99 protein-coding genes and 1 tRNA gene (2 of these 100 cut by a window edge) are annotated in these 115,343 nt (G+C 45.2%); 33 read left to right on the forward strand and 67 right to left on the reverse strand.

Going from position 1 to position 115,343, the window contains the following annotated elements:
• On the reverse strand, nucleotides 1–734 hold the 5' portion of the coding sequence (locus CUJ83_RS07550; RefSeq protein WP_369423947.1) for an ORC1-type DNA replication protein. The gene continues 394 nt to the left of window position 1, outside the view; the window shows 734 of its 1,128 coding nt (coding positions 1–734); the start codon lies at nucleotides 732–734; its stop codon lies beyond the left edge, outside the window.
• A 99-nt stretch (nucleotides 735–833) separates the two neighbouring features.
• Nucleotides 834–1,685, reverse strand: a complete 852-nt coding sequence (locus tag CUJ83_RS07555; RefSeq protein WP_230741681.1) for a 4Fe-4S binding protein — start codon at nucleotides 1,683–1,685, stop codon at nucleotides 834–836.
• A 72-nt stretch (nucleotides 1,686–1,757) separates the two neighbouring features.
• On the opposite strand from CUJ83_RS07555, the gene tsaA reads away from it, so the two are divergent.
• Both tsaA and CUJ83_RS07565 read left to right on the forward strand, forming a co-directional pair.
• On the forward strand, nucleotides 1,758–2,210 hold the full coding sequence (gene tsaA / locus CUJ83_RS07560) for a tRNA (N6-threonylcarbamoyladenosine(37)-N6)-methyltransferase TrmO (RefSeq protein ID WP_230741682.1): 453 nt from the start codon (nucleotides 1,758–1,760) through the stop codon (nucleotides 2,208–2,210).
• Nucleotides 2,167–2,670: a deoxyuridine 5'-triphosphate nucleotidohydrolase gene (locus CUJ83_RS07565; RefSeq protein ID WP_230741683.1), complete on the forward strand. Its 504-nt coding sequence runs from the start codon at nucleotides 2,167–2,169 to the stop codon at nucleotides 2,668–2,670. Before tsaA ends, CUJ83_RS07565 begins: the two co-directional genes overlap by 44 nt.
• On the opposite strand, the gene CUJ83_RS07570 is transcribed toward CUJ83_RS07565, so the two are convergent.
• Together CUJ83_RS07570 and CUJ83_RS07575 are read right to left on the reverse strand one after the other, a co-directional pair.
• Nucleotides 2,667–3,152, reverse strand: coding sequence for a peroxiredoxin family protein (locus CUJ83_RS07570; protein ID WP_230741684.1), 486 nt, complete (start codon nucleotides 3,150–3,152; stop codon nucleotides 2,667–2,669). The genes CUJ83_RS07565 and CUJ83_RS07570 overlap by 4 nt on opposite strands.
• Nucleotides 3,153–3,250: 98 nt before the next feature.
• Entirely contained in the window at nucleotides 3,251–4,585 is a 1,335-nt protein-coding gene (locus tag CUJ83_RS07575) for a glycosyltransferase family 2 protein (RefSeq protein ID WP_230741685.1), read from the reverse strand.
• A gap of 237 nt (nucleotides 4,586–4,822) precedes the next feature.
• Here CUJ83_RS07575 and CUJ83_RS07580 point away from each other — a divergent pair, with 237 nt between their 5' ends.
• Nucleotides 4,823–5,467 carry a DNA integrity scanning protein DisA nucleotide-binding domain protein gene (locus CUJ83_RS07580; RefSeq protein ID WP_230741686.1) on the forward strand — a complete coding sequence of 215 codons (645 nt, stop codon included), beginning with the start codon at nucleotides 4,823–4,825 and terminating at the stop codon, nucleotides 5,465–5,467.
• 435 nt (nucleotides 5,468–5,902) lie between these two features.
• Here CUJ83_RS07580 and CUJ83_RS07585 read toward each other — a convergent pair whose 3' ends face one another.
• The 4 genes from CUJ83_RS07585 to CUJ83_RS07600 all read right to left on the reverse strand — a co-directional run bounded on the left by CUJ83_RS07585 (nucleotide 5,903) and on the right by CUJ83_RS07600 (nucleotide 10,095).
• Nucleotides 5,903–6,349: a GtrA family protein gene (locus tag CUJ83_RS07585; protein ID WP_230741687.1), complete on the reverse strand. Its 447-nt coding sequence runs from the start codon at nucleotides 6,347–6,349 to the stop codon at nucleotides 5,903–5,905.
• Nucleotides 6,350–6,432: 83 nt separating this feature from the next.
• Nucleotides 6,433–7,038, reverse strand: coding sequence for an imidazole glycerol phosphate synthase subunit HisH (gene hisH, locus CUJ83_RS07590; protein WP_230741688.1), 606 nt, complete (start codon nucleotides 7,036–7,038; stop codon nucleotides 6,433–6,435).
• Nucleotides 7,035–8,927 (reverse strand): phosphoadenosine phosphosulfate reductase domain-containing protein, encoded by a 1,893-nt coding sequence (locus CUJ83_RS07595; RefSeq protein WP_230741689.1) that lies wholly within the window; start codon nucleotides 8,925–8,927, stop codon nucleotides 7,035–7,037. The genes hisH and CUJ83_RS07595 overlap by 4 nt, the downstream gene beginning before the upstream one ends.
• 388 nt (nucleotides 8,928–9,315) lie before the next feature.
• Nucleotides 9,316–10,095, reverse strand: coding sequence for a class I SAM-dependent methyltransferase (locus tag CUJ83_RS07600; RefSeq protein ID WP_230741690.1), 780 nt, complete (start codon nucleotides 10,093–10,095; stop codon nucleotides 9,316–9,318).
• A gap of 54 nt (nucleotides 10,096–10,149) precedes the next feature.
• On the opposite strand from CUJ83_RS07600, the gene CUJ83_RS07605 reads away from it, so the two are divergent.
• From CUJ83_RS07605 to CUJ83_RS07620, 4 genes are all read left to right on the forward strand, one after another.
• On the forward strand, nucleotides 10,150–10,455 hold the full coding sequence (locus tag CUJ83_RS07605) for a protease inhibitor I42 family protein (RefSeq protein ID WP_230741691.1): 306 nt from the start codon (nucleotides 10,150–10,152) through the stop codon (nucleotides 10,453–10,455).
• Between the two features lie 309 nt (nucleotides 10,456–10,764).
• Complete coding sequence (gene thsA / locus CUJ83_RS07610) at nucleotides 10,765–12,411, forward strand: thermosome subunit alpha (RefSeq protein WP_230741693.1); 1,647 nt, start codon at nucleotides 10,765–10,767, stop codon at nucleotides 12,409–12,411.
• Nucleotides 12,412–12,571: 160 nt separating this feature from the next.
• On the forward strand, nucleotides 12,572–13,522 hold the full coding sequence (locus tag CUJ83_RS07615; protein ID WP_230741694.1) for a hypothetical protein: 951 nt from the start codon (nucleotides 12,572–12,574) through the stop codon (nucleotides 13,520–13,522).
• 77 nt (nucleotides 13,523–13,599) lie between these two features.
• Nucleotides 13,600–14,274 (forward strand): TIGR00266 family protein, encoded by a 675-nt coding sequence (locus tag CUJ83_RS07620; RefSeq protein ID WP_230741695.1) that lies wholly within the window; start codon nucleotides 13,600–13,602, stop codon nucleotides 14,272–14,274.
• Nucleotides 14,275–14,365: 91 nt separating this feature from the next.
• Here CUJ83_RS07620 and CUJ83_RS07625 read toward each other — a convergent pair whose 3' ends face one another.
• A complete protein-coding gene (locus CUJ83_RS07625; protein WP_230741697.1) occupies nucleotides 14,366–14,977 on the reverse strand; it encodes a hypothetical protein in 612 nt (203 codons plus the stop codon).
• Nucleotides 14,978–15,219: 242 nt separating this feature from the next.
• On the opposite strand from CUJ83_RS07625, the gene CUJ83_RS07630 reads away from it, so the two are divergent.
• Nucleotides 15,220–16,749, forward strand: a complete 1,530-nt coding sequence (locus CUJ83_RS07630) for a DUF362 domain-containing protein (RefSeq protein ID WP_230741698.1) — start codon at nucleotides 15,220–15,222, stop codon at nucleotides 16,747–16,749.
• Nucleotides 16,750–16,765: 16 nt separating this feature from the next.
• Here CUJ83_RS07630 and dapF read toward each other — a convergent pair whose 3' ends face one another.
• From dapF to CUJ83_RS07670, 8 genes are all read right to left on the reverse strand, one after another.
• A complete protein-coding gene (dapF, locus tag CUJ83_RS07635; RefSeq protein ID WP_230741699.1) occupies nucleotides 16,766–17,608 on the reverse strand; it encodes a diaminopimelate epimerase in 843 nt (280 codons plus the stop codon).
• On the reverse strand, nucleotides 17,605–18,888 hold the full coding sequence (gene lysA / locus CUJ83_RS07640) for a diaminopimelate decarboxylase (protein WP_230741700.1): 1,284 nt from the start codon (nucleotides 18,886–18,888) through the stop codon (nucleotides 17,605–17,607). Before lysA ends, dapF begins: the two co-directional genes overlap by 4 nt.
• Complete coding sequence (locus tag CUJ83_RS07645) at nucleotides 18,885–20,036, reverse strand: LL-diaminopimelate aminotransferase (RefSeq protein ID WP_230741701.1); 1,152 nt, start codon at nucleotides 20,034–20,036, stop codon at nucleotides 18,885–18,887. Before CUJ83_RS07645 ends, lysA begins: the two co-directional genes overlap by 4 nt.
• A gap of 302 nt (nucleotides 20,037–20,338) precedes the next feature.
• Nucleotides 20,339–21,100 carry a class I SAM-dependent methyltransferase gene (locus tag CUJ83_RS07650; protein WP_230741702.1) on the reverse strand — a complete coding sequence of 254 codons (762 nt, stop codon included), beginning with the start codon at nucleotides 21,098–21,100 and terminating at the stop codon, nucleotides 20,339–20,341.
• Nucleotides 21,101–21,252: 152 nt separating this feature from the next.
• Nucleotides 21,253–22,365: a glycosyltransferase family 4 protein gene (locus tag CUJ83_RS07655; protein WP_230741703.1), complete on the reverse strand. Its 1,113-nt coding sequence runs from the start codon at nucleotides 22,363–22,365 to the stop codon at nucleotides 21,253–21,255.
• A gap of 61 nt (nucleotides 22,366–22,426) precedes the next feature.
• The gene (locus CUJ83_RS07660; protein ID WP_230741704.1) at nucleotides 22,427–23,176 is read right to left on the reverse strand and encodes a GNAT family N-acetyltransferase; all 750 of its coding nucleotides are present in this window, start codon (nucleotides 23,174–23,176) and stop codon (nucleotides 22,427–22,429) included.
• A gap of 12 nt (nucleotides 23,177–23,188) precedes the next feature.
• Entirely contained in the window at nucleotides 23,189–24,139 is a 951-nt protein-coding gene (locus CUJ83_RS07665; protein ID WP_230741705.1) for a polysaccharide deacetylase family protein, read from the reverse strand.
• A gap of 411 nt (nucleotides 24,140–24,550) precedes the next feature.
• Nucleotides 24,551–25,306, reverse strand: a complete 756-nt coding sequence (locus CUJ83_RS07670) for a family 16 glycosylhydrolase (protein WP_230741706.1) — start codon at nucleotides 25,304–25,306, stop codon at nucleotides 24,551–24,553.
• A 549-nt stretch (nucleotides 25,307–25,855) separates the two neighbouring features.
• Between CUJ83_RS07670 and CUJ83_RS07675 the strand changes: the two genes are divergently transcribed.
• A complete protein-coding gene (locus tag CUJ83_RS07675) occupies nucleotides 25,856–27,406 on the forward strand; it encodes a flippase (protein ID WP_230741707.1) in 1,551 nt (516 codons plus the stop codon).
• 79 nt (nucleotides 27,407–27,485) lie between these two features.
• Here the strand turns inward: CUJ83_RS07675 and CUJ83_RS07680 are convergent, their stop codons facing one another.
• The gene (locus tag CUJ83_RS07680) at nucleotides 27,486–29,432 is read right to left on the reverse strand and encodes a family 16 glycosylhydrolase (RefSeq protein WP_230741708.1); all 1,947 of its coding nucleotides are present in this window, start codon (nucleotides 29,430–29,432) and stop codon (nucleotides 27,486–27,488) included.
• 670 nt (nucleotides 29,433–30,102) lie between these two features.
• Here CUJ83_RS07680 and CUJ83_RS07685 point away from each other — a divergent pair.
• Together CUJ83_RS07685 and CUJ83_RS07690 are read left to right on the forward strand one after the other, a co-directional pair.
• Entirely contained in the window at nucleotides 30,103–31,203 is a 1,101-nt protein-coding gene (locus CUJ83_RS07685; RefSeq protein ID WP_230741709.1) for a glycosyltransferase family 4 protein, read from the forward strand.
• 25 nt (nucleotides 31,204–31,228) lie between these two features.
• Nucleotides 31,229–32,173, forward strand: a complete 945-nt coding sequence (locus CUJ83_RS07690) for a glycosyltransferase family 4 protein (RefSeq protein ID WP_230741710.1) — start codon at nucleotides 31,229–31,231, stop codon at nucleotides 32,171–32,173.
• Between the two features lie 20 nt (nucleotides 32,174–32,193).
• Here CUJ83_RS07690 and CUJ83_RS07695 read toward each other — a convergent pair whose 3' ends face one another.
• On the reverse strand, nucleotides 32,194–33,165 hold the full coding sequence (locus tag CUJ83_RS07695) for an NAD-dependent epimerase/dehydratase family protein (RefSeq protein ID WP_230741712.1): 972 nt from the start codon (nucleotides 33,163–33,165) through the stop codon (nucleotides 32,194–32,196).
• 272 nt (nucleotides 33,166–33,437) lie between these two features.
• On the opposite strand from CUJ83_RS07695, the gene CUJ83_RS07700 reads away from it, so the two are divergent.
• Entirely contained in the window at nucleotides 33,438–34,472 is a 1,035-nt protein-coding gene (locus CUJ83_RS07700) for a GNAT family N-acetyltransferase (protein ID WP_230741713.1), read from the forward strand.
• A 196-nt stretch (nucleotides 34,473–34,668) separates the two neighbouring features.
• Here the strand turns inward: CUJ83_RS07700 and CUJ83_RS07705 are convergent, their stop codons facing one another.
• A complete protein-coding gene (locus tag CUJ83_RS07705; RefSeq protein ID WP_230741714.1) occupies nucleotides 34,669–36,870 on the reverse strand; it encodes a DUF2206 domain-containing protein in 2,202 nt (733 codons plus the stop codon).
• Between the two features lie 93 nt (nucleotides 36,871–36,963).
• Nucleotides 36,964–37,959 carry a glycosyltransferase family 2 protein gene (locus CUJ83_RS07710; protein WP_230741715.1) on the reverse strand — a complete coding sequence of 332 codons (996 nt, stop codon included), beginning with the start codon at nucleotides 37,957–37,959 and terminating at the stop codon, nucleotides 36,964–36,966.
• A gap of 258 nt (nucleotides 37,960–38,217) precedes the next feature.
• Between CUJ83_RS07710 and hxlA the strand changes: the two genes are divergently transcribed.
• The gene (gene hxlA / locus CUJ83_RS07715) at nucleotides 38,218–39,504 is read left to right on the forward strand and encodes a 3-hexulose-6-phosphate synthase (protein ID WP_230741716.1); all 1,287 of its coding nucleotides are present in this window, start codon (nucleotides 38,218–38,220) and stop codon (nucleotides 39,502–39,504) included.
• 315 nt (nucleotides 39,505–39,819) lie between these two features.
• Here the strand turns inward: hxlA and CUJ83_RS07720 are convergent, their stop codons facing one another.
• From CUJ83_RS07720 to CUJ83_RS07750, 7 genes are all read right to left on the reverse strand, one after another.
• Entirely contained in the window at nucleotides 39,820–40,695 is an 876-nt protein-coding gene (locus CUJ83_RS07720; RefSeq protein ID WP_369423949.1) for a DUF1616 domain-containing protein, read from the reverse strand.
• Between the two features lie 81 nt (nucleotides 40,696–40,776).
• Nucleotides 40,777–41,595, reverse strand: coding sequence for a DUF7982 domain-containing protein (locus CUJ83_RS07725; protein WP_230741718.1), 819 nt, complete (start codon nucleotides 41,593–41,595; stop codon nucleotides 40,777–40,779).
• Nucleotides 41,596–41,617: 22 nt separating this feature from the next.
• Entirely contained in the window at nucleotides 41,618–43,066 is a 1,449-nt protein-coding gene (locus CUJ83_RS07730) for a DUF58 domain-containing protein (RefSeq protein ID WP_230741719.1), read from the reverse strand.
• Nucleotides 43,067–43,075: 9 nt separating this feature from the next.
• Entirely contained in the window at nucleotides 43,076–44,044 is a 969-nt protein-coding gene (locus tag CUJ83_RS07735; RefSeq protein WP_230741720.1) for an AAA family ATPase, read from the reverse strand.
• Nucleotides 44,045–44,053: 9 nt separating this feature from the next.
• Nucleotides 44,054–45,043, reverse strand: coding sequence for a DUF4350 domain-containing protein (locus CUJ83_RS07740; protein WP_230741721.1), 990 nt, complete (start codon nucleotides 45,041–45,043; stop codon nucleotides 44,054–44,056).
• Complete coding sequence (locus CUJ83_RS07745; RefSeq protein WP_230741722.1) at nucleotides 45,040–47,415, reverse strand: DUF4129 domain-containing protein; 2,376 nt, start codon at nucleotides 47,413–47,415, stop codon at nucleotides 45,040–45,042. The genes CUJ83_RS07740 and CUJ83_RS07745 overlap by 4 nt, the downstream gene beginning before the upstream one ends.
• A 35-nt stretch (nucleotides 47,416–47,450) precedes the next feature.
• Nucleotides 47,451–47,720, reverse strand: coding sequence for a DUF8044 family membrane protein (locus tag CUJ83_RS07750; RefSeq protein ID WP_230741723.1), 270 nt, complete (start codon nucleotides 47,718–47,720; stop codon nucleotides 47,451–47,453).
• Between the two features lie 247 nt (nucleotides 47,721–47,967).
• Between CUJ83_RS07750 and CUJ83_RS07755 the strand changes: the two genes are divergently transcribed.
• The 4 genes from CUJ83_RS07755 to CUJ83_RS07770 all read left to right on the forward strand — a co-directional run bounded on the left by CUJ83_RS07755 (nucleotide 47,968) and on the right by CUJ83_RS07770 (nucleotide 54,151).
• Complete coding sequence (locus tag CUJ83_RS07755; RefSeq protein WP_230741724.1) at nucleotides 47,968–50,475, forward strand: TIGR04279 domain-containing protein; 2,508 nt, start codon at nucleotides 47,968–47,970, stop codon at nucleotides 50,473–50,475.
• Nucleotides 50,476–50,486: 11 nt separating this feature from the next.
• A complete protein-coding gene (locus tag CUJ83_RS07760) occupies nucleotides 50,487–51,344 on the forward strand; it encodes a hypothetical protein (protein WP_230741725.1) in 858 nt (285 codons plus the stop codon).
• 174 nt (nucleotides 51,345–51,518) lie between these two features.
• Nucleotides 51,519–52,496: a PT domain-containing protein gene (locus CUJ83_RS07765; protein WP_230741726.1), complete on the forward strand. Its 978-nt coding sequence runs from the start codon at nucleotides 51,519–51,521 to the stop codon at nucleotides 52,494–52,496.
• A gap of 701 nt (nucleotides 52,497–53,197) precedes the next feature.
• The gene (locus CUJ83_RS07770; RefSeq protein WP_230741728.1) at nucleotides 53,198–54,151 is read left to right on the forward strand and encodes an NAD-dependent epimerase/dehydratase family protein; all 954 of its coding nucleotides are present in this window, start codon (nucleotides 53,198–53,200) and stop codon (nucleotides 54,149–54,151) included.
• Here the strand turns inward: CUJ83_RS07770 and CUJ83_RS07775 are convergent.
• The 12 genes from CUJ83_RS07775 to CUJ83_RS07825 all read right to left on the reverse strand — a co-directional run bounded on the left by CUJ83_RS07775 (nucleotide 54,145) and on the right by CUJ83_RS07825 (nucleotide 64,337).
• Nucleotides 54,145–54,954: a polysaccharide deacetylase family protein gene (locus CUJ83_RS07775; protein ID WP_230741729.1), complete on the reverse strand. Its 810-nt coding sequence runs from the start codon at nucleotides 54,952–54,954 to the stop codon at nucleotides 54,145–54,147. The genes CUJ83_RS07770 and CUJ83_RS07775 overlap by 7 nt on opposite strands.
• 258 nt (nucleotides 54,955–55,212) lie before the next feature.
• Complete coding sequence (locus CUJ83_RS07780) at nucleotides 55,213–55,971, reverse strand: hypothetical protein (protein ID WP_230741730.1); 759 nt, start codon at nucleotides 55,969–55,971, stop codon at nucleotides 55,213–55,215.
• A gap of 259 nt (nucleotides 55,972–56,230) precedes the next feature.
• Nucleotides 56,231–56,422 carry a GxxExxY protein gene (locus tag CUJ83_RS15895; protein ID WP_369423951.1) on the reverse strand — a complete coding sequence of 64 codons (192 nt, stop codon included), beginning with the start codon at nucleotides 56,420–56,422 and terminating at the stop codon, nucleotides 56,231–56,233.
• Nucleotides 56,423–56,517: 95 nt separating this feature from the next.
• On the reverse strand, nucleotides 56,518–56,712 hold the full coding sequence (locus tag CUJ83_RS15685) for a GxxExxY protein (protein WP_255668421.1): 195 nt from the start codon (nucleotides 56,710–56,712) through the stop codon (nucleotides 56,518–56,520).
• Between the two features lie 408 nt (nucleotides 56,713–57,120).
• Nucleotides 57,121–58,350: a nucleotidyltransferase domain-containing protein gene (locus CUJ83_RS07790; RefSeq protein WP_230741731.1), complete on the reverse strand. Its 1,230-nt coding sequence runs from the start codon at nucleotides 58,348–58,350 to the stop codon at nucleotides 57,121–57,123.
• On the reverse strand, nucleotides 58,328–59,002 hold the full coding sequence (locus tag CUJ83_RS07795; RefSeq protein ID WP_230741732.1) for a signal peptidase I: 675 nt from the start codon (nucleotides 59,000–59,002) through the stop codon (nucleotides 58,328–58,330). The genes CUJ83_RS07790 and CUJ83_RS07795 overlap by 23 nt, the downstream gene beginning before the upstream one ends.
• A gap of 57 nt (nucleotides 59,003–59,059) precedes the next feature.
• Complete coding sequence (gene scmC / locus CUJ83_RS07800) at nucleotides 59,060–59,965, reverse strand: SynChlorMet cassette protein ScmC (protein WP_230741733.1); 906 nt, start codon at nucleotides 59,963–59,965, stop codon at nucleotides 59,060–59,062.
• Nucleotides 59,966–59,979: 14 nt separating this feature from the next.
• A complete protein-coding gene (locus CUJ83_RS07805; protein WP_230741734.1) occupies nucleotides 59,980–60,258 on the reverse strand; it encodes a hypothetical protein in 279 nt (92 codons plus the stop codon).
• A 758-nt stretch (nucleotides 60,259–61,016) separates the two neighbouring features.
• Nucleotides 61,017–62,132, reverse strand: coding sequence for a SynChlorMet cassette radical SAM/SPASM protein ScmF (gene scmF, locus CUJ83_RS07810; RefSeq protein ID WP_230741735.1), 1,116 nt, complete (start codon nucleotides 62,130–62,132; stop codon nucleotides 61,017–61,019).
• A gap of 12 nt (nucleotides 62,133–62,144) precedes the next feature.
• Entirely contained in the window at nucleotides 62,145–63,230 is a 1,086-nt protein-coding gene (gene scmE, locus CUJ83_RS07815) for a SynChlorMet cassette radical SAM/SPASM protein ScmE (RefSeq protein WP_439651965.1), read from the reverse strand.
• A gap of 19 nt (nucleotides 63,231–63,249) precedes the next feature.
• Nucleotides 63,250–63,522, reverse strand: coding sequence for a SynChlorMet cassette protein ScmD (gene scmD / locus CUJ83_RS07820; protein WP_230741737.1), 273 nt, complete (start codon nucleotides 63,520–63,522; stop codon nucleotides 63,250–63,252).
• A gap of 410 nt (nucleotides 63,523–63,932) precedes the next feature.
• The gene (locus tag CUJ83_RS07825) at nucleotides 63,933–64,337 is read right to left on the reverse strand and encodes a GxxExxY protein (protein ID WP_230741738.1); all 405 of its coding nucleotides are present in this window, start codon (nucleotides 64,335–64,337) and stop codon (nucleotides 63,933–63,935) included.
• Nucleotides 64,338–64,836: 499 nt separating this feature from the next.
• On the opposite strand from CUJ83_RS07825, the gene CUJ83_RS07830 reads away from it, so the two are divergent.
• Entirely contained in the window at nucleotides 64,837–66,657 is a 1,821-nt protein-coding gene (locus CUJ83_RS07830; protein WP_230741739.1) for an ABC transporter ATP-binding protein, read from the forward strand.
• Nucleotides 66,658–67,288: 631 nt separating this feature from the next.
• Here CUJ83_RS07830 and CUJ83_RS07835 read toward each other — a convergent pair.
• The 4 genes from CUJ83_RS07835 to CUJ83_RS07850 form a co-directional block, all read right to left on the reverse strand.
• Nucleotides 67,289–69,316 carry a glycosyltransferase family protein gene (locus tag CUJ83_RS07835; RefSeq protein ID WP_230741740.1) on the reverse strand — a complete coding sequence of 676 codons (2,028 nt, stop codon included), beginning with the start codon at nucleotides 69,314–69,316 and terminating at the stop codon, nucleotides 67,289–67,291.
• Between the two features lie 405 nt (nucleotides 69,317–69,721).
• On the reverse strand, nucleotides 69,722–70,879 hold the full coding sequence (locus CUJ83_RS07840) for a nucleotidyltransferase domain-containing protein (RefSeq protein WP_230741741.1): 1,158 nt from the start codon (nucleotides 70,877–70,879) through the stop codon (nucleotides 69,722–69,724).
• An 80-nt stretch (nucleotides 70,880–70,959) separates the two neighbouring features.
• The gene (locus tag CUJ83_RS07845) at nucleotides 70,960–72,009 is read right to left on the reverse strand and encodes a DUF354 domain-containing protein (protein WP_230741742.1); all 1,050 of its coding nucleotides are present in this window, start codon (nucleotides 72,007–72,009) and stop codon (nucleotides 70,960–70,962) included.
• 117 nt (nucleotides 72,010–72,126) lie between these two features.
• Nucleotides 72,127–72,426: a hypothetical protein gene (locus tag CUJ83_RS07850; protein ID WP_230741743.1), complete on the reverse strand. Its 300-nt coding sequence runs from the start codon at nucleotides 72,424–72,426 to the stop codon at nucleotides 72,127–72,129.
• 307 nt (nucleotides 72,427–72,733) lie between these two features.
• Between CUJ83_RS07850 and CUJ83_RS07855 the strand changes: the two genes are divergently transcribed.
• The 3 genes from CUJ83_RS07855 (at nucleotide 72,734) to CUJ83_RS07865 (ending at nucleotide 76,568) form a co-directional block, all read left to right on the forward strand.
• A complete protein-coding gene (locus CUJ83_RS07855; RefSeq protein WP_230741744.1) occupies nucleotides 72,734–74,149 on the forward strand; it encodes a nucleotide sugar dehydrogenase in 1,416 nt (471 codons plus the stop codon).
• A gap of 34 nt (nucleotides 74,150–74,183) precedes the next feature.
• Nucleotides 74,184–75,251 carry a non-hydrolyzing UDP-N-acetylglucosamine 2-epimerase gene (wecB, locus tag CUJ83_RS07860; protein ID WP_230741745.1) on the forward strand — a complete coding sequence of 356 codons (1,068 nt, stop codon included), beginning with the start codon at nucleotides 74,184–74,186 and terminating at the stop codon, nucleotides 75,249–75,251.
• Nucleotides 75,252–75,326: 75 nt separating this feature from the next.
• Nucleotides 75,327–76,568 carry a flippase gene (locus CUJ83_RS07865; protein WP_369423953.1) on the forward strand — a complete coding sequence of 414 codons (1,242 nt, stop codon included), beginning with the start codon at nucleotides 75,327–75,329 and terminating at the stop codon, nucleotides 76,566–76,568.
• Nucleotides 76,569–78,567: 1,999 nt separating this feature from the next.
• Here the strand turns inward: CUJ83_RS07865 and CUJ83_RS07870 are convergent.
• The 12 genes from CUJ83_RS07870 to glmU (CUJ83_RS07925) form a co-directional block, all read right to left on the reverse strand.
• A complete protein-coding gene (locus CUJ83_RS07870) occupies nucleotides 78,568–79,731 on the reverse strand; it encodes a glycosyltransferase (protein WP_230741746.1) in 1,164 nt (387 codons plus the stop codon).
• Between the two features lie 26 nt (nucleotides 79,732–79,757).
• Entirely contained in the window at nucleotides 79,758–80,846 is a 1,089-nt protein-coding gene (locus CUJ83_RS07875; RefSeq protein ID WP_230741785.1) for a DUF354 domain-containing protein, read from the reverse strand.
• A gap of 15 nt (nucleotides 80,847–80,861) precedes the next feature.
• Nucleotides 80,862–82,412: a glycosyltransferase family 2 protein gene (locus CUJ83_RS07880; protein ID WP_230741747.1), complete on the reverse strand. Its 1,551-nt coding sequence runs from the start codon at nucleotides 82,410–82,412 to the stop codon at nucleotides 80,862–80,864.
• A gap of 19 nt (nucleotides 82,413–82,431) precedes the next feature.
• Nucleotides 82,432–83,418 carry a UDP-N-acetylglucosamine 3-dehydrogenase gene (locus CUJ83_RS07885; RefSeq protein ID WP_230741748.1) on the reverse strand — a complete coding sequence of 329 codons (987 nt, stop codon included), beginning with the start codon at nucleotides 83,416–83,418 and terminating at the stop codon, nucleotides 82,432–82,434.
• A 48-nt stretch (nucleotides 83,419–83,466) separates the two neighbouring features.
• On the reverse strand, nucleotides 83,467–84,549 hold the full coding sequence (locus tag CUJ83_RS07890) for a DegT/DnrJ/EryC1/StrS family aminotransferase (protein WP_369423955.1): 1,083 nt from the start codon (nucleotides 84,547–84,549) through the stop codon (nucleotides 83,467–83,469).
• A gap of 5 nt (nucleotides 84,550–84,554) precedes the next feature.
• The gene (locus tag CUJ83_RS07895) at nucleotides 84,555–85,244 is read right to left on the reverse strand and encodes an acyltransferase (protein WP_230741750.1); all 690 of its coding nucleotides are present in this window, start codon (nucleotides 85,242–85,244) and stop codon (nucleotides 84,555–84,557) included.
• 260 nt (nucleotides 85,245–85,504) lie between these two features.
• Entirely contained in the window at nucleotides 85,505–86,467 is a 963-nt protein-coding gene (locus CUJ83_RS07900) for a ParB/RepB/Spo0J family partition protein (protein WP_230741751.1), read from the reverse strand.
• Nucleotides 86,468–87,302: 835 nt separating this feature from the next.
• A complete protein-coding gene (locus CUJ83_RS07905; protein WP_230741752.1) occupies nucleotides 87,303–87,872 on the reverse strand; it encodes a metal-dependent hydrolase in 570 nt (189 codons plus the stop codon).
• 18 nt (nucleotides 87,873–87,890) lie between these two features.
• Nucleotides 87,891–89,117, reverse strand: coding sequence for a bifunctional sugar-1-phosphate nucleotidylyltransferase/acetyltransferase (glmU, locus tag CUJ83_RS07910; RefSeq protein WP_230741753.1), 1,227 nt, complete (start codon nucleotides 89,115–89,117; stop codon nucleotides 87,891–87,893).
• The gene (glmM, locus tag CUJ83_RS07915) at nucleotides 89,105–90,427 is read right to left on the reverse strand and encodes a phosphoglucosamine mutase (protein ID WP_230741754.1); all 1,323 of its coding nucleotides are present in this window, start codon (nucleotides 90,425–90,427) and stop codon (nucleotides 89,105–89,107) included. The genes glmU (CUJ83_RS07910) and glmM overlap by 13 nt, the downstream gene beginning before the upstream one ends.
• Nucleotides 90,428–90,433: 6 nt before the next feature.
• Nucleotides 90,434–92,260, reverse strand: a complete 1,827-nt coding sequence (gene glmS / locus CUJ83_RS07920; RefSeq protein ID WP_369423957.1) for a glutamine--fructose-6-phosphate transaminase (isomerizing) — start codon at nucleotides 92,258–92,260, stop codon at nucleotides 90,434–90,436.
• Nucleotides 92,261–92,278: 18 nt separating this feature from the next.
• Nucleotides 92,279–93,481 (reverse strand): bifunctional sugar-1-phosphate nucleotidylyltransferase/acetyltransferase, encoded by a 1,203-nt coding sequence (glmU, locus tag CUJ83_RS07925; RefSeq protein WP_230741756.1) that lies wholly within the window; start codon nucleotides 93,479–93,481, stop codon nucleotides 92,279–92,281.
• Nucleotides 93,482–94,663: 1,182 nt separating this feature from the next.
• On the opposite strand from glmU (CUJ83_RS07925), the gene CUJ83_RS07930 reads away from it, so the two are divergent.
• Complete coding sequence (locus CUJ83_RS07930) at nucleotides 94,664–94,810, forward strand: 50S ribosomal protein L40e (protein ID WP_230741757.1); 147 nt, start codon at nucleotides 94,664–94,666, stop codon at nucleotides 94,808–94,810.
• Nucleotides 94,811–95,352: 542 nt separating this feature from the next.
• Here the strand turns inward: CUJ83_RS07930 and CUJ83_RS07935 are convergent.
• Both CUJ83_RS07935 and CUJ83_RS07940 read right to left on the reverse strand, forming a co-directional pair.
• Nucleotides 95,353–95,544, reverse strand: a complete 192-nt coding sequence (locus tag CUJ83_RS07935; protein ID WP_230741758.1) for a hypothetical protein — start codon at nucleotides 95,542–95,544, stop codon at nucleotides 95,353–95,355.
• 94 nt (nucleotides 95,545–95,638) lie between these two features.
• Nucleotides 95,639–96,607: a transcriptional regulator gene (locus tag CUJ83_RS07940; protein ID WP_230741759.1), complete on the reverse strand. Its 969-nt coding sequence runs from the start codon at nucleotides 96,605–96,607 to the stop codon at nucleotides 95,639–95,641.
• A 63-nt stretch (nucleotides 96,608–96,670) separates the two neighbouring features.
• Between CUJ83_RS07940 and CUJ83_RS07945 the strand changes: the two genes are divergently transcribed.
• A complete protein-coding gene (locus CUJ83_RS07945) occupies nucleotides 96,671–97,927 on the forward strand; it encodes a tRNA(Ile)(2)-agmatinylcytidine synthase (protein WP_230741760.1) in 1,257 nt (418 codons plus the stop codon).
• 996 nt (nucleotides 97,928–98,923) lie between these two features.
• Here the strand turns inward: CUJ83_RS07945 and CUJ83_RS07950 are convergent.
• The 3 genes from CUJ83_RS07950 to CUJ83_RS07960 are packed head-to-tail and all read right to left on the reverse strand — an operon-like array spanning nucleotide 98,924 to nucleotide 101,353.
• Nucleotides 98,924–99,781, reverse strand: coding sequence for a CBS domain-containing protein (locus tag CUJ83_RS07950; protein ID WP_230741761.1), 858 nt, complete (start codon nucleotides 99,779–99,781; stop codon nucleotides 98,924–98,926).
• A gap of 55 nt (nucleotides 99,782–99,836) precedes the next feature.
• Nucleotides 99,837–100,292, reverse strand: a complete 456-nt coding sequence (locus tag CUJ83_RS07955) for a universal stress protein (RefSeq protein ID WP_230741762.1) — start codon at nucleotides 100,290–100,292, stop codon at nucleotides 99,837–99,839.
• Nucleotides 100,265–101,353: an amidohydrolase family protein gene (locus tag CUJ83_RS07960; RefSeq protein ID WP_230741763.1), complete on the reverse strand. Its 1,089-nt coding sequence runs from the start codon at nucleotides 101,351–101,353 to the stop codon at nucleotides 100,265–100,267. The genes CUJ83_RS07955 and CUJ83_RS07960 overlap by 28 nt, the downstream gene beginning before the upstream one ends.
• A 52-nt stretch (nucleotides 101,354–101,405) precedes the next feature.
• On the opposite strand from CUJ83_RS07960, the gene CUJ83_RS07965 reads away from it, so the two are divergent.
• The gene (locus CUJ83_RS07965; RefSeq protein WP_230741764.1) at nucleotides 101,406–101,570 is read left to right on the forward strand and encodes a preprotein translocase subunit Sec61beta; all 165 of its coding nucleotides are present in this window, start codon (nucleotides 101,406–101,408) and stop codon (nucleotides 101,568–101,570) included.
• A gap of 80 nt (nucleotides 101,571–101,650) precedes the next feature.
• Here CUJ83_RS07965 and CUJ83_RS07970 read toward each other — a convergent pair whose 3' ends face one another.
• Complete coding sequence (locus tag CUJ83_RS07970) at nucleotides 101,651–101,803, reverse strand: hypothetical protein (protein WP_230741765.1); 153 nt, start codon at nucleotides 101,801–101,803, stop codon at nucleotides 101,651–101,653.
• Nucleotides 101,804–101,941: 138 nt separating this feature from the next.
• Between CUJ83_RS07970 and engB the strand changes: the two genes are divergently transcribed.
• The 5 genes from engB (at nucleotide 101,942) to CUJ83_RS07995 (ending at nucleotide 105,780) form a co-directional block, all read left to right on the forward strand.
• On the forward strand, nucleotides 101,942–102,577 hold the full coding sequence (engB, locus tag CUJ83_RS07975; protein WP_230741766.1) for a GTP-binding protein EngB: 636 nt from the start codon (nucleotides 101,942–101,944) through the stop codon (nucleotides 102,575–102,577).
• Nucleotides 102,578–102,932: 355 nt separating this feature from the next.
• Entirely contained in the window at nucleotides 102,933–104,219 is a 1,287-nt protein-coding gene (gene purT, locus CUJ83_RS07980) for a formate-dependent phosphoribosylglycinamide formyltransferase (protein WP_230741767.1), read from the forward strand.
• Nucleotides 104,220–104,256: 37 nt separating this feature from the next.
• Nucleotides 104,257–104,421 carry a 4Fe-4S binding protein gene (locus tag CUJ83_RS07985; protein ID WP_230741768.1) on the forward strand — a complete coding sequence of 55 codons (165 nt, stop codon included), beginning with the start codon at nucleotides 104,257–104,259 and terminating at the stop codon, nucleotides 104,419–104,421.
• Nucleotides 104,418–105,638 carry a phytoene desaturase family protein gene (locus CUJ83_RS07990; protein WP_230741769.1) on the forward strand — a complete coding sequence of 407 codons (1,221 nt, stop codon included), beginning with the start codon at nucleotides 104,418–104,420 and terminating at the stop codon, nucleotides 105,636–105,638. The genes CUJ83_RS07985 and CUJ83_RS07990 overlap by 4 nt, the downstream gene beginning before the upstream one ends.
• 70 nt (nucleotides 105,639–105,708) lie before the next feature.
• Nucleotides 105,709–105,780, forward strand: a tRNA-Arg gene (locus tag CUJ83_RS07995).
• Nucleotides 105,781–106,539: 759 nt separating this feature from the next.
• Here the strand turns inward: CUJ83_RS07995 and CUJ83_RS08000 are convergent.
• The gene (locus CUJ83_RS08000) at nucleotides 106,540–107,001 is read right to left on the reverse strand and encodes a pyridoxamine 5'-phosphate oxidase family protein (RefSeq protein ID WP_230741770.1); all 462 of its coding nucleotides are present in this window, start codon (nucleotides 106,999–107,001) and stop codon (nucleotides 106,540–106,542) included.
• 111 nt (nucleotides 107,002–107,112) lie between these two features.
• Between CUJ83_RS08000 and CUJ83_RS08005 the strand changes: the two genes are divergently transcribed.
• Together CUJ83_RS08005 and CUJ83_RS08010 are read left to right on the forward strand one after the other, a co-directional pair.
• Nucleotides 107,113–107,664, forward strand: a complete 552-nt coding sequence (locus CUJ83_RS08005) for a MarR family winged helix-turn-helix transcriptional regulator (RefSeq protein WP_230741771.1) — start codon at nucleotides 107,113–107,115, stop codon at nucleotides 107,662–107,664.
• A gap of 4 nt (nucleotides 107,665–107,668) precedes the next feature.
• The gene (locus CUJ83_RS08010) at nucleotides 107,669–109,132 is read left to right on the forward strand and encodes an MFS transporter (RefSeq protein WP_230741772.1); all 1,464 of its coding nucleotides are present in this window, start codon (nucleotides 107,669–107,671) and stop codon (nucleotides 109,130–109,132) included.
• Between the two features lie 128 nt (nucleotides 109,133–109,260).
• Here CUJ83_RS08010 and CUJ83_RS08015 read toward each other — a convergent pair whose 3' ends face one another.
• The gene (locus tag CUJ83_RS08015) at nucleotides 109,261–109,698 is read right to left on the reverse strand and encodes a hypothetical protein (protein ID WP_230741773.1); all 438 of its coding nucleotides are present in this window, start codon (nucleotides 109,696–109,698) and stop codon (nucleotides 109,261–109,263) included.
• A 337-nt stretch (nucleotides 109,699–110,035) separates the two neighbouring features.
• Complete coding sequence (locus CUJ83_RS08020) at nucleotides 110,036–110,935, reverse strand: PHP domain-containing protein (RefSeq protein WP_230741774.1); 900 nt, start codon at nucleotides 110,933–110,935, stop codon at nucleotides 110,036–110,038.
• A gap of 146 nt (nucleotides 110,936–111,081) precedes the next feature.
• Between CUJ83_RS08020 and CUJ83_RS08025 the strand changes: the two genes are divergently transcribed.
• Together CUJ83_RS08025 and CUJ83_RS08030 are read left to right on the forward strand one after the other, a co-directional pair.
• Entirely contained in the window at nucleotides 111,082–112,521 is a 1,440-nt protein-coding gene (locus CUJ83_RS08025) for an MFS transporter (RefSeq protein WP_230741775.1), read from the forward strand.
• Between the two features lie 236 nt (nucleotides 112,522–112,757).
• Complete coding sequence (locus tag CUJ83_RS08030) at nucleotides 112,758–113,636, forward strand: CBS domain-containing protein (RefSeq protein ID WP_230741776.1); 879 nt, start codon at nucleotides 112,758–112,760, stop codon at nucleotides 113,634–113,636.
• A 170-nt stretch (nucleotides 113,637–113,806) separates the two neighbouring features.
• On the opposite strand, the gene CUJ83_RS08035 is transcribed toward CUJ83_RS08030, so the two are convergent.
• A complete protein-coding gene (locus CUJ83_RS08035; RefSeq protein WP_230741777.1) occupies nucleotides 113,807–114,604 on the reverse strand; it encodes a class I fructose-bisphosphate aldolase in 798 nt (265 codons plus the stop codon).
• Nucleotides 114,605–114,677: 73 nt separating this feature from the next.
• On the reverse strand, nucleotides 114,678–115,343 hold the 3' portion of the coding sequence (locus CUJ83_RS08040) for a hypothetical protein (protein WP_230741778.1). The gene runs 102 nt beyond the window's last position; 666 of the gene's 768 nt are visible here — the last part of the coding sequence; its start codon lies off the right edge, out of view; the stop codon is at nucleotides 114,678–114,680.

The raw sequence follows: 115,343 nt of genomic DNA on the forward strand, positions 1-115,343 counted from the left end.
TCGCCTGTCTCTTCGGTATACTGCGTGACAAGCTCGAGTAGCTCATCTGAGACCACGTTCGGGTAGAACCCGTACTTGACACGGTGGCTCAGGATGTCACGTATCTCGGACCTTGAGTATTTGGGGAATGACACCTCTTCGGGCAAAAGCACAGACTGTACCTGCGGGTCAAGGTCGCGCGCCATGTCCAGGGTAAGGTCGCTCAGTATGGCGATCACGCCCACTTTCGTGCCGGGGACCACCTCGTGCATCCTGAGCAGGGAGTACAGGACATCGTTGACCTCCTTGCTCATCATAAGGTAGTTCACGTCGTCAAGCGCGACGATGAGCACCTTTTTCTTTTCGACAAGGTGCTTGGCGATCTGCGAGAACAGTTTTTTGAAGGATATGCCCGAGGACGGGGGAGGATATCCAAAAAGCTTCTTGAATATCTGAGAGAATATGGCGTAGCGCGTCGAATCGACCTGGCAGTTAATGTAGACGGGGATCACTTTCTGGGTCGTGTTTTCCAGTTCCTTGAAGACTTTCAGGACTACCGAGGTCTTACCCGTTCCCGGCGAGCCTCTGCAGTAGACGTTAAGGGGTGTCGCGCCCCTCAGTGCAGGCGCTACGCTGAACATGACGGAGCGCATCTGAGAGTCCCTGTGCAGCAGGTTCTCAGGCAGGTAATCGAGCTCAAAGTATTGCTCGTCCCTGAAAATCGTTTGATCCCATAATAGCAGGTCTTTATTCATAGGTCGCATCGTCCCCGATAGATTTACATGATACTTTCAGTACACTCATAAAATATACTTTCTTATTTAATACACTATTCAAAATGCATGGTGAAAGTATTATTTCACCATCGATAAGAACTGCTCAAGATATTCAATCCCCGAAGGATTGACGCCGGCGTCACTGCATGGCGAAGAGCAGCCGCCTTCATGCTCCAGCGGGAATACTTTCAAAACATTTTTATCGCATGATACCTCGCACCGGCCGCAGCCCTTGCATCTGCTTCCGTCGATCATGGGCCTGCCGTGCATGCTAACATTTATGGCGTGGAACGGGCATGAGCGCTCGCACTTTAAGCACTGTACGCATGATCCGGAGGATATTACTTTCGCGACGCAAAATCCGGATATCCCGTCGATGAAAGCCCTTGAGCCTTCCCGCGTCCTGAACGCAAGACAGCAGCAGGGACAGCATGAGCAAAGCTCTATGGTATGCAGGGGATCTCCGCCCAGGATATCGATCTCCACGCTCGACCAGATGATATTGTTGACCAGCCCCAGCGACCTTGACCTCTCCAGCCGGGATAAAGCCTCATCCTTGCTTATCTCTTTGACACGGCCTTTTAACGTGATGTCCCGGGCACCCTGCCCCAGGAACATGCAGCCAATGTCCGCAGGATATTCCTTGCAGCCATTTCCCTCCCTGCACACGCACGTGTTCGTGGCGCAGATATATGAAGACGCTTCTATCAGTTTTTGCGCCGCATCAAAATGAAGGATCGCATACTTATCCTGTAACGGAAGGTTTACCGGTACAGTAACGGCCTTAAGCCGTTCCTTCGAAACCACCGTCTCGAACAGCCTGCCCAAAACGGGCAGCTTCGATAGCCTTATCCCTAGCGCTGCCGTATGGTACATGATGCCGGCATAAACGCCGAAAGCTTTTTTATCCCGCCGGTCCCCGGATGACATAGCAATCACATGTATTCGCTCATCCGATAAATGCTTCCTGTTTATATATTATGAGCAATAACATAAAATTAGATGGATAAAATAGTTTTCACACCGATAGGCTGTGTCCGCAATATGGCCGGTGAGAACACGCACGCCGAAGACATCAGGAACATGCTGTCAGAGATCATCATTTATCCGAAGTATGAGCGCGGCCTGATGGACATAGAAGTGAATGAGCTGATAACAGTGATATTTTACTTTAGTAAGGTAGAAAATTACAGGTTAAGGCTGCATCCCCGGGGAGATACGTCAAGGCCCATAACTGGTGTCTTTAACACCAGAAGCCAGTTCAGGCCCAACCCGATAGGTATCACTGTGGTAAGATTAAAATCAAGGGAAGGCAATAAGCTCTTTGTCGAAGGGCTGGACGCGCTGGACGGTACTCCTGTGCTTGATATAAAGCCCCATGTGCTTACATTCGACGAAGGGTTGGAAACAGATGATCCTCGGAAAGACAGAATTATCAAAGTTATTGAGCGATAAGCTTGTAGAATGTTCGATAGATGAAAGCTCGCAGCTCCAGGTGAACGGCTATGAGCTGACCGTGAGCAGGATCGAGGCTTTCGAAGGGCCCGGACGCATCGGGTTCGATAATTCGGAAAGAGTGCTGCCGTCATACAGGGCTATTGAATGGGATGACGGATGGGCGTTCCTGAAAAAAGGATGCTATAAGATCACTTTTAACGAGATAGTCTCAATACCTAAGGACATGTGCGCAATAGCCCTCCCGCGTTCCAGCCTTTTAAGGTCCGGGGCCAGTATCCATACGGCCGTATGGGACGCGGGATACAAAGGCAGGAGCGAGGCCATGCTGGTAGTGTACAACGACGACGGGTTTTATCTGAAAAAGGATGCGCGTGTCATACAGCTTCTGTTCATGAGGCTGGGCTCCGCCCAGGAAGGCTACAGCGGCCGATACATGAACGAGAACATTTCTGGCTAGAACTGCCCGCGGATGCTCCGGAGCCGATCTATCAGCTCACCGGCATGGAATTTGTCTTCCATGCCCTCCACCGGTCTTATATGCCGCACTATCCCGTTCATATCGACCAGGAATAGCGTGATGAACGCTGTATCCGTATTTTTATCATATACACCGTAATCCTGAATTATCCGGCCGGCCTCATCGCTGATAAGGCGAAAAGGCAGGTCCAGCTCTCCTGCCATCTGTTTTGCGTCACCGGGGCTATCCGTGCTGATAGCCACTATTTCGCATCCCTGTCCTTTGATGTCATCGTAGTTATCCCTGAGCTCCTTGAGCTCGTCCCTGCATGTGGAGCAGGAAACGGTGCGATAAAAAAATATGAGGAGATTATTTTTACCGGTATGCCCGGACAGGTCAAATCGATCACCGTCAATGTCGATCGCATTTATCGCCGGTGCTTTATCGCCTGACCTCACCTTACCCCTGATCATCCTGTACATATAATTATAAGGAGGTCATGACAGGAAAATAAAAAGTATCCCGGAAAAAATCATTTTCTGACACAAAAAATTTAAAATTTGATATTCGGTCAGACCGTTCAAATGCGCCGGTTCTCGTGCCACACATGATCGCTGCTGAGGATATCCAGCACGACGGCATAAACGCCTACCAGCGAGTATGCATAGATCACCCAGGGCCTTACAAGGATCGATAATATCGTGTCCAGTATGCTGCCCCGGCCCTCCTTATACTCGTTCATGGACTCTGACGCGAACAGCACAGCCAGGGGAGCGCAGCAAATGAACAATATCAGGGGCGTTATCACGTTCATATACATCATGAAGCCCATGAAGCCTATCAGGATGACGCTAAACAGAAGCCCGCCGGTACCCAGCGAATATAGCAATATGGTCTCTATGCTCTTCCGGCTCATCCGGGTATCCGCAGAGTAGATCCTCATGTACTTTTTCAGCACGCCCATGCTCCCTCTCGTCCACCTGACGCGCTGATGCCACCAGTCGCGGAAATTGATCGCGGACTGCTCGTAGCTCCTAATAGAATAATCTATTTTCATCGGGTAATTCCCGTAGATAAGCTTCATGCCGAGGTCACAGTCCTCGGTAAGGCTAGATTCGTCAAACCCGCCTATCCTGACGAGAGCGCCCTTCCTTATGAACACGTTGGAGCCGTATATTAGATGCGTGCCCGTGATGAGCTCTGATAAAAACCTTGAAAAATTATTGATGACAGTGTATTCGTTGCCTACAAGGGTGGTAAAAAAGTTATAGTCCATGTTCCTGACCATCACCTTTCCGCCGATGCAGGCCAGTTCCGGGCTTGATACGAAATGCGCGCACGCCCGTATGAGCGCGTCCTTTTCCACGACATGGTCGGCATCATAGATACCGATGATCTCTCCCGATGCCATCTCTATACAGTTGTTTATGGAGCCGGCCTTTGAGCCGCTGTGCTCGCCGTCGTTAGGAACGGCCTTTACGTTGCAGTACTTTTCCGCGAGCCTTTTCGCTATCGCAGGAGTGGAGTCGCGGCATCTGGGGGCGACCTCATGAGCTATGATGACCTCTAAAAGGTCCTGCGGGTATCGTGACCCGATAAGGCTTTCCACACATTGCTCTAAAGTACTTTCTTCGTTAAGGGCCGGGATGATTATAGTGATAGGCAAGATACGGCTCTCCGGGACTGACGGTGTCTCGGTGGCTCTTCCCTGCCTGATAAAAACGTATGTGAATGCGGCTGTTATCAAGATGATCGCCAGCAGCAGTATATACAACGCATATGGCATCCACTGGGCGATCAACACCTGATTCACCCAGGAAGCCACGAATATGGCCGAATATACAAGGCTACCTATAGCCACGCCCATTGCTAAAAGGACGAATATCACACATACGAACACAAACTTGTTTTTCACGCCGTTCGACCTTCTGAATTATAACCTGTTGCTTCTTCGGTATAACCTATGATTTCAAGAACAAATATTTAACTATAGCCAATGTATCTCAGATGGCTTGCCGCAGGAAAATCATTCCGGGCCCGCATATCGCATAATACACTCATTAAATTAATATACAAGTATTTTAAGCATAGAGTACAGTAAATATATCGTACAAACGGGAAATAAATTTCCCCGGCAATAATGAGGGAAAAAATGAAGGAGATCGCCGAAGTAAACGCCGTAGGGCAGGAAGAGCGCGTAATGAACGTCGTTCTGGGTGTGGCGAAGAACATATCCAAAAGCGGCGAAGGAGCGCTTATCGTCATCGCAGAAAGGAGCGATATAGACGGATTATACGAGACGCACTACCCTCAGTTCACCTCATCTTATCCCGTTACGGAACAGGGCATGAACGTCGTCATAGAAAAGCTTGCCACCATAGACGGGGCAGTGATATTGACACCAAAAGGAGAGCTTGTAGCTTTCGGCGCTAGGCTCTTAAGGTCGACGACGCTGCCGGGATTCGGTACAAGGCACGCCGCGGCCTCGGGTATCACCGAAGCGATATTGAATTCGACAGGAGTCCTCATATCGGAGGAATCGAGCTGGATCAAAATATTCCAGGACGGGAGCATTATGCTCGAGATGGACTCTTCGGAGGTAAACCCGAACGTCATGGAAAAAGTGGCGGCTTTCCTTACAAGGAGCGATACGGCGCTGCTCGTTTCCGCCGGGCTGTCCATAGCCCTGCTGCAGATACAGCCCTGGTATATCGTGCTGATAGGCGGCGCATACCTGATAGTGAAATCCGCTTTTGAGACAGTGTCCTCGGTGTTGCGCGGGGCGGATAAGGTCTGACCGATCTATTCGGCCGGTTTTACATGCTTTTAAAGCCATAAGGATCATAATTAGTAGTTTATTTTTCTGGTTCGTCAGCTTCAATACATATTTTCACCACAAGGCGCACAGGGGCGAACAAGGAACACAAATTTTTAGGATATGATAACCTTAGGGATAACCTTAGGGATAACCTTAGGGATAACCTTAGGGATAACCTTAGGGATAACCTTAGGGATAACCTTAGGGATAACCTTAGGAAAAAGTCTTTTGTAAACCCTTGAGCCCTCGTGCCCTTCATAGTGAGGGGATGTTCGCTTTGTACACCTGTGATGAAAGGAAAATATCATTGTATTCCTTGCATACATGATCGGGATATCACTGAACCTGCCACACAGAATAGATCATTAAGAAAAAACCTGAGGGATCATATGCCCGCAGGGATCAATGTTTTAATTATTGGAATACCTTGAATGTCACCGACTTATTTATAAAGAAGTTCCAGATGAACACGATGAACGTCGCTATTAGCTTTGAGATCATGACGAACATGCTGGTGTCGTTAGAGAACAGGTAATGGACGAAGACGTACATTAAAGCCGTGTTCAATACAAGCCCGGTCACGGCTACCAGCGCGAACGATATGAACTGGTAGTGGACTTTTTTATAGGTATTTTTAAAATTATAGTATTTATTCAGGTAGAAGCTTATGACCATACCCAGGGTGTACGAACAAATATTCGCATACAGGTAGAACACGTTCATGAAATCGTTCAGTACGAACAGCGATCCCATGTCAGCCAGTGTCGCTATGACGCCGACGAGAAGATAGTTAAAGAATTTTTTATAGTCCGGATAGACCTTGGAGAAAGCTACGTCTGCCTTTGCTAATACGTCTGTCAACACCACACCACTCTTTTTAATGATCTTTCTATTAACGCTTGTCTGGCTATCGCTTGAGTACACAATGTACAGTTATCGGCCCGTTATATCATATCTACGAAATTTTTGAGCATTTGTAGCCCGATATTTCCGCTTTTTTCCGGGTGGAACTGTGTCCCGACCACATTTTGGGCATCGTTTGACACTATTGCCGTGAAATCTCCGCCGTATTCTGAGGAGGCAAGAGTGTTATCGCTCACTTCGGCCCTGTATGAATGGACAAAATAGACGTAGGAGCCGTCAGGTATGTCCTTTAAGATCGGGTGTTTCTTTTTGATGGAAAGGGAATTCCATCCCATGTGAGGGACTTTAAGGTTACCCGAAAACTTTGTGATACTGCCGGGGACAAGGCCGAGCCCGTCGATTATGCCGCCCTCTTCGCTTTTTTCGAAAAGCATCTGCATGCCCAGGCATACGCCCAGCAGAGGCACATCATTATTTTTTACACGGCCAAGGACTGCGTCTTTTAAGGGAGCGAACTGCCTCATAGCGCCCTCAAAAGCGCCCACGCCCGGAAGCACTATCGCGTCGGCGGACTCTATCTCGCTTATGTCCTTGCTTATGACCGATGGCGCTCCGGCATATGCCAGCCCCTTTTCCACGCTTCTCAAATTGCCCAGCCCATAATCGATTATGACGATCTTTGTCATGAGACGTGCTCCTCTTTTCTCTGAAACTTCACCAGGGGACAGATATCGATGCAGCTGCCGCATCCGTTACAATCGTCGCCGGTGGTAACTTTGTGGTTCTCTTTGGTTATAGCGTTTATGGGACACGCTCCCACGCAAACGCCGCAGCCTATGCACAGCATACCGCGGCGCACTGCTTTTTCCGCCATTCTCAGCATCGATGCGGCGGAATCCTTATCCTTCGCCCTCGCTACCATCGTGCCTGTGGCATATACCTGCAGGCTTCCGCCGTCCCGTGATACGTAAAGCACGCCGTCCATGCCCTTGACCTCTCCGAGAGGCTTGAGCATGTTCTGAAGCCTTTCCAGGTCTAGAGGCTTATCAAAGCTTCCTTCCGCTGTCGCCGAGCCGTCCTTGCAGGGCCTGTGGCCTGCGACCATCACGAAATTAAGAGTATCGACTTTATATTCGGGCTTGTTCAAAGTTATCCCGAGAGACTGCCTTAGCTCTTCCCATGGTTTCGGCAGGTTGCGCCAGCGCCAGAATCCATATGTGATATATTCTGCGGGATATCCGACCTTCTTACAATAGTCCTCGAGGAACGACGACCAGCGCGCCCACATGTCGGGATGCTCCCTCTTGACGTACTCATAGTCAGAAAGGCTCGCGCTCGGGCACAGCCAGCACCCGATACGGTCGAACCCGCGTTCATACAGAGAATTATACGGGGCTTTTTCCCTGAAAAGGTATAGCCATATATGAAGGGCGGTCCAGTTCTGTATGGGTGATGCGCTTATCTGGTTCGTGACCCAGGGGTTCTGCCATATCCTCTGGCTTTTAGCCCTTATCTCCGACTCATACCTGCGCTGCCCTATGAAAGTCAGGCAGCCGTCAGCGTAACTACCTTCTATCAGGTTCGTAATGGGGCCAAGCTTGCATACCTTGCAGCACCACCTGGCCTCCACGGACGGAGGGCCGAAATTCGGCGCCGCGTCCCAGAATGACTCGGCCTCGGCGGTCTTTAGCTTAAGCCCGTATTTTTCCACGACATCATACACGTTCTTCGTCGTTTCAGGGAATTCGAGGCCCGTATTGATATAAAGTATATCAAAGCCGGTGATAGCTTTTTGCACAAGCAATAATGTCGCAAGGCTGTCCTTGCCGCCGGAGTATGATACCGCTACAGGAAGCCCGTATTTATCAACGGCCTTCCTGACAAAGTTGACAGCCTCTCCCTCTAATGATCCTAAATAGTTATTATTAGCTTCTATGGCGTCGTCCCAGGTCTGGCCCCCCATTAGTATCGGGGACTCGTCGTACCCGTTCCACCTTACTTTAACGGCGACGCCTCGTTTTCTCTGCTTCATGTCCTCGCCGGCCATCTTCGCGCGGCCTACGGCGATGGGCCTTCCCTCTAAAAGGACGATGACCTCGTCGTCTATCTTAATATCCGGGTCACAGTCCACCACACCCGGCCCCAGAAGGTTGGAACTTCCCAGTAAGGGTTTTTCCGCCCCCTTATCCGCTATGACGAAGCCTTTCTTGACCTCCATCTGCCTTGCGGCGAAAGCACGCGGCATGAACATCCATTTAAGGCGTGACGGGTCGAAACGTATCGCTCCGAACATGCGGCCGTCTACGTATATCTCGTCGAGCCTGTCCTCGTAAGGGGCCTTATTCAGCACTACAAGCTTATCTTTCGGGATAAGCCCGGAGTGGCCGAACGCGTCTTCGGCGGCGGAGTTGATAAGATCGATGTCATAGGGGAAAGCGGGGCGTATGTCGCCGGGCGGGGTGCAGTCTACATATCTCGCTGCAGAACCGCATTTAGCGCACTTTTTTCCCAGCAATGGAACATTACACTCATCGCACCAGTACAGGGTAAGCTTTCCAAGATAGACGTGACTCATAGCTGTGGAGAATGAGGAATACATATTATATTAACTTTTATGTATCGTGTCCTGCATATCGTGCCAGGATATAACATATGTTTGAAGTGAAAATTCAGTGTGCGTATATAAGTATTTTTGTAGTTAATATTTTTACTACTATTAGCTTATTTATATTCGAGTGTAGTTAGTCAAATTGCTGATCGAATATACAGTCCATAAAGGATGATATATCATGGCAGAAGATGGGGCTGACAAGGATATCGCTCTGGCTGATCATGATGATACTCGCGTTTTTTGCGTAGATCAGCCTTATTTTATTTTAGTCCTTCTCCGATTTGGGATGATGTGTTTACCCGCAATCCGAAAGGAACAACACGAAGAACATCACCTTAAAAAATCAATGACCTTATTTTTTACATTTGAAGATCAGGTAGAGCGGATAGTTGTACATTTCATAGTATCGCCTCGGGTACTTTTCTTTCCACTCGGGAAGAGGCCTGGGCTCGACCATCCTGTCGATATCAAAGCCCGCATCCTTTAAAGCGTTAAAATAGTCGTCCACAGTATAATGATAGCTGATGCAACGGCCATCGCCTTCCTCGATGTATTTTGACCAGGGCGGGATATATTCCCTGATCGCGTGATTAAAGTAGCGCAGCTGGAACACGGCGTACTTATCCGCGCCGGCATAATCGATGAGAGGGTATTGTGCCGTGTAGAAAGGATGTACCACGCTTAAAACGAACATGCCGCCGTCCTTTAGCAGGCGGCGAACCTGCCGGAACGCGTTTTCGATGTCGGCGACATAATGCATGGACGTAGAAGAAAATACGACATCAAACCGGTCCCCTTTTAAAAAACCCAGGTCTGATATGGAGCCCATGATAAGCTCTAGGTCCTGTCCTTCCATGGAGGCTTTTTTATGCGCGATCCCCAGTGAGACTTTTGAGATATCGACACCTACCACCTTCGCTCCCCTTCGGGCGAGCTCGACAGTATAATCGCCGCCGCCGCATCCGAGGTCCAGTGCCGCCTTACCGGAAATATCGCCGAGCAGGCGCATAACTACGGGCTTCTCGATCATTTCGGAGTAGGAAAATGTGTCTGACTTGAATTTATCGTACGCAGATGCCATCTCGTCCCAGGACTTTGATATTTTATTCTCTATCTCCCTATAACCCATCATAATATATTTCAGGCTGATAGACATTAAAGTTGACACATAGATACGTGAGATAAGATGATAGTCGGAATGTCGGATAATGGCCGGACAGTAGAGCTTTATCTCAGGGACAGGCTTGAGGTGCGGCTTCCGGAAAGCCAGGTATCCGGGTATATCTGGGAGTTCAAGGAGATGGAAAATTCCTGTGTAAATTTGATCGACAGCGTATATGTGGAGCGGGGAGCATCGAGATTTAACGCGCTTGGAGAGCGTTCATGGTATTTTTCCCCCGCCATGATCGGCGAATGCGAGCTCGTGTTCTACCTTTACCGACCGTGGTCAAAGCCGTCCCCTGAGTTCAAAATAAAGGTGAAAGTAAAATAGGACCATAAATGGGGGAAAAAGAAAAGAACAAGCAGGTATACAGGGTTTATTGAATGTTTTTACACCTGATTATGTAGAAAGTTATATATAGAAGTGTAATCTCATAATAGAACACGACAAGAGGTCGAAATAGTATATAAGTAAGCTAAAATCCAGTTAGCATTTATAAGCACTTATATATGGGATTCCATGGCCATTATACGAAAATACGGCAATGTCGACCTCATCATAGTCGAAACTTATATATAGAATCACAAGCACATATGAACCAGACTTCGAGTTACACCTAATATTTAAGGAGGTTTAAATTTGGCACAGCAACAAGGTCAACCAGTTATAATTTTAAGAGAGGGCTCCACCAGGACGAGGGGCCGCGACGCTCAGGGCATGAACCTGATGGCCGCGAGGGCCGTAGCAGAGGCAGTAAGGACGACACTGGGTCCGAAGGGAATGGACAAGATGCTCGTCGACTCGCTCGGTGACGTCGTAATCACAAATGATGGTGTGACCATCCTTAAAGAGATGGACATCGAACACCCGGCTGCAAAGATGATCGTAGAGATAGCCAAGACCCAGGATGATGAAGTGGGCGACGGCACGACCACCGCAGTAGTTCTCGCAGGCGAGCTGTTAAAGAAGTCCGAGGGACTGCTCGACCAGGACGTCCACCCGACCGTCATCGCTCACGGCTACAGGCAGGCAGCCACCAAGGCAAGGGAGATATTAGAATCACTTTCATTCCCGGTAACCTTAAAGGACGAGGGGCTCGTCAAGAAGTTCACGATCACCGCGATGACCGGCAAGGGCGCCGAGGCAGTAGGCGAGAAGCTCGCTGACCTGTGCGTAAAGTCGGTAAAGGCAGTTGTCGACGAGAGCGGGAACGTGGATGTCGACGACATAATGGTCGTAAAGAAGGTCGGAGGCACCATAGGTGACTCAGAGCTTATCGAAGGCATCGTCATAGACAAGGAAAGGATCCACCCGAACATGCCGAAGACAGTCAAGAACGCAAAGATCGCGCTGCTCGACTGCCCGATGGAGATCGAGAAGACCGAGATCGACGCAAAGATCGAGATCACCAGCCCGGACCAGTTACAGTCGTTCCTTGACCAGGAAGAGAAGATGCTCAAGGACATGGTCGAGAAGGTCAAGAAGATCGGCGCAAACGTCGTATTCTGCCAGAAGGGCGTCGACGACCTCGTACAGCACTACCTTGCAAAGAGCGGAATTCTCGCAGCACGCCGTGTAAAGGAGTCCGACCTCAAGAAGATCGCCAAGGCCACCGGAGCCCGCGTCAGCACAAGCATCGACGAGCTCGCAAAGGAGGACATCGGTGTCTCAGGACTCGTAGAGGAAAGAAAGATCGGCGACGAAGCAATGATCTTCATAGAGAAGTGCAAGGACCCGAAGGCAGTCAGCCTCATACTCCGCGGCGGAACGGAGCACGTAGTCGACGAGCTTGAGCGCGCAGTCCATGACGCTCTCCGTGTCGTAGGCGTAGTCGTAGAGGACAAGAAGTACGTCGTAGGCGGCGGAGCATGCGAGATCGAACTGGCCCTGAGGCTTAAGGAGTACGCATCCACAGTCGGCGGCAGAGAGCAGCTCGCCATAGAGGCGTTCGCCGAGGCAATGGAGGTCATCCCGAGGACACTTTCGGAGAACGCAGGACTTGACCCGATAGACGCGCTCGTATCCTTAAGGAGCAAGCACGAGGGCAAGAACGCCATGAAGACCGCGGGCATCAACGTGTTCACCGGTGAGTCTGTCGACATGAAGAAAGAGGGCGTAGTCGAGCCGTTAAGGGTAAAGACCCAGGCGATCAGCGGTGCCTCAGAGGCGGCCATCATGATCCTGAGGATCGACGACGTCATCGCCGCAAGCAAGCTGTCCGGAGGAAGGGGCGGCGCACCGGGCATGGGTCCGGGCGGCATGGGCGAGATGGACTTCGGAATGTAAATACCTACATTCCTTCTCCTTTTTTCTTTTTTACAACGATCTTTTTGATCTCTTGATCTTCTACTAAGGGAACAGATCATTTTGTAATAATATTCAGGTATATAACCGCTAATAAATCAAAATACTATTAAGTACTTACTTACTTGACTTGTTATTGCCCATGAAGCGTATTATTTCCGTCTTGTTACTGCTCTTTATATTCGCGCAGTTTTCCGCAGCTGACGCAAGAAACGATATTGCCATATCCTGCGATATCGTCATACCGTCGTCGTTCCCCGTTACCAAAAGCTCGACGACTGCCTATGACAGCGATATGAGAGCCGTCGATATAAATGATGGTAATATCCAGATACAGAAGCAATATAATGGCGCGATATATGTCGCCATACCTTCTGCGACATCCGGGGCGGCACTAATGAGCTTTTATGATCAGGCAAGCGGCATATTTTTCCGGAACAATACGATGATAATACCGTTAAAGAGCGATAACGGAGAGCATGTGGCCAACCTTATCATGGCTACGGAAGATCTGACGAACAAGGGGTATGGCTATTATGGGCGCGTTACCGGGATCGAACTTGATACAAAAGAGAAGGCCATCGAGTATGGTGGTGATAACTTTTCTGCATGGTCTGCCCTTTATCTTAACTGCTTACCGGAGACGGTGAATTTTAAAGTGGGATATTTTAATGAAAATAAGATAATGGATGCATTCCATTCCGGCGGCAAGTTATCAAATGTGACAGACATTGAGCTGATGGTCGATATATCTTACAGTCCCGCTAAAGACGCATACCCGATAAGCTACGCGCTCGTATCCATAAAAACGGACTATAGTCCCGATGATAACTTTTCCGTATATCGCTACAAGGAAGGAAACGTCATACAATTGTCTTCGGGTAAATTCATCAACGATACCGGGGGTATGATCATATACCAGGCCATGTCTAACGAGCCGGGGACCATAGTCCTCGCGGGTAAAAAGTCTACGAAAGAAGACGGTATGAGTGACACCGGGGCCAATATCGCCGACGTTCTTATTTTTGGGACTATCATTTCCATTTTAATCGCATTTCTTGCCTTAATATTAAAAAAAATGGCTAATAAATAAGAACAAAAAGTTAATGATACTTAGGATTGAAACACAAGCTAATACGTTATAGATCTAAGTTTTAAAAGAGGTTAACAATGAAACATGATATACTTTATAAACCAGTCTACTCGCTCCTGAAGGTGTACCTTGAGCCCGAGGAGTCAGTTATGGCTGAAACGGGTGCCATGGTGACAATGTCTCCCAACGTTGAGATAAAGACCGCGGCAAGAGGTGGATTATTTTCTTCTTTAAAGAGATCGATGATAGGAGGAGAGTCATTCTTCCAGAACACTTTCACAAGCAGAGGCGGGCCGGGAATAGTAACGTTCGCGCCGCCATACATGGGTGACGTGCAGCACATACCCATAAGCGGTGACTGGTTCACTCAGGGCGGAGCGTATCTTGCCTCAAGCCAGGGACTTGTGATCGATACTAAATTCCAGGGCCTTAAAGGACTGATGTCGGGCGAAGGGCTTTTCTTCCTTAAGATATCGGGAAGCGGCGAACTGTTCATATCGTCATTCGGCGCGATCCACGAGATAGAGCTTGATCCGGGACAGGAAATAAAGGTGGACACAGGAAACCTCGTAGCTTTCGAGCAGGGTATCACGTACACCGTAGAGAGAGTAGGGGGACTAAAGTCCACATTCCTGAGCGGCGAAGGGCTTGTCACAAGGCTGAGAGGGCCTGGAAAGGTGCTTCTGCAGACCAGGAACTCGAGCAGCTTTGTCAGCTGGCTGTACCCGATGCTCCCGATACCGAAGAACTAAGGGTCCGTAGATCCTTGATTCTTCAAATTTTTTTATATAGCCTGACAAAATATTTTAAAAGTCTTACTCCGGGCATCTCACTTTCCAGACTTCATTTTCCTAAAGCTCTTATCCCGTATATGTTGATCCTGTCGGCAAACTCTCTCAAAGAACTGCTATCCGTAGCGTTCTTTAAGGTTATTGCGATGCCGAACCGTTCATCGAGCTTGATGTGCATGGAATATACATTACCTCCCGGACCGTATTTGGCCGTCTCCCATGCCGGAAGGTCTTTATAAAAGTATGTCCGCGCATGTCCGTCGGCATTGTCATAAATAAACCCCGTATTAAAGATACTGTTCCATATGATGCCCTTTCCCCCGGAATCGTATATAAGTACGTTCACCGTACCATTACCGCTTTTCTTTGTATAGTTCCCGCATGCGAAAGTGAACGGCTGAGGGTAGTTATCAGCATAAGAGCCGGTGCTGTTATCCAGTGACCATCCGTTTGGCGGGACCGGTAAAAGCTTTAACATCGAAGAAGGTTCCGTGAGCGAGATATTTTCACCGGCCATATCATCCTGAGAGCCCGGGATAAGTAACAGATCGACCTCAGGAATGCCGCCGGGGAAAAGTATCCATATTGCCCCCAGTATGGCGGCAGTGACCATCAATGCTACGATAATGGCCTTAGCGATAGATGGGATCCGTTGCGGGCTCATGGCTTGCACAATAGATTGTTGATATTCTATATTTATATACTTAATTAATTATAATTAATGCCTGAAGCAAAAATATTGATCGCAAAATAAAGCTGAACGGCCTCCGGCACCATGTTCTGCCATAATGTCAACTATAGGCGATTTTAAAAAGATTAATATATTATTATTTACTATATTTATATAATAATATGTTATAATAGCGCCTGCCATACAAAAGATAACAAGATCTGGAGATGTATTTGTTGAAAATCGCGGTCCTTAAGGATGAAAAAATGGATTATTGTAAAGAAGCCCCATTTCATCCCGGTAATGATTATCCTGAATACCCATTTAATGACTTCACAGCGCAAAACACGGCCTATGAGGGGGTAAGGAAACTTTTCTTTATGATGGGATTGGACAAAGAAAATTATGGAAAAGTGTCGTGGAACCCGCTCGGGGAAACGATCAAACCCGGAGATAGCGTGGTGATCAAGCCCAATCTTGTCATTGAAACCAATCCCGTAGGAGGTATGGAGTGCACAATAACGCAAGGCCCGATAATCAGGGCTGTACTTGATTATGTATATATTGCCTTAAAAAACAAAGGCAGCATAACAATAGGCGATGCGCCCATCCAGAACGCGGATTTTGAAAAACTGGTCAGTATCACGGGATTAGACACTATTGCGAGCTATTATGATAAAAATTCGGACATCAAGGTCAGTATAGTGGACCTTAGAAAAGAAAAGGGGCGTATAACAAGGACAGGCGGAAGAAAAAAAGAAGAGCTTACGGGAGATCCGCTAGGCTATTCGATAATAGACCTGAAGGATGATTCGGAACTTTTCGAAATATCTAAAGACTCGCACAGGTTTAGAGTGTCTGAATACGATAAGAATGAAATGATAAAACATCACGATGAGAATAAAAATGAGTATTGTATCTCGAACACTATCCTGAAAGCAGACGTGATAATCAACCTTCCCAAGCTAAAAACTCACGGAAAAACAGGAATGACCTGCTCGCTGAAAAATTTTGTAGGCATCAACGGTCACAAAGATTGGCTTCCCCACTACAGGGCCGGATCAAATGAGGAAGGCGGAGATGAATACATACACAGGGACCTCCGCAAAAGCCTTTATAAAAGACTTCAGGAAGAAATGATCTGCACACCGAATATGTTTTTTTCTATGCCCATGAGAATGGCTAACGTCCTTATCGATTTAAGCTCAAAGATACTCCCCTATAGTGACGTGCATTTACACGGTATGTGTTACGTAAACGATACCCTGCCCCGGACTATCTCGGACCTGAACAAGATAGCAATATATTCCGACAAAAACGGCGTGATGCAAAATACGCCGCAGAGAAAGACGTTCATCGTAGTCGACGGGATCGTATCGGGAGAAAAAGATGGCCCTGTAAAACCGTGTCCAAAGAAATGCGGCATACTGGTCGCCGGCCAAAATCCGGTTGAAGTGGATATCGTTTGTAGCCGCATTATGGGATTTGATTATAAGAAGATACCCATGTTCAAATATGCGATAGGATCAAAAAGATACAGGTTGTTCGGTAAACCTGATGATATCAAAGTTATCCTGTACAACGATCGAAGCGTTAACGATCATTACCTTTCTTTTAACTGTGATTTTGAGCCCCCGACAGGATGGAAAGGGCATATTGAATATGACGGGGATAGTATCGTAAAAGAGGGATCGATGCCTGAAGGGAAATACGGACGGGCAATGGATCAATCGAAAGAAAATAAAAAAGAGACCTTAATAGAATAAGGTACGATTAAAAAAATTAAAGAGAAGACTCGTCGAAATTAAGAGTTCCGGTGAATACCGTTTCGGCGCTGCCTTCCATGTAAGCGATATCGTGCTCAAAGGATATTTTTAGCTCTCCGCCTACGGTCTTAACGACCGTAGAATCGCGAATGAAGCCTTTACGCCTCGCGACTGCAGCCGCTGCCACTGATCCTGTGCCGCAGCTTAATGTCTCTCCCTCGACACCTCTCTCGTATGTCCTTACCCTCAGGTTGCCCATCTCACGGGAAACAAAATTGACGTTCGCACCTTTAGGGAATATCTTATCATATCGTATCTGAGGTGCGATAGACATCAGTCCCGGGTCGTTAATATCGTCCACGAAGATCACTGCATGAGGGACGCCCGTGTTCACCGCGGAAACCTCATATCCGTGCAGCGGCACGTTTATTAAGTCGCCCATTCCCGTGGCAGGTATCTTTTTACGGTCGAACAGTGGTTTACCCATGCAGACCTTGACCAGTTTCTTGCCATTTTCCACCCTTGCCTCTATCTCAAGGATGCCCGCCATAGTCTCGACTTTGGTCTTTCCGGTTGAGATATGGCCCACATCGAACGCATATTTTGCGAAGCACCTTATCCCGTTGCCGCACATCTCGGCTTCGGAGCCGTCCTCGTTGAATATTCTCATGCGAAGGGGAGCGCCCCTGCCTGAGCTCGAGAGGAACAGGACACCGTCGGCACCTATGCCGAAGCGCCTGTGACAGTATTTCTTCGCGAAAGCGGATTTCTTATCATCCGGTATCTTGTTCTCAAACTCGTCCACCAGGATGAAATCGTTACCGTTTCCGTGAAGTTTGGTGAATTTTATCTCGGTCATAGTAATCTACCGGGTATTATCTGATTCTGCAGGAGGTCATCATAAGTCTCGCGCTTGCGTATGAGGTCCGCTTTGCCCTCGTGCACGAGCACTTCCGCACATCTTGGCCTTCCGACGTACTGCGAGCTCATGCAGAAACCATATGCTCCTGCGTCAAGCAGGGCGATGATGTCGTCCTTTTTGATCTCCGGCAGCTTTCTGTCCTTTGCAAGTATGTCGCCGGTCTCGCAGATCGGGCCTACGACCGTATAGGTATCGGCGGCGGTCCCGTCAGCCTTGTTAGCCACGACGACCTCATGGTATGAGTCGTACATCGCGGGCCTTATGAGAAGGTTAAAGCCGACGTCTGTGCCTACAAAGTTCTTGTAGGCCTTTTTCACTGTGTTGACATGAGCGAGAAGGATCGTCGTATCGGCAGTGATGTACCTTCCGGGCTCTATGTGCAGCTCGGGGTTTATGCCGAGCTTTGCGCATCTTTCCCTGAATATAGGGAGTACAGCGTCAGCCCAGTCCTGGGGTGTCGGTGCCCTGACATCTTTCTGGTAAGGAATGCCGAGACCTCCGCCGATGTCCACGAACTCGAGGTCGATAAAGCCGGAGATGGCTTCCACCAGGTCCATCATCTTCGACATTGCCTCTGCGAACGGGGATATCTCCAGTATCTGGGAGCCTATGTGACAGTGAATGCCCACCGGGTTCACGCCGGGAAGCTCTTTTGCCTTTTTATAGGTGCTTACTATCTCCTGGCTCGGTATGCCGAACTTGGAAGTCTTTAGCCCTGTCGCGAGCTTGGGGTGCGCGTCAGCGGAAACGTCCGGGTTCACGCGGAAAGCTATCTTGACCTCTTTGCCAAGCCTGCTTGCGATCCCTGACAGCGATATAAGCTCATCATGGGAGTCTACCGAGACCATGACGCCGGAGTTGACCGCATATTCGAGCTCTGCGTCCGTCTTTGAGTTTCCGGTAAAGAGTATCTTCTCAGGAGGGATCCCCGCTAAGCGGGCCAAGTATATCTCTCCGTCGGAAAAAGCGTCAGCGCCTGCGCCCTCCCGCGCGAGTATGCGCTGCACAACTATGTTATTGTTGGACTTTGCCGCGAAATAGATGTGAGCGTCAGGGAAAGCCTTTTTAAATCTCCCGAAATTGTCCCTTAGCCTGTCCTCGCTGGTTATGTACAGAGGAGTGCCGTACTCGCGGGCAAGCTCTACGGTATCCATGCCGCCTATGTGAAGGTGGCCGTTCTTTACCTCAAGGTGGCCGGGTATCTCAAAGTTTTTCATAGTTTTTTCATCCTCTCTACTGCCTCGTTAATGCGCCCGACGGATTTTGTCAGCGAGAACCTCACATAGCCCTCTCCGTATTTACCGAACCCGATACCCGGAGTGGCCACGATGCCCGCCTTATCCAGAAGGTACTTTGCGTAGCCGATAGAGTCGTTTCCTTTCGGCACCGGCGCCCATACGTAGAAGGTCGCCTTCGGCTTCGGCATGTCTATGCCCAGCGCCTTAAGGCCTACGAGCAGCGCGTCCCTTCTTTCCTGATAAATGTTATTCATCTTCGCGCTGAACTCGTCGGAGCGCTTCAGCGCGTCTATGGCCGCCATCTGTATCGCGAGGAATGCGCCGGAGTCGACGTTCATCTTGACCTTTCCGAGCCCTGCGACAATGTCCGCATTGCCCACGGCGAAGCCTATGCGCCATCCCGTCATATTGGATGTCTTTGAAAGCGAGTGCAGTTCGATGCAGCAGTCCATGGCGCCCGGCATCTCGAGAATGCTGGGAGCCTTATAGCCATCGTATCCCATCTCGGAGTAAGCGTTATCATGGGCTATGACGATGTCGTTGTCCTTACCGAAGTCTATGACCTCGCGGAAGAAGCTTTTATCCGCAACGGCCCCTGTCGGGTTGTTAGGATAGTTGACGAACATCAGGTTCGTGTTCTTGATGACCTCTTTTGGTATCTTTGAGAGGTCCGGCTTGAAGCCGTTCTCCGAGAGAAGCGGCATGTCGTAAGGCTTACCGTCTGCAAGTATCGTGCCGATAGAGTATACGGGGTAAGCTGGATTGGGACAGAGTGCATATTCTCCCGGGTTCACAAAAGCGAGGGGGATATGAGCAACTCCTTCCTTAGAGCCTATGAGAGTGATTATCTCTTTCGTAGAGTCGAGCGTCACGCCAAAGCGGGCCTTGAACCATTCCGCGACCTCGCCCCTGAAAACGTTAGATCCCGAGTACGAGGGGTATTGATGAGTCTCGGGGTCCTTGACCGCCTTACACAATGATTCGATGACATAATCGGGTGACGGCAGGTCAGGGTCGCCTACGCCCAGGTCTATGATGTCTACGCCTTCTTTGATCTTTTGCTGTTTCGCCCTGTCGACCTCTGCGAAGAGGTAGGGTGGTATTGAGTTAATCCTGTTCGCGTACATAACCATTATTAAGTGACTCCTATGAACGTTATACGGTATCCGAAGACACCCGGTAACTTATAAGGATATAGGTATAAATAAATGTGTTTGTGACACTCACATATTTATACATAAATCTTTAGGGTATGGACGGTAATGGTTAAAAAGCGCCTTTAAAATCCCTTTTAGCAGCTGATAACATATCCTAGGCGTTCAGAGAACATTTAAGCATGTTTCGAATTATCGCTCTATTTTTAAAAAAATATTCATCGGAGATATTTATTATCATATTAACAAGATCGAGACTGACATATTATTCTTTATCATTTTTCACAGAGATAATGCAGCCAGTGATCCCTGACTACAGCCAGTTTACTTTCCTCGATCTCTCTTCCGTCATTCTGCGAATATATCCTGATGTTCTTAAAACCGGCTTCATGTAATTGTTTTATCTGCTCGCCGGGATAGATATAATACAAATTTAGACTGAAACTGCGGGTCCCGTCATTGATGACTGCAAACTTGCTATTCTTCAGGTCATTAAAAGGTTTATTCCTCGCCCTTAATATTAAATGAAACGCGATCTCCCGGGCCGTCAAGAAGGGATCGATCGAAAACTTGAACTTATAGAGGTCTTCGATGTAGTTAAGATTATGTGAGGAGAAAAAGAAATAACCGCCTTTCTTACAGATGCGGTTGATCTCCCGCAATGCATTAATGCGATCTCCATGCGAGATACAATCAAGGCCGTTAAAACTAAAAAGTATAAAGTCGAACTCTTCATCCCTAAAGATCCTCATGTCCCTTACGTCACATAGCTGAAAGGAACAATTTTTGAGATCTTTAAAATCTTCATTACACCGGTCTATCATGCCCCGGGAATAATCTATGCCGACATATTCTTCCGCAAGCCTGCCAAAATAGTGAGTCGTACGACCTGCACCTACGCCCAGATCGAGCATTTTCATTTTAGGTAATTTATCTTCAAATTTACATATTATGGATAGTTCAGGTTTATCAAGATAATAATATTTAGAAAATATCTCTACGATTTTCTGGCGCTCATAAACGCTCTTGTTGGACATAATATAAGTATATACAATATTAAATATAAATATATATTTATAAAAAAAATAATTCCTATTTGTATTCGGGGACCATTGTTTAAAGATACTCGAAAGATCATACACAAATTTATTTAATGCCTAGTATAGATAAGGGATGGCCGTACGTCAAATTAATTATGAAAACTTCCATCCGTTGCCTTTTTATAGATGTCGATGGTCCTTTTGGATATATTTTCCCACGAAAGATCTGTGTTTAGCTTTTTATATGCGTTTTCCCCCATCCGCTTTCTAAGGCCCCTGTCTTTTAACAGTTTAATAATGGCTGCCGCCAGGGCTTCCGGGTTCCCGGGCTGAATGACCAGGCCGGTAATACCGTCATCCACTATTTCCGATAAGGCCCCGACATCAGTGACAACGACCGGTTTTTTAAACCCGTATGCGGTAGAGACTACCCCGCTCTGCGACGCATCTATATAAGGAAGGGCTACCACGCTGCATCTTTGAAAGATCTCTGCCCCCTCCTTGAACGAAATATGATGGTTATACACAATAAACCGGTCCCTGTTGACCATCATATCCTCGTATTTCTTAAAGTCCTCGCCCGTGCCCGCTATGACGATCCTGGCATCCGGTATCTCCTTTGTTATCAAAGGCTCGGCTTTTATCAAATACTCAAGCCCCTTATATTCATATATCCTCCCGAAAAACAGGATAGTGTTGTCCTCCTCTTTGATATCATCGTTCAGGTGGACCATGAACGGCTCGATATTATGCGGCCCCATAGGTATGGAGTGCACCTTATCCGACGGCTTATACTGCGCATCTACGATGATCTGTTTTAATTTTTCCCCGTGGACCAGTATCTCTTCGGAAGACCTCAACAGATAATGCAGCGGCATCGGCTCCCAGAATTTTTTCTCGCCGGTATGAGGCTTCACATCATGGAAGGTAGTGACCATCCGATACCTTTTCAGGAACGGCACAAAAAAAGCCAGTATAGGGCTTCCGATCTGAAAATGTATCACGTCGGGTTCATATTTTCTTATTTTTCTCATGACCCTGTAGAAATCGAATAAAAATCTGCTTAACTTTATCGGATCATATATCGGGCCCGACCTGGAAAGGACGTTAATGTCCACGCCTTCGCCAACTATCCCAAAATGCTCCTCCGGTATAGTCTTACCCATAGTATAGAGTACAAGCATTGTAGAATCATTTTTAACAAGATTATTTGATAACTGGATCTGATAATCGATAAAATTTCCAATGCTTACGATTTTCAAGCTTATCACCTGGCACATGTTTTCAATCTTGTAGCATATAATAATTTAAATTTATTTATATTTATAATTTTATTTTTAGCTCATACAGCTTTTTTGAAAGATCATATATCCGGGAATAATTTTTTTCATAATTATATTTTTTAGTCAGTTTACCGCCATAACCGGATTTTACGGAATTGATATTTTCCATGTCCGTGTTCTTTTCCTCTCCGATGTAAAAACCGCCGAAATCGAACTCGTTTATACCTTTTTCTTTAGCGTAGTTCATCGCTTCCCAGTCGATCAGCTTATCCGTCTCGCTGATCAGTCTGGCAGTTTTTTTATCGACTTCAAAACGTTTTGATGCGCCTATCAGCGACCGTATATGACCCTCATCTTCCAGGAAGTGCGTACCGACGATAATATCGCCTTCATACTCTGCCACAAACAGCGTACCGTGCGATCTCAGGAAATCAACATCAATGAAGTCATCAGGAAGGCCTTTTTGTTTCCTGAAGGACCTGTTAACCTCTACGAACTTTTCATAGTCCTCGTTTATTTTTATTTTGACGCCGGCCTTCTTTGCCCGGTTTATTGACTTTTTACAATGGGAGTGGAAAACATCTCTCCATATGGTATCAAGGTCCTGTGTCAGATCCATGGTCAACGTCGCCGTCTCGCTCCTTCGAAAACCTTCGGCATCCACATTGTTCTTGCATGAATAAAACACGACACTGTCATATCCCTTTACGTCAAAAGGATGATCGCTGAACCAGACGTCTTTCCTCTTGAACATGTAGATGTTCCTGTCAAACTCTAATATTTTGATCACCGCCTTACGTAGCTATATTTTCAGAGATGCCCGGCGCCTCTGGAATGTATTTAAACACGCCCTTAGCAGGTTAGCGTTCATGCCGCCAATATACGGGAGTATATCGGTCCTGGGACTTACTTCGGGATATTCCCCTATGCTTGAAGCGAATTTGAAACCGACGTTAAATTTAGAGATAAATTTCAACAACCGGTCCATGTTATCGATAAAATACGGGTCGCACATACATGGGGAGTGAAGACAAATATGGAACAGTGGCAGTTTTTGCCGGTAATATTCCAGAAAGCAGGACCTGAGCCATGAAAGCCCGATCAGAGGGATTATCTCGGGATTGACACTGGCCCCCATAAATGTCTGAGAAATGGGCATGATCAGGATAGGAAGGTCGCCATTTTCCTGATAGTCCGGGCCGGGACGGTAAGGCATGCAAATACGAGGCAGTCTCGACCAGTCGTAATGGCCTGACACTTTATGAGCGGGCGCGGAACATTCGTGAGAAAATCCGGACTTTATTAAAGCCCGGATCGTATCATCATTGATTGACCAGCGGCCTGCGACGAAGACTTTTGGCCCTGTTCCCAGTGAGTCAGAGATAAGATCTTTCCCGACCCTTATCATATCGAGCTGTTCATTATAAGGATAATCTTTCAGGACCGTGGAGTCGGAGGATGTGTCACATTGCCTTCTTAAATATGAATCACCGACGGTATATTTTTCACCGTTTATTTCAAAATCTCCCCAGCCGGGATGTATATGCAGCCCTATTTCATGGCCTGTTCCCGCTGGAAAATATTCGACGACTTCCGGCATGACCGCAAATGTCACTTTAGCCCCATACCTATCCGCGACCTTTATTAAGTTCGGGACGCCAAGGCTTACGCCTTCCTTTACATCCTTATCGTAAATCACCGTATTGTTTTTCGTTCTGCCGAACTCAGTATGGCAAACTATTATAACGTCCAATTAATACCCCCGGCCTTTATCCGCTGATCCTGCCGACATATGATCCGAGATCATTAAACAGGTCCCGTCTCAAGTCAGGTAAAAAAATTACCGGAAAATATCACAGGGACCATTTTGACAAAATCTTTTTTATTTTTATAATATTTATAATTTTGTATTAATATAATATATTAAATTTGAAAAACTAATTACTGCTTTGGAAAATTAATATTTTAGTAATAATACAAATAAACATTTTTTAAGAGTAAATATCGATATTTTATAGATATATTCAAATTATCAGTAAAAATTTGTTTAATTACATTTAATAGTATCTCATTGCCTGATGATCATATCGCCAAAAATATAAGAATAACAGATACAAATAAAAAAGAGTTTTTACTATCCATCAACGAATACTGGATAACAGGACTATAGATCCTCTATGGTGACCCAGTCCACATATTCGATGTTGACCCTGTTGCCATATCCATCCGGCACGTTTTTACCTACCCAGTTATTGAAATAAACGTACATCGGGTCCTGTGGAAGGTCAGTGAAAGACGTCCATATGAGATCGCCATCAATATAGAATTCTACACGGTCACCATACCAGTCATAGCCATAGATATGATAATCTGCCCCGGGATCAAAAGGAAGATCATAAAGTTTTTGGGTCTTTTTATAATTATACCAGGTGGTGAACATGGCAGTTGTCCCGCCATGGTCATTCTTTAATAACTCTATATCTATCTCATTGTGCCTGTTTGACTTCGATGGCCAGAGGTAACTATAGAAAGTCAGGAATGTGCCTGGTGTCTGGTCGACCATAATTGCAGCCCTGTACTTTCCATGGTAGAACAGGTCGTTAGATTTGATCTCCCCACCGGTCCGATCCGATATGCATGACCGGAGAACAAGCTTTCCGTTCGATCCCCACACGTTAGGCCGCGTAAACGTCGTCTTGAGAAAATCGGAATCTGGCGTGTAGGAAGATATTGTCCAGGTCTTACTATCAAGTGATGTAAAATTATCATAAAGTACATAATCGTACAACATTTCAGGCGATTTTATTTTCAGTGACATCAGGTCACAGGAGAATATTGTATTATCGATCGGCACCAGGTCGGACCCTGAAAGATTTAGAAAGGGCCGTGCAGTAGCGGATGACCATACATTGCCCCCCATGGCAGTTGAATTATAATATAGCATAGGGTTTTGTGAGGCAACCACAAGAAATGCAAGTGTTACCACCAGTATCGCCGAGACAATTAAAAATATTCTGTCCATTATAAATTACCAAATATAAAAAAGCAACTACGCATATTTTAATTTTTGCACGTTTTTATCATGCTAGACGATTGATGATAAAACAATTAGAATTAAATCGATATAATCGGATATACTTAGACATTAATGGGATTAAGACGATCCTGCATCAGGATCGTTAAGTTCCTTAACAAAATATTTAAAAATAGATCTTTCTCGAAATATCCCGTTTGTCTCGAGTAAAATTTTATTTATTAATGTTCATTCCAGCACAAATGTTCGGGAATAAAACTGTGTGAACGGTCTTAACCAATTTATTTTTTATTATCTTCGGGGAATATGAGCCCGCGATATTTTTAGAACATGGAATTATATCGAAACAGGAAATTTATTTTTTAACCGATAGAAATATACATAATAAAAAATATTAAATATTATATAATTAAAATTAATAGTATATTTGATATTATGCAAAAGACATTATCCGATTCATTACAGAACATAGTCAAAGGCACTGCCATCATCTTTATCGGTGTTTTCATATCCCTGATGTTAAATTTTATCATAAGGATAATACTCGTCAGGTCTACAACGCAGGATGAGTACGGGATATATACCCTGGCTATCACGCTTGTCACGATGACGTCCACCCTATCCATGCTGGGCCTTGACGAAGGCGCTGCCAGGTTCATAGCGTATTTTACCGGAAAATCGGATAATTCGAACGTAAAAGATATAATTTACACTTCGATCAAACTGGTACTGATAACAAGCATCGCATCCACAATGATATTTTTTATTTTTTCTGAATTTATTTCCGTACAGGTATTTCATTCCCCGGAACTATCCAATATTCTTAAGATCGCCTCAATAACCGTACCATTCATGGTATTGACAGGGATGCTGCTTTCCATCATGAGAGGTTTCAATATTCCCAGGGCAAAGGTCATTTTTAACGATATTCTAAAGCCTTTGTTGTTCCTGGTATTTTTAATCGCGGCGATCTTACTGAACATGGGTTTTGAAACAATAATCTATGCATATGCATTATCAGTCATTATAACACTTTTTGCATTCCTCGCATATATTAAAAGAGTCTACTCGAACAAGTACTCAGAATTATCAAGGACAGAAAAAACGATCACAGGGGAGCTTTTAAAATTTTCGATACCGCTTTTATCGGTCAACGTGCTGCTGATGATGATGTCCCAGGCTACGACGCTCATACTGGGACATTTTAAAACACCGTCAATAGTAGGTGAATTTGACATAGCCTTACTGATGGCAGGGCTATTGCTCATCGTATTGAACTCAATAGGATACATGTATACCCCCATAATTTCAAACCTCTTCGGGAAGGACCGGATCGAGGAGTTAAAGAGGAGCTACATAATCACTACAAAATGGGGATACATGAGCTCTTTGCCAATATTTTTTGTGTTCTTATTGTTCCCTGAGACGATCGTCAACCTGCTTTTCGGTGCAAGATACATAGGTATAGCTTTCGTCTTACAGATAGTGGTCATAGGGTATATTATAAACCCGATCACCGGACCGAACTATCATACATTGATAGCTATGGGCAGGACAAGGTTCATAATCGAGTCTTTCCTCATGAACGCGATCCTGAATATAGTCTTTAGCATATTACTGATACCGCCTCTGGGGATAATAGGGGCCGCCATAGCGGTTACGTTTTCGGCTTCCGTAGCCAACATACTGTTATCCGTCCGCCTCTACCAGATATTGAAGATACACCCGTTCACCAGGAATTATATTGTATCCATAGCCATATCGTTTATCCTGGTACCGGTATTTTATCTTCTGATGAAATTTCTGGCAATAGAGCCGTCCATTTTCATCGCCATCATGGCGTTTGTCCTCTACGCCACCTCGTATGTCGCGTTGATGATAGTGTTCAAGGCGATAGACAATGAAGATGTCATGATCCTGTCCGAGATCGAAAGACGGATAGGTAAATATGTCCCCATCTTAAGAAGAAAAGAAGTGATAAAATAATACGAAAAATAAGATCCGGCCGGTTATCCGGGCATACTCGCCGGATATCCGACCATCATGGATACTGTTTTTAATTTTCTTACAATGGCTGTACTGTGACCCAGTCAACGTACTGCGTGTTAATGCCGTTGCCGTAGCTCGATCCTGGGTTCTTCATCACCCAGGTATTGAAGTACAGGTACATCGGGTCCTTCGGTAAGTTGCTGCGCGAAGTCCATATGAGCTTGTCGTCTATGAAGAACTCTATACGGTCGCTGTACCAGTTATACCCGTACGTGTGATAGCCAGTGCTGGGATCGAACGGCAGCTTATACACGTAATAAGTTCTTACGTAGTCATAGTATGTACTGAACATCGCAGAGGTAGAACCATCGCTGTTCTTGAACATCTCTATGTCGATCTCGTTATGCTTCTTACCGTTGTTCGGCCACAGGTAACTGTAGAAGTTCTCATATGTGCCGGTGGTCTGGCTCAGCTTCATGCTGGCTTTGTACTTACCATAGAAGAACAGGTTCTTTGACCTTACCTCTCCGCCGGTCTTATCAACTACGTTTGACCTTAACACGAGCTTTCCGTCGCTATACCAGACATTCTCGGGTATGAACTTGGTATATACGTAGCTTGAGTCCCATATTCCCGACCTCTTTTCCCAGTAGCCATTATCGGATGTGAAGGCATCATTCAGGAGATAGTTCGGGTTCGGTGCCGGAGTCGGAGTTATGGTAGGAGTCGGCGTCGGAGTTACGGTAGGCCTCGGAGTAGCGGTCGGCGTAGCAGTCGGCGTAGCAGTCGGCGTCACGGTCGGCTTAGGAGTCGGGGTAGGGGTCGGGGTTACCGGAGTAGCCGTCGGAGTAGCCGTCGGAGCTGCAGAGCCTTCGACCTTAAGCGTATATGTTACAGTGTCACATACTCTGGCATCCGTTTTCGACTCGATCTTCACTGTGAACGTATATGTTCCGGAAGAGGCGGGTGTGATAACGACGTTACCGTATCTGCCCATTCCGGGAGATATAGTCTCGACTCCGTACATGGTAACCTTACACCAGTTTGAAGGCAGGCCTATGATATGAACGTTGTAAGAATCGGACTTCGTGCCCGTGTTCTTATAGTAGATTCCCTGCTCTATCCCTTCGCCCGGCTTAACGGTCACGCCCTCGACAGGACCGAAGTAGGTATTATACTTCGCCCATCTGCTGGTGGTATCGACAGAATACCCGTCGGGCACTGGAGTTACGGTCGGGGTAACGGTGGGCCTCGGCGTCACGGTCGGTATTACGGTCGGAGTAGCAGTCGGCGTCGCGGTAGGTGTCGCCGTAGGGACCACTGTAGGCTTCGGCGTCGCGGTCGGAGTTACCGTAGGATTCGGCGTAGCCGTTGGTGTCGGAGATGCCGATAATGGCTCTATCGATACCCAGTCGGCATACAGCTTACTTGTCTTTGTGAACCCTACCGGTGCATCTTTCTCTACCCAGTTGCTGAACAGGAGATGTCCCGACTGGGACGGTACGACTACTTTTGAGGTCCAGATCAGCTTACCGTCGACATAGAACTCTACCCTGTCGCTGTACCAGTTAAAACCATACTCATGGTACTTAAGGCGCGGGTCGAATGGTAATTCGTACTTATAGAAATCCTGTTTTCCACCTGTGTTCGTCACAAAAGCTAAGTATGTCTTTTTACCGTCTTTTGTGAACTGAACGTCGATCTCGTCATATCCATTGGAGAGGCTCTTGTACGTGAACAGGTTCAGGCGGGTGCCGGATTGCATATCGAGCTTCATGCTCGACCGGTATTTACCATATGAAAACTGCTCCTTAGTATAGTATTCTCCACCTGTATGGTCTTTGGTTGAAGACGATATGACAAGCTTACCATATGAGAAGTATACGTTCGAGGGTGAAAATTTAGTTCCCTGCGGTCCGTTGTAGGAGGACACGGTCCATACATCATCCTTTTTGAACGAAAAGTCATCGTAAAGGATATAATTAGTCGCCAGAGTACCGGACGAGAGTTTTTCATTATTCAATAGATCATTTCCCGTCTTAGCATCTGCGATGTTATAACCACTTAATGATGCGACACTTAATGTGGATAAAAGGATCGCCAGTATTATTGTGGTTATCAGTAAAGTTTTTCCTTTTATTTCTAATCCCTCCGAAATTTTAAGAGATTTTTTTGGTATATTTAACGGTTGTTAAAGTGATGAAAATAATAGTATATATACTTTATACTGAAAATGGAAATTATTTGGATTTTTTATAGACGAAATAAAAAATAATGTACAAATAAATAATATATTTGATTAATTATTTACCAGGGCGGTAGGAAATTTGGAGGGACAGAACCGGCATAGTATCGCCTGAGAAAAATCATCGCGGACCAGATCCTTACGGCGTCTAAATGAGCATATAATGATGTAAGTATCACTTTAGACCAAATTTAAATATTAAAAATAAGGCATTTTGCATTTTAGGGTAATTTCAGGCCATCAAGAACATTTTAATAAAAATTACAAAATAGTAGAATAAATTTTTTTTAACATTAACAATATTTTTCGGCATTATTTTTTTAGTAAAAAGAATAATATCAGCCGCTTTTATTTTTATTAAAAATAATAAATAATACAACTATAATATTAGAAAATTTTATATATATAATTATTAAATTTTCAAATATAAAAATACGGACAGTGTACCATGAAAATATTACGCGTTGTCAGTGATATTTACCCATATGTCATCGGCGGTCTTCCGATACACGCCCACGAGCTATCAAGGCTGCAGGCAAAAATGGGCCACGACGTTACTGTTTTTACTGCGAACGAAGACAGCCTTTCACAATATGAATATAAAGATGGATATAGTATACGCAGATTCAGGTCAGCGCTAAAAGTTTGCGGCAACACACTAATGCCAAAATTACCTGTAGAGCTATACCGCCATAAAGATGATTTCGATGTTATCCACGCCCATTCGCACCTGTTCTTATCCACGAATATGTGCGCCATGATAAAGACGTCGGGCTCATCGCCGCTGGTGATCACGAACCATGGCCTGAGATCCCAGAGCGTTCCCGCATGGCTCAACGATATTTTTATACCTACTGTCGCAAAGTGGACGTTCAAGGCCGCTGACCGCATAATATGCTATACAGAAAATGAAAAACTATCCCTCGTAAAACTCGGCATAGAACAGAACAAGATCTCGGTGATCCATAACGGCATAGATACTGAAATGTTCATTCCGGGAAAAGAGAGGAAGGTAAATAACAGGATATTATGGATAGGCCGGTTCGTCCCGGGAAAGGGAGTGGAGTATTTGATCGAAGCTTTCGGCATGCTCATAAAAAAATATCCTGAATTAAAACTTCTAATGATCGGCAAAGGTCCGTTAAAGGATGAAATGGAACGGAAAATAAAGGATATGGACCTGGCGAAAAACGTCACAATAAAAGAGTTCATACCCAATAAAGAGCTGCCAAAAGTCTATCAGACCAGCGACATTTTCGTTTTACCAAGCCTGGAAGAGGGGATCCCCAGGACTATTCTGGAGGCAATGTCATGCGAACTCCCGATCGTATGCACGGACCTTCCGCAGCTTGTCGATATCGTCGAGGATTGCGGGATCCTGGTCCCTGTAAAAAGCTCAAAAGCTCTGGCAGAAAGCATAGATAGCATACTTTCCGACGGGGGAATGGCAAAAAGATTGGGTAAAAACGGAAGAGACAGGGTCTATCGACAGTATTCGTGGGACGACACCGTAAGACGTACGATCGAGCTGTATAAGGAACTTACCTGAGCTTTTTTTCAATGGACCGACCGACATGAAGATCAACGTCATAACACCGGTAAATAAAGGAGGCCCGTTCAACTGGGGGAAAAGTCTCGCGGAGACGATAAACGGATCCTATGGCCATAATTACAGTGCCAGCCACATACATGAATTTAAAAAGATCATGAAAATCCCGCTTTACCAGGATCACGACATAGTACACACCGCAGTTCCGCTGACATATAAGCTCTGGAGAAAGCCCGTAGTGTTAACGATACACGGCGAGTTCCCCATCGAAAAGAACATATGGAGACACTTCTACCCCATCGCGATTAAGAAAGCGAACATTATCACCACGCCCAGCAATTTTCTGAAGGACAGGCTTGGCATAAACAACGCGATAGTGATACCCAACGCTGTTTTCCCCGGGCAGTTCAGGACCGCGGAACATGGTGAAAAAGAACAGGTATCGCTGGTCACCCTTACAAAGTTCAGTTTTAAGGATAAGGCCGAAGGTGTCCTTGACCTTATAAAGATCGTAGAAAATGTTCAGAGGCATACGGATATTAAAATTAAATACACGGTCATCGGCGGGGGAAAATATCTGGACTATGTAAAGGATAAGATTACTGATGTCGATCTGGACCTATATTTCACCGGTTTTTTGAACGATCCGAAAGAAGTCTTAAAAGAAAATGATATTTTCCTGTACTATTCAATACATGATAATTTCCCGATAGCGATCCTTGAAGCCATGGCTACAGGGCTGCCAGTCATAACCAACGATGTCGGTGCAGTCCGGGAAATGATAAGCAGCGGTAAAAACGGGTACGTCCCGGATTCCTCCGATGAGTACGAGAGATATTTAATTGATATGATATCTGACCATAGATCAAGGGCGAGGATAGGCCGCAATGCGAGAAACACGATCGAAAACAGGTTTAGCTGGCATAAGATAATAAAAGAATATAGAAAGATATATGACTCGCTTTCATAAGAGCGATAATTTAGGATACATCACATTTTTGTAAGGATCACCGGACGCGGGATGGTCAATCCCGCAGGCCTGTTATCGATGCTCCAGTCAATGTAGTTGACAAGTCCCCTGGAAATATCTATCCTGGGCCTCCATTTCAATAATATTACCGCCTTATTTACATCTGCGAGAGTGTTCTCGACATCACCTTTTTGTTTTTCTATTCTTTTTATGTTCGCGTCTTTTCCAAGGGCGTTCTCTATCTTTGAGATCAACTCTTTTACAGAGATATTATTCCCGCCGCCTATGTTAAATACCTCCCCGGTAAGGTCGCTTTTTGCGGCCAGGATATTAGCGTTGACCACATCATCAACGTACGTGAAATCGCGCGTCTGGCTCCCGTCGCCATATAAGGTGATCTCGTCCCCCCTGCTTATTGCCCTTACGAATTTATTTATGGCCAGGTCCGGCCTTAGCCTGGGACCGTAGACCGTAAAGTATCTTAAAGAAATGGACGGAAGTCCGTAATTTTTCCAGTAAAGATAACAAAGGTTCTCTGCCGCTAGTTTTGTGACGCCGTATGGCGATACCGGCCTCAATATACTCTCTTCGTTCATGGGAAGCCTCACGTTCCCGTATACTGAGGACGATGAGGAATATACGAACTTTTTGATCGGGCTGTCCTTGTAGTACTCAAGTAATTTTTGCGTAGCTGCTATGTTATTTTTAATATATATCTCGAAACTGGCGCCCCATGAAGCCCTTACGCCGGCCTGGGCGGCAAGATGGAATACGTAGTCTACTTCGGGAAACGTATCCATATTTAAAATATCGTTCTCGATAAATAAGAACCGTTCATTTTTCCGTGCTTTAGCTATGTTTGATTCCTTTATATGCCTGGGATAGTAATCTGTAAAACTATCAATACCGATGACCTTATGCCCATCGCTCAACAATCTGTCCACTACGTGGCTCCCGATAAAACCGGCACAACCGGTCACAAAGGCTCTCATGTCTGTTACCCGCTCTTCGATAGATTGGTCAATAACAATTATATAAAAATATAAATATAAATAATTAAACCATTTTTAAAATCAGGATAAAATAAACTTCTGTAATAATCCCGGTAAATCAAGAATAATCCAGCTTTTCTTAACTATGTTATTTTATCATAAAAATTAAAATATAAAAATAACAAATATTATATATAAATAAAAATTTTATAGTATATTATAAAATAATAAAATTTAAATTCAGAGAGATACTCCGGAGATGGTTGTAACAGATGCCAGTTAAGATCATGAACGAAAAAGAAACATGGGACAGTTTCATCGATGATAGCTCATATGGCTCATTATTCCACAAATGGGACTTTCTAAAGATAATCGAAAAATACAGCGGTTTTGAGTTGATCCCGTATGGCTTTTATAAAGGCAATGAATTGATCTGTCTTTTCCCCATGTTCTATAAAGTTAAAAATGGAATAAAAATGTTATTATCGCCGCCGCCCCAGGTACTGGTATATATCCCCCATCTTGGATTTGTCATGCACTCTTCTTTTAAAACTTTCAAACAAAAGAAGAAGGAGAGCTATTTAAACAGCGTCGTAAGCGAGTTCAACGAAGAGATATCAAAGATCTCCCCGAACCTTATATCGATCTATACTGTACCTGGTCTATATGACCTAAGACAGTTCATATGGACAGGCTACGATTTAAGGACCCAGTACTCATACACTATAGACCTGAATAACTCCCTTGATGACATATTTGATAATTTTGAAAAACCTTTAAAGAAAAAATTAAAACCGATGATCTCCAATAATTCGGACCTGACACTAAAACAGGTAAACGACGTCGATACGTTCGTAAATATTATGAGGGAGAGATTAGCTCCGTACGGCACAAATTTCTTTAGCACCCAGTCGCCGGATTATATTAAGGATATCTTATCCGCTTTCCCCGATAATGTCAGGCTGGCGTTCCTGTATGATAAGGACGAGATAGTGGCGATGAACGTCATATGCAAGTATAAGGGCAGGGTCACGTCCTGGATGGGTTCCCCACATATAAAAGACGGGAACTATAATGACTATTTGCTGTGGCAAACAATAAAAGAAGCAAAGGAAGAAGGATGCACGATATACGAGAACTGGGGAGCGGACACTCAGAGACTATGCCTTTTCAAGTCAAAGTTCAATCCTTCGCTTGAACTGAGCTTTAATATCAATAAAAGGGATACTCGCGGTTTACTGGCCGGATGGGCATATGACAACGTTCTTAACAGGCCTCAAATTAGGTCCCTGCTGTTAAGACATTAAGAAGAGTCTCTTTTTCTTTTTTGCCCTTCTGCTTTTTCGATGAGATGTTCTTACCCGGATCCGGACCTGAACTACCGCCGTTTATAATAAGCTTAACCGGACCCTCATCCCGAAAACGAGTAAGAATTATTTTACCTGTAACAAAATAAGGTATGGCGTTTTTAGATCGAATGTGAAACCATCTTACACTAGGACATCAATAATATATTTGTGCGCCCCCGTTTGAATATATCCTATCCCTGCCGTCGGTGATGCCGGCCAGGTCAATGTAAGCCTTCACTTCGGACCCATCGATCATTTTATAGACCACCATACGGTCGTTCATAACGTTGGCGGACCCGAGGTATAGATAGGACAGTTCATTCATGTCTCCCGGATCATCGGGGATCCAGAAAGACCTTTTTATATCCCATCCCATTAGCAATATCCGCCTATAATGATCGCCGTATATCGGAAATGCGGCAGAATCGCCGGTCATCCTGTCGAAGAACGTGACATTTCTTGCCCCCATCAGCCACTCTGCAGCCATGACATCCCTGCCGTCATATATGTAGCCGTCGATCGAAGTGTCAAGTGACAATGATATCGGCCCATCGTTTAACACTTCGAATATGACGCCGGTGTTGAATAATAAGTATATCGCCAAAAACAATGACAGTAACTTAAATGATCCGGACAGTACCTTTGACACGCTCTTTCCTGTAAAGACCGCATAGGGTATCCTTAACAGGTTCATCCACCCTAAAACGAAGAACGGAGCTAAAAATATCAGCGAGATCTGGTAAAGCCTCGTCGTATTCAGTGCGCTGGAGAAATATGGAACACAGATGGCGGATATCAGTATGACGAGAAAAATGAGCGCAAAGACAAAATACTCTTTTGTGAACCTTGTGATATTATTCTTGAAATTTACCGTTATCACGCCAAAAAAGATACAGAGCTGTGAAGCCAGGAAAAGGTAAAGATAGATCCTGTGCAGCGGGCTGATATTCCCGCCGGAAGTAGCCATAGACAGCCCCTCCGCGGATTCGGGGTTGAAAAATTCAGTGAGCAGCGATCCTGTGATCTTATCACCTACAAACACGATCGTCTCGAATGGATTGGACATGGAAGTATAAACATACCATAAGAAACAGAACATGACGAAAGCCAGGACTATCGTAAGAGGCATCGAACGGTCAGGATCGATGCGCGGTATACCCTTGAACGGCAAATGTTTTAAAATGAATAATGTGGCCCATGCTATCACAAGAGAGCCTAAAAAGATGTACGTCAATCCATAATGGGATAGCGCGAGCGAGAATGAGAACAGAATGAACATCGCGGACCATCCGACCCTGTCCATATCCCTGTTTATTATCAGAAGCACGATCAGTACAAGGAATAGCTCTGCGATCTCTTGCCTGGCCAGTGTTATCATTTCAGTGTAGAACACCACGAGCGATATGAAGAAAAATGCCGAAAAGAAAGCGAACTTTTCATTCGACTGCTTTTTAAAGACCTGGTATAGCCCCAGCGGCACAAGCGAGAATAACAGGGGATATACGACCTTGAAGACCCATACGATGTCGACGTCCATCAATATTGAAAAAATGGGAGCCAGCATCACAACGCTTAACATGGAATTGATGACATGATAAAAATCGACGTTCCAGTATCCGCTGCTTATCACGTTATCCGAAAGATATTTTTCCTGCTGGATGTCCCAGCCGACCACATATGGAGAAATAAGGGAGCTGTGAAGCAGCATCGTAACGGATATCATCAAAATTGCCAGAGGGAATAATTTTTTAGGGATGATCCGGTCGAACCCGACCATCAGGACTAACGATGCTATCAGTAAGATAAGTAATAAGATAAGCAAGTTGACATTGTAAAGATTCATCAGATATGTCCCGAAGACTGCCAATAGCGGAAGTGAAAATAATATCAGGGCAGGCGGGGAAATAAGATCTCTGAGTCCCATCCGCGGACTTTCCCCGACAGGTATCTCCACGGCATTCCTTTCCCGGATAACACATATTGTCATCAAGACGAACACTATGGCACTTATCGAGATCGCCAACGGCAGTAATGATATGGGATCCTGTATGCTAAGCAGGGGTCCGAGCATATTTAGCATGAGCCCCGTGAACATCAGTACTGACAGGCTCAGCCCGACTGAATACAATAAAGATTCCACACTCCCGATATTTCGAACGTTCAGAGACCTTAGAATCAGGGATCCGGGTATAAAGGCCAGGTATATGAGACATATGAGCGGCCTCAGGACGGGGAGGTCATATCCAAGCAACCCAATGCCAAGTACGCCTAAAAAAGCTGACTGAACAGCCAGGACCAGCCACAAATAATTTTGAGTTTTTAGATATTTCGCTTGAAATATATCAATAGCTTTCATTTCCACTCCCAAACGTCAATCATCTTATCATCCACCAATAGCGATCCCTCCCGATCTTAAACTTGTGATACCCGCTATTTTCTATGAGCGCCATCATCTGACGGCAGATGGCTTTGACCTCACATCCCTTATGAATATCAGCGCGAACGCATTGAATAAGCCCAACAGCCCTGTCAATGAGCATACAAGGAATGCCATAACATAAATGGTCTCGATATGCCTCGTAGCGTTGAACGTGTCCAGGACCATGAACATGAAAGCCATACCCATAAGGAATAATATCACACCGGGTATGCCGAAGAACAGCAAGGGATTTCTTTGTACGATGAGCTTAAATATCGGGTTTAATACGCTGAAACCATGCTTTACGGGATTGAACGTGGAGCAGTCCACATCATACCTTATATTCACCGGCACTTCGGAGATCCTTAAATTGGCCCTGGCAGCCTCTATCAACATCTCGCTTTCTATAGCCATGCCATTTTGCTGGAATGAGAAACAATCAAACGTGTTTTTGGAAAACGCCCTGAAACCGCTTTGAGAATCTGTTATATTGTACCCGGACGCAAGGTTGGTGGCGATCGTGAGGACTTCCTGGCCCACCCTGCGATACTTCGGCACGTTATGCATTCCCTTAACAATGAACCTGGAACCTATGACGATATCCGCTTTGCCGTTCCTGATCGGCTCTATGAGCAAAGGTATCTCATCCGGATTATGCTGACCGTCACCGTCAAGCAGGACCAGAATGTCAAAATTCTCTTTTTTCGCATAATAGAAAATATTTCTTATACCGGCACCTTTACCCTGATTGACCTCATGACAGATGACGTCGGCACCGGCAAGCTTCACCACTTCAACCGTGCTGTCGCGGGAACAGTCGTCGACGACGACAGTTTTATCCGAATATTTTGACGATCTCAGTATGACGCTTCCGATAGCGACCTCTTCGTTATAAGCCGGAATACCCACCAGTATGCGGAAAGTACTATCCTGAGCGAAAGATGGTGCGGGTTCGATCTGATCTGCATATACTGGACTATGACTGGAACGCTGCCCGTTACCAAACTTTTCTATAGATGAAGCCATATACGGTGTATCTCCAGGTTATTGATATTGTATATTAATATAAATTTATTTATATATTTATTTTGCTTTTTTATCGAACTTTAAGAAAAAAATCGCCTGTTGATTATTCTTTTACCCTCCGCTGAAATACTAAAAACAGTAAAAGAGGAGTCAGGTAGAAAAAAGATAATTTAACAAGAGTTAATTTTAAAAAGTGATATCATAATATTGTACGCAAAAACAATATTTGACTTACGACCTAATTGAAGTTGAACGCATATGAGACCTATTTTACAAGTAGCCCTGGATGAAATAAACCTGACCCGGGCAGTGGCTATAGCTAAAGAGGCGATAGAAGGCGGAGCCGATTATATCGAGGCAGGGACGCCCCTGATCAAGAGCGAGGGGATGAACGCCATCCGCACGCTAAAGGACGAGCTTAAAGGCCATGTGATCGTAGCGGACATGAAAACTATGGACACGGGCGCCATAGAAGTTGAAATGGCTGCCAAGGCAGGAGCCGGCATAATATCTGTGCTGGGAGCCTCGCACGACTCGACAATAGAAGACGCGATCAGGTCTGCAAGAAAATATGGCGTTAGGCTCATGGTCGATCTCATTAACATCGAGGACCCTGTGTCCAGGGCAGTGCGCCTTCAGGAACTTGGTGCCGATATTATCGGCGTACATGTAGGCGTTGACCAGCAAATGGTCGGACAGGACCCGCTGGATGTATTATCGTCCATACGAAGGTCGGTGAATATCCCCATAGCGGTCGCAGGAGGGCTTGACGCAGGATCAGCTGCCGCCGCGGCAGCGCTCGGGGCCGATATAGTCATTGTAGGCGGCAATATCATCAGGTCTAAGGATGTTACCGGCTCGGCAAGGCTTATCCGTGAAAGCATAGACAAGAAAGCGGCCGTAAGCGGGAAGATCAGAAAGTCGCTGGACGAGGAGACAAGAGAGATATTCATGCAGGTCTCGACGCCCAACATATCGGATGCCATGCACAGGCAGCCGGCCATGAGAGACATAAAACCCCTGTACGAGGGCATTAAGATGGTGGGCAAAGCCGTCACCGTACAGACATTCGCGGGAGACTGGGCGAAGCCCGTGGAGGCGTCGGACGTAGCCGGCCCCGGAGAAGTGATCGTGATCTATAACGGCAGCAACTATGTCTCGCCATGGGGAGAGCTCGCGTCCAGAGGATGCCAGCAAAAAGGCATTGAAGGAGTCGTCATAGACGGCGCCATAAGAGATGTGGACGATATTCGTAAGATCAAGTTCCCGTCCTTTGCGTCGGCCAGCGTCCCTAACGCAGGAGAGCCGAAAGGCATGGGCGAGATCAATGTGGAGATCATGTGCGGCGGGTTTAAAGTAAGGCCGGGCGACTGGATAATTGGCGATGATAACGGCGTGGTCGTGGTGCCGCAGGAAAGAGCCTATGAGATAGCGCGAAGGGCTATGGAAGTGAAAAAATCAGAGGACAGAGTTCGCGCGGAAATAGAGAGGGGTAAGACGCTCGCACAGGTCGTCGACCTGTACAAGTGGGAAAAGAAGACATAAACAAGCGGTATCCTGCGTTTATTAGTATGGAAGCGCACGAAGGCAAACAGGTATCACTAGCTCTCACCACAAAGCGCTCAACGGGCACAAGGGTACACCAGTTCCCACCACGAAGGGCGCTAAGGGCTCGAGGTTTCACAAAGGAGATTTTTAAAAAAATAACAATTATCTAAAAAAAATTTTGTGTACCTTATTCGCCTTTGTGATGAAATTGATCAAAGATAAGCTGACAGATTATAGAAATTCCCGCACATAGAACCAGGTGCAGCGTAAAGGAATATTATCTTATTGAATATGCGAGCATTTGCCAGTACTTTATCTTTTAAGCGGTTCTGACACATTTATCCATAAGTGAAGGTCCCTGTATGGCTCTGTCATATTACCGTCAGCGTAAAGCAGGAACTCCAGCTTCATGTTCGTACCCACATAGTCAGGCTTTATATCGATTACGTTTTCCCATGTCTGATTATGGGCCACTGTGATCTTATCCTGGTATATCATGCCGGAGCGTATACTGTCATTCAGCTTTAATACCAGGTCATAGGTCATGTCCCGGTACTCGTGGTTGACTATGCCAACGATGACCGACTTCGAATCGCCAAGGACGAACTTTGTCGGATAGTTCTCCGCTTTACCGCTGGGGCCCAGTATGTAAAACTCCGTGAACTTTTCTCCCTGCTTTGGGACCGCGATCACATAAACGACCATGCTGACGGACACGAGTATTGATATGATCAATATGACGGTAAGTATCCTGTCAAGACGGCCTTCCGACTTCGGAAATATCTCCGATCTGAGTTCGACGAACGCTTTATTGAAATCCACCGAAAAACGCTCATCTGGGGGCAGTGCGTGCCTCCTCTTATTCGCGATAAGGACGCATATGATAGTAAAGACAGTCAGGCATACGGTTATAGGGTCCAGCCGTATCCCCCAGGGGGTAAAGTTCAGCCCGAGCCCGATCAACGGCACGACGGCGATACTCAGTCCGAAGGACAGGGCGGCTCTTTCGATACCGTCTATATCCTTTTTATTCGGGAACAACGCGGCTATAAGAGAGTAGCCGGGTATGAAAAGGACCATTACAAGACCCAGGGCGGAACGGATGATGGTCTCGTTCAAGAACGGGATATAGATAAAGGCCAGTGTCAATATGGTGAATCCCAGTATTAACTTTAGGTCATGAGCCATATCATTGAAAAATCCCCTGAAGTCGAGGCTTATTTCCGATCCGTCGACATCTCTATCCTTTTCTGTGAACATCCGCTTCCCTCAAATAAGCATGTATACAACATTAATGGTATTACCTTTTACATCTACGCTCTCTATGCATGCCTTTCTTCCGGTGGCGTCCACTATCATGCAGCCTATCAGGCTGCATACCGGGCATCCTATCCGGGTGCATATGCTGCTGTCCTCTTTCCTTATTGACGAACACATGCCGGAATTCGCAAGGCCTTTGATCCAGACGGAGATATGGCTGGCGTCCCTCCTTACCGTAACGCCTGACGCGAGCTCCAGGCTGTTCTTGACCACGTCTATGATCTCGTTCTCCAGACCTTCGTCCGTGAACATAGCCCCGATGCTTTTTGAGTAGCTGTAAAGGCCGTATCCGGGCGGGACAAGCGATACTCCCCTGGAGCCCGGCTCGTTAACGATGAACACGTCGTTTTTCTGTATCTGGACAGGTATGTTACACCCGCCGTCCGTTTCGCATGACAGCGGCAGGAACATTTTGGTGGATCCGCCCTCCTTAGCCGGAACGTAGATGCACTTCGACCCGATGAGAAGAGAGGATAGTATATTATTTATCGTTTGCACGTTCGATATCGCCATGGCGTCTACGACCTCGCTCCTGAGATACCTGGAAGGCGAAAGGAAGTACAGGAGAATGGCGATGAAAACGACGCTCGTGCCGGACAGCAGTATCAGCATTGACATAGTGGAGCCGTCGTCGGTGACGGCCCATACGACCAGAATAATGGCGCCGAGCAGGAATAGCAGGACCGACGCCGGTTTAAGCTTCCATTTATTTTGAGCGTCGAGCTCCCGTTTTAGCATATCGCGCTGCGCCTTCAAGACAGTGACCATTTCTTGCTGTTCCGGAATAACATCACCTTCTAATATTTGTCATGCGATCATAAGACCTTGCCTGATAAATAACGCTCTCCGGGGTATCCCCGGGGCAAATATCGATGACCCTGACATCTTCCATACCTTTTATAATTAGTATACTATCCTTTACTTCTTTATATATATCAAAATATTTTTCGGAATCCGCGAGATTTTTTTCATCATACCATATATAAGGCGTCAACACTATCGAAACTGTATGCCCGTAATACCTTGCAAGGCGTATACCGTTCAGGAGACTCGTGAGCCTCATGGACATGTTTGTCATTATCACGAGGAAGGACGGCGAGTTAACGGACCCCATCGATTTCATCAGCGCTTTCATGAACCCGTCCGACCTTATGTTCGTCGTATACTCCCTTATAGTCTCTTCGATGACCGGGCCAAGTATCCCGAGGCCATCTATCTCCCGGAACGCTTTTTGACATTCCGAGGCCTTATGCAGCGTCGCCATTTTCGCAGGAAAAACATTACCGCTGTCCACGGTTTTTAAGCCTGACAGCAGATCTTTGACGCCCGCCATATGTTCCATGCCCATACCAGGCGCTTTATAGCCGACGACGTCATCCCGGGAAAAGCAAGCTATGCCCACCTTATCATTGTTCATGATAAGGTCGTTGATAATGGGGACTGCCAGCCTGATGACCGAATCCAGCTGGGATACTTCTCCGCCGGAATCCATCGACGAGTCCGCATCGATAAGCAGCATGACAGGCATCGAACGCTCCCCCTCATACTCCTTGATAATAAGAGAACCCGACTTACCGGACCTGGTCCAGTCTATACTTTTAACGCTATCGCCCGCGACATATTCCCTGGTGTTTGAAAAATCACAGCCGTGGTTCTTTTCGATCATGACGTTACTGAAATTATGGCTCGCGTACTTTCTCGCTCCCCTGAGCACCCTGTTTGACCGGAGATGTGAAGTGCCGATAGGAAGGCTTACTATGACCGGCATGGCATCTCCGCCCACGGTACCGGAGCATGTAAAGAACGTGGATGCGGGCGTGACGCGAAGCGGGCCCATGCTAAAGCTGCCGCGCCGTAAAGGCTTGAAGACCGCGGACAGTTCAACGACTGCCCCGGGGTAAAAATAAAAATCGCCATCCGTGATACTGACGATCTCGATAGTAGGATCCGCGGGCAGCGATAGGTTAACGTGGTGCCTTAACCTTCCATTATACATTATTTTAAGACCGAGACTATACTCCTCCCCCGGACACATTTGCCCGCTAGAGAAAGAGCTGACGACAGTAAAATTTCGCTTAATGTCCCTTAGCCGGAACCTTAGCGATAAGTGATCGGCGAAGATAATGGCGACGATAACGATAGCTGCGGCATAGAACAGGGCCCCTCCCGTAATAAAGCCGGTAAAGGCAAATACGAGAGAAGAGCATATACCAACGACCGCGCTATCTTTAAGCTCCATAAGAACAGCTCATGTGGGGACCGGGACCGTATTCAAAAGCTCTTCTATGACATCCGTTGACGTCACATTCTCAAGCTCATACTCGGGCTTTAATATAAGCCGGTGATTAAGGACCTTTGGAGCCAGTACCTTGACATCGTCAGGGATGACATAATGCCTTCCGTCCATCGCCGCAAGCGCCTTTGACGCCTTGAGCAGGGATATGGACGCCCTCGGGCTTGCCCCCAGCAGCAATTTTTCATGCTCCCTGGACGCCATCACGATATTCCTGATGTACATCAGTATCTTATCGTCCACATGAACGTTCTTGACGACATCTATGAGGCCCTCTATCTTCTCCCCTGTGAGAACCTTTCCAGCACTCAGGGGCGCGGCACCGTTCCTGGACTTGAGGATATTTAGCTCTTCATCGAACGAGGGATAGCCTACATCAAGCTTGAACATGAAACGATCTATCTGGGCTTCCGGCAGCGGGAAAGTCCCCATGACGTCTATGGGGTTCTGGGTGGTAATGACTATGAACGGGTGCGGCAGCGGGACAGTCTTACCGTCTATCGATACCTGCTTCTCTTCCATAGCTTCAAGAAGCGCGGACTGGATCTTCGGCGATGCGCGGTTGATCTCGTCGACCAGCAGGATATTGGTGAAAATAGGGCCTAAGTGAACTTCGAAATCGCCGATCTTCTGATTGTATATCGATGCTCCGATGATATCTGACGGCATTATGTCCGGCAGGAACTGTATCCTTTTAAATCCCAGGCCGGTGGCCTGAGCGAATGTCTTGGCCAGAGTGGTCTTCGCCACCCCGGGCACGCCTTCGAGCATAATGTTGCCCCCGGCCAGCAGGGCTATGAAAATATCCGTAATAAGTTCATCTTTACCGATAATGACCTTTCCGACCTCGCCGACGACACTATCGACCATGGTCTTGAAACTATCCATATCGTAAAGGACTTTTTCACTAACTTCAAATGCCATTCGGATCTCCTACAATTTTTTCTTGATCTCCCTCAGGTCTTTTTCTTTCAGAGGAAGCTTTAACCTCATATAATCTACGATAGAAGCTTTAACATCGATCTTTTCCGGCCCTTCCGTAACGGGCTTACGGAATAGTCGTATTATTTGGTAGCGCTGAATATAAAGGTAACCCGTAGCGAGCACCACCAGAATGAATAGCGACTGTGCCAGAAAGTCGTGTCTCAGGACATATAATACGCGGGCAAGAGGCGATATCTCCTGGCCGTGCGAAGAGTCAAGATACACTGTCCCGCCGCCGAGGATGTTGGACGCGAGTATAGCATTGTCGCCCTTATCCAGCATGCTGTTGATCATGATGTCCGGGTCGCCTATGACAACGAGCTTACCGCTGCCATATATCATTTCGGCGGCGACGGGATACGACCCGAATTTTTCGATGCCGTCGATCAGACAATTATCGTTGAGGTCCAGCCAGCCCAGGCCGGAGGTATACACAATGATTTCGGCCCCTTCCTTTACGTCAAGTGATACCGGATGATTGAACACGGCACTGGTGACGTTATCCGTCACGCCCGAAGGCAGTATGCCGGTGACAAGCGGAAAAGACGGCCTCTTATAATATTCTTCTTCCTGGCATAGCGGAACCTGGACAAGGGATATCGATGAGCCGACTTTATCGAGAAGGCTGTTAGACGTGCCGTAATCGTCCATCACGATCACCTGTCCGCCGTCGTTCATGAAAGACAGTATCATCGCCGATTCCGCATCGGTATAATTCACAGAAGGCGATACGATCAACAGTTTATCCTCATTGCCGGAGTAAGAAAGGCCGTCTAAAGTGTAGAGCGGACGAACATGCCCGCTGTACGCCAGTGATGCCATCCCGTTCCACAAGGGGTTCGAAGGGCTAAAGTCATTCTCGGTGACGTACAACCTCCCTATGAACAGCAGGACCACTATGGTCGCGACGACGATGAGCAAAAGCGTGACCCGCTTCATTCGGTATCCTCCGAAACGCTGCCCATCAGGATATTGATAGTCCTCAGGCCATCCAGCGCCCTGTATGCTTCATCCTCGCTGATGTCTCCCTCGCCATAGCTGACTACCTCATATCTGGAGATGATCGGCTTCAGCGGCTCCTCGAGCGACATGTCTTTCTGTACGACGTGACGGTAAAACTCCCTGTGGGTCGCAGAATCCGGCGTTTCTAAGCCGTATTTCCCGGCAAGCATTTTCACCGCCTCATAGATGAGCTTTATAGAACCCCGGTAATCTCCGCTTTCGATATGGCGGGTAATGTCGGCCACGCTCTTATCAAAGTCATACCCGGACGTGGTTAAGACCTCCGTCGATACTGGCTCGGGTAACGGCTCCAGGACCGCGGGCTTTACGACACGCGACCTGTCACGCATATGGCGCCTTAAACCGCCGAACCATGCTGCCGCAGCTATTACGACAGCCAGGACGATAATGAACAATATTGCAGCCTGGGCCTTTCCGACAGGCATTACAAGTAAAAAGCCGCCATTATACACGCCGCCTGATAACAGCCCGCCGTCATCATCTAAAAAGACCTCGACTCTCCCGATACCGGAAATATCGCCGCCGGACACGGCATAAGATACGTTGAACTTTCCTTCCCCGTCCGTAACCGTCGTACCGATGACAATGCCCGAAAAGCTCACGTTTAACGGTTTTCCGGGGATGGCTTTACCATCATAGTTTTGCAAAGTTCCGTTCACCGTCAGCGTATCTTCCGGGAACAAAACCAGCGGCATTCCATCGAACATGACCGCCGGATCGGACACCTTAAATATCGCCTCGCAGACATCGCTTTTTGAGCCATGCACCGCAGTATTTGGCCCCGGAGAGAATTCGGAGTATATCTGCTGTGTTCCAGGCAGGATATTATAGGGTATCGAGGCCTGTACGACATAGCGGCCGTCATTATCGGTGGTGCCGGTCCCCGTGACGACCCCGTCGGCATATATCTTTACCTTCGCGCCGGAGACCGGGAGTCCTGAGAATGTCTTCAGCACGCCTTCGAAACGGGCATCATCCCCGCCGGTGAAAATATCGTCAGGATCGCCCAGCGTCAATATTGAATCCTGCATGGATACATCCAGCGAGGCATATCGGGACGTCGAGCCTAACAGGATATCATCGGAATAAGATCGAGTGTATTCGGAATATATTTCACATGTCCCGCCCGGTGTGTAGGGGCCTATATTTAATGAATAGACATATGACCCGTCCTCAGCCGTCCTCACCGGGCCGTATGGCACGCCATTTAAAAATATCCTGACAGGCTTGCCGAAGATACCTGCACCTTCCTCCGTGCAAAGCATTCCTGACACTGTCACCGTATCGCCATAGGACGCGTTCGACGGATAGACATTAATAGAAAGGGCGGTGCTTTCCTCCGAGACATTGAGCTCGAGGACGTCGCTTATGGATGGCGACAGTGCCTCCTTTTCCGGCCTGAACTCGGAATATGCCTTAATATTACTCTTGAAGATCGTTAAAGGTATCCGGTAAACGACATAACATCTCCCGGAGGGATCGGTCACCGCGGTACCCGCCAGCCTGTTCTCTACGTAGAAGCTCACTTTTGAGCCGGACACGGGAAGCCCGTCCTTATCGGTCAGCACGGCATCAAGCCTCACATCATCGCCTACAGATAGCTCTTTTTTATCCGAGGATATCTCCAGCCGGGTACCGCCGAGAAGAACGTCGATGGGCTTCTCCCTCTCTTCCAGCTTGCCATGATAATCATCCAGGACGAGAAGGAAATCGGAATAAAGGCGGTTCACGTCATGGCCCATATTTTCCGCAGACTCTTTTATGGCTGTGACGTTCTCCCAAACATTCCTGTTCGCTTCGCTTATCTCCCGGTACGTTTCCTGCAGGCTCACGGCATACGCGATATAGGCGTCCCGGTCATCGTCACGTAGAGCTTCCTCGTACTTCTCATAATAAACGGAATAGTTTTCAGACTCGAACACTAAGGTCCTTATGTCCTCCATCGCCAGGTCCCCGATATTAACGATGTCGCCATACTCCGTATCAGTCATGTCGAGCCGTTCTATGAGGGCCTTAAAACTATCGTAGGACCCGGAGAGCCGGTCATAATTTAGCCTGGCCCCGTTGAAGTCAGAGCTGTTCAGGCAGGAAGCGATCTGCTCCATGGAGTTGAACATATCCGCCATCGCCATGAGTATGCGATAATCCATGTCAACCTGTTTTATAGAGGTCAGGTTACCGGGATCCTCATGGACGACCTGGGCCGAGGACGGTGCCATGGCAAAGGAAGCGACAAGAAAAGAAAAAAGTAACACTATATATGCAGCTGACCTTAAGGCTTCCTTCATACGCTATTCCATCCCCTTACGACCGATATTCCAGGCTATATCCCGATACCCAATATATCAAGGACCTTCTTTATGACTATGAAACTGAACATTAGCAGTCCTATGAATATTACGATATTTACCCTCGACCGCCATTTAGGCTTTGTGGTAAAAGGGCCGGAGAGTTCCACCAGGATAAGGAAACCTATGAGACAAAGCACGAAGAAGTACTCATAGTTCAGGCTTTGAAACACGGCAAGCAGCGCAAGGATAACGAATACCCATAACGCAAATGCATAGACTAACTTCTGGCTCTTCGTAAACATTCAAGGTCTTATTTTACTTATAATATATTATAATTAATCTTCGGATTTAATACTTTAGGAAAAATTGAAAAATAGTATCCATCGCCAGAGTGTAAAATTATTTTTAAAGGGATTAACTTAAAATCCGTAAACAAAACAAACATAAATAAATAAACCGATAGAAAATATTATTTACAGCGGAAATATTTACCCCTGCACGATTAACTTTATATAATCAGCCTAATAATTTAGTTAGGAGGGGGGTTAAATGACCAGTTATCGGTATAAATACATTTGTACCTTAATCGCTTTACTCATTGTCATCACCATATTTTCAAATACCGCCGGAGCGATCTCAGGAGTGAGCGCTTTCCGCATAATAAACGGCTCTTCCCCGGGTGTTCCCGGATATGAGCCCGGAGATGTCTTTACAGTAGAGGTCAACTATTCTGTGACAGGTACCAGCTATCTTGTAACTATCAAAGAGGATCTTCCGCAGGACTGGGAGGTCCTGGAAAGCACGGAAAAATTCACCAGGGATCCCGCGAGCAACATAATTAAGTGGAACATAACAAGCCCGTTAAGCGGAGTCAGCAGCGGTGCGATCAAGTATCTTGTAAAGATACCTGAAACGGCATCCGGCACATACGAGATAAGCGGGGAGACATCCTGGTACGAAAGCTACGATGGCGTAAAGAATAACGTGCCATCCGGGACATCTTCTGTCGGCATATCGACCGTCAACGTGATATCGGACGAAGAGAATAACGGACCCGCGATCTGGATATATGAGCCGGAGGAGATGTCGGGGGACGGAGATGAACATCTCGAGAACATGGAAACGGCATACTTCGAATATATGATAATTGACGACGACGTCATAAGCTCATACACAGTATATATTAACGGCCATGTATCAGACAGTGCCACAGGCGTAGGCTCCACAGAGGTAAGCGAAAGCTCAAGCGCCAGAATGACCGTGCAGCCCGGCATGAGGAATATCATAAAGATCGTAGCGACAGACCTGAACGGCCATGTCTCCGAGTTTTCCAGGGACATATACGTGCCGTATTATAACAACGAGGCCTGGATGAAAGTGGAATGGAACGGCATGGAAGCGGGCTTCGCGGTAGCGGGCATGGGCAGTTCCGCGACCGACGGAAACTGGACGTTCCTGCACGGGGGAAACCAGCTTCAGTTCCCGCATACGACATTCAGCTATTCGGGACCGGCAGCCATCAATAAGTACTATTCATTCGGCGGAATATCGTATATCCCCGGACTGAATACTTTTTCCGGCTCAATGATCGATCTCGACGCGACACCGAAATCATATCGTGAGATTCCTTTTGAGACATACCCGGTCTACGTGGAAGGCAATGACAGCGAGAACGACGTAACTGCGTATTTCATGGGAAGCCCGGACATGAGCTACCAATACTTTAACGTGTCTCTTTTGGACCTAACTTTGATCTCGGATAAGATCGACTTCACGGACGCGAGCACGATTAAACAAAGTATAAAGGGACTTTCATTTTCCGACATATCCGGCTCGCTGGTCAGAAGCACAGGGTTAAGGACGAACGGCACCGGCGACCTGGAGATAGATGGTAACGACATACCTGAGCTGAACAATATGGCGCAGGGATACTACGCTCTTGTCATAATGGACTATAACCTTCCTAACACACCCTCTCTCATTAGCGCAGCGCCGATATTCGTGGCGAAATACGACATGAGCATGGAACAGGTCATCAATCCTGAAAGACCGGCCCCGATGCCCGGAGACCCTATAACATACACACTGTCTTTGGATCCGGCGCCTTCAGTGTCGCCCTCAAAGAAATATGTCTATATCACGGCCATGATACCGGAATCGGAATATTCGGCCGCGTTCGATCTCTCGACGGACGGCACGGCCAGCGGAACTACGCTTGACTTTAACGGCTTCAGCCTGATAGAAAAGTTCACGATGTCTTCGGAGGGCAGGGAATTTTACATCGACGGCCTCGCGACGCATGAAATGATAAGCACGGACACCAGCATCTCTGAATTGAAGGACATGTTCTTCGACGAGATAAACGCCTCGGACATCGCGATGGTGTTCGGCACCACCGAGAATACCGAGAACGTGGACCTGGTCCTGCAGACAAAGGCATCAATGCCACAGGGAAGATACGTCGTGATAGGCGCAGTGATCGAAAGGGACACGGGAAGGCTGGCAGCCCTGGAACAGACCGATATGTACCTGGGTATCACAACGTACACTTTGAACCTTAAACAGGGATGGAACCTGGTATCCATACCGGTCATCCTCGACAATAAGAGCATATACAGCGTGTTCCCCGGAGATACGATGAATAACATTTCCATGGTATGGGAGTACGACAGTTCCGAGACCGATCCTGCGAACAGGTGGTCATACTTTACGACAAAGACTGACGTTTACGAACAGGGCTCACTGACATCCATAGATGAGCGTCTGGGCTACTGGGTAAAATGCTACTACGCCATGGACCTTACACTACAGGGAGTCCTGCCTGAAGAAGATACGGTAATTTTAAACACGGGCTGGAACCTTGTGGGGAACCCGACACTGACGGACCGTAACGTGCATGACGTCTACGGCAGCGCAAAAATGGTATGGGAATATGACAGCCTGGAGCCTGACGCAAATAACAGATGGTCATACTTCACGACAAAGACTGACGTTTACGAGCAGGGAAGCCTGACTACCCTCAGAGCGGGTTACGGGTACTGGGTAAAGATCGAATAGGAGGAAACGAGATGGGTAAAAATTCATTAAGAGTCATAATGGCCGCGGCCATTATTCTATTATTTGTCTTTTCAATAATGGATAGCGCAGTAGCTATAGATCCCGGCGACATACCGCCGGGGATACCGACACCAGTGCCTAAAGCCACTTCGACTCCGCCCAGCTCGAGCGGCGGAAGCTCATATGACTACTCACCGCCAGTATTCCAGCCTTACGAGATAATGGTCTTGAACAGCGCAGGCGAAGTCATAGGTACGGTCAAAGGCATATCCGCCAGCGATATACGGCTGCACGTACAGCAAGGCGGGTGGGATAACGGATACAACTATGAGATGGTAATTGACGCGAAGCTGAACGGAAAGCCGGTCAATCCGATCATTGACATCGCCTTTAAGTCCCCGGAGGGTGCAAGCCTGCCTGAAGGGTTCATCGATCCGAAAGTCCTGGCAGTAGCCGAGGTAAATGCGAAGAGCGATAACGGCTGGGACGTAACTCACGGCACTTCTAAGCTGACCGTCAAGATCCCCGGGCCGATAAAGAATTACGGTAGCAGCGATAAATTTTACGTCCTGAGAAATGCAGGCGGCAGTTACGAGATGATAGAAGTCAGGCCATCGGGCAGCACTGACGGACAGGAAGTCTCGTTCGAGATAAACTCTCCGAACGGGTTCACATCGACATTTACTCTGGTAAAAGTGTTGACAGCGATACCGACGCCTGAGCCTACACCGACACCGACGCCTGAGCCTACACCAGTGACCGAGCAGACAGGGATCAATACCTGGACCATATTACTGGGCATATTGACGCTCTTTGCGATGGCAATAACGATATTCTACTTCCTGGTGCTGGCTAGAAGAGGTAAATAAAGACAGTGGAGTATGATCACTCCACTATTTTTCTTTTATTTCCTAAACATTTAAAGCGTATTTTATATGGAAATATAATGCTAATGTAAAAGTATAAGAAGTAAAAAAGGAGAAATTAATTTTAATTATTCAGAAAAAATCGTAATGTTCTGTTTACGACCGGGGATGTCCATATTGCTTAGATCAATTAAATTTCTCGCAGCTATCACCGTACTGATGATCGGCATATCGTGCCTGCCAATATTCTCTTTCACCGCGAGTGCCGCAGGCGTTCAGATACTATCGGGCTCTCCCGGAGACGTCATTTCATATAGCGGCCAGAGCGGGCCAAACTCCTTAGTTACCATGGAGGTCTCTGCAAGCATAAGCGTGAATACGTGGACATCCGGCGATAATAAGCGTTATGAAAAGAGCCTCAACGGTGTGAACATACCGGGCGGATCCAACAGCATGAGCATATCGACATATCCTGTCGACACTTTGACCGTTACCGGCGGGCCTTCCTGGGCAGGGGGCCTTGGATATTCGATGACTGGAAGTGTCTCAAACAATCGCGGCTCTTTTAGCATGAGTAATGTTCCCGGAGGAAAATATAACATCGTAGTATCGGGTATCTCTAACGGCTCATCTCAGTCTGTCAGTATGTCCGTGAAAGCATCGCAGAAAGTAAGCGCGGATGCGGACGGGAAGTTTTCTGTCAGCCTTGACACCGGCGGCTTGCCTGCAGCCGTATATAGTGTAAAGCAGAACGGCATGGAAGTTGCCTTAGTATATCTTGGAGTGACCCCTCCGGCCACTCCGACACCTGTGCCGACTCCGGTCATCACGGCAACCCCGACGGCGACGTCTTCTCCGACGGTCAGCCCTACGGTCGTGCCTTCAGATAAACCGACCATAACACCGACGGCTGAACCTACGGCCATACCGAGCCCGACGCCATCCATAGTGCTGGAGAAAAAGCCTGAACAAGGCCAGAGTAATCCCATATCGGATTTCATTAGCTGGCTGGTAATGATGATCTCAGGATCTGATACGCAGGATGGTACTACGACCGAAAATACCTGGCCGACGATAAATACTATATTTATCATCCTGACATTGTTCGCGTTCGGAGCGATCATCGTCGATATAATGATGAAGAGGAAAAAATAAGATACGGGGATCCGGAATCCCCGTGTTTATTTTGACATTTACCGAGTGCTATGGACCTTTAGTATTATCTGCTGTGCCTGTCGGATGGCAGGTAGACGCGTAATTTCACGAAAACACGGAAACACTAAAATTTTTTATATGATTTTTAAGGTCTCCAAAGCACTAAAAGTTGACTCACTAAACCTCTAAGGCTCTAGTATCACCGTCAACGCACTAATGTCCCAAACGCCCGGCTCAACGCGCTAACCTCTCAAAGTCACTAACGCTAAAACAAGACCCGAAGATTCTCCAAGGGCACGAAAGTTTAATGGCCCGGTTGACGTTTCGTTTTATCGATGCCATCCTGGACTTTTTTTTCTTTTTGTTAAATTGAAACCGAAACCGGGATATTGAATTTTCGTGTTTTGGAGAGGTTCGAGGTTTGTTTTAGCGTTTGTGAATTCGAGGATTTAGTGCATTGAGCCGGGCGTTTGGGACATTAGTGCGTTGACGATGATACTAGAGCCTTAGAGATTTCGTGAGTAACTCTTAGAGAATTTCGTGCCCTTAAAAAATCATATAAAAAATTTTAGTGTTTCCGTGTTTCTGTGAAATTATGTGTCTACCTGCCATCCGAAAAGAAACAACAGCCATCATCCCGAACATGCTGAAGGACCATAAATAAGAAAGATTTAACTTTATTCATAACTTATTATAGAATGATGCAGTCCTTCTCAGTCCTTCTTACGGGCGGTCTCGGCCAGGTAGGATCTTATTTATGCGAAGAATTACTCGGGAACGGCCATGATGTCGTAATACTCGATAACATGTCATCGACCGTCAATATATGCCCGGAAAAGGCTAAATTCGTCAAAGGCGATATCAGGGATAAAAAGACCGTCGAAGAGCTGATGAGAGATTCGGACGCTGTGATCCATTGCGCGGCACAGATATTTGTCACCTATTCTATTGAAAACCCTCTTTTTGACGCGGAAAATAACGTTATAGGCACGCTGAACCTGCTTGACGCTGCCAGGAACAGCGATATAAAGAGATTCGTGTACTTTAGCTCCGCCGCAGTGTACGGAGACCCTGTCAGGCTTCCCGTCGACGAGACACACCCGCAGGACCCGATGTCCCCGTACGGCGTAAGTAAGCTTTCAGGGGAGAAATACGCGCTGGCATTCAATAAGATATATGGCCTTCCTTCGACCGCCATAAGGCCGTTCAACATCTACAGCCCCAGGCAGGATCCGTCTAACCCTTATAGCGGAGTGATATCTAAATTCATCGACAGGGCAGGTTCAGGGATGAACCCGATAATTTTCGGCGACGGCTCCGCCACCAGAGATTTTGTCTCCGTGCACGACGTAGTTGATATGGTCATGCTGATGCTGGAGAAAGAGGCCGCTGTCGGTAAAGTGTTTAACTGCGGTACCGGCAACATTACCAGGATAGACGAGCTTGCAAGGACCGTTATAGAGCTTTACGGTAAACCGGGCCTGGAACCGGAATTTTTGGCAGAGAGGCCGGGGGATATTAAGTATAGTTATGCAGATATTTCGCGGGCTAAAAAATTGCTGGGATATGAGCCTAAAGTCGCTTTGAGGGACGGGTTAATTGATATGATAGAATTCAAAAAGATGAATCAGGCCAAATCGACCGACGCTCAATAGAGATCTGACATCCTGTAAAACGTCAGGTTATTATCATGAGCATATTTTAGCACTGCTTCGAGCCTCTCGTAGGATATGACTTTTTCAGTGCTGTTGTCGACAGTATAGTTTATTGGCTGGTGCGTGAAAAATATGACCGTCTCGTTGTGCTCTTTAGCTCTTTGCAGCCCTTCGAGGATCTCTTCGGTCGTTATATCCTCGCTGTCATCTATGCAAACTGACGCTACGACCCTGTCGCCGTTGAACTTGTAGTATGCCTCGTTCGCGTCCTTGATATTATCGATGTTGGAGCCGGTCGTCACCCTTAAGCGCTTAAAATATTTTAGCAGCGCAGCATCGGTCTGAGAGCTATGGGAGCCATACGGATATGCGAAGCTCCTCGGGAAAAACCCTTTTTTGTTCATGGCGCCGATAGCCGAAAGTATCTCTGCGTCCAGATATTCTTCGATCGTATTGTTCGCCAGATAACAATCGGCATGGACATGGTCCAGCCCATGGCACCCGATCTCATGCCCGTCCTTTCTTAAGTCCTTTAATTTCTCGATGTCGGACGTATTGAGATCATCGAAACCGGATACCATAAAGGTGACTTTTGCATCGTATTTTTTTAGCATGTCGCGGATGGCATACCAGTCGCTAACGTAGTTATCGTCGAAAGTGATGACCACACCAGGCTTGCCATTGCCATTTATGTCGAAAAGAGACCCGTTCACTGAAAAAACAGTGACAGAGGTCACGAAAACTATTATCAGAATGACACCGAGGTATTTTGGATCAGGCAAAAGGTGTTTAAGCCCTTCCATATAAATGATTTATAACGTTATTTATATATTAAACTTATTATAACAATAAGTGTTCTATACATTATAATTTTACTTAAAATGAGTTGCGTTAGCCGTTATCATTGATGATAGAGATAGTCAAGAAATTACCTATTGAAAAGAATCGTCTTACAGATGTAAAATGAGTGCCACGCCTAATAATATGACGAGTATCATAAGGAGTATAATATATCTCGTTCTCAGGAACAGCACTTCTATCCGATGCATGACTTTAATTTGTTAATTCTTATCAGATTTAAAATTTTTCCCAAAAATTTCATATATTTCTAATAAATTACCTTCAGGAATAGCCTCATCGATATTTATACCAAAATAATTCTGCATCTGGCTGATCTTTTCAAATTCCCTTTCTACGTTCATATGCGTCTTTGACTGCTCCCTGGTCTTTATTTCAGGCTCCGTTATCGTGCGCCTGTTGTAGAGGAGCAGGTATGTTATGACTATGTCGCCGATCCAGCAGGGCACGTTCTCCATCGAGAGGCATGATATCGTATCGCGGTTAAGCATTATTTCTACGCCTGGCTGGGGGTCTTTTATGCCGTTGGGATATGCTTTTCTGAAAAGTATGTTTTCGCAGTCTTCGACCAGGACCCTGTCGTAGTTGCCGTCCTGGAAGAACAGGGACTTTCTGACCCTTTTTGGTATGACGGCATCGTACCCGGAACTTTTTCCGAGTTCATATAATCTTCGTATTTCGGAGAAATAGAACTGATCGTCTCCGTCAGTGATTATGAGCTCGTTGGCATTATGCTCTTTGGCGTGGTCGATGATTATTCTTAGCGGCTCTGTAAGGCCTGACGGCTTTTGGCTGTAATAAAGGACTTTGTCGCAGAGACCTTTTATTTTTTCGGACGGATCATCGCCGCAGACTGCCAGTACGATCTTTGCACCGGGAAAATGTTTCCTGGCGTCGGTTAACTGCGAGAGAAGAATAGGTTCGTCGTTATCCAGTAATGCGCGAATGCCGATGATCAACATATGACTATAAAGGAGAGCGGAGAGATGTTAAATATTTTGGAATTTTCTTCTATATCTATATGGTTGTGCCTGACGGATGGCAGGTAGGCACGTGACCTCACAGAAACACGGAAACACTAAAATTTTTTATATGATTTTTTAAGGGCACGAAATTCTCTAAGAATTTACTCACGAAATCTCTAAGGCTCTAGTATCACTGTCAACGCACAAACACCTCGAACGCCCGGCTCAACGCACTAACCTCTCTAAGTCACCAACTCTAAAACAAGGCCCGAACATTCTCCAAAGCACTAAAGTTTAATATCCCGGTTTGTGTTGTAAAAAATTTGGTGTGGTCCTGGTTTAGTATTCTTGTTATCCCCCTTCCAATGTTCTGATCGTTGAAATTTATAAGAAGACCGAGTCTTTTTCCGCTAAGCCTTAAGTTGTTGAGTAACTGGGCTTTATGTATAGGCTAAACCAGGTCCGTGGATTTGAACTCCACTACCAGGCAGTCGTCGACCAGCAGGTCCAGGATGAAATACTCATCATCATATACAATACCGCCTACACTATTGGTATCTTAATTTGTGTCTTGACATTGAATCCTCTGCTTCTTAGTTCTTTTACCATGAATCTCTCGTAGGTCTTTTCAGGCAGCCCGACCCCAAGCCTTTTATGGATGGTGTAAGCCGAATCCACAGTATATTTTGCTGCTGTTTCAACGATATCAGGCAGCTTATCATATTTTCTTTCCATCATGATCACCTTAACAAAACAATACTAATTTGCTATTATTTGCAATAAAGTATTATAAATTTATCCATCAAACAAAAAAACAGGAGAACAATCATACGACAATTAATGCATAACACAAACCGGGATATTAAACTTTCGTGTTTTGGAGAATATTCGGGCTTTGTTTTAGAGTTGGTGACTTTGAGAAGGTTGGTGCGTTGAGCCGTGCGTTCGAGCTGTTAGAGCGTTGACAGTGATACTAGAGCCTTAGAGGTTTCGTGAGCCAACTTTTGGTGTCTTTGAGCCTTAAAAATCATATAAAAAATTTTAGTGTTTCCGTGTTTCTGTGAGATTACGTGTCTACCTGCCATCCGACAGGCACAACCATATATTATTCTCATAAAAATACTGTTACTGGTATGATCTTAATATTCATATTTTACGGATCAGCCTGCGCCACCGCTTAAAATGTGAAACATAAGAAGGCCTGTCGTCGAAAGTCGGGTCTGTGATCTTTACCAGGCCGTTCGACGGGAATATCATCCTGTAATACAGGCGAGTCTTTTCCATGACGCTTGCGTTTTCAGGGACTATAAGCCTGATCTTTTCCACAGTGCCGCCTTTGGCCGCATACGAAAATGCCTTACATTCATCATCCGAAGGCTCCGGCCATTTTGAAAGATCGATGAATTCTGGCGGTATATTTAGCCCGGTCCAGAGATGCGTCATTGTCAAAGCTTTCTCCATGGCCAGCCTGGCGCCGCATTTCACGCTCAATTCCTGTACTGCGGCCCAATCATCATTACCGGTGATCTGCTCGCATAAAAGGCGAATGTCATATATCCAGTTGAGCCGTATGCTGTGCCCGTGGCTGTATACAAGATGATTGACCGCATGTATCAGCGCGTCTATCGGGCATAATGTTTTGAAGGAGAGACCTTGAGAGTTTACATTTACGGCATTGTCGAAAAGCTGCCCGACGTCCACGTTCTTACTTACCATGTTGAACGTGTAAAGGTTCCAGTGAACCTCTACAGGGCGATACCTGGAAAGGTCATCGTGACAGAATATCTCTTCGCAATAACCGTTTTTAGATACCTCGAACCGTTTTTCCACACATGCATATCCCAGGCTTTCCATAATTTCGCGAGAACGAATGACGTTTTCAGGACGGACGAGAATGTCAATGTCCCCGCTTGCCCTCAAAGCAGTGTCAGAATATATTGACCGGGCATATGCGGGACCTTTTAGAAGTAACAGGTCTATTTCCTCATAATTAAAAGCATCGAGAATTTGTCCTGTTTGCCTCCCTGCCTGATCCGAGCTTATCCTGCTCTTAAGGAAATCCATTCTTAATACGTTCACAATATTCTCAGGAGGCTGTAATTCGGCGGGCAGCGAGTATATATTTTTGTAGACCAGCGGGGCTATGCCGTGAGTATGTAAGAATACGGCGAACCGAACCCACTCGCTCATGGAAATATCCGGTAGGACCGGCTCACTATCTTTTAAAATGGCTATAAGATATGATAACAGACCGTCAGGAAAATTTTCCAGAGGGTCAATATGGCCGTTACGCAGCTGGAAAACATCATGGATCTTTCTGATCTCGCTCAGAGTGTCATGACCGGCGTTACCTTCACTGGACAGCGTTATCGCCATAACACACCGAACTCATGAAAGATCCTTTTAGAGAGTTGTGTCTATCCAGGTACTCTTCGTCGATGAACAGATCATATGGCCTGAATATTCTCCAGCTCTCGGCCCCGGGAAGACGCTTGCCCACAAGCTTTTTACCCATGAACAGCTGCATCTCCATACCTTCGGGGCGCTTGAAATGCAGGACATACATGTCCTTTTGTCCGGCCATATCCTTCTTTAATAGCGCGGGCCATATGCCGTTTATCCGGTAAACTACATAGAACACGTACGCTTTGGAAAATTTAATGAACCTGTGCCACAGGTACGATAAGCCTCCGCGAAGGCCGCCGGATATCTTTACCAGCTTTGAGCCTCGCTCAACGAAGACGACCTGTCCTATCAGGTTATTCGGCCTGAGCACCCATTTATCAACATAGGCGTTGTTATCGCCACGCGTCTTGATCCCCTCGTCGGTGATCGAGATAATGCGATGCGCCACCTTTTTTCCCTCGTCCGGCGTAAAAAATGCGACTACGTCCCCGCATCTGATGCCCCTGTTAATGTAAGGTATAACGCAAAGCATGTCAAGATCCTTTAAAGTGGGATACATGCTCTTCCCTACGTACACCAGATTGTTTACAGGAACACCTAAATCTACACGTCCCCTGACCATATCCCCAAAACCCTTATATTAATGTAATTCTATTTTTATAAGTTATCTTTATTAGTATTAAAAAATTGCTATCTCTATCTCTTCCCAGAACCTTCCGGATATGCTTACCCGAAGTTTAAATAATGGGATCTCTTTTGCTATTTCGCATGAGTTATGGAATATCGCCTCATTCAGAGACCGTGCATCGTTTTTACTAAGATTTACCCAGTAACGGTGACATGCATCCATGGCCGACCTGTAGATAACGGAAGCCGCCGCCCCTTTCCCGACAGGAATGACTTCATCTTTCCTGGACTGTTCGAGTAAAAAGATGGCTTCTACGGGAAAATGACGGGAAACATCCCATGTGCCGGGGCTGTTTCGTTCCAGAAAATCGCTCCATGTGGGGAAAGGATGCGCATGATAACGCCCGCTGCCGGTATCCCTGACTATCAATACTTCCTCATCGCAGATCGTGTTCCATGGCGAAGGAATGCGGCGGCAGCATGTGGATTTACCGGTCTTCGAAGGGGCTGTGAGCAATACGCCTTTGCCGTTAAGCTCTACAAGGCCGGCGTGAAACGGAAGACATCCTGCCTTTAAGTTTTTATTATAGAAGAATGACAGGAAATTCGCGATAAGGATTATATCGGGCTCGTGATACTCTTCCTTATAATCAACAGCACATATTATGTCGGGTACGTCTTCATGCTGCCATATTTTTATTAGCCCGATCTGGCTGTAATTCCATCCGTTTCCGGGTAGATAGCAGGGTAATTCATCATATTTTTTTGGATCAAGACTATCTGATGTAAATTTTTCAAGATCATCGGTTATAAAATAGATATTAATGCCGTCCTCATCCGGACCGCATGCCTTTAGACGCATTATTGACGCGAATCTTTCCACCCAAGAGATGGTAGTTTTTGTAGGTATGATCCGCCAGGACCTGCCGTTACTTAATCGTAGAAGGAAAGATCTCATATCAATAAAAGCATTTAGCTTCCGAATGCCGCCTGGCCATTGGTACAGCCGCCAAGCCCGGTATTGCTTTGCCCGTTATCGCATCCGAAAGTCTTGTTAGCCTGTCCTACTCCGCATCCATCTGTCGTGTTATTCTGACCTGTGCTGCATCCTCCGGACGTATTAGTATTCCCGGTATTGCAGATGCCGCCTGGATTGCTTATGCCGTTATGGCAAAGAGAACCGCCGGACTGGCCGAGGACTACGTCACTGAACTTTATCAGCTGCGGCTTTTCGTAAACTAGCTTCCCCATAGGATAACCACGTCTATACCCTTATCTACCACACCACATCTTCTTTGAGGACAATGCATCAAAGGTAAGGTCTATTCAAATAATACTTACAACGCAGGCCGTATATAAATTTTGTTTAAATAAAGATGAAGATTAAACATTTTTAGTTCTTTTTGGGGTTTTATTTTAGGTTATTCTGTCCGGATGGCAGGTAGATACTAATTTCACAGAAACACGGAAACACTAAAATTTTTAAATGATTTTTTTAAGGCACGAAATCTCTAAGAACTTACTCACTAAACCTCTAAGGCTCTAGTATCACCGTCAACGCTCTAACACCTCTAACGCTCGGCTCAACGCACTAACCTCTCAAATTCACCAACGCTAAAACAAGACACGAACATTCTCCAAGGCACGAAAGTTTAATGGCCCGGTTGACGTTTCGTTTTATCGATGCCATCCTGGACTTTTTTCCTTTTTGTTAAATTGAAACCGAAACCGGGATATTGAATTTTCGTGCCTTGGGGAGGTTCGGGGTTTGTTTTAGCGTTAGTGTATTAGAGAATTTGGTGCGTTGAGTCGAGCGTTTGGGACGTTAGTGCGTTGACGGTGATACTAGAGCCTCAGAGATTTTGTGAGTGAATTTTTGGTGCCTTTGAGACCTTAAAATTATAAAAAAAATTGTGTTTCTGTGTTTCTGTGAGGTTAGTATCTACCTGCCATCCGACAGGTACAACCACAAAAACATCATCCCGAAAATGATAAAACTTTTCCAGGCATCATTTATCTGGTTTTACATAAATCCTTGACGCCGGGAATATGTCTCTATTCTTCGCTTCCTTACAGTACCAGAACGGGGCCCATATGCTCTTGCTCGAATAATAGTTCTGCGCTATGCAGCTTCCGAGGCATATGCTTTTCATAAGGCATTCGCCGCAGACACCTTCAAGCCGCGCGGGAAGCCCCTCGCGGAGTTCGCGAAGTATCGGCTCATTTGACCATACATCTTCAAGGCGATCTTTTCCGGCTTTCCCGAATGTCAGTTCAGGCACATGCGCCCCGATCCCGCAAAGAGCATAGGTCCCGTCAGCCAGGACTCCGACGATGTTCAATATCCCGCAGACAGTGCACCCGCACCCTGTGCTCCCGAACATCTTTCCCATAGGCCTGAACGCAGGAGGCTGAGTGTAATGTAATTTTAAGAAAGTTTTTTCCGCCAGCTCGCCTTCCACCCATTTTCCAAGGCTTACCAGTTCCTCGATGCCTGAGGTCTCTCCGGCGTCATGCATTTTTTCGCCCCTTGCAGTGGGCTGTACGACGTTGAACTTTAGGCTGCTTGCGCCGAGGGATTCGGCCAGCCTGATCATATCCTCTATCTGGCCGGAATTCCTGCGCATTATGGTCATGATGATCTCGGGCTTTATCCCTGCATTGACGAGGTTCCTTATTCCTTCCAGGGCCGCATCGAAGCATCCTTCAACGCCCCTTACCCATTCATGCGTCTCTTTATTCGCCCCGTCGAGGCTCACGGATATGCAGCCGGGCTTACATGAGGCGATAAGCCGCACCATTTCCAGGGTGCAAAGAACGCCGTTAGTCTCTATGCAGAGAATGAGGCCGTTGTCTCGTATGATATTAATGATCTCCTGAATGTCAGGATGAAGCAGAGGCTCTCCGCCTGTCAATTTTACTCTTTGAAGACCCAATGGTTTAGCTTCTTCTATGATGGATCTAAAAAGGCTGACAGGGATGTAATTGAATTTTCCTTCTTTAGAATATTTTGGGGATATCCAGCAGTGCCGGCAGCGCAGATTGCATCCGTCCGTGAGATAAAAATATATCTGAGTCAGCGGATATGTGCGTTCGCTGGAGCCTTGCGGGATATTTTTGTGCATGGTCGCCCTCTTTTACGTTTCCGGGATCTTTCCCCCATTCCTGAGGAATGTGCGCAGGCAGCCATCAGGATCGGGATGGTCCAGGTTTCCCGTGATATTATAAGTATTTGCGGGACAGTTGCCGGTACAATACTTGATATACTCGCAATCACTGCATAAGTCAAAATTGTTTAACGGTATCATGCGCCTTTCGCGCAGCCTTATCATTTCGGGATGGCGCTGCCAAATATCTATAAGCCGGTCCTCGTTTATCCTTCCAAGCTCGATCTGGCTCAATAGCTGGCACGGCACGATGACGCCGTCAGCCCGCACCGCGAGCCTTTCGAACGGGCATCCGCATCCTGTCAGATAGCCTCTGCCCTGGATGTCATTGCCCTCTTTTCGTGCTTTTTCCATTTCCATCCAGGCTTTCGCGTCGGCCAGCGGTCCGGCTGTCGCGTGTATTCTTCCCGGGTATTTTTTTGTGAGCTTTAGAAGAGCGTTCATCGCCAGCATACGGTCATTCGTATCGAGCCGTATCTTTTTCGAGTTTTGCTGGCATAGTCCCATGTATGATGCAGAATTGGTCGAGAACGTGGGAATGCCGATGTCTTCTAGTAATAATTTCGCTACGTTTTCCAGGTCCGTGACGTTTTCTTTATGGATGGTCACCCTTACCGTGACAGGGACGCCATTCTCTTTTAAGCACTTAAGCCCGTTTATCGCCTTTTGGAAAGTGCCTTTGCCGCGGTATATATCATGGATATTTTCATTAGAGCCGTCAATTGATACCTGTACGGCGTCGCATCTTTTCGCAGAGCTTAAAAAACGGGCAATGTCTTCCGTTATTAAAGTCCCGTTCGTCAGTATTGAATACCTCATCCTGTTTTTAACGATGCCTTCTATTATCTCAAAAATATCTTTTCTGTAGAATGGCTCTCCGCCTTCGAGTACGACTCTCATCACAGAGCATTCGTTGAGCTCTTTGAAAAATTGTAGCCATTCTTCTGCCTGGAGATCATGTTTGACGTCGCCGGGGCTGCTAAAGTGGCTGCAGTAAGAGCACCGCAGGTTGCAGTCGTTGGTAACGGCGATGTCTATCGCCCTCGGCGTCCTCATGATCTTTTCGGCGGTCATATCATGCTTTAGAACCTACAAGGCCTCTGTTTTCAAGGTCAAGGATGAACTCTATCACGTCGTTTTTGTAACTATCGGGAACTCCCTCGCAGTTTTCCGTCAGCTCGCCGAAAACGTCTTCTACGGTGTGGTCGCCGTCGAGATGCTTCCATATGAAAACGCCTGTAGGGTTTAACCCGAATGTCTCTCCTGTGTTTGGATCGTAAAGTAATGCCCAGTCGTCGAACTCTTCTCTGAGGACGATAGACGGGTTAGCAATAGGCCTGTCGATCAAATGAACCCCCCTCAATATAATGTAGATGATAAGAATTAAACATATAAAATGATATCCATATCGATAGACTTGAAGTGACAAACTGAGTAAATTCTGTAATGTTATATTTTTCTTCGGCTTTTTGGATATGATGTTTTTGTGGTTGTGCCTGACGGATGGCAGGTAGGCACGTAACCCCACAGAAACACAGAAACACAAAATTTTTTATATGATTTTTTAAGGGCACGAAATTCTCTAAGAGTTACTCACAAAACCTCTAAGGCTCTAGTATCACTGTCAACGCACAAACACCTCTAACGCCCGGCTCAACGCACTAACCTCTCTAAGTCACCAACGCTAAAACAAGGCCCGAACATTCTCCAAAGCACTAAAGTTTAATATCCCGGTCTGTGTTGTAAAAAATTTGCGTTTTAGTTTATTATTCTTGTTATTCCCTTTCCTATGTTCTGTTCGTTGAAATTTATCAATAGACCGAGTCTTTTTCCGCTAAGCCTTAAATAGTTGAGCAATTGTGCTTTATGTATCGGCTGTATCTGATCTGTGGATTTAAATTCTACTACCAGGCAGTCGTCGACCAGCAGGTCCAGGATGAAATACTCATCATCATACACGATACCTTCGTATGTTATTGGTATCTTGATCTGTGTCTTGACATTGAACCCTCTGCTTCTTAGTTCTTTTACCATGAATCTCTCGTAGGTCTTTTCAGGCAGCCCGACCCCAAGCCTTTTATGGATCGTATAAGCCGAATCCACAGTATATTTTGCTGCTGTTTCCACAATATCAGGTAACTTCTCGTATTTTCTTTCCAACATGATCACCTTAACAAAACAATACTAATTTGCTATTATTTGCAATAAAGTATTATAAGTTTATCCATCAGACTAAAAAAGTGAACAGGTATACGATCATTGAACAACACAAACCGCGCCATTAAACTTTAGTGTTTTGGAGAATGTTCGTGCCTTGTTTTAGAGTTGGTGACTTAGAGAGGTTAGTGCGTTGAGCCGAGCATTAGAGGTGTTAGAGCGTTGACGGTGATACTAGAGCCTTAGAGACTTTTGTGAGTAATTTTTTGTGATTTTAGAGACTTTAAAAATCATATAAAAAATTTTTGTGTTTCCGTGTTTTTGTGAGGTCACGTGTCTACCTGCCATCCGTCAGGCACAACCACAAAAACATCACATTCAAAAAAAACCGAAGAATTAAAAATCAGGTGCTTCCAGAGTGATATATTTAAGTCTTATCAACAAGTATACCTTGATAACCGGCCTGTCATAAATAAGGCCGGCCAGTGTGCGGGGGTATACGGGGATGTTGAAGAGCTTATTGACATATATCGTAAGGTCAATGAGCGTGACTGGCGTCCATATTAAAGATATTTTTCATACCCCGAAAAGTTCAGATAATGAGAAGTTCAAATGGAAAGATCTCATATTCTTTTTCCGGTTCGTTAAGCCCGTCTGGAAGCTCGGTGCTTTATCCATCATTTTATCTATCCTCATAAGCGCCATTCAGTCGATAATGCCTATGAGCACTAAGGTGTTCATCGATTTTGTCATAATGAAGAACGGCTTTGACACCGTCGAAGGCTTTCTGGCGTCTTTTGGCATGGGAACGCTTGCTCCGGGCATTATAGAGCTGTTGAGCTCTTTGAATTTTGTCATACTGGCCCTGATAGTCCTTGGCCTGACCTCGGGGCTCTCGGGAATATTGAAGGACTACCTTAATACGAAATATACGCAGCGGATCACGTTTAACGTGCAGACGACGCTGTTTGACCGCGTGCTGAGGTTCCCGATGTCGTTCTTTAAGGAGAAGCAGACTGGATATCTTGTGTCGAGGGTGCAGAATGACGTGGGCTCCGTGCAGTATTTCTTCTCCAATATCATCTCATCTGCCGTCTCAAGCAGTGTGTCGCTTGTGTTGGGCTTATTGATCATACTGGCCATTAGCACTAAGATAACGCTTTTAGTCGTGCTCCTTGTTCCTGTTTACCTGATAGTGAGCGTGTTCTTTTCGGGCAGGATGAGACGGGTCAGCTATGATGAGATGGAATCGTCGGCGAATGTCTCGAAGGATCTCCAGGAGATATTGTCGGGCGTCGAGGTCGTGAAGTCGTATACGAGCGAGGAGAGGGAAGTCAGGAAGGTTTCGGAGAAGATCGATAAGGTCATTAAGACGAGGATGAAGAGCACGATGATCTCATCTTTTTCCGGCTTTATCATGAGAGGCGTTCAGTCGGTGTTCCTTTTACTGGTCATGTGGTTCGGTGCCATAGAGATACAGAATGGCGCGATGACTATCGGGGATTATGTCGCGTTTATCGCTTACGTGGCGTTTCTTTCCGGGTCTGTTGGAAGGCTGTTCTCGTCTTACATTTCGCTACAGACTATACTGGCGTCGATGGACAGGCTGAAAGAAATGTTCAGTATTGTGCCGGAGCATGAAAATGCAGATAGGCAGCTTATTGTCCCGAATGATTGTAAAGGCGGCATCAAGTTTGAGAATGTAACGTTTTCGTATGACGACAAAGATGCTGTTATTAAAGATCTCAACCTGGAAGTAAGATCCGGGGGATCTGTCGCATTGATAGGGCCGAGCGGGTCGGGAAAGACGACAATAGTGAACTTAATCTTAAAACTTTATACTCCGGGATCAGGCGCGATATACCTGGATGGTGTCGATCTTAGAGATATTGATACGGAATGGCTGAGGAAGCAGATCGCAATAGTGTCGCAGGATGTTTTTCTTTTTGACGATACGATAGAGAATAATATCAGGTACGGGATGCCTTCGGCAAGCAGGGAAGAGGTAATTGAGGCCGCGAAGAAGGCGCATATACATGAGTTCATAGAGTCCCTTCCCGATAGCTATGCTACGATCATAGGGGAGAGAGGGGTGAAACTCTCCGGAGGGCAGAGGCAGAGGATAGCGATAGCGAGGGCGTTCCTGAAGGATGCGAGGATACTGCTGCTGGATGAGCCGACGTCTGCACTCGATACGGAGACTGAGGATAGTATTAAAGGGTCCTTAAGGGAACTGATAGATAACAGGACGACATTTGTCATATCGCATAAATCATCGTTGATCGATATTACGGGAAATATGCTTGTAGTTAAAATAGGAACTTAGCTGAACGAGAATTGGTTTTTCGGTTAGAGAAAAACGTTGTGCCTGACGGATGGCAGGTAGGCACATAATTTCACAGAAACACGGAAACACTAAATTTTTTTAATGGTTTTTTAAGGGCTCTAAATCACTAAAAATTACTCACCAAACCACAAAGGCTCTAGTATCACCGTCAATGCTCTAACACCTCTAACGCCCGGCTCAACGCACCAACCTTCTCAAAGTCACTAACTCTAAAACAAAGCCCGAACATTCTCCAAAACACGAAAGTTTAACGGCCCGGTTTGTGTTGCACCCTGTTCGATCCCATGACGAGCTAACACTATTGCCAAAAAAATGAAACGTCAACCGGGCCGTTAAACTTTCGTGTTTTGGAGAATGTTCGGGACTTGTTTTAGCGTTGGTGAGTTAGAGAAATTAGTGCGTTGAGCCGGGCGTTAGAGGTGTTAGAGCATTGACGGTGATACTAGAGCCTTAGAGACTTTCGTGAGTAAACTCTTTGAGATTTTCGTGCTCTTAAAAAATCATATAAAAAAATTTTGTGTTTCTGTGGTTCTGTGAGGTTACGTGCCTACCTGCCATCCGTCAGGCACAACCACAAAAGTATTCTCAGGAATACTGAAGATAAAATATGTCATCTGTCGATCACGATATAGTCAAGAGTTATGCCGAGCTCCCTGTCGTCATAGCTTAACCGTTCGTCTTCCTTAATGCCGTACTCATATGGTACCCAGGTATTCACTCTGATCTCGAGTATATGATAATCGCCTTCCAGATACACGGCAGGCACCTGGATAGTATGATTATAGTCTCCGGCATACTTTACGAATTCGCCGATCTTAGTGTCATTTATGAATAATTCAACTCTCGCGGGGTCATCTTCAGGCCTGAAGCCCCCTGTGGCAAGAGTGAGGTTCGCGTCGCCGTACTCTGCAGGATAGTAAAAAATGACTTTTGAGGAATCTTTAGTCCACCGGTACTTATTCTGCTCGGGATACTGGAAGCCGTCGATAACGTCAGTATCGTCCTTGCCGCCGACATCAATGACGTATGGCACCGTTATAGTATTGTTCTTATTTATGTCGTATAGCCGGCTATTTGTAAAGAGAGTCCCGAAATTGATCTGTGTACCATAGTAGGGCAGCGGTTTTGGGGAGATGAGGTAATCTACGCCGGAGCCGTAATGCTCAATGGTGTGTTTATCCGTAGTGTTAATTATTACGTTATCCGGACCGTAATAGAATACCAGATAATGCCAGAGCCGTTTTATGGAATTGAAATTTTCCGAGTCGACCATTATGATCGAATCCTCGGTGACACCTTGATCCGTGAGCTGGTTAAACGTACCCATGGACTTTATCGACGTCTTTAATTCCATGTTATATGTGGGGATAGTCACTATGAGCGATATCAGGATCATAAAGGCCGGTAAAATGAACACATATTTTGGATATTTCGATGAGACATAGAATAGAAATAAGACCGCCACGCATAGAGCGAGCGAGAATAACGCCAGTATATAGCCATCCATGTTCATGAGATAATATATGGTCATGTTTCCGGCGGCGTCGAAATATTTTGGTATCGTCGACATCAGGATGAACGCAGTTATAAGGACCGCTATGGACGAAACAATGAATTTTTTGTTATTGAATGTCGGGGACATTTTTTCCATGCCGATGAAGCCGAATATGAATACCAGAGGTATGATCGGCCCTATGTACCTGCCGTACATCTCATAGTTCATAGGGACTATGAATAAGATACAGACAATGAAAAGCCCGACGGATGAGAACAATGCATAAACGCCGGAAATTCGCAGGGGTACGTCCATGAGGTTTTTATCCTTTTTTACCAGGCTGTAAAACAGGATGATCGTGATAACGATGAAAAAGTAGGAGGATAATAACAGGAAATTGATCTCATTTAGGAAGGTCATTAAATAATCGGCTATTATGCCGGGATAATCTATCGTCGCGGCTGACTGGTTCGTCACGGTCGTCGCGACGAAATTGGGATCGTAAGGGGAGCCGAATGAATAATATTCCGTGGGTATCATATAAGCGGAATAGCCTAACCATAAGGTCAGAAAAACGATGAGTGACGCTATTAAGGCCCATTTCTTTTTGACGGCGCGGAGCAGGTCTCCCCCGTTCCTGTTAACGTACAGGTAATAAATGAACGCGAGCACGAACGCCGCTATCATCGCCAGGCCGTTTGAGCGCGTCATGTAGAGATATACGACGGAAAACGAAGCTAAGATGTCCCAGATCTTTTTATCGCTGCTGTAACTCTCCAGGATGAACCACATCGAATATACGAATAGGGGGATGAACAGGTTTTCGCTCATCAGCGTGAACGGATAGAAATTAAAGGCGGGCAAGGTCGCTACGGCTAATGAGCCTGATATTGCCAGGCCTGCGGAGCAATATTTTCTTAGTATGAAATAAGCGGGGAATATTACCGACGTTGTTATTATTGAGTTTATTATCAGCATCGTGTGATAGACCGTATCCCGATCATCGGAGAACAGGTAGGCTATGGACAGAGGGATCGAATATCCCGGTGGTGTGGTCCCTCCCACTATGGCTATGAATTCAGGGTATAGTTTGCCGTTTAGAACATTCTGGGCGATGCTGTCATAGAACGTTTCGTCAGGCATTATTACTAAGGATGCGAAATTTAGTGAGAGAAATATTTTAATTGATAATATAATTAGAAAAGCGGCGATGATAATAAGTAAGCCGTTGCTTAGTTTAGTTTTTTCATTCATCCGGATATCAATGTAAAAGATGTTTTATAATTCATATAATTATTGGTAATTTATCTGCCTGTTTTTTATAAATAAAATGGGTGAGGCGTATAACGAGGAAGTATCATCCCGGATCAATCTGATGGATTCCGGATGTGAACCGCTCAGGGATTGAATAGTCTTGTTGTAAATGCTTATATTAGGATTATGTTAAAAACTCAGTAATGTACATAATCCAGATCGCCACCATAGTGCTGATAATAGAAAATGGAATGGTTACCCAAGTATAACGGAATTCAAGGAATAGAGGATATTTCACTTTCTTATTCGGTCATATATGTAATCCATACCAACGTTTAATAATATGTGAGCTTTTTTGGCCATACTAAATGATGCCGGCCATTTTAGCTTCATCGATCTAAATGTTCTTTTGCTATCCTGCAGTACATAAGAATACGCTAGAACCTCGTTTTTTGTCGGCTCCGGCCATTTTGAAAAATCATCGAAATGCGATGGTATTTTTAATCCGGTCCATTTAGTGGTCATGATCAAAGAATTCTCTAAAGCCATTCTTGCGCAGGTTTCTACGGATCTTTTTTGTAATTTTATCCAGTCGTCCTCTTTCAATCTTTTACAGAGCAGATCGACATCTAAGATCCAGCTTAACTTTACTTCCCTGCAATGGATGAAGCCCATATGTAACGCAGAATATATCAGAGCATCGACAGTATTTAATGTCCGGAACTTCATATCTTTACTATCTATCAGATCAGACCTGTCATATAGCTGCTTAAAATCCATTTTACCTAAAATGGAATACGGGTGTAGATCCCAGTGTATCTCCACAGGACGACACTTCAGGTCGTTTTTATGGAGGAACTGTTCTTCATAGTACCAGTCCCGGGAAATATCATACCTCTTTTTCAAACAGTCATATCCAAGCCCTTCCATCGCGACTCTTGAACGCGGCATATCTTCAGGCTTTATTAAGAGGTCGATATCATTGTATGACCTGGAAGCAGTCTGAGGATAGACCCCGTATGCCAGTCCCGGCCCTTTTAATACCAGGACGTCTATTCCTTCGCTTTCAAATCTGTGGAGAATATATTTTAGCTGGCCTTCGACCTGTAATGATATTGCGGCACTATTCATGTATTTTAATCTTATATTATCCATTATGGTTTTAGACGGAAGATAAAGCGAGGGCATTTCCTTTAGTTTCCAGTAAATGAAGGGCGTTATCCTTTGTTCATCCAGTAATGACAGAAAAGAATACCATTGTTCTAATGGCACATCGGGAGCCTCAACCGGCTCGTTTTGAAGGATCGATATAACATAATTTAGCAGTTCATCGGAGACATTTAGAATTTCATTTCTTTTTATGCCGTAAAGCGTGAACTTTTCATGTATCGCCTTAATATCATCTAGTTTTGTAGGATAAGAGTCGATCATTCCAGGCGTGTAATCTTCCATTATGAATTATTTGGTGATGTCCCGTATATTTAAAACATTATGGTCCTAAAATAAGAAAAGTTGATAGAAGCATATTGTGATCATGATTGAATATTGTTTTTCATGTAATCCTCTACAAATCCTATCATATATTCGTTCACGTCGATCTTTTCACTTAACATTATTTCCTTCTTACTTTTCCACATATCTTTTATATCAGGCATTGTGAGTAATTCATCGATCTTTTTACCGGCTTCATTTTGATCATTAAAACTGTAGAGAAGCCCGTATCTTTGTTCCAGTTCATTCAGGTATCCTAATTTGCCTTTCAGCGATGATATGTATATGGAAGGAGTGCCCAGCACTGCGGCTTCGGCTGCCATAGTGGCGCCTTCTCCGATGTACAAGGCCGCATAGTATAGCAGGTCGTGTATTTTTTCTGGCGAGATATTTACCCGATATTTTTTTAATGAATTGTCAAGAGGGCCTTCGGAGGATAACAGGACTTTACCGTGTTTTTCCAGTTCTATAATTAATTTTTGTATATCGCGTATCCCATGCTGTCCGATATCGTGGCTTGATCTCCAGGAGACAGACCTTATGATAAAATATTTTTCATCCTTTTTCAATCCGGTTTCTTCGAGCGTCTTAATGTCAGGGGTAAAGTGATCCGGATGGAGATACGCCAGTTCCTTGTAACCGTCATATCTTACCTGCTTTTTACCGAGATCCTGCATAAAGCATGCGGGAGTGTAAATTTTGTTCACGAAAGGCATGTATAGTATTCTCTGCTCTTTGCTGTGTTCGGTATCGAGGAAATTGACCGACCTTTTTTTTAGTAAGAATGAAACATGAGGTGCGCGAATTGAGCTTAGTCCGAGGAGAAGGTCCGGGTTAAAACCTCTTACGGCTTTATACATCTTTAGGTCCAGTACCGGTATGTTGAATGATTTTCCGGGTAAACTATCGCCGTAGCTGCCTAGTTCGACATATTCGAGGCCATATCGATCCAGTAATTCCAGGGAAACGTCTTTTTTTGACGCTGTAATTAATATTTTGTGTCCTCTCTCCCTCATCAGCCTGATGAAATCTTTAAAGAAATGGACGTCAGCCGGGTGGTTTATGTCTACGACGATCTTTATGAAGTTCATCTCCCTGGTAGAATATTGTTAGAATGAATAGATATTAAAAACACGCTCTTAAACCTTTAGGTGAAACTGCAAGATCTAACAATGAAAAAGAAGGAACAGGGATCATTGATCCCTACTTCATGTATCTTTGATTATATACCACATATTTTTGACAGCTTTCGTTATAACGCCCAATGTTAACATTATCAATATGTCAAGGCTTATGAGTAGAATGATACCCATCGCGATACACCCGGAGATGTATAAGATCTCATCGTGAAAGATCCTCCCGGAAGTGACATGGTATGTATATGAAAATATCTGGATGTTCCCTCCCAGGATATAGTATGGAATATGATCCATATCGACCATCATGCCGGCAAAGCCGCATATTAATGCGGTACGCAATGCAGGGTGTATTTTTTTAGATAATTCCATTTATACTCCTTGATTAATCAATAATTTCCGGATATTTAATATCGTTTGAAAGAAATTATGCGAATATAAGAAAAATATCGATAATTGTTTATTTATTTGTTTTCTATGAAATATTAAATTAAAAATTACTAATTTCAAAAAGATATTCCGAATAAATTTTTCCTTATGACGATATAGACATCATAAGATCCGATCATATTAATAGGAAAGATTTAATTTAATTAATGTCTTAAGGAATTACAAAATTAAAACAATAAAAATTATTTAATATTCTGTTATTGAATTAGCATTAAAAATGGGTATTAGTATGAGTGAGAAATTAAAAAGCATTCTTGATAAGAAAGGCCCGATTAGAAAAATAGGCGTAATAGGCATGGGTTATGTTGGTATCCCGGCCGCTGTGCTCTTTGCTGACTCTGATAAGTTTGATCTCGTATATGGTTTTCAGCGTGATTCAAAGACTTCAGGTTATAAGATCGACATGCTGAACCGCGGCGAAAGCCCTCTTAAGGGAGAGGAACCGGGCTTAGAGGATTTTATCAAGAAAGTCGTTCAGGCCAATAAGTTCAGGTGTACTTCTGATTTCTCGAAGATCTCTGAGTGTGACGCTGTCACTCTCGCCATACAGACCCCGTTCAAAGACCCTAAGGACCTTATTCCTGATTTTAGCGCTCTCATAGAAGGTATACGGCTTGTAGGACAGAATATGTCTGAAGGCACTTTAGTCGTGCTGGAATCGACCATAACCCCGGGCACAACTAACGGGATGGCAAGGCAGATCTTAGAAGAAGAATCCGGTATGAAGGCCGGAGAAGATTTTGCTCTCGCCCATGCTCCTGAAAGGGTGATGGTCGGCAGGTTATTACAGAACATCAGGGAACATGACCGCTGTGTAGGCGGGATTGATGATGTCAGTACGCAAAGGGCAGTTGAACTCTACTCGCCGGTCCTCACAAAAGGAAAGATTATACCCATGACAGCGACAGCTGCAGAAGTGACGAAGACCGCGGAGAATACTTTTAGAGACTTGCAGATAGCTGCAGCAAATCAGCTTGCTTTATATTGTGAAGCGATGGGTATCAACTTCTATGATGTAAGAGCAGGTATTGACAGTCTAAAAGGAGAAGGGATTACCAGAGCAATATTATGGCCTGGTGCTGGGGTAGGCGGTCACTGCTTGACGAAGGATACATATCATCTGGAGAGAGGCATAAAAACTCTGGAAGGAAAGCTCGATTATCCGGAAGGTAAAGAATCGATTTTTGTATTAGCTAGGCAGGTAAATGACTTTATGCCGAGGCATATGTTTAACCTGACATTAGATGCACTGGCAAGCGTTGGAAAGAAAACTTGTGATTCTAAGGTGGCAATACTCGGATGGGCGTTCTTAAAGAACTCTGATGATGCAAGAAATACTCCGGCAGAATTATATAGGGATTTAATGTTAGAAGCCGGTATACTTGTAGATGTGCATGATCCGTACGTGTTGGATTATCCGGGCGTGGAAATCGGCCACGATATTAACAGTATACTAAAGAATGCCGATGTTATAGCAATATTTGCAGGTCATGATGCATATGTGGAATATAGCCCAGAATTCATAAAAGGATTGTCTGGCCAAGAACATCCAGTAATAGTGGATGGGAGAAATATTATTGAGCCTGATGCATTTATTAAAGCAGGATTTATCTATAAAGGCATAGGTAGAGGAGACAAAAACTAGTACGTAATAAAATGAAGCAAGAGTCAGGATATTTATGAAAATTGTAACAGTGGTAGGTGCTCGTCCACAATTCATTAAATGTGCTCCAGTATCCAGAGAAATACGTAAGGAGCACATGGAGATATTGGTACATACAGGTCAGCATTATGATCATGATATGTCTGATATCTTTTTTGAGGAACTGGGAATACCCAAGCCAGATTATAACTTAGGAGTTGGATCTGCGTCCCATGGAAAACAGACAGGAGAAATGCTTGCAGGTATTGAAACCATACTTATAAAGGAAAAACCAGACATTGTGCTAGTTTATGGAGATACAAATTCAACGATTGCTGGAGCCTTAGCCGCATCAAAGTTACAAATAAAAATTGTCCATGTTGAAGCGGGATTACGCAGTTTCGATAGAACTATGCCTGAAGAGATTAATAGAGTGGTAACTGATCATCTTTCTGATATATTATTTTGCCCTACGAAAACATCAGAACAGAATTTATTAAATGAAGGAATAATAAATGGGGTTCACTATATTGGAGATGTAATGGTTGATGCATTAGCATACAATTTATCACTGGCAAATGAAAAATCGAAAATAATATCTAAGTTAAACATAGAGAATGGAAAATATTTGGTTGTTACAATTCATCGTCCAAACAATACTGATGAAAAAAGCAATTTAGTATCGATTATTGAATCATTAATTGAAGCAAATAAGAAAGTAATATTTCCAGTACATCCCAGAACGAAGAAATATTTAATCAATTATGGGTTATTTGAACATATACAAAAACAAAAAAATATTGAACTTATCGAACCACTAGGTTATTTAGATATGCTACAGTTAATGGCTAATTCGGATAAAATAATAACCGATTCTGGCGGAATTCAAAAGGAAGCATATATGTTAAAAATACCATGTATTACTATTAGAGATAAAACAGAATGGATTGAAACTCTGGATGATAACTGGAATATTTTAACAGGGTCGAATAAGAATAGAATAATTGAAGCAATAAAGGATATTAAAAGACCAAAATCGAATAAGAATATATTCGGGGATGTTGGTGTAAGTAAAAAGATAAGAAATTTAATAAAGACATCATAGGACTATTTAGGAGCAATTAATATAATAAACGGAATAAAGTTTAATAGAACGGTAATAGATATTCAATGGGCATTTATAAGTATAGCAATTTCTTCCTTAGTTCATTTTTTATTACGGATAATTATTGGTAAAGATTTAGGAGTAGATGGTTTAGGAGTATATACCCTTATATTTACTATATATTTATTCGGTATGCAATTCGCTAATTTTGGTATCGGTGCTGCAATAACTAAATATGTTGCAGAAAAAAATGAAGATATTAGTAGTATAACGCGGTTTGTTTCTTATGGAATAATAAGTTCAGTTTTAGTTGGAACTATAATTTCAATAATATTATTTTTCTTATCCCCATTTATTTCTTTATATATATTTCATGATAGTAATGTAGAAATATTATTAAAAATAACTGCCCTATGTTTTCCGTTCATTGCAGTACAAAAAGCTGTATTAGGTGGATTAAATGGTTTACGCAAGATGAAATACTATGCGTTTCTAAATATCATTCTGAATGTTTTAACAATAATTGTATCTATAATTTTAGTAATTATACTAAACATGGGGATCATTGGTGCTGTAATAGGATTTGTAATTCCTACAGTAATATCAGGCATATTATCATTTATTACTATAAAAGAATACTTTATTATCCCTAATCAACTATTTAATGAAACTTTTATAATAATAACTTCTTTTGGATTCTATGTAATGCTTGGTAATTCCATATCTATGATAAATACACAAATTAATACATTGCTATTAGGTTTTTACTTAAATACTTTCGAAGTAGGACTCTTTGCCGTCGCCACTACATTAATACAGGGTATGTTATTAATTCCTAGTTCCATACAAATAATTTCGGGACCTTCGTTTTCTCGTTTAAATAGTAAAAAGGAATATACATCTTTAAAACTAGTCACAAAAAAATGTATTATTTATACGTTTATTGTAATGTTTATTATTTCAATAATATTTATTATTGTAGGTAATCAGTTAATACCACTTTTATTCACTGAAGATTATAAAGCAGCTTACATCCCACTAGTAATCATGATTATAGGATATTTAATATATTCACCTTTTGTATCAATAGGGTCAATATTTGCAAATATTGGTCAAGTAAAACTTTCTTTTAAAATTAATTTAATATCTACATTCATAACAGTAATATTAAATTTAATTATGATACCCACATATGGCATAATTGGCGCAGCTATTGCAACTACAATTTCATTAATAATAACAACAATAATAAACCTAGCTATAATAAAAATTTATATAAATAAATGGACTTTAAAAATAGTTACAAAACCAAATTAAATTTAAACTTATATTTATTTATCTAAAATATTTTTCATCATAATCATTAACTTTATAAGCAAATTGCGAGTATCAACGTATTTATTAATCATATGGATTAAATAAGTTTGCTTGGAATTTAACGAAATATTAACACAGTTTATTATAGAAAACCAAATACATTTAAATATCCCAATAGTAGTTTTTATACATGCAAATTTATATAAAAATAGCAATTATCATCATATATAACATCGTTATAAAAATCTAGTATATTAATTAATATAATATATTGATATACAATTATCCATATATAACTTATTCTGGTTTTTACAATTATTTATCTCATTCAAGTGTGGCATCATAAGAGACCTAGCTGTTGTAACATGAACAGGTAATCCCCTCTGCATCGTAGAGTGATCAATTATCGCGTAATTATCGTGAAATATATTTATAGTATCAACATTATCGCCAATTAGTACTGAATAACTATATGGACTTAAATCTTTATATTGCAATGCTAACTTCTCACTCTTTGATTCATGTTGCAAATATAGACCAAGGATATTAAAATCTACAATAATATCATTAGATTTATCCGAATAATTATATAGCCAATAAAAACTAACTTCTGTATCCATATATTTAGTAAGAGATGTTGCACCAGCCTCGTTTGTTAACACTAAGGAAATAGTTACTAGAATACTAAGTAGGATCATTATGACGGTAATAATAATTAATATATATTGTTTATATGATTTTTGATTTTTTATAATATAAGTATATAAACTAAGACCAAATATTGGGAAAAATAATAAAACTTGAGGAAACGAAACAGAATTTGACTTATAATAAAGGAAAGTAAAGATAACTGTGGATATGAGAATAGATAAAGCGAAAAATAAATTGTCCTTGTGACGTACTACATTATTATTCCTGTATATATACAAATAAAAAAATATAGAAGTTATTAATAAAAATGTGGATAATGCGTATAAAGATAACAAACTTATAAAATAAACTTTTCCATATAGTAAACTTTTATAATTATAACTATAAGGTACATAGAAAGATTTACCACCAAACAATTTTGTAATAGCGTTTACAAAATAATCTTCTAAGCTAGAATCACTTATATATCCAGATATATACTCCGATTGCCATAAATGTGAGAAAGTAAATACTACTACAGTAGCTAATAATAGTATTGATAAAAGTGTTATTACATTATATTTATGAAAATATAAAAATTTGTTATATTTATTTAAAAAATTAAATTTTTTTGTTAAATAATATAATAAATATATAAAAAATAAAGTAAAAATATAAAGAAATATAATCATAAACATCGAATGCCAATAATGTACTAAACTAATAAGACTTATTAATATAATAATATAATTGGATTTTCTATTGATCATATTCAGGTTATTTTTTATTGAAATAAATATGATAATTACTAATAACAGTGAGGGAACAGCGACGTAGAATGATCCATAAGATCTTGTAGATATTAGGTATAATACCATATAAATAGATAATAAAAAAAATATAACTTTATTATTGGTATTAATATATTTTTTAATCATAGCAATGTATGCAATTGGAATAAACAATACCCCTAGAGGTAAAGCAATTAAATAAAATGTAGGTAGCCCTGTAACATAGTGTAAAGTCAGAAATAAAGTTATAAAACAAGGAAAGTACGATTCTGTTTCGATTATTTGTTGAACCCTTAATGGTAATCCAAAATCGCCATTTACGTTATGCGATATAAGTGGTATTAACATAATGTTATCTAAACGAATATGATTATTAATATACAGTTCATTAAACCCAACAAAAATACCCTCAAATCGTTCGATGTAAATTTCATTACTTGAGAAATATAGCATAACATAAGAAATTGTAATAAAAATTGTTATTAATAATATTTTTAATAATCTATTATTTTTCATTAAATATCAAGTTCCCATCTGAAGTAAATAATTGATATTACATTTTAGTATTATATTTTGAGCTATATCAACTCATCATAATTGTTAAGAATGTCATCTACTATTGTATGCCATAAATACTCTTCAGAATACTTCAATATGTACTCATAATCCCAATTCTCATTGATAGCATTTAAAATTTTTTCCGCAAGATCTTCTGAATTACCAGGTATAGCCAGTAGACCAGTTTTACCTTCTTTAATCACTTCTTCACTACCACCATTTATAGTAGCGACAACAGGTTTACCGCAAGCCATAGCTTCTACCTGAACTACTCCAAAGCTTTCGCTTAGACTAGGTAACACAAATAAATCACAAGCATTCATCCAATAATTCAATTTATAATCTTCTATAAAACCAACCAATCTAACATTGTCTCGTAAATTAAAATCATTGATCATTTTTTGTAATTTGTTTTTCTGCGGACCATGGCCCCCAATATAGCAAATAACATCCGGTTTATAGTTTCTAATAATATTTATCGATTCTATTAAAAAGTTAAACCCCTTTCTATCAATTAATACTCCTAAAGAAAATATAATAAATTTATCTGTAGGAATGTTTAATATATTTCTTGCATAGTTTTTATCAATATGTTTAAGATGGTTACAATTAAAGCCATTTTTTATATATTTTACATTATTATTATATCTCTTTAACAGTGGAATATCTTTTTTATTAACCCTAAATATTAAATCTGCATTCTTCCATATATCGTAAATAATACTGTTAAGAGAATTATACTCTCTTAAAAACCATTCCTTATTCTCATGTATTGTCAATACAAATGGTACATTATACCTATTTTTTAATTTAGAGCCAACATATCCAGCAGATATAGTAAAATGAGAATGAACTATATTAAAATCTATATTATTTTTTAATATAGACTTTTCGACTACCTCATAATGTTTTTCAATTAAATATGGCATAGAAAGTTGTACAGGAAGATAAAAGAAGGGAGTTGGTATTACTTCTACATTATCCGGTATATTTAATAGATTAATCTTTGAGCTTTTATTAAATGGTTTTAAATGATTCACCGGAATATAGTTAGATAATTCTGCGAAAGAATTAATTCTAACTAAAACATATACTTTGTTAAACTTTTTTGCAATAATTTCTATTGGATATTTAATAAAGTTAGCATATGAGTGAGATATTACTAGTAAATTTTTTTGCGACATTATAACACCGATTTAATATATGCAAGTTATTTAAATTGATGTCCAATTTTATTCATCTCTATTTGGCTAGAAGGATAGTTTTCAAAAAACCATACCATGAAGGAAGTTACATCCATTTTATCTTTTAACAAGGAATATCTCTTGGAGTTCCACTGTTGTTTAATATTAGATGTTTGGGCCAATTCTACTGCCTTGTCAATCGCTTCTTGTGGATTGCTAAGATTAAATATAAGACCATATTTTTGTTCTAATTCTATAAAATTATTCATATCATTTGCACCAACAAAAGTGTTGGACCTTATTGCTGGAGTTCCCAGTACTGCTGCCTCGGTTGTCATGGTCTGTGAATCGCCAACAATAAAATTAGCATAGTATAGCAGATCATGCATTTTTGATGGCGATACTTTTACACGATATTGATCTAATTGATCCGGTAATTTAGACTCAGAGGTGATAAATACTTTAGTATAGTTACTAAGTTCATTGACAAGCTGGATCTTATTCTCAAGATTTAGGCCTTTCTGCCCTAAATCATGTCCTGCTTTCCATGCTACGAAACGTACTATGACAAATTTATCATCCTTAGTAAGGTTTAACTCATCTAGGACCGCCGGGTTCGGAGTGAAACGGTTCGGATGTAAATAGGCCAGCTCTTTATATCCGTTAAATCTAACCTGTTTATATCCTAGATCCTTACTGAAATTTGATGGAGTCAAAATGGCATCACAAAACGGATAAGTGATCTTAGCGGTAGAGTTAACGACTTCAGAGTCGTTAAAAATTATCGCCTTCTTGCCCAGTAGTCTTGAAGCATGGGCAACGCATGGATTAAGCATTCCTGTTAAAATATCAGGCTTAAATTTACGTGCAATACGGAATACATCATAATCGCGTATTATCCATTCCTTAAGTAAACCACCAGTAGATGTTCCTTGTTTACTTATGACAACATGCTTAATATTATATTCCATTAGAAGGTCTACAGCAACGTCTTTTACTCGTGCGGTAACAAGTACTTCATGACCATCTTTTTCCATTGTCTTTATAGTATTTTTAAAGAAGTGGACATGAGCCGGATGCCCAATATCAATAAGTAATTTAATAAACGTCACCACCAAGGGGTTCCTTATTCAGAATCTATTAATACTCCTATCCGCCTGCATATCGAATAGCATCGCGAACATCAAAAACTGTAGCCCAATTAGAGTGATGAATACTGCAAGTAATGGGAAGTTAGGCGAAACATAGTTATGTAATATCTTTTCTGCTAGGATACACATACAAAACAATAACCCGAAAGGCACCATGATCATACTCGCTGCATAAAATAATACGAGAGGATTAAAATCCAGCAAGATATACTTGGTCTTAAGCCTCCACAAAAATCCCTTAAACAACATTGGAGAGACTTTTCTGATATACCTGCTGTATTTGATCTTCGATTTCTCGCGCCCGTACCGTGATGGCATAGGAATATCAAGTGTCCTCATTCCGAATGCATTTAGCTTAACTAGAATGTCATTACAATATCCGTAGTAGGTATATACGGCATCTATATCCAGCGCTTCCAGTGCCTGTTTTGATATTACTGTATACCCATTCTGTGGATCGGTAACGCTCCAATATCCGCTGGCGATCTTTGTCAGCATTGTAAGGATAAAATTCCCGAAAGACCTCCACTTGCTCATTCCTTTCCTGAAATCTTTGCTGATAAGCCTGTTACCTTTAGTATAATCTGCTCTACCCTCAATGATCGGAATAAGCAAACGCGGCAACTGCTCCGGGTCCATCTGGTTATCCCCGGCCATAACGGCTACCATGTCCATTTCATCTTCTAGAGCACGCTTATAACCATTAATAATAGCAGCTCCGACACCCTTGTTCACTTCGTGCCTTATCTTTACGAGCCTGGGATCAGTCATCTTTGCCACTATCTCAGGCATCCTATCGGTGCTGCAGTCATCGATAAGATATATTTTATCAACATATTCAGGAATACTATTAATTGTCTCTTCTATCAACAACTCTTCATTATAAGCCGGCACGACAACACCGATCTTATAAAGATTAAATAGCCCAAATATCTGGTCATCCGTATGGATCGTCTTTACCTTCAAGCCGCTATTGATCGATAATATCGAGAGCTTATCAATGATATTTCCCTGCTCAAAGTTCAATACACCAAGGTCGATCTTATCTAAGCTTTTACTTGAGAAGGCTACAAAGCCGTTATTTTTACTCCTGGGCTTCTTGTTATTCAAATAAAGAATGGTCTCGTTTACCATTGAATATCGTTCGCCTGACGAAGAGGAAATAGCAATATCATAGCCGCTATTCAGGTGCTCAAAAAGCTCGGGTATACTTTCAGGGTCGTGAGAACCATCGCCATACAATGCGACAAAAACGTCCGCGTTGCTTTCCGATATGATCCGTTTGTACGCAGATGCATATCCATGCTTCATCGGATCTACTATCTCGGCACCAAGACTTGACGATATACGTACTACGCGATCATCATAGTTTTCTAGTATAACATAGACCTTATCGACATAGTTTTTCGTCGCAGCGATCACGCTGCCGATGGTAAGATAGTTCAACCTGTGATAAATGATACCAATGCTCCTCACAGGTTTTTCTGTGCCTGCCGTCACGGTATCGCGTCCCTGAATGTCCAAGACCATATTACCTTATTCTCCGGTTTTATACTACTACTTTGATGTCATGCTTTTCGCGCAGGTTCGGTGTGTAGCTGCCAAGTAATTTCACGACATTCCTGCACCGGTAAGATTCTACGGATGCCATCGCCACTTCCAGCGCATGCCTGCCGTCCTCGCCAGTTGCAAGCAAATCACATTTTCCTTTGCATGCATCAGTAAAGTTCTGTAACTCATTCATCAGAGGCTCTTTCTTTTCGACCTTAGCCTCTTTTATCCATTCTTTATCGTGTATGACAACTTTCTGCTCCATGTAGTCGCCATAGCCCACTCCTTCAGTGCCGATTACAGTGAAATTCCGGGTCTTATGAGGAGTGAGCCAGTTAGTTTCCACGACTCCGGCCTTATCACCGTCAAACCTCAATATCATTGAAGCATGATCCTCGAAAGAGTGAATTTCCTTCCCTGCTATCGTATAGACCTCAGAGACGTATGAGTCATAGAGATAAGATATAATGTCAATGTCATGCACTCCGATATCCAGGATGACGCCTACATCCCTTATCCTCGGATTATACGGGCCGACACGCCTGGTCGATATCGAGACTATCTTTCCAAGCTCGCCGCTCATGATAAGCTCCTTCATCTTCATGACCGCCGGGTTAAAACGCTCGATATGCCCGACCATGAGCTTCAAGTCCTGCTTTTTCGCGGCGTCGATTATCTGATCTGCACTCTCGATGTTATTCGCTATCGGCTTTTCCACAAGAAGGTTCGTGCCTGCTGCAATAACATCCAGGGCGACACTTTTATGCAGCGTGGTCGGGACCACTATGCTTACTGCATCCATACCCGTTTTCAGCATTTCCTTATAGTCAGTAAATCCCTGAGTATTATACTGCCTTGAAAGTTCCTCTACCCTTTTTTTGTCCACATCGGCAATGCCGGCAAGCTCTACACCCGGTAGCTGGCTGTAGGCGCGAATATGGTTCTGCCCCATTGCGCCAGCTCCTATTACACCTACTTTCAACATTTATACCCCAAACTTTACTTCTATAGGCGTTTTTACATTTTAACGTTATTAGCGTTTTAACCTTTCAGAGATGAAATCAATATCTTCAGCCGTTACCGATGGATGGACCGGAAGAGATATCACTTCTTTCGAGATCTTTTCAGCGACAGGATGAGTCTCGTCATATCCAAGCTCCTTATAGAACGGCTGCTGGTGAATCGGCAGAGGATAATATATTCCCGTACCTATGCCCGCATCGTTGAGCATCTTAATGACATCGTCCCTCGACATGCCGTATTCCTCAGTGACACGTATGGTATACTGGTGGAACACATGTTTGCATCCTGGCATCGCCGAAGGCATTATAATGCCGCTGACATCCTTTAACTTCTCGTTCAACAGCTTCGCGTTCGCCATTCTCTTCTCGTTGAACACGTCAATCTTCTTTAGCTGCGCCAGGCCGATAGCCGCCCCTATGTCGGTCATCCTCAAGTTAAAGCCCAGCATCTCATGATAATATCGCACTTTCGAGCCATGGGATTTCGCCATCCTCGCTTTCTCTGCGAACTTCCCGTCATTGGCAGTAATAATGCCGCCTTCGCTCGTGGTCATGTTCTTCGTGGGATAGAAACTAAAGCATCCCACATCATAAGAACCGGCCATCTTGCCATTTTGCGTTGCGCCGTGAGCCTGGCATGCGTCTTCGATGACCGCCAGATCATGATCCTCCGCGATATCCATTATGGCTTTCATGTCGGCTACATGGCCATACAGGTCGACAGGAATGATCGCCTTCGTATTCTTTGTGATCTTATTTTTGATGCTCTCTGGATCGATATTGAACGTATTCTCTTCGATGTCCGCGAACACCGGTTTAGCTCCGGTGAACAATACGCTGTTTGATGTCGCGATAAATGTGAAAGGAGTGGTGATGACCTCATCGCCTTTGCCTATCCCTTTTGCAAGAAGCGCGACATGAAGCGCAGCAGTGCCCGAATTGACAGCTATGGCATGCTCGACGCCAACGTACTTCGCGAACTCTTCCTCGAACTCCTTGACTTTCGGTCCTTCAGCTATCGTGCCAGACCTCATGACGTTCATAACGCCGTTTATCTCTTCCTCGCCGATCAATGGTTTAGCGATAGGTATCATCATAATCATATCCTGTTTAAATTTCTCAGCTCTTCAGGCATGTCGATAATTTTTGCCGGGAATCCAAGTGCCAGTTTCCATGCAGGCACGTCCTTAGTGACAAGAGCGCCGGCCGCAATCATGGCGCCTTCACCGATCTCTACACCTGGCAATATCGTACAGTTGGCACCTAAAGATGCTCCTTTTCTCAACACCGGGCCTTTCAGGTCATACTTTACCCTTATCGGATACTTATCATTAGTTAATACGGAACATGGGCCCAGGAAAACATTGTCTTCTATTATAGTGTTAGTGGGAATGTAGACGTTACTTTGAATGCTGACGTTATTTCCTATCGTCGTAGTGCCGTCGATCACCACGTTCGTGCCAATGAGCACATTATCGCCTACGTTCGTCATCTCCCTGACCAGGATATTATGCCCGGTCCGAAGATAATTACCGATCTTTACGTCACAATATATGGTCGAATTAGGGCGGATGACCGCGTTATCGCCAATCTTTACCCCGTCAAAAGACCCTTCCTCAAAACTTAGGCCATTTGATAAAAGCTCATTCAGTATCTTTCCGCTCGGATAGCCTAAAGTGACATTCTCAAGGATGGTACAATTATTACCGATGACGTTTTTACCATATAGTTTACACGATTCGTGTATCCTTTGATTACTTGATGATCTTAAAAATTGAGATTCAAGCAATTAAATATCCCCCGACAAAAAAATTAGCCAGATAAGAACATGGCTTTCTCATTAACCTTTTTATAAAGGCTGGGGAGTGAATTAAAGTAGACGTTTTTAAAATTTTTTGAAGACTGATAGTACTAAGATTTCCATCATCCCTACCAACACCAACTCTCACGTCCTCTTATCCCCCAAAGTGTTACTTATTACTAGATAAGTATGTTTATATCATTTTCGGTTTATACAAGGCAAGTTATTCATAACATTTATTAAAAATATCAAGCCTCGATCCCACACGATTCTGCTTCACCCGCATTAACCTCTGCATAAAGCGAGCTAAGCCTCTGGATCAAAGACTCCAGCACAGGCTTGATATTCTCCCTCTCCGCCGGGTCCGCCACACTAACTCTCGTAGCCAGCTTATCAAGGTCGCGGTCGATCTTCTTCAGGTACCTCTTAAGCTCTTTATCCGGAGCGTTCTTAACATCCCCATCCGAATACGACTCCACCAAGCCCTTCACATCATCGGCAAGCTTCAATACCTCCGCATCCCTCTTCAGCGACCTCAGATAGGAAAGAGCTTCATTCTTATCCATTTTCCTGGCACAGATTGCATCATACGCCGGCCTCTGCAATTCCGCAGGAAGCCTCGCAATGTCCTCGATGATATTGACATTCATGACATAGGGCGGTTCCCTGACATCATCACACGACAATGTATTCTGAATACACTTCGCAGACTCAATATCGCTCACAAAAAGCTCCTGAACCTCTTTCGTAAGACGTTTCGCCAGCCCTACCTTCGCGGCTACATAGTGGGGAGTCTTACCTATGATCTCCGCGATCTCATTATACTGATAATCAAAAGACTCTTTCAGGGTGACAAAAGCATGGCCAAGCTCAATATCGTTGATATCCTCACGCTGAATGTTAGCGATGATCTGCTTAAACCTGGCATCCGCCTCAGTCTCATCGACAGCGACAATGACATCCTTACCGACAATAAGCTCTGAGATACCGAGATCCTTCAAAGCCTCAAGCCTTCGCGCACCGTCGATGACTTCATAGCCGTTGCCGGACCTGCAGACTAAAATAGGCTGCAAAAGGCCCACGTCAGAGATAGTGGCCGTTAAGTTGGTGCATTTCGAAAAAGTTTTTCTGATATGATCCTCGCTCTGGCGCACGCTATCTATAGAAATAGTTTCAAAAACAGGCTTAGCTGGCTTTGTTCTACCACCCATTAATTTTACCCCCCGGATACAAACCAAATAATCGCTTGGTAAGTATAAAGAAAATATGTGGTAATAAACTTAAATGTTTCTATAATAACGAAATATTATAGATAATTAAATACAAAAAAATGTAATTAACTAACTTGTTGCATAACAAAATAATTAAACACATTTTAAAATACGTTGTACCTGTCGGATGGCAGGCAGGCACGTAACCTCACAGAACCACAGAAACACAAATTTTTTTATATGATTTTTTAAGGGCTCTAAATCACAAAAAATTACTCACGAAATTCCCTAAGGCTCCAGTATCACTGTCAACGCTCTAACAGCTCGAATGCTCGGCTTAACGCACTAACCTTCTCTAAGTCACCAACGCTAAAACAAGGCCCGAATACTCTCCAAGGGCACGAAAGTTTAATAACTCGGTTTGTGTTGCGCCTTTTTGATATTGTTATGTCCGGTATTCTTTAATCGTGTAAACGTCAACAGTGCCGTTAAACTTTAGTGTTTTTGAGAGTGTTCGGGCCTTGTTTTAGCGTTGGTGACTTAGAGAAATTAGTGCGTTGAGCCGGGCGTTTGAGGTGTTTGTGCGTTGACGGTGATACTAGAGCCTTTGTGATTTGGTGAGTAAACTCTTTGAGATTTTCGTGCTCTTAAAAAATCATATAAAAAAATTTGTGTTTCCGTGTCTCTGTGAAATTACGTGCCTACCTGCCATCCGACAGGCACAACCTAAAATAAGATCCCATAAAAATACGGAAGGACATAATAAATCAACATCGATTTTTACCATTGTAGTAAGAGAGAACATCGCATACAAGTTCAATATTTTAATACAGGTTCATGCTCTCGGGGTTATAGCCACATTTTTACCCTTCCACACAGAGGATAACTTCCCCGTAAAAATAAACTCCTTGAGCTCATCCGGCCTGTACAGCCTGCACTGGTACGCAAATATCCCCAAGATAAGCAACCCCACAACCTCAGGCACGAACGTATCCATATTAGTAAATAAATTCTGCAATAGATACATCACATAATTACCATATTCATGCTTCGGGAACTCCCATCCAAAAAGCGGCCAGAACAGCGTCTCCGGATGCAACCACAGATAATCCTCCGCAATATGAAAGATCGCCCCCAGTGCCAGAAACTGAAAGCCCAGTCCCTTCCCAAACCTGTTAGCAATAATACCGATCCCAACAAGCACAGCGATAAACAACAGAGTATGGCAAAATATCCGCCCATTACCAAAAACGTCAAAGAACAAAAAATTCCCTATGGGCTTATCGATGATATCAGGCAGCATAGAACCTATCAAAACAAAACGAAAATCCACGTCCTCCTTCAAGAACATGAATATCAAGAAAACGATAGCCAGAGTAAGGCCTATATGCCCGAACAATAACATCTTAAATCACTCAGGGATCTATCTCTCTAATACTTTCTCCCCTTTCTTAATCTCGCCCTTAGCTAAAACGCCCGGCCCGATAGCAGCACCAGCGCCAACAACAGTACCAACATTGATCAGGCTCCCGATGCCCGTATGAACATCGTCGCCCATGATACATCCAAGCTTCCTGCGGCCGCTATCAACCTTTTCACCCTTCACGATAACAGGGATGTTCTTCTCATCAAGCCTCAAGTTAGCGATTTTCGTACCCGCGCCAAAATTACATCTCGACCCTATGACGCTGTCACCCACATAGCTCAGATGCCCTATCTTCGTACCATCCATTATAACAGAGTTCTTGATCTCCACAGCGTTGCCTATATGCACGTCATTGCCTATACTGGTCGATGCCCTTATGAAACAGTTCGGGCCAATATCACAATTCTCACCGATAACCACAGGACCAACAATATACGCGCCGTTCCGTATCAGCGTACCTTTTCCGACGGAGACCTCGCCCTTCAAAGTAGCGTTCGGCTCGACCTCGCCCTCGATAGAGCCTTTCATTTTCTTCAAGGCCAGCTCATTAGCCGTCAAAAGCTCCCACGGCCTGCCGACATCCAGCCACTGCTCATCCATGACCTCAAAGCCAACACGCTTACCATCATCAATAAGCATCTGCAAAGAATCAGTGATCTCGATCTCTCCCCTGGGAGAAAGCTTAGTATTCTTTATAGCATCAAAAATCGAAGCGTTAAAAAGATAAACGCCCGCGTTCGCAAGGTTCGTCGGAGGCTCCGGAGATTTCTCAACGATGCGTATAACGCTGCCGCCATCACGCTCTATCACGCCGTATGACCTCGGGTCCGCGACCTCCTTAACGGTAATGATAGCGTCCTCGTCCCTGCAAATGACCTTTTTAATATGAGAAGAAGTGACCATGACGTCGCCGTTCAGCGCGATGAACTTACCCTTCACCGCCTTAGCAGCCATCCCGAAAGCGTGGCCGGTACCCATCTGCTTTTCCTGGACAATATAATCAATATGAACGCCAAACTTAGAGCCGTCGCCAAAATAGTTTGTAATAGACTCTTTCTTATAGCCCGTGATAAGTACAACATCCCTGATGCCGGATTTCTTTACCTCATTAATGATGTGCTCCAGCATCGGCCTGTTCGCTATGGGCAACATCACCTTCGGGCGGTTCTCGGTCAGGGGCCGCATCCGCGTGCCCTCGCCGGCGGCCAGTATCACTGCCTGCATGGATCAATACACCTTTTAACAATAGATTCCGCTCTGGCATAAAGGCTTTCCGCCCTCTCGGAGTTCTCAGCCTCGGCAGTGATGCGGATCTTGGGTTCAGTGCCCGAAGGCCGTACGAGCACCCATCCGCCATCATAATCAGCCCTGATACCGTCCAAAGTGTTTATGGATGCGGGCTTTGTAAGGTCTATCTCAGCTTTAATGCCGCCCATAATAGACGCCTTATCAAGGCCGTGCGCGAACTTAATGCCTCCGCGCTTAAGCGGATATCTCGGCAGCGACACAATAGCTTCAGAAAGCTTCCCGTTCTTACTCACAAGCTCGACAAGTTTCGCAGCCGCATAGATCCCATCGGGACAGTACGATATCCTGGGGAATATCCATGTGCCGCTCGTCTCCCCTCCAAAGTCGGCCCCCATACGCCTCACCTCTTCAGAGACAAAAGCATCGCCAATGCGAGTCTTGTAGATCCTTGCCTCCGGCGCGGACCTTTCGACCATCATCGACGCGTCCACCGGACAGACCAGAGAGCTCTTGACCTCGAACCGGCTAAAATACGCCAGAAGCTCGTCGCCCGTGACAAACTTGCCCCTATCGTCCACGGCCATCATCCGGTCCGCGTCGCCGTCATGGGCTATGCCCAGGTCGGCGCCTGAAGCTTTCACAGCCTCTTTCAGGACATGCAGGTTCTCTTCGATGGGCTCCGGGTCCCTCGCCGGGAAAAATCCGTCCGGCTGTGCATTCAAAGCGATGACCTTGCATCCCATCTCCCTGAGCACATAGGGCGATATTGTCGAGCCCGCTCCGCAGCCGCAGTCGACGACGACCTTAAGAGAGCATTTTTCGACATCCTTCAAAATAGCGTCAATATGATCAAAGATAGCGTCATGCCTGGTGACCTCATATCCGGTAGACCTCCAGCTCACGCCTTTTATATCGCTGTATATCAGGCTCTCCAGCTCCTCCTGCTGCTTAAGGCTGAACGCCATGCCGTCAGGGTTCCAGAACTTAAGGCCGTTATACTCAGACGGGTTATGCGACGCAGTGACCATTACGCCGCAGTCATAGTTTCTTGCAGAATAAGCTAACGTAGGCGTCGACACAAGGCCAATGCGCGTCACCCTGCTGCCCGAAGCCTGCAGGCCGGCGGCCAGCGCGTTCTCTATCATCTGGCTTGAAGTACGCGGGTCATGGCCAATGACGACGCTCTTATGCGTCAGGCCCAGCGCTTTCCCCGCCTTCAATGCCAGGTCAGGGGTCATAAGCTCATTGACGACTCCCCGTATGCCTGATGAACCGAATAATACCATTTTTAGTTACTCCACCGTGACCGACTTTGCCAGATTCCTCGGCTTATCTATCGGGCAGCCCCTGAACCTCGCCACATAATAGGCGAACAGCTGTAAGGCTATAGATGAAAGCACCGGCGAGGCATACTCACCCGCGTCCGGGATCTTAATGACCAGGTCGACGAACTGGCTTATCTTATTATCGCACTCGCTCGCGATAGCGATGACCGAGGCGTCCCTGGCCTTGATCTCCTTAATGTTGCTGACCATCTTATCGTATGTCGGGCACCTCGTAGCGATGGCTACGACCGGTATGTTCGTGGTCAGCAGTGCCAGCGGGCCGTGCTTCAGCTCTCCCGCCGCGAATCCCTCGGAATAGATATAGGATATTTCCTTAAGCTTAAGCGCACCCTCGAGGGCGGCCGGGAAGTTCAAGTTCCTGCCGACGAAGAAGAAAGACGGGGCGTTTACGAACATCCTTGCGATATTCGCGATATACTCCTCCTTTTCCAGGACGAGCTTTGACTTCTGCGACAGGGACTTCATCTCGGATATGATGCTCCTGGCATCCTCCGGGCTAATATTGCCCCTTGCCCTGCCCAGGTAAAGGGCGATCATATAAATGACGGCTATCTGCCCGGTAAACGTCTTGGTGGCAGCGACGCCGATCTCCGGCCCGGTGCGCATGTAAATGGTGCTGTCGGCTTCGCGCGATATCGTACTACCGACCACGTTAGTGATAGCTATGACATTAGATCCCTTCTTTCTCGCGTCCTTTATCGCGGCTACGGTATCCGCTGTCTCCCCGGACTGCGATATGGCAATGATGAGCGTTTCAGGGCCGACCCTATTCGAGGAGTACCTGAACTCGGAGCCTATCTCCACAGAGACCGGGATATCGGTGACCGATTCGATCGCGTATTTACCCATCATGCCGGCGTGATACGAAGTGCCGCATGCTATGATTATCACGCGCTTCAGGCTGCCTATTTCAGCCCTCGTGAGGGTCATCTCTTTTAGCTCTACATCTCCCGTGAACTCATTCAGCCTGCCGGACATGACATCCTTAAGAGATTTAGGCTGCTCGTGGATCTCCTTGAGCATGAAATGGTCGTAGCCGCATTTTTCCGCGGCCTCAATATCCCACTCGACCAGCGTGACCTCCCTCATTACAGGATTGTCTAAAAAGTCGGTTATACTGACGCCATTATTCGTGAGCACCGCCATGTCGCCGTCGTGCAGGAATATTGCGTTCCTCGTGTGCTTAACGAAGGCCGTAACATCAGATGCCAGATAATAGTTATTCTCGCCAAGTCCGATGACCATCGGGCTGTCCTTCCTGGCGGCGAAAATCTTATCGGGCTCATCCCTGTTCACTACGGCTATCGCATACGAGCCCTCTACTTCGCTGATAGCCTCCCTCAGGGCTAATTTAGTATCGCCAACATAATGCTCTTCTATAAGATGTGCCAGGACCTCGGTGTCAGTCTCCGAGACGAACCTGTGGCCCCGGGATATAAGCATATTCTTTAGTTCCTGATAATTCTCGATTATGCCGTTATGGACGACGGCTATCTTACCTGTGCAGTCCGTGTGAGGATGGGCGTTAATGTCCGACGGGCTGCCGTGAGTGGCCCATCTTGTATGTCCTATGCCCGTCCTTGAAAAGATCTTGGACGACATCTTATCCTTAAGCCTGAATATCCTGCCCTTTGATTTAATGACATTAAGCTCCCCGGAGCTCACCAGCGCGACTCCCGCTGAATCATATCCCCTGTATTCCAGCCGTTCGAGTGAGTCGATCAAAGCCTCAGCAGCGTTATTTGTGCCTATGCATCCTACTATTCCGCAAATGTTCTTACCCCCCAAACTTTACAGTATTCTAGTATTGTCCGGTACATTGGCCAGGACCGTCGCTCCCGAGCCGACCCTGCTTCTCGCCCCTATAACGTTACCGGGCCTTACTATCACGCGGCCTTTTATGTCAGCGTCGTCGCCTACTATCGCTCCTATATTGGCTGGAACAAGTCTCTCGTCCACTGCTATCTTCGTGTTATCCGATTCGGCGATGAATGCCGGACCGACACACGTCCCCTCCCCTAATATAGATCTTGAAATATAGCTGAATGACGAGACTTTAACGTTGTTCATCAATATGCTGTTGGATATCCTTGTGAACGGCTCTATTGTGCAGTTACTTCCGATGGAAGTGCTCGGCAATATGACCGAGTTAGGCCCTATGTCGCAGTTATCCCCTATACATACTGGGCCTACGATGTACGAGCCTGCCATTATCAGAGAGTTCTCCCCGATCCCCACAGGCCCTACGATACGCGCTCCTTCTTCCACATGTCCCTTGACCCTGAGCTTTCTTTCCCTGAGCACCGCAGTGTTCATGTCTATAAGGTCTCCCGGGTATAGCGCGTCAAGCCACGTCGCTGTTGAAGGCACCGCCTTCACCGGGTACTCCTCGAATATCATCTTCTTGATGGCATCGGTGATCTCATACTCTCCCCTCTCCGAGATCTCCATGAACTCAAGAAATTCGAATATCCTCGGGGAAAAACGATACACTCCCGCGTTGACAGTGTTGCCGACGTCCTCCCCCTTCGGCTTCTCTTCGATGCTCTTTACAAGGCCGTTCTGTGTTTTCACGACGCCGTACTTTTGTGCGTTTTCCACGTTCACCGTGAGCATAGCGGCGTCCCCTACCCTGTGGCGCATTATCTCCTTAATTGCCGAGGAATCTATGATCGTGTCGCCGTTGATGACTAAAAAGTGGTCCTTAAGAAAATGTGATGACTGCCTCAGCGCATGCGCCGTGCCTAATTGCTGCAGCTGCTCGACGTAGGTGATGTTGACTCCCCAGTCATGGCCGTCCCCAAAATAGTCCATGATCTTTTCGCGCTTGTACCCGACGACCATGATGATGTCGACTATGCCGCTCTCCTGCAGCGCATTTATCACATATTCGAGAATGGGCTTGTTGCCCACCGGTATCATCACTTTTGGCCTTGTGGCCGTAAAAGGTTTAAGCCTGCTCCCTTCGCCTGCAGCTAAAATGACTGCTTTCATTTATAATGAATTCGACCGTAAAAGGTCGATATTCTACCCCCCGCTAAAACTGTATAAGCATTTATGAGTATTTTAATTTTATTGTCGTTAAATTATTAAACGGTTATTAGTTTTCGTTTTTTCACGATATTTTTTGATAATATGGTATATCTCCTGATTAGAGAATATTCCATATTAAGATGGTAAACATTTGAATATCGCTGTGCTTTGGTATTATGTTTTCATGGTTTAAAAAATTTTTTATTAAACTATAACTATGCAAGTAATAGATATACAATTATTAATCTAATTAGTCGAAAATGGACAGGGCAAAATAAGCCAAAAAAATAATTTGAGATTTATTCTTATAGTATAATGAGGGTATTGTTAGGTAAGCCATTTTGTGGGGATATTCGTTGTGCCTGTCGGATGGCAGGTAGGCACGTAACCTCACAGAACCACAGAAACACAAAATTTTTTTAACGATTTTTTAAGGGCACGAAAACCCTAAGAATTTACTCACCAAACCACAAAAGGCTCTAGTATCACCGTCAACGCACAAACACCTCAAACGCCCGGCTCAACGCACTAACTTCTCTAAGTCACCAACGCTAAAACAAGGCCCGAACACTCTCAAAAACACTAAAGTTTAACGGCACTGTTGACGTTTACACGATTAAAGAATACCAGACATAACAATATCAAAAAGGCGCAACACAAACCGAGTTATTAAACTTTCGTGCCCTTGGAGAGTATTCGGGCCTTGTTTTAGCGTTGGTGACTTAGAGAAGGTTAGTGCGTTAAGCCGAGCATTCGAGCTGTTAGAGCGTTGACAGTGATACTGGAGCCTTAGGGAATTTCGTGAGTAATTTTTTGTGATTTAGAGCCCTTAAAAAATCATATAAAAAAATTTGTGTTTCTGTGGTTCTGTGAGGTTACGTGCCTGCCTGCCATCCGACAGGCACAACCATAAAAACATCACTCTCAAAAGCAGAAAAATTTAAACCATACTCTTATATACGGGCAGTAATATGCTCTTAAGGCAAGGAGAGATAAGAAAAAGAACGGGTTATAACCATTTCGATATGGTATTAATTCCCTATTTCTTTCCTTGGAATGTATTTATAGACCAAAATCATTATATGCTTCAAGGACTTTTAGATGCAACATCTATTGCAGAATAACAATCACGAGGTAATTATCATGGGAAGATTTCCAGAGGCAGAGGCAAGGATCCTTAACGTACAAATATGCAGAAAGTGCAACGCACGCAATGCCATCCGCGCTACCAGATGCAGGAAGTGCGGCTACGAGGGTCTAAGGCCGAAGAAGAAAGAGTTAAAGGCATAATCCTTTTTCTGTACAGGCATGCGCGATGTGCGTGCCTGGGCAATATTTTATAAAAATTTTTTAATTACGGGAACAGCCCGGGCTTTTTTATAAGTATATTCATTGGCTTTTACATCAGAGTTCTGTATTTTATCGATCCCTACGCATAAAAAGCTCAAAGATGAAGAGTGACAGTTATCTTTTAACCACAAAGGGCACAATGTCCACTAAGTTGTTAACCACTAAGCGCACAAAGGCGAACAAGGAACACAAAGGACTATTTTAGAAAAAGCATATACTTTAAAAAAAATTTGTGTGTTCCCTGTTCGCCTTCGTGCGCTTAGTGGTTAAAAAAATCAGTGTACGTTCAAGCCCTTAATGTATCCAGCTGCATGATATCAGTTATGAATTTATTAATCATTCAAACAAAATGATCCTGCGATCAATGAATAGATCACTGAACATACAAATTACATAAGATCAGGGACATTTTCCCCGTATAACGTGATCATTATAAAATCAGGTATAGATGCCGGCGTAAAAGTATTTTTTAATATACAGGATCAGGATCCTACTATGATATTATCTGAACTGCCCTTGTCCTTCAGTATCTTCTTCAGGCTGTTCTTATCATACTTCTGGTCTAAAGCGAATTGTACGAGCTGTGCATAAGCGTCCTTTATCGTAAGGTTATGATCAATAGCGAATTTCTTAACGTTCTTATGCAAGTCTTCTGGAACTTCAACTTTTGGCATATCGGACTCATAGTATGTTATATCAAATGATATATAAGTTATCGTATTAGCGGCACGAAAATAATATTATAAAATCAAAAGATGCCGGCGCATATCAGTTATTACTTTTATCCGGATCCATCTTTTCACCAAAGATCGTGAAAAGATCTTCAGTGTCGTTAATATCTTTCAGGTCTTCGCGCATTATCAGGAGAGTATTACCAATCTGCTTCGGATGGCGCATCCCGTCGACTATGAATAAAGAGTATGTGCCTGCAACGCTCGCAAGGCTTGACATGAACTTCGCCTTTTTAAGCATGACCTCGGTATAGTCGCTTACGCCCGTGAGCATCTTGTTATAGTCGTCCCTTGACAGCGCGTTGAACGGCGCCCTGGTAGTATGGTACACTTCAAAGCCGATGTTCATGAGAGCGCTCAGCGCGTCCCTTTCCAGAGGGTTCGCCTTCCTGAGGTCGTTCGGCTGGTTCTGTTCCTGCCGGGCCTTATCGAGGGTTATCAGTATGTTAATGGGCCTTGCGATAGGAGAGTCCAGTATCTCCTCAAGGCGCAGCGCTATCTCTATAGTGGCGTTCATGCCGCTCTCATATTTGCTTATGGTGCGCCTTGAAACTCCGAGCTGCTTGGACATGTCGCCCAGTGAGATGCCCTTCACCTCGCGGATCGCCTTAAGCGTGTCGCCGTCTATCTCGACGTAGAGCCCTCCGGGAGCGGCGTAAACCAGCGGCGGGACTTCCTCGACAAAGAAATCGTGAAGCGTCTCGATGTTAATGCAAGGTATGCCGTATCTCAGGTATACGGCGCCGCTTTCAAGCGGATGGTCGTTGGTATGCTCGCCAATTATTATCGGGGAGCCGCTGAAAAGCACGGCTAGCCTGCGCATCTCCAGAGAAGTTTCTTCGCCCAGTCCTTCAATGTTGGACAGCACCTTGATAAGTAGAAACGTTTTTCCCCTGCGAGCCCCCAGATCAAAGCTCCTGGGCCTTATATCGCACTTCTCGGAGAGTATGAATTCTGCCTTCTGTAGAAGACTTATCACCCTATCCAGCAGTGTTTCTCGAGTCATGTCCGAAAGAGATTTATTTAACTGTTTACTGTATTTTTTCTAATATTAAAACATTGTGTTATCATGTTATACGTAGGATTGGACGACACCGACTCGAAACTCGGGATGTGTACCACGTACCTTGCCGCGATACTCGCGGAAAGGCTGGGAAGGTTCGGGATCGAGGAAAAGCTGCTGATCAGGCTGAACCCGAACATCAAGTATAAGACAAGGGGTAACGCCGCCCTCTGTATCGTCTTAAGGGACGAGGATCATATCGACGAGGTCGAGAGGATAGTCGTCGACGCAGTAGTAGAGTTCGCCAGGATGGAGGACGAGAACACTAACCCGGGCATAGTCATCCACAGAGGCGAGATCCCGGATGAGGTAAGGGATTATGCTTTGCGCGTCGTCAGGGACATCGTCGAGATAGACGAAGCCGTGAGCCTCGCGAAGAAGTACGGCATGAGGGTCCACCAGTTCAAGATAGGGCGCGGCGTGATAGGAGCCCTGGCCTCCATCGGCCTTGACCTTTATGACCATACCTATGAGCTTATCGCTTACAGGATGCCGGAGAATTGCGGAGTGCCAAGATATCTGGACAGGGATTCGGTATACGCCATGGACAGCGCTACTTATCCCGATACGTGGGATAACGTCGACCTGCACAATAAGGTGATCGTATTCTCCCCCCACACGCCTGATCCAGTACTCTACGGCATAAGAGGCAATAGCCCGGAAGTGCTCCTGAAAGCCCAGCTAATGCTGAAGACCGAGCCTGTCGAGCGCTCCATCATATTCAAGACCAACCAGGGCACGGACATGCATCTCATTAAAGCCGGCATAGCCGATGCCAGGAATAACCGCTCTTACATATTGAAAGGGCGCGTATCGACAGTACCATATGACATCAGGGGAGGACATGTCTTCTTTGAGATAGAGGATGAAGGCGCTGTTATAAAATGCGCCGCGTTCGAGCCTACAAAGAATTTCAGGGACATTGTGAGGAAACTTGTACCGGGAGATATCGTAAGGGTCTTTGGAAGCGTCAAGGATGATACTGTCAACCTTGAGAAATTAGAGATCATAGAGCTGGCGGAGAGCTTTAAGAAAATGGCGCCTGTGTGCGATGTTTGCGGCCGCAGGATGGAGTCCGCCGGAGCAGGGCAGGGATACAGGTGCAGAAAATGTAAGACAAAGGCCGTTGCCCCGATCTATGAAAAAGTCGAGCGTGATCTTGAGCTTGGTTTGTATGAGGTGCCTCCGACGGCGAGAAGACACCTGGCGAAGCAGATCATCAGGATAGAAGATCCGTGGTGCAAAATGCATCCAAGCCGATGATCACCACTATTTTTTATGAAACTGTGACTTTGATGTATATGATTGATTTTTCACCACAAAGGGCGTAAAGGTTCACTAAACTGCTAACCACGAAATCTTTGATGAGCGGGTTCTTGCTCAGGTTTTAAGAATGAAAGAACGTGTCGTACCTACCCGGTCTTTGAGATGATGTTTTTTGGTTGTGCCTGTCGGATGGCAGGTAGGCACGTAACCTCACAGAAACACGGAAACACAAATTTTTTTATATGATATTTTAAGAGCTCCAAGACACTAAAATCTCATTCACTAAATCACAAAGGGCTCCAGTATCACCGTCAATGCTCTAATATCCCTAACGCTCGGCTCAACGCACCAACCTCTCTAATTCACCAACGCTAAAACAAGACCCCGAACATTCTCCAAACCACGAAAGTTTAACTGCACGGTTGACGTTTACTATCGATATAATCCTTGATGGGATCAGGGGTACACAAACCGGGATATTAGACTTTAGTGGCTTGGAGAATGTTCGGGTCTTGTTTTAGCGTTAGTGACTTAGAGCGCTTCGAGCATTAAACCGGGCATTTGAGACTTTAGCGCGTTGACGGTGATACTAGAGCCTTCGTGATTTCGTGAGCATTTTTTGTGATTTAGAGACCTTAAAAAATCATATAAAATTTTTTGTGGTTCCGTGTTTCTGTGAGGTTACGTGCCTACCTGCCATCCGACAGGCACAACGCCAGAACTCAATCACAGAACAGATGTAATATGTCCATTTTAACTGAGACCATCTAAAAGTTTTTCATGGGAGCGCACAAAGGCGAACAAGAAACACAAAGGACTTTTTAAAAGATTATCATATACTTAAAAATTTTTTGTGTTCCTTGTTCGCCTTTGTGCGCTTAGTGGTTAACAAATTAGTGTACCTTCGAGCCCTTAGAGCGCTTCGTGGTAAAAACTAATAGCAAAAATCAAATAAAAACAAGAAATGTAAATGCTTTCGCATTTACGTCCTATTTACTGTGAGCCGTTCACGAGCACTGCGAGGAGCTCTCTGTCAATGAGAAGCCCGTCAAGCTTGTTCTCCGCAGTGATCACAGGCACCTGCTCGATCCTGTTGCGCTTCATCTTCTTAGCGCAGTCGGACACTGCAGTCTTATGGAACGCGGTGATGACATCCTTCACCATCACGGACTTAACGGGGACGTCAGGCAGCGAAATACGGGAGACACCATAGTAAAGGCTCATCGTATCCCTCATGCTTTCCCAGGTCCACTTATCCTCGTCAGAGCCCGCGGACATGTCGGACTTTTCGACCGAGTCCTCGATCCTGCTAAGGTTAATGATGTCGGTGATGCTGATTATGCCCGTAAGCTCTCTCTTAGTGTTAAGCACTGGTAGAGCGTCGTGCTTCGAGAGCCTGATGATCTCGCTCACGACCGGCACAGGGGTCTCTTCCCAGACAGCTACTACTCCGTCCCTGATGAAATCCTTGATCGGCCTTCCGATATCCATCTGGCCGATAGCGCCGACGATATCACTAACGGTGACAATGCCGACAAGTTTTTGCCTCACTACGACGGGCAGCCTTCTCAGTCCGGTCTTCATAAGGATCTTGGCTGCCTCGGAGAGAGGTTCCTCAGGAGTTATAGTGATAGGGTTCCTGGTCATAAGGAGCGCGATCTGTTCTTCCTCGGGATGTTTTAAGAGGTCTATACGGGTCACGATACCTAATAATGTGCCTTCCTTTACGACCGGTACTGCTGATATCCTTTCTTTTTGCATAAGCTCAAGCACCTCGTCCCTCGTGCCCGGGATCTCGATGCTCTTAACGCTCTTGATCATAATATCGTCGACTGTCAGTGCTTGTTTCATAACATCCCTCTGGTTAATTAATTACCGTTCTAAAGTTGAGTTATTATATAAATACTTATTTACTAGTTTCACTTACTTCGCTCTTTATGACCATGACAGGACATGGAGCGATCCGGACTACCTTCTCAGCCACGCTGCCCAGTAATAGCCTGTCGATACCGCTCTTGCCGAGGGTTCCCAGCACGATGAGGTCAACGTCATTATCGCGGGAGAACTTACAGATCTCCAGCGCAGGGTTGCCCTCGAGCACGTGCGACTCGATGTCTATGTCGACGCCTGCCATTTCCTTTACCAGCCTGACTGCCTCCTCCCCTTCTTCCTTTAACAGCTGGTACATGTTCTCCCAGGTTACGTCCATGGGTATGGAGGTGAACGTTACAGTATCGACCACATAGACCGCATACACTTTTGATTTATGGATCCGGGCGATGGCCAGGCCTTTCTCGACAGCTTTCTGCGTTCTCTTCGACCCGTCGGTCGCTATCAGGATCTTGTTGAATATTTCTGACATATTATACCTCCATGGATAGAATAGATTATATCGTCCGGCCTCCCTCGCCTGACGATCGAGCTTAAGATGTTCCTGGACCCTCTCAGGTTATCAGAATCCCTGTCAAAGACCAGGATATCAGCGTCCTTCCCGGCTTCAATAGAGCCTGTCGTCTTTTCACGCCCCATTATCTTCGCGCCGTTAATTGTCGCCATTTTAAGTGTATATGCGTCGTCATGTAAAAATGCTTTTGATACCCATTCCATCTCTGAGAATACATTCGGGGAGTTCAGCATGACATTATCGGTCCCGATCGCCATGCTCACCCCGGCTTCGGCCATTTTCTTCAGCGGAGGCATACCCACACCAGTGATCATGTTTGACCTGGGGCAGACGATGACAGGTATGTTTTGTTCCGATACCCTTTTTATATCTGCTCCTATTGCCTGCGTCATATGGACTAAGAAGTCAGGCATGATATCTATCGCAGTATCCACGTCGCTTCTATTTAATTCACCTGCATGTATTCCTACGGTTTTTCCGAGCTTTTTCGCCTTTTCAACGGTAGAGTACAGGGTTTCGCGGGGGATGTCATTCGCTCCGCTTATGCCTACGCCGTCGCTCACTTTCAGTACGTCGTCTATCGTATCGGTCAGTGTCGCCCTGCCCAGTATGAAAGCCCTCGGGCCGGCGAGTTCCCTTAAAAGCCTGACGCCTTCGACGCCGTTCTCCCTGAAATCGATGAAGTTCCATGTGCCCGTGCGTTCCATGTCCCTGAGCGTCGATCTTATGCCGTCGGCGATGTCCTCCCTGGACGCCGATGCCAGTATCTTATGCTTAAGCCCGTCCGGCGGGGCCACCAGGTCCACCAGCGGCATATATGGCAGGTCCTTTGCCAGAGAGTCGCCTACATGGGAATGAGAGTTAATGAAAGCCGGACAGATCACCCCGGAGATCCCTCCTTCGTGTCTCTCGAAACACACTTCCTTGATCTTCCCGTCCCTTATGACGAGATAACCTTCCCGGACCTCCGGATCGTCGCCGTAAAACATTGTACCGGAAACGATATATTCATTAAGCATGGTAAGACTTAATAAGTGGTCATGCTAAATATATGATTTGGAGGACGCAAAAATGAAGAAGGAATCTAGCGGTTTAATGTCATCGGCAGGTCTCATGAGGTACTTCGAGGCCGAAGAGTCAGCCATCAAGATAGACCCCAAGACGGTGGTCATCGTTAGCCTCATTCTCGGGGCAGCAGTCATATTCATGAATTATACGTACGGACACCTCTGGTAAATCCGTTTTTTATTTTTCCGGCTCTTTATTATTAGTTTCATCAAGGCAACATGCTTATTGCTATCTGAATTCAGTTGCCTTCACAGCCTTACTTTTTCCGGCTTCCCGCCTTCCTTCCCCCTCTGAGGCTCCTCTCTCGGCGGGGACTCTATGACAGTTTTTCTCTCCTCGGGAGGCACGAATTGTATAGGCTCGCCCCCGGGTTTCCTCACTTTTTTAGGCATGGGCATCATTAAAACCTGTGGATCAGAAAATATAAGGATTAGCGACAGTTATTCTGGCATGAGTCTCAAAATTTGTGAAAAAATGCATTTTTTTATAGCAGTATCTTCCGATAAGTTTACGTTAATGAAACATGCTTAGTTTTCTAGATGTCGCTCCAGGATTATAAGTCGTTCGAACATGTAGACGCCGAACATGAGATAGTCTTCATCGGAAGGTCAAACGTGGGAAAGTCCACGCTGATGAGGGAATTGTTAGGCGCGAAGGTCAGGGTGGGAAAGCGCCCGGGCGTAACGCAGAAGCCCAACTTTTACGAGTATAAGGACCTTCTTATCACGGATATGCCCGGCTACGGCTATATGAAAGGCGTCGAGCATGCGAAGCAGGAGCGCATCAAAGACCTTATAGTGAAATATTTTGAGGATCATGCGAGCCGCATCGTGTGCGCGGTGCAGGTCATTGACGCAAAGTCTTTTGCCGATATCGTCGACAGGTGGGACGGCAGGGGCGAGATACCCATAGACATCGAGCTCAACGAGTTCCTGCACGACCTGAACATAGACGTGATCATTGCCGCTAATAAGATAGACAAGATAGACCCCAAGGACATGGATACGGTCCTTGACGACGTCGTCGAGAGGCTGAAGATGTATCCGCCGTGGTCGGGGTGGCTGGACAGGCTGGCGCCGATCACCGCAAAAAAAGGTGACGTGGACCACCTGAGATATCTCCTGAAGAACAGGCTTCGCGCCATAAAAAGGGAAGACCTCGTAGGCTGCTTTTAAGGAACTGTGCGGCCATATTTTCACAGATCTTATAAACTGGAAGATCGTTTCGACTGATGGGCCGGTCATTGTGACCGGGTACACAAAGGCAACCGGGGAACACGAACCGTCAACCACTAAGCGCACGAAGGCGAACAAGGACCACAAATATTTTTTTTATAATATTATAACTTTCTAAAAACGACTTTTGTGTTCCTTGTTCGCCTTAGTGCGCTTAGTGGTTAAAAAATTTTGTACTTTAGAGTCCTTTGTGGTGAAAACAAATACCCCCCTTTTTCAAGCAAAAAATTACAGGAGGCTCAACTTTTTTAAGTTAAAGCGCTATAATCATAATAAGTACTTCGAGGTTGAAGGGATGAGCATCAAAGCGAGGAAAACGCTGGGTACACCCTATGCGAATGGGGCTAAGCTATTATTTTTAGGTGCGGGAGAGCTAGGCAAGGAGACGATGATCGAGGCGCAGAGAATGGGCATCGAGATCGTCGCCGTGGACAGGTACGCGAATTCTCCGGGAATGCAGGTCGCCCACAAGTCTTATGTCACGAACATGAAAAGCGAGAGGGCGCTGCTCGCGATCGTGGAGCGAGAAAAGCCTGACGCTATCATACCGGAGATAGAGGCTATCAACACTGACACTTTGTTCAAGCTAGAGAAAGAAGGCTTCTTTGTAGCGCCGTGCGCGAAGGCCGTATGGACCGCGATGCACAGGGAAAGGCTCAGGGAGGCCATAGCGTCCGCGGGAGTGAAGACGTCTAAATACGAGTATGCCACAGACCTGAAGAGCTTTAAGGCGGCGTGCGAGAAGATCGGGTATCCGTGCGTGTCAAAGCCCATCATGTCATCAAGCGGAAAGGGCTCGTATTTCTTAAAGAGCTCTAAGGACGTGGACATAGCTTTCAAGGAGGCGGCCAAGGCAAGGGGCGCGTCCGACAAAATAATAGTCGAGGAGTTTATCGACTTCGATATTGAGATAACGGCACTTTCCGTGCATTACCGCGACGACGACGGAAAGGAGAAAAGCAAGTTCGTAAAGCCGCTCGGGCACTATCAGATAAGCGGCGACTATCACTCTTCATGGCATCCGTGGATAGAGGAGACTGAAGAGAACGCGAAGATGATCAAGAAGATAGAGAAGGACATTTACGACTGCGCAGAACGCATCATGAACAAGCTTGGCGGTTTCGGCTTATTCGCCCATGAGATGTTCATCGACCTGAAGAACGGGAAGGTCTATGCCAATGAGACGGCGTGCAGGCCGCATGACACAGGGCTTGTCACCCTTGCGTCGATGCCGCTGGGGTATTCGGAATTCGCGCTGCATGCGAAAGCGGTCCTCGGCCTGCCCATAAAATGGGACAGCAGGGTCATAGATCCTCGCGCAAAGGCGGCGTCGCACGTGATATTATCCCATACCGAGGGATGGTACCCGCAGTACAAGGTTGCGGGCGCATATGACGCTGACACTAACATTTTACTATTCGGAAAGCCTGAGACCTATGACGAGAGAAGGCTCGGTGTAGTGCTTTCGTGCGCCGGAACGGTAGATGAGGCGTGCCGCAAGGCCCAGAACAGCGCCCATAAGGTCCAGGTCTCGGCCAATGATAAATGGGCAGACCAGGAAATTACCGAAAAGCACTATTAGTAGAAGCGCTGTCATAGAAAAAACGAAAGGTGGAAAATTGAGGATAGAATCTTCATGTGTCGGCTGCGGGCAGTGTAAGGTGTTCTGCCCGGTCGACGCGATAGAGACCTGTGGTATCAGCACGATCACTGATTCATGTATAGAGTGCGGCAAGTGTAAAGGGTATTGCCCGATAGGCGCGATAAAGGAGGACGGCGAATGAAGGTCTCGGTGATCGGAGGAGGCCTTGGCGGACTTCTTGCAGGGGCTGCCCTCTCGAAGGACCATGACGTCCACATATACGAGCAGCTGGAGATATACGGTGGCAGGTTCACCAATCTTCCGTACAAAGGGTTCCAGCTGTCGACTGGCGCTTTCCATATGATACCGCACGGCCCCACAGGGCCGCTAGCCAGTCTTCTCAGGGATGTAGGCGCGAATGTCGACATCGTGAAGACAAATCCTGAAGCTACCTTTATGACAAAGGATCTGAAGCAAATACCTTTCCGTGATTTTAACGAGCTATTATCTGCGGCTTCGCGCTCGCGCATACCTGCGCTGGTCATGAGGACTGTCACGCATAAGAAAGGCAATGTTGCCGACATGGTCTGGAACGATCCTGAATGGCTCGCGATAGCGGATAGCTGCTGCGGCTGGGCGCTGTCGACCACGGCGCAGAATACGCCTGCGTCGGAGGCAGTGGCGATCCTGACGACGACCAGGAAATACGGCACTCCGGGAGTGCCGATGGGCGGATGCAAGGGTGTTGTCGATGCCCTTGCGGATGTCATTGAGTCCAATGGCGGTTCCGTATCCCTTAACTCTAAAGTGGATTCCATCATGGTCGAGGATGGTAAGGCCGCTGGCGTTGTCGTCGGCGGGGAGAGAATATCCTCGGACATAGTCATCTCGAATATCGGCCATAAGCTGACATCGAGGCTATATGATGGTAAGTACCTTGAGCCAAAGTATGCCGGCGTTATAAATAAGGTGCGTCCTTCTGCGGGTATCAAGATAGTCCTTGCGGCGGAGGAGCCTCTAGTCGGCCATCCGGCTGCGATGTTCACCCCGTACACTCAGAGGGTCAACGGCATAAACGAGGTCTCGCATATCGACCCGTCCCTTGCGCCTGAGGGCATGCATCTGACAATGTCTCATCAGACGATGAGGACTCCGGATGTTCAGAAAGAGATCGAGCTTGGCCTTCAGGACCTTAAGAACTTATTCCCGGGTAAGAAGTATTCGGTGTTGATGGTGCAGTCGTATCGTGACGATTGGCCCGTTAACCGTATCTCTTCCGGTTTCGACCTTGGTAATCTTACTCCTGTCAGAGGGTTATTCGTCGTCGGTGACGGTGCTAAGGGTAAGGGCGGTATTGAGGTCGAGGGTATCGCGCTTGGTGTCAGGAATTTCCTTGACATTTTTGATAAAGCATATTAATGTCAAGGTTTATATCGTATATCGGATATTAGTATTGGTGCGTCCTTTTTGGGCGCATGTTTTTGGTTTTGCCCCTATAGGGTAGTGGATATCCTTGGAGCCTCCGGAGCTCTAGACCGGGGTTCGAATCCCCGTGGGGGCGCTTCTTTTAGTTACAGTTTAGAATAGAAAAAGATTTTTTGCAACTCCGAAGGAGTTGCTACCGTTATAAGTTTTTGAAAGGCTAGCGGAAAACTTTTTGAAAAAAGTTTTCCTGCGTTAGTTGAAAAATATTCTTACTCTTTCACTTTATTTGAACCTCATTTTGTTTGTCATTTCTTTTTCACGCGGTTCGACGCTCGCCCTATAAGTTAATCTTTAATTTATTCGTTCACGCGGTTCGACGCTCGCCCTATAAGTTAATCTTTAATTTATTCGTTCACGCGGTTCGACGCTCGCCCTATAAGTTAATCTTTAATTTATTCGTTCACGCGGTTCGACGCTCGCTCCTTTCAGTCGCTCGCTACTTCGGTTTTTCAGGTGCTACGATGTCAGGGCCGGGCTTGCACCCCACACAGCCATAGCTTCGCTAGGCTGTGCTCGCAAGCCCTAAGCGACGCCGACTGATGCGGCGTCCATTACCCTGCCATCTACGCATCCCTCGCTTTGCTCGGGCAGACCTTAAAAACCTCCGCCGAACGCGATTATTTTCGAAAAATTATTAGATATGATCCACAAAACATTATCAGGAATACTTATGCTGCTCAAAATATTCCTCGTCTTTCTCATCATTTTTATCATATGACATGTTTGTATCCCGGTACTCAGGAAGATGTATCATTTTCCGCATCTGGATTCATAGGACCTTTTCTAGATAGCGATCTCGGGAGAGCTATGCGGCAACCATTTAAAAACCGTAAGGTCACTCGTATTCTAATACGTGCCTTACACCGTATCCCTTTTTCTTTAGAGTCGTGTCAAGGTACTCGATCCTTTTCGGAGTCACCTTTAGGACTTTCATGAAGTCGGGTACGTTAGCGTGCTCTATTCCCCTTCTGTCAATATATGCTTCGATACCTTCGTTAAATATGCTTGAGCCGCATCCGCCTATTTCTGCCGTGCCGGTGATCTGTATCCCTTTTATGGTCTCCCATCCTGTGAACTGAGTGTGGATAGCGACTGATACTGAGGGGTTCTTGACGATGTTCTCGATCTTTTTGCCGCCCTCTGTTAAAATATATACTGTCGTCCCATGCGGGAAAAACTCGACAGCTGAGGCCCGCGGCATATTATCGGAGCATGTAGATAACACGCACATGCCCTGAGTGCCCATGAAATCGATAATAAGATCCTCAAGCTCTTTCTTTGATAGTGACTTTTCCATAGCAATTATAAAATTATATTATTACAGTATATTTTTTGCCCGGGATAAGTTATCGAATATTAGTACGGATAACCGTATCATTTTTATACTTGTAAGGGTATCCGTGCCATCATGACCCCTGAAGATAAGAACGTTCGTAGCGATTGGGACCCGAATAGGATCAGGCTAAGAAAATGTATGGCGCTGGTACACATGGGAACGAATAAGGCATATGGGGTCCGGAAGGGAAGGAAAAACGAGCTTTCGAGCATAGCCATCAGCATCCTTTATACGTCGTATTTCATGCGAATAAGGATGCAGGACATATCCAGATTATACTCCATATCGAAGAGCACGGTGACAGATTACGTGAACAACCTGGAAAACAGAGGTTACGTACAACGCACCCGGGGTGAAAACGACAGGCGTGACGTATACGTAGAGCCAGCGGAAAGAGGCCTGGAATGGGTCGCCGACAATGAAAAGAGAATGCTTGCATATATGGAAAAGTGTACTTCAAGGCTTACCCGTGAGGAGCAGGAAAAGTTCGTTGAGCTGTTCTCAAAGTTCGTCGGTGACGTCGACAGCATACCTTATGAAAGGCTCATTGAGGACCTGTTCTCCGAAGGCGATGACATGAAAGTATCGGGACAGGTAAAGATCCAATATGATAGCACAGGATGATAAAATGAGTAGTTTTGCACAAAAGAATGTTCCGGATGCCACATATAAGAATAAGTACTTGATCTTACTGATAGTGCTTGCCGGTATCTTTATGTCAGTGCTTGACGGCATTGTGGTCAGCATCGCGCTTCCCACCATAACCAGCTATTTTAACGTCGACGTCGCAATATCGCAGTGGACCATAACGGCATATCTCCTGACGATGACGAGCCTTCTGCTAATTTTCGGCAGAGTCTCCGAATATACCGGAAAGATAAAGCTGTTCATGATAGGCTTTTTAGTGTTCATTTTAAGCTCTCTCGCATGCGGGCTGTCTTCAAGCATAGAGCAGTTGATAGCTTTCAGGGTGCTTCAGGGAATAGGAGGGGCGATGGTGTTCGGCATCAGCGGTGCCATCTTATTCCAGGCGTTCCCGATGAACGAGAGGGGAAGGGCAATGGGCTACCTGGGAGCCACTGTCGCGATAGGCAGCATCGCAGGTCCGATACTCGGCGGGTTCATAGTCGACACGCTGGGATGGCAATATATTTTCCTGATAAACGTGCCTCTTGGCGCGGTATTGCTTACGGCCGCGCTGAAGTACCTGAAGATGGAAGAAACGACCTCGCATCGCCTGAATATGGACTGGATCGGGGCTTTGACATTGATCGTATCGATGGTCTCGTTGATAACCCTGCTCGGGGAGCTGGCAAAATCCGTTTCGATAACGATGAGCTCGACTCTCTGTGCCGGCATATTTATAGTCGCCTTTGCTGCGTTCATGATAAGAGAATCGAAATGCACGCATCCCCTGCTGGACCTTTCGATATTCAAAGATAAAAAGTTCCTGATGCCGATGATCAGCATGACCTTATTCTTTATCTCAAACTTCATGATGAGCTTCATAGGGCCTTTTTACTTTCAGGGAGTGATGAAGTATTCACCCTCGCAGGTCGGGATGGTATACCTGATCATGCCGCTGGTCATGATGATAGGGTCGCCTCTGAGCGGATGGCTGTATGATAAATACAGGTCAAAGCACCTTTCGGCACTTGGAATGCTCATTATGTCCCTATCCACGCTGTTATTAGGCTATTTATGCCTGGCAGGCGATATGATGCTGATCATCGTGTGTTTTGTGCTCCTGGGGGTTGGCAGCGCGATCTTCCAGAGCCCGAACAATACGGAAATGATGAACGCCCTGCCGAAGAGCAAGATAGCGATAGGCTCCAGCGCGTCAGCCACTTTAAGGAATCTGGGAATGACGCTGGGAGTTTCGCTGTCGAGTATCATGGTGACATTACAATTGAGTATGGCAGGTTATGACGGTGCCATCCTTGAGGCGGGAACTCCGCTGCTCTCCGGCACTATCGGAAATATAATGTTTATGGCAGGACTGCTCTGTGCCATAGGCGTCGTGACGTCGCTCCTGCGAAACATAGATATTAAAACGGCGGACGGGACAAAAAAGACCGCGCAAGAAAATTAAAACTGGAAAGGATAGTAGGTGTATTACACCTATCTATCGCATTCCTATCTACCTCTTTTTTATTTTTTTGTCTCTTCTTTTGTTCCTGTCTTAGCAGGCGTCAAGTACGGGGTTAATAATCGGTTTTGTTATACCCACCATGAGCGGGCGTAGGGCTTGTAATACGGGTATCCATAGCCATAGCCATATCCAGGGTATCCATAGCCATAGCCATATCCCGGGTATCCATAGCCATAGCCTTTGCCATAGCCATATCCATATCCAGGGTAGCCCCAGCCTTTGCCGTAGCCGTAGCCCCAGCCTTTGCCGCCCCAGCCATAACCTTTGCCGCCCCAGCCATAACCTTTGCCGCCCCAGCCATAACCTTTACCGCCCCAGCCATAACCTTTACCGCCCCAGCTCTTATAATCTATCTGGGAATCGGATGCTATGGACGCGGAAGAGCCGTCAGTTGTCGCATATGGATAGACTGCCATTGAGACATCTGCAGGCGCGGATGATGCGGATACGGATGGAATAGCCAGTGCGATCAAAACCGCCATACCAAACGTCAAAAGAATCAACATTGGTATTCTTATATAGTTTTTCAACTTCTTTCCCCCACATTAGAAAAGGTTTTGAATTAATAATAAAAAAGTTATTATTATAATAGTGTAATATTTTCAATGCTGCCAGCTTATTGTTATAAAATGCCTGTTACGTATCTTTATCGAAAAACACAGTTATTTTAGCCATAAATGGAATATACAGTTGATATTTTTAGTGATAATAACCTAAAAACTTCAATTATTTGTGTTTTTATAAAAAGTGATATAATAATAAAAGCATTACGTTAAAAAGGCAGTATTTAATGCTTATATTCTAACTGCGGATATTAGTAACTTGGATTAATGATAATTACCATTATCGCCTGCCATCTAAAAGCCACGATACGTCAATGCCATATTCGTCGATGTCCATTCCCGGCTCTCCGACCCTCCCGTGATAATCGGACGACGCGGTGATATTAAGGCGATATCTATTTGCGGCGTTTATAGTTTTCTTGTTATACTTCCGCTCTATATCGAGCCGGACCTTAGGATCGAGGACCCTGACATGGTCTATCTTCGTCTTATAACGGTACTTGCATATCTCTATCGCCTCTCCGCCCAGCCTCGCGAATTTTTCGACCACTGCATCCATATCCCGGTACTCGCACGGATGGGCAAGGACTGGAACGCCCCCTGCGCCCTTTATGAGCGATATGCACTGCTCCATAGTTAGCTCATAGGACTTCCCGGTCTTAACACCCGGCAGGTCGAATATCTCGTAAAGATCTTCTTCCGGGATGTCGATGCCGACAAGTTTTGCCTTTGACGCTATTGCCCGTGCTATATGAGGCTTTCCAATGACGTTCCCGAAGACCGTCTTTTTTACATCCCCGAATTCAAGAGGTTCCCACTGATCATACTTTTCCCTGAGGTACTTATTGGCGTTATCAAGAAGTTTTTTCCTCGCATCGATACGCGCAAAGGCCAGTTTTTCCAGTTCTTCACGCAGGCTACTGTCGTCGAGGTCTATCTTTAGGCCGACTATATGGACATCCTTATGCCCGTCCTCGTCCTTCGTGGAAAGTTCTACCCCGGGTACCAGACAGACATCATACCTGGCCGCATACTTGAACGCGTCGGGATAGGCGTCGACGGTGTCATGGTCGGTTATGGACAATATTGAAACATCATTTTCCGCCGCTATCCTCATCAATTCGGGAACGCTCGCTTTGCCGTCAGAGCATGTCGTGTGTACGTGTGTGTCGATGATCATGTGGTGCACCGGTGAACATAAAGAATATGTCCTTCTAATGATATACAGTTATTCTCTATTGAGGATGGTCATCACCGGACGACCGGATAGAGGTATATTAAAGATAACCGGGCCGATAAGACCGTCTTAGGACCAAGAGGAATTGCGTGGAAGTATTATCGCAGATGTCAGAGGGTAGTTCAAAGGTCGCGGCCAGCAGGGAAGTCCATGAGGATAGATATATAATACTGGTAATAGTCCTCATCGGCATTTTCATGGCTGTGCTGGACGGCAGCATCGTGACAATATCGCTACCGACGATAACCGGCTATTTCGACGTTAACGTATCCCAGTCCCAGTGGGTAGTCACCGCATATCTTATCGCGATGACCAGCCTTCTCCTGATATTCGGAAGGATATCGGAGTATACGGGCAAGACTAAATTGTTCTTCATCGGCTTCGCCATATTCTCCCTCAGCTCGCTGGCATGCGGCATATCTGACGAGCTTTATAAGCTAATAATTTTCAGGATAGCCCAGGCCATAGGGGCCTCCATGGTATTCTCCATAAGCACGGCGATCATAGTCCAGGCGTTCCCCGACAACGAAAGAGGCAGAGCTCTCGGTTTTGTCGGCACGACGGTGGCGCTGGGAGGCATCATGGGCCCGATACTCGGCGGATATATCGTAGACACGCTGGGCTGGCAGTACATATTCCTGGTCAACGTGCCCATAGGCATCATCCTGCTTACGGTCGCTTTTAAATTTTTAAAACTGAAGGAGATGAAAGCTAAAAATTTCAACATGGACGTTACAGGGGCGCTATTGTTAATACTCACGGTCGTCTCCCTGATGATGTTCCTGGGAGACCTTGCGGGGAACTACAATGTGAACGGGGTCATGATCGCCTATGTGCTGGTTTTCATTTTGTCGGCCGCGGCCCTGGTCATCAGCGAGACGAAGCATAGTTACCCCATAGTGGATTTCTCGGTATTTAAAGTGAGAAAGTTCGCCTTCTCGAACCTCAGCCTTTTGATCAATTTCGTTATAGTCTTCATGTTCAACTTTTTAATGCCGTTCTACTTTGAAGGCGTCAAGGATTTCAGGCCGTCCCAGGTAGGGCAGGTACTGATAATAATACCCATGATAATGTCGATAGCGTCGCCGATAAGCGGCTGGATATACGACAGGTACCAGTCCATTTATCACAGTTCCCTTGGAATGCTGATGATGGCCGTATCGCTGTTGATGATAGGCTACTTCGCCTCCCGCATGGACGTTACGATGATACTCGCATCGTTCGTTCTCTTCGGTATCGGCAACGGCCTCTTCCAGAGCCCTAACAATAGCGAGGTGATGGGATCGCTCCCCATGAGCAAAAGCGGTACCGCCTCCAGTATGATAGCCACGGTGAGGAACATGGGAATGACCCTGGGCGTCTCGTTCGGCAGCATCCTGCTCTCCGTGTTCCTGATCAACTCAGGATTTACGGGCCCTGCCCTTTATGCCGGCAAGGATATACTCTCCGCCGCCATAAGCAACGTATTATATGCGGGAGGCATACTGGGTATCATAGGCGTCATTACCTCAATGATGAGAAGAAGGTGAGCGACTTACAGGCTGGCGACCGGTAAGATCTCCATCCGACCGAAAAAACAAATACATAAGACGTATTTTTAAATGCCGGGATAGTTATAAATAGTGGCAAAAGTATATAACGAATAACCATTATAATATTTATATTTGTATAGTTGTTTGAGGGCGTAAGGGATTAAAAGAAAGCCTCATATATGCCTATCAAACATAAAATAGATAATCAAGGCTCATGAACTTAGTGATAATACATGGTAGAGTTAACAGTAATCCAGAGAGAAATTCTCACATCGCTCATAAATCTGTTCAGGGAAAAGGGTAGGGCAATAAAGGGTGAGGAGATATCCGAAAGGATAGACAGGAACCCTGGCACGGTAAGGAACCAGATGCAGTCATTGAAAGCGCTGGGTCTCGTCGAAGGAGTCCCCGGCCCCAAAGGAGGGTATAAGGCCACAAGCTCCGCTTACCAGGCATTGAACCTTACCGCAATGGACAGGGAGGCAGATGTCGCAATATTGAGGAACGGCGAGAGAGTCGCCAACGCGACAGTTGCCGAGATAGACCTGAACACTGTAAGGCATCCGGACATGTGCAGAGCCAGCCTGAAGATAATAGGCGACATCAGGGCGTTCGACATAGGCGACAGCATCCAGATCGGCCCGACACCGGTGAACAAGCTTGTAATAAGGGGAGACGTCGTCGGCAGGGACGACATTAACAGCGTCATACTTTGCAGCATAACTGAAATGATCTCCATTCCTAAAAAGCCTGTACGCGACTACATAAATCACAGGCTTATCACCATCCCGATCACCGCTACTATGAAAGAATCGCTGATCATTCTCGCCAAGAACAATATTCACGGCGCCCCGGTGGAAGAGGACGGAAAGATATCCGGCATCATCACCTATACGGACATAGGCAGGGCACTATCTGCTGAAAGAGGCAGCGCGTCTGTCGGCGAGTACATGACAAGGAACGTCGTTTCCATCGATACGGACCGCCCCATGTACGAGGCGGTCACGCTGATGAACCAGAACAAGATCGGAAGGCTTCTTGTAACGGAAAATGGCAAGCCGAAGGGCATGATAACCAGGATGGACGTCATAAGCAGGCTCACGACATACTAAGTCGTGGCCTAAAAATTTATTTTAAGCATGTTGAGCTAAGTTGAGTGTCCTGTTATTTTCGTCTATCTTTTTTCCCGCCTTAAATATAAAAATGATATATTACTAAAAATTTAAAGGGCAGGCTGATAATAGCTTTAAAAATAAGTATACCGGGTATTCCCGGACATTTCTTACTTAAATCTCTCAAGTGCCTTTTCCACAGAGGCGCCCTTGAAAATTATGTCCTCGATCGCCCTGGATACAGCGTCGGGATTATCACTCTGCCATACGTTCCTTCCTACGGCCACGCCAGAGGCTCCGACTTCCATTATATCTTTAGTCTGCTGAAGGAATGTTTTGGGGTCCGATTTTAGCCCTCCGGCGCATAGCACCTTACATTTACCGGCCATCTGGACCACTTTTCTAAATGATTCCCTATCACCCGTATATTTCACTTTTAGCACGTCAGCGCCTATCTCTAATCCCACCCTGGCGCCATAGGCCACTATCGTGGGGTCCGTATCGTTCGGGACGAACTGGCCTCTCGGGTACATCCATCCCACTACAGGCAGGCCATAGTCGCGGGCTTCCTCCTGTATCTCCCTGAACTCGTCGATCGCCTGCGACTCAAAGGGTGATCCTACGTAAAGCGTATATCCTATCGCGTCGGCGCCCAGCTTAACGGCATAATCGACCGAGCAGACCACCGGTGAATACGGCTCCAGCTTGGCGATGTTGTTCTTACCGTTCACTTTGACTATTAGCGGCACTTTTCCGGCATAATTCTCCCGGTATTTTTCCGCGAGCCCCTTGTGGAAGATCAGCCCCGTGAAATTGTTTCTCAGTGCGATGTCGATGATGTAATCGGGATCGTAATTCTTGTCGTTAAAGTCCTTAGGCCCGTGCTCCAGCCCCTGGTCGTATGCCAGGAACATAGCCTTTCCGTCCTTGAACAGTTTTGACATATACTTCTGGGATGGTTCGAGCATAATATCACGATAATATAGTATATAATTAATCAAATATATTAGTTACTTTTAAAACTATTATATAGATATATATTCAACATATATTGCTTGTCTTAAGCTTTTCAAGTTCGCCCATGATCTCGTAATAGTTCCAGAACATCACAGAATCGAAATCCGATGTCTTGATGCCGAGCCCCGGACAGACCTCTTCCCTGAATACCGATTCCGCCTCTACGTAACCTTGCTGTGTCCGCAATATCTTTGAGAAGTCAACATCGAACACTGAAGAGAATATTCTTTTAAGCCTCCAGTCGAAGGACATATAATCCTGAGAATATCCCGTCTCCATAAGGTACTGGCTGGACAGCTTTATTCCGAAGAAATAGACATTGTCTATAAGAAAGTACCGGGGATCCTTCCCCTGTGACTGTCTTTCCATGTTATGAAAAAGAACGAAATTATCATCCTTCACTATCAAAGGATTATACAGGTTTTTTACGATGGCGGCCGCCTTGATCGACGTATCTTTATGAGGGCTACAATATCTTACTTTATGGTCCGCAAGAATATGATGGACATATTGTATGAGCTCTTCTTTTCCATGTTTTGAGCCCCGTATTTTTAACTCTTTTATGCTAAGGCGCTTAATGTCCCCGGAGCCTATCAGCTCGTATGAGGGAGCCGAGCGTCCGACCGCGCTTATGCATCTTACCATTACCTTCCAGAGTTCCTCTCCCCCGACGGAACGCCATGCTCCGGG

Origin of the sequence: Methanooceanicella nereidis, from assembly GCF_021023085.1 — an archaeon.
GTDB lineage: Archaea > Halobacteriota > Methanocellia > Methanocellales > Methanocellaceae > Methanooceanicella > Methanooceanicella nereidis.

What these genes read in the sequence shown, in the direction of transcription:
- CUJ83_RS07970 (WP_230741765.1), bottom strand. Translation starts at nt 101,803, where the DNA reads ATGATGCCCATGCCTAAAAAAGTGAGGAAACCCGGGGGCGAGCCTATA.
- CUJ83_RS07675 (WP_230741707.1), top strand. Translation starts at nt 25,856, where the DNA reads ATGCAAAAGACATTATCCGATTCATTACAGAACATAGTCAAAGGCACT.
- CUJ83_RS07900 (WP_230741751.1), bottom strand. Translation starts at nt 86,467, where the DNA reads ATGGGTGGTAGAACAAAGCCAGCTAAGCCTGTTTTTGAAACTATTTCT.
- CUJ83_RS07950 (WP_230741761.1), bottom strand. Translation starts at nt 99,781, where the DNA reads ATGAAACAAGCACTGACAGTCGACGATATTATGATCAAGAGCGTTAAG.
- CUJ83_RS07780 (WP_230741730.1), bottom strand. Translation starts at nt 55,971, where the DNA reads ATGTTGATCATCGGCATTCGCGCATTACTGGATAACGACGAACCTATT.
- CUJ83_RS07645 (WP_230741701.1), bottom strand. Translation starts at nt 20,036, where the DNA reads ATGTACGCGAACAGGATTAACTCAATACCACCCTACCTCTTCGCAGAG.
- CUJ83_RS15685 (WP_255668421.1), bottom strand. Translation starts at nt 56,712, where the DNA reads ATGATGGAAAGAAAATATGATAAGCTGCCTGATATCGTTGAAACAGCA.
- glmM (WP_230741754.1), bottom strand. Translation starts at nt 90,427, where the DNA reads ATGGTATTATTCGGTTCATCAGGCATACGGGGAGTCGTCAATGAGCTT.
- tsaA (WP_230741682.1), top strand. Translation starts at nt 1,758, where the DNA reads ATGGATAAAATAGTTTTCACACCGATAGGCTGTGTCCGCAATATGGCC.
- CUJ83_RS07720 (WP_369423949.1), bottom strand. Translation starts at nt 40,695, where the DNA reads ATGGCTCATGACCTAAAGTTAATACTGGGATTCACCATATTGACACTG.
- CUJ83_RS07870 (WP_230741746.1), bottom strand. Translation starts at nt 79,731, where the DNA reads ATGTCGCAAAAAAATTTACTAGTAATATCTCACTCATATGCTAACTTT.
- CUJ83_RS07595 (WP_230741689.1), bottom strand. Translation starts at nt 8,927, where the DNA reads ATGAGTCACGTCTATCTTGGAAAGCTTACCCTGTACTGGTGCGATGAG.
- scmF (WP_230741735.1), bottom strand. Translation starts at nt 62,132, where the DNA reads ATGCACAAAAATATCCCGCAAGGCTCCAGCGAACGCACATATCCGCTG.
- CUJ83_RS07710 (WP_230741715.1), bottom strand. Translation starts at nt 37,959, where the DNA reads ATGGCTTCATCTATAGAAAAGTTTGGTAACGGGCAGCGTTCCAGTCAT.
- scmC (WP_230741733.1), bottom strand. Translation starts at nt 59,965, where the DNA reads ATGAGATCTTTCCTTCTACGATTAAGTAACGGCAGGTCCTGGCGGATC.
- CUJ83_RS07580 (WP_230741686.1), top strand. Translation starts at nt 4,823, where the DNA reads ATGAAGGAGATCGCCGAAGTAAACGCCGTAGGGCAGGAAGAGCGCGTA.
- wecB (WP_230741745.1), top strand. Translation starts at nt 74,184, where the DNA reads ATGAAAATTGTAACAGTGGTAGGTGCTCGTCCACAATTCATTAAATGT.
- CUJ83_RS07740 (WP_230741721.1), bottom strand. Translation starts at nt 45,043, where the DNA reads ATGAAGCGGGTCACGCTTTTGCTCATCGTCGTCGCGACCATAGTGGTC.
- CUJ83_RS08000 (WP_230741770.1), bottom strand. Translation starts at nt 107,001, where the DNA reads ATGGAAAAGTCACTATCAAAGAAAGAGCTTGAGGATCTTATTATCGAT.
- CUJ83_RS07745 (WP_230741722.1), bottom strand. Translation starts at nt 47,415, where the DNA reads ATGAAGGAAGCCTTAAGGTCAGCTGCATATATAGTGTTACTTTTTTCT.
- CUJ83_RS07725 (WP_230741718.1), bottom strand. Translation starts at nt 41,595, where the DNA reads ATGGTCACTGTCTTGAAGGCGCAGCGCGATATGCTAAAACGGGAGCTC.
- CUJ83_RS07570 (WP_230741684.1), bottom strand. Translation starts at nt 3,152, where the DNA reads ATGTACAGGATGATCAGGGGTAAGGTGAGGTCAGGCGATAAAGCACCG.
- CUJ83_RS07620 (WP_230741695.1), top strand. Translation starts at nt 13,600, where the DNA reads ATGAAACATGATATACTTTATAAACCAGTCTACTCGCTCCTGAAGGTG.
- CUJ83_RS08015 (WP_230741773.1), bottom strand. Translation starts at nt 109,698, where the DNA reads ATGTTGATTCTTTTGACGTTTGGTATGGCGGTTTTGATCGCACTGGCT.
- CUJ83_RS07955 (WP_230741762.1), bottom strand. Translation starts at nt 100,292, where the DNA reads ATGTCAGAAATATTCAACAAGATCCTGATAGCGACCGACGGGTCGAAG.
- CUJ83_RS07685 (WP_230741709.1), top strand. Translation starts at nt 30,103, where the DNA reads ATGAAAATATTACGCGTTGTCAGTGATATTTACCCATATGTCATCGGC.
- lysA (WP_230741700.1), bottom strand. Translation starts at nt 18,888, where the DNA reads ATGAAAAACTTTGAGATACCCGGCCACCTTGAGGTAAAGAACGGCCAC.
- CUJ83_RS07795 (WP_230741732.1), bottom strand. Translation starts at nt 59,002, where the DNA reads ATGGTCAGGGGACGTGTAGATTTAGGTGTTCCTGTAAACAATCTGGTG.
- CUJ83_RS07730 (WP_230741719.1), bottom strand. Translation starts at nt 43,066, where the DNA reads ATGGAGCTTAAAGATAGCGCGGTCGTTGGTATATGCTCTTCTCTCGTA.
- CUJ83_RS07930 (WP_230741757.1), top strand. Translation starts at nt 94,664, where the DNA reads ATGGGAAGATTTCCAGAGGCAGAGGCAAGGATCCTTAACGTACAAATA.
- CUJ83_RS07565 (WP_230741683.1), top strand. Translation starts at nt 2,167, where the DNA reads ATGATCCTCGGAAAGACAGAATTATCAAAGTTATTGAGCGATAAGCTT.
- CUJ83_RS07700 (WP_230741713.1), top strand. Translation starts at nt 33,438, where the DNA reads ATGCCAGTTAAGATCATGAACGAAAAAGAAACATGGGACAGTTTCATC.
- CUJ83_RS07940 (WP_230741759.1), bottom strand. Translation starts at nt 96,607, where the DNA reads ATGACTCGAGAAACACTGCTGGATAGGGTGATAAGTCTTCTACAGAAG.
- CUJ83_RS07945 (WP_230741760.1), top strand. Translation starts at nt 96,671, where the DNA reads ATGTTATACGTAGGATTGGACGACACCGACTCGAAACTCGGGATGTGT.
- CUJ83_RS07960 (WP_230741763.1), bottom strand. Translation starts at nt 101,353, where the DNA reads ATGCTTAATGAATATATCGTTTCCGGTACAATGTTTTACGGCGACGAT.
- CUJ83_RS07605 (WP_230741691.1), top strand. Translation starts at nt 10,150, where the DNA reads ATGATAGTCGGAATGTCGGATAATGGCCGGACAGTAGAGCTTTATCTC.
- CUJ83_RS07775 (WP_230741729.1), bottom strand. Translation starts at nt 54,954, where the DNA reads ATGGAAGGGCTTAAACACCTTTTGCCTGATCCAAAATACCTCGGTGTC.
- CUJ83_RS07855 (WP_230741744.1), top strand. Translation starts at nt 72,734, where the DNA reads ATGAGTGAGAAATTAAAAAGCATTCTTGATAAGAAAGGCCCGATTAGA.
- CUJ83_RS07990 (WP_230741769.1), top strand. Translation starts at nt 104,418, where the DNA reads ATGAAGGTCTCGGTGATCGGAGGAGGCCTTGGCGGACTTCTTGCAGGG.
- CUJ83_RS07690 (WP_230741710.1), top strand. Translation starts at nt 31,229, where the DNA reads ATGAAGATCAACGTCATAACACCGGTAAATAAAGGAGGCCCGTTCAAC.
- engB (WP_230741766.1), top strand. Translation starts at nt 101,942, where the DNA reads ATGTCGCTCCAGGATTATAAGTCGTTCGAACATGTAGACGCCGAACAT.
- CUJ83_RS07850 (WP_230741743.1), bottom strand. Translation starts at nt 72,426, where the DNA reads ATGGAATTATCTAAAAAAATACACCCTGCATTGCGTACCGCATTAATA.
- CUJ83_RS07695 (WP_230741712.1), bottom strand. Translation starts at nt 33,165, where the DNA reads ATGAGAGCCTTTGTGACCGGTTGTGCCGGTTTTATCGGGAGCCACGTA.
- glmU (WP_230741753.1), bottom strand. Translation starts at nt 89,117, where the DNA reads ATGCAGGCAGTGATACTGGCCGCCGGCGAGGGCACGCGGATGCGGCCC.
- CUJ83_RS07670 (WP_230741706.1), bottom strand. Translation starts at nt 25,306, where the DNA reads ATGGGGGGCAATGTATGGTCATCCGCTACTGCACGGCCCTTTCTAAAT.
- hisH (WP_230741688.1), bottom strand. Translation starts at nt 7,038, where the DNA reads ATGACAAAGATCGTCATAATCGATTATGGGCTGGGCAATTTGAGAAGC.
- CUJ83_RS07650 (WP_230741702.1), bottom strand. Translation starts at nt 21,100, where the DNA reads ATGTCCAACAAGAGCGTTTATGAGCGCCAGAAAATCGTAGAGATATTT.
- CUJ83_RS07760 (WP_230741725.1), top strand. Translation starts at nt 50,487, where the DNA reads ATGGGTAAAAATTCATTAAGAGTCATAATGGCCGCGGCCATTATTCTA.
- CUJ83_RS07935 (WP_230741758.1), bottom strand. Translation starts at nt 95,544, where the DNA reads ATGCCAAAAGTTGAAGTTCCAGAAGACTTGCATAAGAACGTTAAGAAA.
- CUJ83_RS07825 (WP_230741738.1), bottom strand. Translation starts at nt 64,337, where the DNA reads ATGTTGGAAAGAAAATACGAGAAGTTACCTGATATTGTGGAAACAGCA.
- CUJ83_RS07905 (WP_230741752.1), bottom strand. Translation starts at nt 87,872, where the DNA reads ATGTTATTGTTCGGGCATATAGGCCTTACTCTGGCTATCGTTTTCTTG.
- CUJ83_RS07965 (WP_230741764.1), top strand. Translation starts at nt 101,406, where the DNA reads ATGAAGAAGGAATCTAGCGGTTTAATGTCATCGGCAGGTCTCATGAGG.
- CUJ83_RS07830 (WP_230741739.1), top strand. Translation starts at nt 64,837, where the DNA reads ATGTTGAAGAGCTTATTGACATATATCGTAAGGTCAATGAGCGTGACT.
- CUJ83_RS07625 (WP_230741697.1), bottom strand. Translation starts at nt 14,977, where the DNA reads ATGAGCCCGCAACGGATCCCATCTATCGCTAAGGCCATTATCGTAGCA.
- hxlA (WP_230741716.1), top strand. Translation starts at nt 38,218, where the DNA reads ATGAGACCTATTTTACAAGTAGCCCTGGATGAAATAAACCTGACCCGG.
- CUJ83_RS07845 (WP_230741742.1), bottom strand. Translation starts at nt 72,009, where the DNA reads ATGAACTTCATAAAGATCGTCGTAGACATAAACCACCCGGCTGACGTC.
- CUJ83_RS08020 (WP_230741774.1), bottom strand. Translation starts at nt 110,935, where the DNA reads ATGATCATCGACACACACGTACACACGACATGCTCTGACGGCAAAGCG.
- CUJ83_RS07805 (WP_230741734.1), bottom strand. Translation starts at nt 60,258, where the DNA reads ATGGGGAAGCTAGTTTACGAAAAGCCGCAGCTGATAAAGTTCAGTGAC.
- CUJ83_RS08005 (WP_230741771.1), top strand. Translation starts at nt 107,113, where the DNA reads ATGACCCCTGAAGATAAGAACGTTCGTAGCGATTGGGACCCGAATAGG.
- CUJ83_RS07790 (WP_230741731.1), bottom strand. Translation starts at nt 58,350, where the DNA reads ATGGCGATAACGCTGTCCAGTGAAGGTAACGCCGGTCATGACACTCTG.
- CUJ83_RS07880 (WP_230741747.1), bottom strand. Translation starts at nt 82,412, where the DNA reads ATGGTCTTGGACATTCAGGGACGCGATACCGTGACGGCAGGCACAGAA.
- dapF (WP_230741699.1), bottom strand. Translation starts at nt 17,608, where the DNA reads ATGACCGAGATAAAATTCACCAAACTTCACGGAAACGGTAACGATTTC.
- CUJ83_RS07735 (WP_230741720.1), bottom strand. Translation starts at nt 44,044, where the DNA reads ATGGCATTTGAAGTTAGTGAAAAAGTCCTTTACGATATGGATAGTTTC.
- CUJ83_RS07705 (WP_230741714.1), bottom strand. Translation starts at nt 36,870, where the DNA reads ATGAAAGCTATTGATATATTTCAAGCGAAATATCTAAAAACTCAAAAT.
- scmE (WP_439651965.1), bottom strand. Translation starts at nt 63,230, where the DNA reads ATGAGGACGCCGAGGGCGATAGACATCGCCGTTACCAACGACTGCAAC.
- CUJ83_RS07885 (WP_230741748.1), bottom strand. Translation starts at nt 83,418, where the DNA reads ATGTTGAAAGTAGGTGTAATAGGAGCTGGCGCAATGGGGCAGAACCAT.
- purT (WP_230741767.1), top strand. Translation starts at nt 102,933, where the DNA reads ATGAGCATCAAAGCGAGGAAAACGCTGGGTACACCCTATGCGAATGGG.
- CUJ83_RS07750 (WP_230741723.1), bottom strand. Translation starts at nt 47,720, where the DNA reads ATGTTTACGAAGAGCCAGAAGTTAGTCTATGCATTTGCGTTATGGGTA.
- CUJ83_RS07600 (WP_230741690.1), bottom strand. Translation starts at nt 10,095, where the DNA reads ATGATGGGTTATAGGGAGATAGAGAATAAAATATCAAAGTCCTGGGAC.
- CUJ83_RS07835 (WP_230741740.1), bottom strand. Translation starts at nt 69,316, where the DNA reads ATGCCTGACGAAACGTTCTATGACAGCATCGCCCAGAATGTTCTAAAC.
- CUJ83_RS08030 (WP_230741776.1), top strand. Translation starts at nt 112,758, where the DNA reads ATGGTAGAGTTAACAGTAATCCAGAGAGAAATTCTCACATCGCTCATA.
- CUJ83_RS08010 (WP_230741772.1), top strand. Translation starts at nt 107,669, where the DNA reads ATGAGTAGTTTTGCACAAAAGAATGTTCCGGATGCCACATATAAGAAT.
- glmU (WP_230741756.1), bottom strand. Translation starts at nt 93,481, where the DNA reads ATGAAAGCAGTCATTTTAGCTGCAGGCGAAGGGAGCAGGCTTAAACCT.
- CUJ83_RS08035 (WP_230741777.1), bottom strand. Translation starts at nt 114,604, where the DNA reads ATGCTCGAACCATCCCAGAAGTATATGTCAAAACTGTTCAAGGACGGA.
- CUJ83_RS07770 (WP_230741728.1), top strand. Translation starts at nt 53,198, where the DNA reads ATGCAGTCCTTCTCAGTCCTTCTTACGGGCGGTCTCGGCCAGGTAGGA.
- CUJ83_RS07755 (WP_230741724.1), top strand. Translation starts at nt 47,968, where the DNA reads ATGACCAGTTATCGGTATAAATACATTTGTACCTTAATCGCTTTACTC.
- CUJ83_RS07840 (WP_230741741.1), bottom strand. Translation starts at nt 70,879, where the DNA reads ATGGAAGATTACACGCCTGGAATGATCGACTCTTATCCTACAAAACTA.
- CUJ83_RS07890 (WP_369423955.1), bottom strand. Translation starts at nt 84,549, where the DNA reads ATGATACCTATCGCTAAACCATTGATCGGCGAGGAAGAGATAAACGGC.
- CUJ83_RS07555 (WP_230741681.1), bottom strand. Translation starts at nt 1,685, where the DNA reads ATGTCATCCGGGGACCGGCGGGATAAAAAAGCTTTCGGCGTTTATGCC.
- CUJ83_RS07615 (WP_230741694.1), top strand. Translation starts at nt 12,572, where the DNA reads ATGAAGCGTATTATTTCCGTCTTGTTACTGCTCTTTATATTCGCGCAG.